101 protein-coding genes and 1 tRNA gene (1 of these 102 running past the window's edge) are annotated in these 115,343 nt (G+C 37.8%); 62 read left to right on the forward strand and 40 right to left on the reverse strand.

What is annotated here, in order from left to right; translation table 11 throughout:
* Positions 1-453: 453 nt before the first annotated feature.
* Together ACXITR_RS09100 and ACXITR_RS09105 are read left to right on the forward strand one after the other, a co-directional pair.
* Positions 454-804 (forward strand): phenylpyruvate tautomerase MIF-related protein, encoded by a 351-nt coding sequence (locus tag ACXITR_RS09100; RefSeq protein ID WP_457996912.1) that lies wholly within the window; start codon positions 454-456, stop codon positions 802-804.
* Positions 805-822: 18 nt separating this feature from the next.
* Positions 823-1,950 (forward strand): aldo/keto reductase, encoded by a 1,128-nt coding sequence (locus tag ACXITR_RS09105; RefSeq protein ID WP_457996913.1) that lies wholly within the window; start codon positions 823-825, stop codon positions 1,948-1,950.
* A gap of 2 nt (positions 1,951-1,952) precedes the next feature.
* Here the strand turns inward: ACXITR_RS09105 and ACXITR_RS09110 are convergent, their stop codons facing one another.
* Positions 1,953-3,203 (reverse strand): lipid-A-disaccharide synthase, encoded by a 1,251-nt coding sequence (locus ACXITR_RS09110; RefSeq protein ID WP_457996914.1) that lies wholly within the window; start codon positions 3,201-3,203, stop codon positions 1,953-1,955.
* A gap of 18 nt (positions 3,204-3,221) precedes the next feature.
* Complete coding sequence (lipA, locus tag ACXITR_RS09115) at positions 3,222-4,112, reverse strand: lipoyl synthase (RefSeq protein ID WP_457996915.1); 891 nt, start codon at positions 4,110-4,112, stop codon at positions 3,222-3,224.
* 172 nt (positions 4,113-4,284) lie between these two features.
* On the opposite strand from lipA, the gene ACXITR_RS09120 reads away from it, so the two are divergent.
* Positions 4,285-4,701 carry a secondary thiamine-phosphate synthase enzyme YjbQ gene (locus ACXITR_RS09120; RefSeq protein WP_457996916.1) on the forward strand — a complete coding sequence of 139 codons (417 nt, stop codon included), beginning with the start codon at positions 4,285-4,287 and terminating at the stop codon, positions 4,699-4,701.
* Here the strand turns inward: ACXITR_RS09120 and bfr (ACXITR_RS09125) are convergent.
* Together bfr (ACXITR_RS09125) and bfr (ACXITR_RS09130) are read right to left on the reverse strand one after the other, a co-directional pair.
* The gene (gene bfr / locus ACXITR_RS09125; RefSeq protein WP_457996917.1) at positions 4,698-5,168 is read right to left on the reverse strand and encodes a bacterioferritin; all 471 of its coding nucleotides are present in this window, start codon (positions 5,166-5,168) and stop codon (positions 4,698-4,700) included. The genes ACXITR_RS09120 and bfr (ACXITR_RS09125) overlap by 4 nt on opposite strands.
* Positions 5,169-5,232: 64 nt before the next feature.
* A complete protein-coding gene (gene bfr, locus ACXITR_RS09130) occupies positions 5,233-5,697 on the reverse strand; it encodes a bacterioferritin (protein ID WP_457996918.1) in 465 nt (154 codons plus the stop codon).
* A 476-nt stretch (positions 5,698-6,173) separates the two neighbouring features.
* Here bfr (ACXITR_RS09130) and ACXITR_RS09135 point away from each other — a divergent pair, with 476 nt between their 5' ends.
* The gene (locus ACXITR_RS09135; protein WP_457996919.1) at positions 6,174-7,763 is read left to right on the forward strand and encodes a glycoside hydrolase family 57 protein; all 1,590 of its coding nucleotides are present in this window, start codon (positions 6,174-6,176) and stop codon (positions 7,761-7,763) included.
* A 51-nt stretch (positions 7,764-7,814) separates the two neighbouring features.
* Here ACXITR_RS09135 and ACXITR_RS09140 read toward each other — a convergent pair whose 3' ends face one another.
* Both ACXITR_RS09140 and ACXITR_RS09145 read right to left on the reverse strand, forming a co-directional pair.
* Positions 7,815-9,341: a YifB family Mg chelatase-like AAA ATPase gene (locus tag ACXITR_RS09140; protein WP_457996920.1), complete on the reverse strand. Its 1,527-nt coding sequence runs from the start codon at positions 9,339-9,341 to the stop codon at positions 7,815-7,817.
* 72 nt (positions 9,342-9,413) lie between these two features.
* Positions 9,414-11,930: a sugar phosphate nucleotidyltransferase gene (locus tag ACXITR_RS09145; RefSeq protein WP_457996921.1), complete on the reverse strand. Its 2,517-nt coding sequence runs from the start codon at positions 11,928-11,930 to the stop codon at positions 9,414-9,416.
* A 152-nt stretch (positions 11,931-12,082) separates the two neighbouring features.
* Between ACXITR_RS09145 and ACXITR_RS09150 the strand changes: the two genes are divergently transcribed.
* Positions 12,083-13,162, forward strand: coding sequence for a WD40 repeat domain-containing protein (locus ACXITR_RS09150; protein WP_457996922.1), 1,080 nt, complete (start codon positions 12,083-12,085; stop codon positions 13,160-13,162).
* Here the strand turns inward: ACXITR_RS09150 and ACXITR_RS09155 are convergent.
* On the reverse strand, positions 13,159-13,470 hold the full coding sequence (locus tag ACXITR_RS09155) for a cupin domain-containing protein (protein WP_457996923.1): 312 nt from the start codon (positions 13,468-13,470) through the stop codon (positions 13,159-13,161). The genes ACXITR_RS09150 and ACXITR_RS09155 overlap by 4 nt on opposite strands.
* 65 nt (positions 13,471-13,535) lie before the next feature.
* Here ACXITR_RS09155 and ACXITR_RS09160 point away from each other — a divergent pair, with 65 nt between their 5' ends.
* On the forward strand, positions 13,536-14,285 hold the full coding sequence (locus tag ACXITR_RS09160) for a class I SAM-dependent methyltransferase (RefSeq protein ID WP_457996924.1): 750 nt from the start codon (positions 13,536-13,538) through the stop codon (positions 14,283-14,285).
* Here the strand turns inward: ACXITR_RS09160 and ACXITR_RS09165 are convergent.
* From ACXITR_RS09165 to ACXITR_RS09175, 3 genes are all read right to left on the reverse strand, one after another.
* Positions 14,278-14,997 (reverse strand): TspO/MBR family protein, encoded by a 720-nt coding sequence (locus ACXITR_RS09165; RefSeq protein WP_457996925.1) that lies wholly within the window; start codon positions 14,995-14,997, stop codon positions 14,278-14,280. The genes ACXITR_RS09160 and ACXITR_RS09165 overlap by 8 nt on opposite strands.
* 136 nt (positions 14,998-15,133) lie before the next feature.
* The gene (locus ACXITR_RS09170; protein WP_457996926.1) at positions 15,134-16,135 is read right to left on the reverse strand and encodes an L-lactate dehydrogenase; all 1,002 of its coding nucleotides are present in this window, start codon (positions 16,133-16,135) and stop codon (positions 15,134-15,136) included.
* Positions 16,136-16,293: 158 nt separating this feature from the next.
* The gene (locus tag ACXITR_RS09175; protein ID WP_457996927.1) at positions 16,294-18,318 is read right to left on the reverse strand and encodes a DICT sensory domain-containing protein; all 2,025 of its coding nucleotides are present in this window, start codon (positions 18,316-18,318) and stop codon (positions 16,294-16,296) included.
* Positions 18,319-18,965: 647 nt separating this feature from the next.
* Here ACXITR_RS09175 and ACXITR_RS09180 point away from each other — a divergent pair.
* The 4 genes from ACXITR_RS09180 (at position 18,966) to ACXITR_RS09195 (ending at position 24,030) form a co-directional block, all read left to right on the forward strand.
* Positions 18,966-19,739, forward strand: coding sequence for a pilus assembly FimT family protein (locus ACXITR_RS09180; RefSeq protein ID WP_457996928.1), 774 nt, complete (start codon positions 18,966-18,968; stop codon positions 19,737-19,739).
* 112 nt (positions 19,740-19,851) lie between these two features.
* A complete protein-coding gene (locus ACXITR_RS09185; protein WP_457996929.1) occupies positions 19,852-20,325 on the forward strand; it encodes a type IV pilus modification PilV family protein in 474 nt (157 codons plus the stop codon).
* Between the two features lie 31 nt (positions 20,326-20,356).
* On the forward strand, positions 20,357-21,493 hold the full coding sequence (locus ACXITR_RS09190) for a hypothetical protein (RefSeq protein ID WP_457996930.1): 1,137 nt from the start codon (positions 20,357-20,359) through the stop codon (positions 21,491-21,493).
* 35 nt (positions 21,494-21,528) lie between these two features.
* The gene (locus tag ACXITR_RS09195) at positions 21,529-24,030 is read left to right on the forward strand and encodes a hypothetical protein (protein ID WP_457996931.1); all 2,502 of its coding nucleotides are present in this window, start codon (positions 21,529-21,531) and stop codon (positions 24,028-24,030) included.
* A gap of 46 nt (positions 24,031-24,076) precedes the next feature.
* Here ACXITR_RS09195 and ACXITR_RS09200 read toward each other — a convergent pair whose 3' ends face one another.
* From ACXITR_RS09200 to ACXITR_RS09215, 4 genes are all read right to left on the reverse strand, one after another.
* Complete coding sequence (locus tag ACXITR_RS09200; RefSeq protein ID WP_457996932.1) at positions 24,077-24,508, reverse strand: hypothetical protein; 432 nt, start codon at positions 24,506-24,508, stop codon at positions 24,077-24,079.
* A gap of 92 nt (positions 24,509-24,600) precedes the next feature.
* Positions 24,601-25,338: a cytochrome c biogenesis protein CcdA gene (locus ACXITR_RS09205; RefSeq protein ID WP_457996933.1), complete on the reverse strand. Its 738-nt coding sequence runs from the start codon at positions 25,336-25,338 to the stop codon at positions 24,601-24,603.
* 48 nt (positions 25,339-25,386) lie between these two features.
* Positions 25,387-25,710 (reverse strand): 2Fe-2S iron-sulfur cluster-binding protein, encoded by a 324-nt coding sequence (locus ACXITR_RS09210; RefSeq protein WP_457996934.1) that lies wholly within the window; start codon positions 25,708-25,710, stop codon positions 25,387-25,389.
* 32 nt (positions 25,711-25,742) lie between these two features.
* Positions 25,743-26,402: a pentapeptide repeat-containing protein gene (locus ACXITR_RS09215; RefSeq protein WP_457996935.1), complete on the reverse strand. Its 660-nt coding sequence runs from the start codon at positions 26,400-26,402 to the stop codon at positions 25,743-25,745.
* Between the two features lie 156 nt (positions 26,403-26,558).
* Between ACXITR_RS09215 and ACXITR_RS09220 the strand changes: the two genes are divergently transcribed.
* On the forward strand, positions 26,559-26,903 hold the full coding sequence (locus ACXITR_RS09220) for a TMEM165/GDT1 family protein (protein WP_457996936.1): 345 nt from the start codon (positions 26,559-26,561) through the stop codon (positions 26,901-26,903).
* Here ACXITR_RS09220 and ACXITR_RS09225 read toward each other — a convergent pair.
* Positions 26,900-27,199 (reverse strand): DUF3593 domain-containing protein, encoded by a 300-nt coding sequence (locus ACXITR_RS09225; protein ID WP_457996937.1) that lies wholly within the window; start codon positions 27,197-27,199, stop codon positions 26,900-26,902. The two genes, ACXITR_RS09220 and ACXITR_RS09225, sit on opposite strands and share 4 nt — an antisense overlap.
* A gap of 149 nt (positions 27,200-27,348) precedes the next feature.
* Here ACXITR_RS09225 and ACXITR_RS09230 point away from each other — a divergent pair, with 149 nt between their 5' ends.
* Positions 27,349-29,673 carry an ATP-dependent helicase gene (locus ACXITR_RS09230; protein WP_457996938.1) on the forward strand — a complete coding sequence of 775 codons (2,325 nt, stop codon included), beginning with the start codon at positions 27,349-27,351 and terminating at the stop codon, positions 29,671-29,673.
* Between the two features lie 65 nt (positions 29,674-29,738).
* Positions 29,739-31,373: an alpha-D-glucose phosphate-specific phosphoglucomutase gene (locus ACXITR_RS09235; RefSeq protein ID WP_457996939.1), complete on the forward strand. Its 1,635-nt coding sequence runs from the start codon at positions 29,739-29,741 to the stop codon at positions 31,371-31,373.
* Positions 31,374-31,415: 42 nt separating this feature from the next.
* Here the strand turns inward: ACXITR_RS09235 and ACXITR_RS09240 are convergent, their stop codons facing one another.
* Both ACXITR_RS09240 and miaE read right to left on the reverse strand, forming a co-directional pair.
* Entirely contained in the window at positions 31,416-31,583 is a 168-nt protein-coding gene (locus tag ACXITR_RS09240; RefSeq protein WP_457996940.1) for a hypothetical protein, read from the reverse strand.
* Between the two features lie 104 nt (positions 31,584-31,687).
* Positions 31,688-32,281, reverse strand: a complete 594-nt coding sequence (gene miaE, locus ACXITR_RS09245; RefSeq protein WP_457996941.1) for a tRNA isopentenyl-2-thiomethyl-A-37 hydroxylase MiaE — start codon at positions 32,279-32,281, stop codon at positions 31,688-31,690.
* Positions 32,282-32,502: 221 nt separating this feature from the next.
* Between miaE and gcvH the strand changes: the two genes are divergently transcribed.
* On the forward strand, positions 32,503-32,904 hold the full coding sequence (gene gcvH, locus ACXITR_RS09250; RefSeq protein ID WP_457996942.1) for a glycine cleavage system protein GcvH: 402 nt from the start codon (positions 32,503-32,505) through the stop codon (positions 32,902-32,904).
* On the opposite strand, the gene ACXITR_RS09255 is transcribed toward gcvH, so the two are convergent.
* Positions 32,901-34,058 carry an NAD(P)/FAD-dependent oxidoreductase gene (locus ACXITR_RS09255; protein WP_457996943.1) on the reverse strand — a complete coding sequence of 386 codons (1,158 nt, stop codon included), beginning with the start codon at positions 34,056-34,058 and terminating at the stop codon, positions 32,901-32,903. The two genes, gcvH and ACXITR_RS09255, sit on opposite strands and share 4 nt — an antisense overlap.
* A 542-nt stretch (positions 34,059-34,600) precedes the next feature.
* Here ACXITR_RS09255 and ggpS point away from each other — a divergent pair.
* Positions 34,601-36,082: a glucosylglycerol-phosphate synthase gene (gene ggpS / locus ACXITR_RS09260; RefSeq protein WP_457996944.1), complete on the forward strand. Its 1,482-nt coding sequence runs from the start codon at positions 34,601-34,603 to the stop codon at positions 36,080-36,082.
* Positions 36,083-36,309: 227 nt separating this feature from the next.
* Here ggpS and ACXITR_RS09265 read toward each other — a convergent pair whose 3' ends face one another.
* On the reverse strand, positions 36,310-36,480 hold the full coding sequence (locus ACXITR_RS09265) for a hypothetical protein (RefSeq protein ID WP_457996945.1): 171 nt from the start codon (positions 36,478-36,480) through the stop codon (positions 36,310-36,312).
* 172 nt (positions 36,481-36,652) lie between these two features.
* Between ACXITR_RS09265 and nadA the strand changes: the two genes are divergently transcribed.
* Positions 36,653-37,618, forward strand: coding sequence for a quinolinate synthase NadA (gene nadA, locus ACXITR_RS09270; RefSeq protein ID WP_457996946.1), 966 nt, complete (start codon positions 36,653-36,655; stop codon positions 37,616-37,618).
* Here nadA and ACXITR_RS09275 read toward each other — a convergent pair whose 3' ends face one another.
* A complete protein-coding gene (locus tag ACXITR_RS09275) occupies positions 37,619-38,722 on the reverse strand; it encodes an NAD(P)/FAD-dependent oxidoreductase (protein ID WP_457997013.1) in 1,104 nt (367 codons plus the stop codon).
* A 325-nt stretch (positions 38,723-39,047) separates the two neighbouring features.
* On the opposite strand from ACXITR_RS09275, the gene ACXITR_RS09280 reads away from it, so the two are divergent.
* On the forward strand, positions 39,048-39,332 hold the full coding sequence (locus ACXITR_RS09280) for an HU family DNA-binding protein (protein WP_069791918.1): 285 nt from the start codon (positions 39,048-39,050) through the stop codon (positions 39,330-39,332).
* A 90-nt stretch (positions 39,333-39,422) separates the two neighbouring features.
* On the opposite strand, the gene carA is transcribed toward ACXITR_RS09280, so the two are convergent.
* Entirely contained in the window at positions 39,423-40,565 is a 1,143-nt protein-coding gene (gene carA / locus ACXITR_RS09285; RefSeq protein ID WP_457996947.1) for a glutamine-hydrolyzing carbamoyl-phosphate synthase small subunit, read from the reverse strand.
* A 248-nt stretch (positions 40,566-40,813) separates the two neighbouring features.
* Between carA and ACXITR_RS09290 the strand changes: the two genes are divergently transcribed.
* Positions 40,814-41,815, forward strand: a complete 1,002-nt coding sequence (locus ACXITR_RS09290; RefSeq protein WP_457996948.1) for a transposase — start codon at positions 40,814-40,816, stop codon at positions 41,813-41,815.
* 62 nt (positions 41,816-41,877) lie between these two features.
* Here ACXITR_RS09290 and ACXITR_RS09295 read toward each other — a convergent pair whose 3' ends face one another.
* From ACXITR_RS09295 to menA, 3 genes are all read right to left on the reverse strand, one after another.
* Positions 41,878-42,672, reverse strand: coding sequence for a response regulator transcription factor (locus ACXITR_RS09295; protein WP_457996949.1), 795 nt, complete (start codon positions 42,670-42,672; stop codon positions 41,878-41,880).
* Between the two features lie 121 nt (positions 42,673-42,793).
* Entirely contained in the window at positions 42,794-44,611 is a 1,818-nt protein-coding gene (locus ACXITR_RS09300; RefSeq protein ID WP_457996950.1) for an ABC transporter ATP-binding protein, read from the reverse strand.
* 256 nt (positions 44,612-44,867) lie between these two features.
* Positions 44,868-45,782 (reverse strand): 2-carboxy-1,4-naphthoquinone phytyltransferase, encoded by a 915-nt coding sequence (gene menA, locus ACXITR_RS09305; protein WP_457996951.1) that lies wholly within the window; start codon positions 45,780-45,782, stop codon positions 44,868-44,870.
* Between the two features lie 177 nt (positions 45,783-45,959).
* Between menA and ACXITR_RS09310 the strand changes: the two genes are divergently transcribed.
* Positions 45,960-47,393 carry an isochorismate synthase gene (locus ACXITR_RS09310; protein WP_457996952.1) on the forward strand — a complete coding sequence of 478 codons (1,434 nt, stop codon included), beginning with the start codon at positions 45,960-45,962 and terminating at the stop codon, positions 47,391-47,393.
* Positions 47,394-47,397: 4 nt separating this feature from the next.
* On the opposite strand, the gene ACXITR_RS09315 is transcribed toward ACXITR_RS09310, so the two are convergent.
* Positions 47,398-48,207, reverse strand: a complete 810-nt coding sequence (locus ACXITR_RS09315) for a prepilin peptidase (RefSeq protein ID WP_457996953.1) — start codon at positions 48,205-48,207, stop codon at positions 47,398-47,400.
* Between the two features lie 159 nt (positions 48,208-48,366).
* Between ACXITR_RS09315 and ACXITR_RS09320 the strand changes: the two genes are divergently transcribed.
* The 11 genes from ACXITR_RS09320 (at position 48,367) to ACXITR_RS09370 (ending at position 62,273) form a co-directional block, all read left to right on the forward strand.
* On the forward strand, positions 48,367-49,341 hold the full coding sequence (locus tag ACXITR_RS09320) for an LCP family protein (RefSeq protein WP_457996954.1): 975 nt from the start codon (positions 48,367-48,369) through the stop codon (positions 49,339-49,341).
* A gap of 71 nt (positions 49,342-49,412) precedes the next feature.
* On the forward strand, positions 49,413-50,324 hold the full coding sequence (locus ACXITR_RS09325; RefSeq protein WP_457996955.1) for a DUF4007 family protein: 912 nt from the start codon (positions 49,413-49,415) through the stop codon (positions 50,322-50,324).
* 418 nt (positions 50,325-50,742) lie between these two features.
* Complete coding sequence (locus tag ACXITR_RS09330; RefSeq protein ID WP_457996956.1) at positions 50,743-53,088, forward strand: hypothetical protein; 2,346 nt, start codon at positions 50,743-50,745, stop codon at positions 53,086-53,088.
* The gene (locus tag ACXITR_RS09335; protein WP_457996957.1) at positions 53,045-54,241 is read left to right on the forward strand and encodes a hypothetical protein; all 1,197 of its coding nucleotides are present in this window, start codon (positions 53,045-53,047) and stop codon (positions 54,239-54,241) included. The genes ACXITR_RS09330 and ACXITR_RS09335 overlap by 44 nt, the downstream gene beginning before the upstream one ends.
* A 4-nt stretch (positions 54,242-54,245) precedes the next feature.
* On the forward strand, positions 54,246-55,370 hold the full coding sequence (locus ACXITR_RS09340; RefSeq protein WP_457996958.1) for an HNH endonuclease domain-containing protein: 1,125 nt from the start codon (positions 54,246-54,248) through the stop codon (positions 55,368-55,370).
* A gap of 146 nt (positions 55,371-55,516) precedes the next feature.
* Positions 55,517-56,317: a phosphoadenosine phosphosulfate reductase family protein gene (locus tag ACXITR_RS09345; RefSeq protein ID WP_457996959.1), complete on the forward strand. Its 801-nt coding sequence runs from the start codon at positions 55,517-55,519 to the stop codon at positions 56,315-56,317.
* A gap of 15 nt (positions 56,318-56,332) precedes the next feature.
* Positions 56,333-56,671 (forward strand): nucleotidyltransferase family protein, encoded by a 339-nt coding sequence (locus ACXITR_RS09350; RefSeq protein ID WP_457996960.1) that lies wholly within the window; start codon positions 56,333-56,335, stop codon positions 56,669-56,671.
* Positions 56,658-57,005, forward strand: coding sequence for a HepT-like ribonuclease domain-containing protein (locus ACXITR_RS09355; protein WP_457996961.1), 348 nt, complete (start codon positions 56,658-56,660; stop codon positions 57,003-57,005). The genes ACXITR_RS09350 and ACXITR_RS09355 overlap by 14 nt, the downstream gene beginning before the upstream one ends.
* Before the next feature lie 161 nt (positions 57,006-57,166).
* Positions 57,167-59,527: a DNA sulfur modification protein DndB gene (locus ACXITR_RS09360; protein ID WP_457996962.1), complete on the forward strand. Its 2,361-nt coding sequence runs from the start codon at positions 57,167-57,169 to the stop codon at positions 59,525-59,527.
* Positions 59,528-59,595: 68 nt separating this feature from the next.
* Positions 59,596-61,050 (forward strand): BREX system Lon protease-like protein BrxL, encoded by a 1,455-nt coding sequence (gene brxL / locus ACXITR_RS09365; RefSeq protein WP_457996963.1) that lies wholly within the window; start codon positions 59,596-59,598, stop codon positions 61,048-61,050.
* 83 nt (positions 61,051-61,133) lie between these two features.
* The gene (locus tag ACXITR_RS09370) at positions 61,134-62,273 is read left to right on the forward strand and encodes a cysteine desulfurase family protein (RefSeq protein WP_457996964.1); all 1,140 of its coding nucleotides are present in this window, start codon (positions 61,134-61,136) and stop codon (positions 62,271-62,273) included.
* 36 nt (positions 62,274-62,309) lie between these two features.
* Here the strand turns inward: ACXITR_RS09370 and speA are convergent, their stop codons facing one another.
* Both speA and ACXITR_RS09380 read right to left on the reverse strand, forming a co-directional pair.
* Entirely contained in the window at positions 62,310-64,232 is a 1,923-nt protein-coding gene (speA, locus tag ACXITR_RS09375; protein ID WP_457996965.1) for a biosynthetic arginine decarboxylase, read from the reverse strand.
* A gap of 25 nt (positions 64,233-64,257) precedes the next feature.
* Positions 64,258-65,199, reverse strand: coding sequence for a spermine/spermidine synthase domain-containing protein (locus ACXITR_RS09380; protein ID WP_457996966.1), 942 nt, complete (start codon positions 65,197-65,199; stop codon positions 64,258-64,260).
* 231 nt (positions 65,200-65,430) lie between these two features.
* Between ACXITR_RS09380 and ACXITR_RS09385 the strand changes: the two genes are divergently transcribed.
* The 3 genes from ACXITR_RS09385 to ACXITR_RS09395 all read left to right on the forward strand — a co-directional run bounded on the left by ACXITR_RS09385 (position 65,431) and on the right by ACXITR_RS09395 (position 68,611).
* The gene (locus tag ACXITR_RS09385) at positions 65,431-65,943 is read left to right on the forward strand and encodes a hypothetical protein (RefSeq protein ID WP_457996967.1); all 513 of its coding nucleotides are present in this window, start codon (positions 65,431-65,433) and stop codon (positions 65,941-65,943) included.
* Between the two features lie 132 nt (positions 65,944-66,075).
* Entirely contained in the window at positions 66,076-66,861 is a 786-nt protein-coding gene (gene hpsJ-A / locus ACXITR_RS09390) for an HpsJ-like protein, cyanoexosortase A-associated (protein ID WP_457996968.1), read from the forward strand.
* 142 nt (positions 66,862-67,003) lie between these two features.
* Positions 67,004-68,611: an archaeosortase/exosortase family protein gene (locus ACXITR_RS09395; RefSeq protein ID WP_457996969.1), complete on the forward strand. Its 1,608-nt coding sequence runs from the start codon at positions 67,004-67,006 to the stop codon at positions 68,609-68,611.
* A 199-nt stretch (positions 68,612-68,810) separates the two neighbouring features.
* On the opposite strand, the gene ftsY is transcribed toward ACXITR_RS09395, so the two are convergent.
* Positions 68,811-70,226: a signal recognition particle-docking protein FtsY gene (ftsY, locus tag ACXITR_RS09400; RefSeq protein ID WP_457996970.1), complete on the reverse strand. Its 1,416-nt coding sequence runs from the start codon at positions 70,224-70,226 to the stop codon at positions 68,811-68,813.
* Between the two features lie 61 nt (positions 70,227-70,287).
* Here ftsY and mutT point away from each other — a divergent pair, with 61 nt between their 5' ends.
* From mutT to ACXITR_RS09440, 8 genes are all read left to right on the forward strand, one after another.
* Entirely contained in the window at positions 70,288-70,695 is a 408-nt protein-coding gene (mutT, locus tag ACXITR_RS09405) for an 8-oxo-dGTP diphosphatase MutT (RefSeq protein WP_457996971.1), read from the forward strand.
* 80 nt (positions 70,696-70,775) lie between these two features.
* Positions 70,776-70,973 (forward strand): hypothetical protein, encoded by a 198-nt coding sequence (locus ACXITR_RS09410; protein ID WP_457996972.1) that lies wholly within the window; start codon positions 70,776-70,778, stop codon positions 70,971-70,973.
* A gap of 139 nt (positions 70,974-71,112) precedes the next feature.
* On the forward strand, positions 71,113-72,387 hold the full coding sequence (locus tag ACXITR_RS09415) for a M16 family metallopeptidase (protein WP_457996973.1): 1,275 nt from the start codon (positions 71,113-71,115) through the stop codon (positions 72,385-72,387).
* 157 nt (positions 72,388-72,544) lie between these two features.
* On the forward strand, positions 72,545-73,267 hold the full coding sequence (pyrH, locus tag ACXITR_RS09420) for a UMP kinase (RefSeq protein WP_457996974.1): 723 nt from the start codon (positions 72,545-72,547) through the stop codon (positions 73,265-73,267).
* Positions 73,254-73,805 carry a ribosome recycling factor gene (gene frr / locus ACXITR_RS09425; protein WP_457996975.1) on the forward strand — a complete coding sequence of 184 codons (552 nt, stop codon included), beginning with the start codon at positions 73,254-73,256 and terminating at the stop codon, positions 73,803-73,805. The genes pyrH and frr overlap by 14 nt, the downstream gene beginning before the upstream one ends.
* A gap of 87 nt (positions 73,806-73,892) precedes the next feature.
* Positions 73,893-74,900: a Gfo/Idh/MocA family protein gene (locus ACXITR_RS09430; RefSeq protein ID WP_457996976.1), complete on the forward strand. Its 1,008-nt coding sequence runs from the start codon at positions 73,893-73,895 to the stop codon at positions 74,898-74,900.
* Positions 74,901-74,944: 44 nt separating this feature from the next.
* Complete coding sequence (locus tag ACXITR_RS09435; protein WP_457996977.1) at positions 74,945-75,619, forward strand: lecithin retinol acyltransferase family protein; 675 nt, start codon at positions 74,945-74,947, stop codon at positions 75,617-75,619.
* 252 nt (positions 75,620-75,871) lie between these two features.
* Positions 75,872-75,945 (forward strand) — tRNA-Pro (locus ACXITR_RS09440).
* A gap of 42 nt (positions 75,946-75,987) precedes the next feature.
* Here the strand turns inward: ACXITR_RS09440 and ACXITR_RS09445 are convergent.
* A complete protein-coding gene (locus ACXITR_RS09445; protein WP_457996978.1) occupies positions 75,988-76,929 on the reverse strand; it encodes an NAD(P)H-dependent glycerol-3-phosphate dehydrogenase in 942 nt (313 codons plus the stop codon).
* Positions 76,930-77,058: 129 nt separating this feature from the next.
* Here ACXITR_RS09445 and ACXITR_RS09450 point away from each other — a divergent pair, with 129 nt between their 5' ends.
* Together ACXITR_RS09450 and ACXITR_RS09455 are read left to right on the forward strand one after the other, a co-directional pair.
* Complete coding sequence (locus ACXITR_RS09450) at positions 77,059-77,904, forward strand: M90 family metallopeptidase (protein ID WP_457996979.1); 846 nt, start codon at positions 77,059-77,061, stop codon at positions 77,902-77,904.
* A gap of 156 nt (positions 77,905-78,060) precedes the next feature.
* Positions 78,061-78,840: a peptidylprolyl isomerase gene (locus ACXITR_RS09455; RefSeq protein WP_457996980.1), complete on the forward strand. Its 780-nt coding sequence runs from the start codon at positions 78,061-78,063 to the stop codon at positions 78,838-78,840.
* On the opposite strand, the gene ACXITR_RS09460 is transcribed toward ACXITR_RS09455, so the two are convergent.
* The gene (locus ACXITR_RS09460) at positions 78,837-80,828 is read right to left on the reverse strand and encodes a tetratricopeptide repeat protein (protein WP_457996981.1); all 1,992 of its coding nucleotides are present in this window, start codon (positions 80,826-80,828) and stop codon (positions 78,837-78,839) included. The two genes, ACXITR_RS09455 and ACXITR_RS09460, sit on opposite strands and share 4 nt — an antisense overlap.
* Before the next feature lie 8 nt (positions 80,829-80,836).
* On the reverse strand, positions 80,837-81,958 hold the full coding sequence (locus ACXITR_RS09465) for a histidinol-phosphate transaminase (RefSeq protein ID WP_457996982.1): 1,122 nt from the start codon (positions 81,956-81,958) through the stop codon (positions 80,837-80,839).
* Positions 81,959-82,194: 236 nt separating this feature from the next.
* Between ACXITR_RS09465 and ACXITR_RS09470 the strand changes: the two genes are divergently transcribed.
* From ACXITR_RS09470 to ACXITR_RS09540, 15 genes are all read left to right on the forward strand, one after another.
* The gene (locus tag ACXITR_RS09470; protein ID WP_457996983.1) at positions 82,195-83,811 is read left to right on the forward strand and encodes a CmpA/NrtA family ABC transporter substrate-binding protein; all 1,617 of its coding nucleotides are present in this window, start codon (positions 82,195-82,197) and stop codon (positions 83,809-83,811) included.
* A 209-nt stretch (positions 83,812-84,020) separates the two neighbouring features.
* Positions 84,021-84,836: a nitrate ABC transporter permease gene (ntrB, locus tag ACXITR_RS09475; protein WP_457996984.1), complete on the forward strand. Its 816-nt coding sequence runs from the start codon at positions 84,021-84,023 to the stop codon at positions 84,834-84,836.
* A gap of 6 nt (positions 84,837-84,842) precedes the next feature.
* Positions 84,843-85,712, forward strand: coding sequence for an ABC transporter ATP-binding protein (locus tag ACXITR_RS09480; protein WP_457996985.1), 870 nt, complete (start codon positions 84,843-84,845; stop codon positions 85,710-85,712).
* A 27-nt stretch (positions 85,713-85,739) separates the two neighbouring features.
* Positions 85,740-86,171 carry a nuclear transport factor 2 family protein gene (locus ACXITR_RS09485; RefSeq protein ID WP_457996986.1) on the forward strand — a complete coding sequence of 144 codons (432 nt, stop codon included), beginning with the start codon at positions 85,740-85,742 and terminating at the stop codon, positions 86,169-86,171.
* Between the two features lie 227 nt (positions 86,172-86,398).
* The gene (cynS, locus tag ACXITR_RS09490; RefSeq protein ID WP_457996987.1) at positions 86,399-86,839 is read left to right on the forward strand and encodes a cyanase; all 441 of its coding nucleotides are present in this window, start codon (positions 86,399-86,401) and stop codon (positions 86,837-86,839) included.
* Between the two features lie 77 nt (positions 86,840-86,916).
* Positions 86,917-87,162 carry a FeoA family protein gene (locus ACXITR_RS09495; RefSeq protein WP_457996988.1) on the forward strand — a complete coding sequence of 82 codons (246 nt, stop codon included), beginning with the start codon at positions 86,917-86,919 and terminating at the stop codon, positions 87,160-87,162.
* A 68-nt stretch (positions 87,163-87,230) separates the two neighbouring features.
* The gene (feoB, locus tag ACXITR_RS09500; protein ID WP_457996989.1) at positions 87,231-89,066 is read left to right on the forward strand and encodes a ferrous iron transport protein B; all 1,836 of its coding nucleotides are present in this window, start codon (positions 87,231-87,233) and stop codon (positions 89,064-89,066) included.
* 258 nt (positions 89,067-89,324) lie between these two features.
* The gene (locus ACXITR_RS09505; RefSeq protein WP_457996990.1) at positions 89,325-90,449 is read left to right on the forward strand and encodes a VWA domain-containing protein; all 1,125 of its coding nucleotides are present in this window, start codon (positions 89,325-89,327) and stop codon (positions 90,447-90,449) included.
* A gap of 122 nt (positions 90,450-90,571) precedes the next feature.
* Entirely contained in the window at positions 90,572-93,712 is a 3,141-nt protein-coding gene (locus tag ACXITR_RS09510) for a tubulin-like doman-containing protein (protein WP_457996991.1), read from the forward strand.
* A 70-nt stretch (positions 93,713-93,782) separates the two neighbouring features.
* Complete coding sequence (locus tag ACXITR_RS09515; RefSeq protein WP_457996992.1) at positions 93,783-95,426, forward strand: hypothetical protein; 1,644 nt, start codon at positions 93,783-93,785, stop codon at positions 95,424-95,426.
* An 8-nt stretch (positions 95,427-95,434) separates the two neighbouring features.
* Entirely contained in the window at positions 95,435-96,199 is a 765-nt protein-coding gene (locus tag ACXITR_RS09520) for a hypothetical protein (protein ID WP_457996993.1), read from the forward strand.
* Positions 96,200-96,301: 102 nt separating this feature from the next.
* The gene (locus ACXITR_RS09525) at positions 96,302-96,577 is read left to right on the forward strand and encodes a type II toxin-antitoxin system TacA family antitoxin (RefSeq protein WP_457996994.1); all 276 of its coding nucleotides are present in this window, start codon (positions 96,302-96,304) and stop codon (positions 96,575-96,577) included.
* Positions 96,567-97,088: a GNAT family N-acetyltransferase gene (locus ACXITR_RS09530; RefSeq protein ID WP_457996995.1), complete on the forward strand. Its 522-nt coding sequence runs from the start codon at positions 96,567-96,569 to the stop codon at positions 97,086-97,088. The genes ACXITR_RS09525 and ACXITR_RS09530 overlap by 11 nt, the downstream gene beginning before the upstream one ends.
* 163 nt (positions 97,089-97,251) lie before the next feature.
* Positions 97,252-99,210: a molecular chaperone HtpG gene (htpG, locus tag ACXITR_RS09535; RefSeq protein WP_457996996.1), complete on the forward strand. Its 1,959-nt coding sequence runs from the start codon at positions 97,252-97,254 to the stop codon at positions 99,208-99,210.
* A 115-nt stretch (positions 99,211-99,325) separates the two neighbouring features.
* Positions 99,326-100,090, forward strand: a complete 765-nt coding sequence (locus tag ACXITR_RS09540) for an MlaE family lipid ABC transporter permease subunit (RefSeq protein ID WP_457996997.1) — start codon at positions 99,326-99,328, stop codon at positions 100,088-100,090.
* Between the two features lie 132 nt (positions 100,091-100,222).
* On the opposite strand, the gene ACXITR_RS09545 is transcribed toward ACXITR_RS09540, so the two are convergent.
* The 6 genes from ACXITR_RS09545 to ACXITR_RS09570 form a co-directional block, all read right to left on the reverse strand.
* Entirely contained in the window at positions 100,223-100,759 is a 537-nt protein-coding gene (locus tag ACXITR_RS09545; RefSeq protein ID WP_457996998.1) for a DoxX family protein, read from the reverse strand.
* A gap of 344 nt (positions 100,760-101,103) precedes the next feature.
* On the reverse strand, positions 101,104-101,811 hold the full coding sequence (locus ACXITR_RS09550; RefSeq protein ID WP_457996999.1) for a Crp/Fnr family transcriptional regulator: 708 nt from the start codon (positions 101,809-101,811) through the stop codon (positions 101,104-101,106).
* Positions 101,812-101,968: 157 nt separating this feature from the next.
* Positions 101,969-103,456 (reverse strand): diguanylate cyclase domain-containing protein, encoded by a 1,488-nt coding sequence (locus ACXITR_RS09555; RefSeq protein WP_457997000.1) that lies wholly within the window; start codon positions 103,454-103,456, stop codon positions 101,969-101,971.
* A 310-nt stretch (positions 103,457-103,766) separates the two neighbouring features.
* Positions 103,767-104,483 carry a Crp/Fnr family transcriptional regulator gene (locus tag ACXITR_RS09560; RefSeq protein WP_457997001.1) on the reverse strand — a complete coding sequence of 239 codons (717 nt, stop codon included), beginning with the start codon at positions 104,481-104,483 and terminating at the stop codon, positions 103,767-103,769.
* 146 nt (positions 104,484-104,629) lie between these two features.
* Positions 104,630-105,511, reverse strand: coding sequence for a metal ABC transporter permease (locus ACXITR_RS09565; RefSeq protein WP_457997002.1), 882 nt, complete (start codon positions 105,509-105,511; stop codon positions 104,630-104,632).
* 96 nt (positions 105,512-105,607) lie between these two features.
* Complete coding sequence (locus ACXITR_RS09570; protein WP_457997003.1) at positions 105,608-106,330, reverse strand: metal ABC transporter ATP-binding protein; 723 nt, start codon at positions 106,328-106,330, stop codon at positions 105,608-105,610.
* Positions 106,331-106,403: 73 nt separating this feature from the next.
* Here ACXITR_RS09570 and ACXITR_RS09575 point away from each other — a divergent pair, with 73 nt between their 5' ends.
* From ACXITR_RS09575 to ACXITR_RS09585, 3 genes are all read left to right on the forward strand, one after another.
* Complete coding sequence (locus tag ACXITR_RS09575; RefSeq protein WP_457997004.1) at positions 106,404-107,459, forward strand: metal ABC transporter solute-binding protein, Zn/Mn family; 1,056 nt, start codon at positions 106,404-106,406, stop codon at positions 107,457-107,459.
* A 206-nt stretch (positions 107,460-107,665) separates the two neighbouring features.
* Positions 107,666-108,547, forward strand: a complete 882-nt coding sequence (gene cruF, locus ACXITR_RS09580; protein WP_457997014.1) for a gamma-carotene 1'-hydroxylase CruF — start codon at positions 107,666-107,668, stop codon at positions 108,545-108,547.
* 246 nt (positions 108,548-108,793) lie between these two features.
* The gene (locus ACXITR_RS09585) at positions 108,794-112,054 is read left to right on the forward strand and encodes an efflux RND transporter permease subunit (protein WP_457997005.1); all 3,261 of its coding nucleotides are present in this window, start codon (positions 108,794-108,796) and stop codon (positions 112,052-112,054) included.
* A gap of 60 nt (positions 112,055-112,114) precedes the next feature.
* Here the strand turns inward: ACXITR_RS09585 and ACXITR_RS09590 are convergent, their stop codons facing one another.
* From ACXITR_RS09590 to ACXITR_RS09600, 3 genes are read right to left on the reverse strand one after another with little or no spacing between them, the layout of a single operon-like run.
* Positions 112,115-112,726: an exopolysaccharide biosynthesis protein gene (locus tag ACXITR_RS09590; protein WP_457997006.1), complete on the reverse strand. Its 612-nt coding sequence runs from the start codon at positions 112,724-112,726 to the stop codon at positions 112,115-112,117.
* A gap of 24 nt (positions 112,727-112,750) precedes the next feature.
* A complete protein-coding gene (locus ACXITR_RS09595) occupies positions 112,751-113,962 on the reverse strand; it encodes an ATP phosphoribosyltransferase regulatory subunit (protein ID WP_457997007.1) in 1,212 nt (403 codons plus the stop codon).
* Positions 113,963-114,011: 49 nt separating this feature from the next.
* Positions 114,012-115,007, reverse strand: coding sequence for a DnaJ domain-containing protein (locus ACXITR_RS09600; RefSeq protein WP_457997008.1), 996 nt, complete (start codon positions 115,005-115,007; stop codon positions 114,012-114,014).
* Positions 115,008-115,198: 191 nt separating this feature from the next.
* On the opposite strand from ACXITR_RS09600, the gene ACXITR_RS09605 reads away from it, so the two are divergent.
* Positions 115,199-115,343: the 5' end (the start) of a bifunctional sterol desaturase/short chain dehydrogenase gene (locus ACXITR_RS09605; protein ID WP_457997009.1), read on the forward strand. Its footprint extends 1,106 nt past the window's final position; the window shows 145 of its 1,251 coding nt (coding positions 1-145); the start codon lies at positions 115,199-115,201; its stop codon lies off the right edge, out of view.

A 115,343-nucleotide genomic window follows, 5' to 3' on the forward strand; every position in this document is an offset into this window, starting at 1 on the left:
GGAAAAGTTTTAGTGATAAAATCATTCTAGCATAGATTTCTGCTCTTGTGTCGAATCCTACGGATACTTTTTGTTGGGCAAAATTCATCCTCTAATCTGCTACGCAGAGATTAGGGACTTCTTTTGCCATTTACGTTAAATTATTTTAAGTGTAATTTATTATAGCTAATATTTAATACTGAACCCTTAAAGAAAAATATAGCGTTTTTCATAATTATGAGATACATTTATTATTCTCAAGTCCCCAGAATTGGCGGGGGATTTAGGGGAATCATTTTGTACCCCGTAACCATGATAATTGCTATATACTAATAAAATGAATAATAGACTTAAGCCCATTGCTAAAAAACAATAAATAAAAGTATAGTTGAGACATCGAACTTGGTATATAACTACTTGTGTTGTATCAACTAGCAAAGGTAAAATAGAAAAAGAAAATAAACTTTAATTATTATGCCATTAATCAAAATTCAATCATCAATCAACAATATAGAACAAAGTAAGATTCAAAATTTATTAACCACTTTATCTTCTCAGTTAGCTAAACATTTAAGTAAACCAGAATCCTATGTAATGACAGCCTTTGAGCAAAATATTAATATGACCTTTGGCGGAACATTTGAGCCTGTTTGTTATGTTGAAATAAAAAGTGTTGGTACTATGTCACCTAGTCAAACTAAAGCTATGAGTAAAGATTTTTGTAATGAAATTAATCAGCAATTAGCCATTGATTTAAACCGTATTTATATTGAATTTGCTGATGCTAAAGGTTCTATGTGGGGTTGGAATGGTTCAACTTTTTAAAAGAAAAGTTCTTAATAAATGAAGTACCGAAGGTTTGGCAAAACTAACTTAAAAATATCTGTATTTTCTTTAGGATTAATGCGTTGTTGTTATGCCGAAAAGCAGTTATTTGATACCGTTAATAAGGCGATAGAATTAGGTATTAATCACTTTGAAATGGCAAGGGCTTATGGTAAAAGTGAAAAATATTTTGGTAATTTTTTACAAACTTATAATATAAATCGTCAAGATATAATTATTACTACTAAATTAACCCCCCCCGATGGTCAAAATATCAAGCAAGTAACCATTGAGGAATCCCTTAATAACTTACAAACAAACTATATTGATTGTTTAGCTATCCACGGTATCAACACAGAAAAACATTATCAACAGTTATTAGAATCTGATGGTTATATCAATAATCTATTAGATGCAAAAAAAGAAGGCAAAATAAAACATTTAGGTTTTTCAACCCATGGAAGTTTAGATTTAATAAAAAAAGCTATCGAAACGAATTTATTTGATTTTGTTAATCTTCATTATTATTATTTTTTTCAACGAAATCATCCCATTATTAACCTAGCTAAAGAAAAAGATTTAGGTATATTTATTATCTCCCCCGCAGATAAAGGAGGAATGCTATATCAACCACCCCAAAAACTAAAGGATTTATGTCAACCTTTTACTCCCTTGGAGTTAAATTATCGATTTTTGTTAGATAATAAAGTCATTTCAACCCTCAGTGTGGGGGCGGCGAATCCACAGGAGTTATTAACCCCCCTTGGGGTGGCAGATAATGATTATCCTTTGACGGATGATGAGAAAAGAAGTCTTGATGATGTAGAAAAAAGTTTACAGGATAGTTTAGGGACTCAAAAGTGTTCTCAATGTTATCAGTGTTTACCCTGCCCTGAGAATATCAACATCCCAGAAGTATTACGTCTTAGAAATTTGGGGGTAGGTTTGGAGATGACTGATTTTGCGAGTTATCGTTATCAAATGTTTGAAAATGCTGGGCATTGGTTTTGGGGTAATAAGGGGGATAAGTGTACGGATTGTGGAGATTGTTTGCCTAGATGTCCTGAAAATTTGTCTATTCCTGATTTGCTACGAGATACCCATGAGCGTTTTAAGGGTAGCCAAGGGCGAAGGTTGTGGGAATAGTCTTAGTTTTTGTGTTGGTTGAGATGTTCAATAACTAATTTGGCTATTTTATTTCGAGCGCCCTTAGCTTTGGTGACTAATGATAATTCTTTTTTAATTGTTTGTAATTTTTGAGGATTTTGAGAGTAATCTAAAATAAGATCGCCAATATCATCAACTTTTAATTGACCTATTAATTCGGGGACAATTTCTTTTTTTGCCCAAATATTTGGCCAAGCGTATAGTTTTTTATTGGTAATGGTATATTTAATTATTAACCAGTTAATTAATTTTGCTAAATTATTTCCCAAGATGGGTAAGTTCATGATGATACCAACAATTCCATCCCAAGATTTCATGGCATCTAGTTGATAGGTGGGAATTAATACTATCATGGGAACGCCTAAAGAGGTTAGTTGTGCGGTGTTTGCTCCAACGGTGGTAATGCAAAGATCAAATTTTATAATCTCTTCATGACAGGGAAATCGAGTAATTAATTCAATGGTTAAATCATCTGATATTTGTAGTGTGTTATCATCTACTAATTTTATGTTTAAATCAGTAAAGGTTGTTACAAATTTATTATTATTTTTATCTCCATAACTGGCTAATATTTGAGGTGAAATAGTAGGAGCAACAGGAATACTAAATTTTATCTCAGAGTTTTTATTATACACATAATGGGCGATCGCACTGACAAAAGGAACACCCTGAGTAAGTTTACTAGCTTTTGAACCGGGGAATAAACCAACATGGAAAGAAGAAGAAGAATGATGACTTGGGGTATGAGAAACATCCGCCATTAAATCACCCACCACGGTCACTTTATGGTGAAAACGAGGGGGAATTTTATTCTTGATAGATGAATTCATCACCGCAAAATGATCAACTTGACTATGCCAACGGGCATCCCACTCCGCATAAACGATACTTTTGTAGCCTAATCTCTTGGAGGCAACCACCGTAAAAAATTGATCCCCCCCCAGAAATAACACCAAACCATTTTTACCCCAATCCCAATTATCTGCCGTCTTGCCAAAAAGTAAAAAATTAAAAAAATGTTCCGCCGACTGCACCCGATGAATAGCATCACAACCACGGACTACATCCGCTTCATTACCTGTACCATTAGCACAAGGGGATAAAATCAAAGATACTCTCACATCCTTAAATTTTTCCCCCAAAAGTCTTTTAATCTCCTGTGCCACAGGTATAACCCAAGTAGCAATTTCTCCAGGCCCATTGGATAAAATCAGGATGTCAAAATTTGCCATAGGGTTTTTAAACGTTAATTATTGGTTAACTGTTGCCATGGTACGGGGGTATAATTTCATTAAATTACGCACTTCCTCCGCATGGTATGAGCTACGGGTTAGGGGAGTAGAAACCACCTGTAAAAAGCCAATTTTTTCCCCATAAATACGCCAACTATCAAACTTTTCGGGGGTAACAAATTCTTTTACTGGTAAATGATGGGAAGAAGGTTGTAAATACTGCCCGATGGTCAAAATATCACAATCAACTCCTCGTAAATCCTGCATTACTTGCTTGACTTCCTCATCGCTTTCCCCTAAACCCACCATAATTCCCGACTTAGTATAGACACTGGGATTTAGCTTTCTGGTTTCAGCAAGAAGTTCGAGCGATCGCCCATAATCCCCTTGGGGACGTACTTTACGGTACAATCTAGGTATAGTCTCCGTATTGTGATTCAAAACTTCAGGATTAGCACTCAAAATAGTATCCAAAGCGTTCCAATTACCGCACAAATCAGGAATTAAAACCTCAATGGTGGTATTGGGAGATAACTTGCGAGTTTCTTCGATACAAGCCACAAACTGACTAGCCCCCCCATCGGGCAAATCATCCCGATTCACAGAGGTAATGACCACATGGTTAAGATTAAGACGTTTCACCGCCTCAGCCAACCTCAAAGGCTCGGTAGAATCTAACTCCTTGGGTGCTTTTTCAAAATCAATATCACAATAAGGACAAGCACGGGTACAAGCAGGCCCCATAATTAAGAAAGTAGCCGTACCAGCATTGAAACACTCTCCGATGTTAGGGCAGGATGCTTCCTCGCACACGGTATTTAAACTTAAATCCCTGAGAATGTCCTTTACACTACCAACTCTTTGTATTTGAGGAGCTTTTACCCTCAGCCATTCTGGTTTTACAGTCACGGTATTTTACGCTATCTCTTAAACTATTGTTTGCTAACCCTGATCTTACTCTTCATTGCACAAAGCAAAATCAAAACTTACTCCTTCAATTATATCTTGCTATTTGAGCAATATTCTAGAGGTTACGTCATATAATTATTGAGAGAAAAGGTTAAATAGGTTTTTCACAACTATGGCTTGTCATCAAAACATTCTCAAAATAAAAACCAGCGGTAAATGCTTACATAACATTACGGGTGATGTGGCGAAGGTGGTGGCAGAATCTGGTATCTCCACGGGTTTATGTACTGTGTTTATTATGCACACTAGCGCTAGTTTAATTATCCAAGAAAATGCTGACCCTGATGTGTTGACGGATTTAAGTAACTTTTTTGATAAACTTGTGCCTGAGAGTGCTACGGAATATTACCATAGTGCAGAAGGGCTTGATGATATGCCCTCCCACATTCGTTCGGTATTGACTAACACCACTTTAACCATCCCCGTTAATAATGGTCGTCTTTTGTTGGGTACTTGGCAAGGTATTTACATTTGGGAACATAGAGTGCGATCGCACCTACGCCAAATAGTAGTTCACCTCAACCATTAACCCATTTGGGATTGTAGATAATTAGGTAAACCAATGTTATCAATTAACCACAATTGCTGTTCTAACCAGTGCGCATGATCTTGCTCCGTATCATCCAACATTTGACGGAGTAAATCTCTGGTAACGTAGTCTTGTTCCTTTTCACAAAGGGCGATGGAGTCCTTTAGACTATCAATCACTTCATATTCTAACTCAAGATCCTTTTTGAGCATCTCAGGGACAGTGCTACCGATTTTTAACTCCGCTTGATCCCCTAAATCCACCGACCCCCCTAAAAAGAGAATACGTTGAATAATCATATCAGCGTGTTGGGTTTCGTCCTGCATTTCATGGTTAATGCGTTCATACAGTTTATTCAAACCCCAATCTTGGTACATACGGGAATGGGTGAAATATTGATCCCTTGCAGATAACTCACTGCGAAGTAACTTTTGTAACTCTTTAATAACTTTTTTACTACCTTTCATTGTTTCCTCTTTATATTGTGCAAAATTGTCTATGAATAGAATTTATTTAAACGTTTTATCTTATCTACATCATAGACTGTAAAAAATTCTGTAAGCCTGACTCTTGGATTAACCATTGTTGAGCCTCAATCCAATCAATCTGCTCCTCAGTTTCCTCTAATAACTCTTTGAATAAATCTCTAGTTACATAGTCTTGTTGGTTTTCGCAAAGGGCGATCGCACCGCGCAAACTTTCCGCCATATCGCTAGTAAGGGTCAAATCATTGGCTAAAATTTCAGGTACATCCTCCCCAATCAAAAGACTACCCAAATCTTGTAAATTTGGTAAACCCTCCAAAAAGAAAACACGCTCAATAATTTTATCCGCCTGTTTCATCAACTTGATTGAGTAACTATACTCATACCCATTCAAACGATTTAAACCCCAATTTTTGCACATTCTAGCATGTAAAAAAAACTGGTTAATGGCAGTCAATTTAATCTTTAAGACCTCATTTAGGCTTGCCTTAACATCTTGATTACCCTGCATACTTTTCCCTCTTTGTTACCATTTCATCATACATTATTCTCAATAAAATTGCAAACAGAAAACCTAATCCACATATAGCCTCTCTCAACTATCGTTGCTTATTGAGAACGGTTATTGACAATGGAGATACACAAAAAATAGGCATTGCTTAATGGTAGTATGAAACATAGTTGAATTACACTAAAAACTAAACCCCCTAAACATTATAACCGTTCCCTATTCCCCGTTCCCTTCCTCACCGAGAAATCATACCTAAAATCAGCAACGCAAAAAAAATAAATGATCCCCAAGCACCACAAAAAGGGGATCAACAAAAAACTAGGGAAGATCAGAAAATAAAACCAATAAAGCTAAAAAATAAGACAAAAGAGTAAATAATTTTTAGTGATAAAAATGTTCAAAGTCGCTTAATATTGCTAGTAACAGTAAAAAATAAAACTGTTAAACTGTACAAAAAAAATAGTGATTGACAAATTATGGCTCTTGGCTATCTTGCCTTAGTGCTGCACGCACACCTACCCTTTGTCCGCCATCCCGAAAGTGACTACGTCCTAGAAGAAGAGTGGTTGTATGAAGCAATCACCGAAACCTACATACCATTACTACAAGTATTCAACGGACTAAAAAGAGATGGCGTTGACTTTAAAATGACCATGAGCATGACACCCCCCCTAGTGTCCATGCTAAAAGATAAACTCCTCCAAGAAAAATATGACGAACATCTAACAAAGCTAGAAGAGTTAATCCAAAAAGAAATAGACCATAACAAAAATAACGGTCATATCAAATATCTTGCGGAATACTACGCCCAAGAATTTAGTGAAGCCCGAAAAGTATGGGAACACTACAAAGGGGATTTAGTTAACGCTTTCAAAGAATTTCAAGATAGTAATAACCTCGAAATTATTACCTGTGGTGCTACCCATGGATATTTGCCCCTCATGAAAATGTATCCCGAAGCGGTGTGGGCGCAAATAGAAGTAGCCTGTCAAAGTTATGAAGAAAATTTTGGTATTCGTCCTCGAGGGATTTGGTTGCCAGAATGTGCCTACTATGAAGGCTTAGAAAGAATGTTAGCCGATGCAGGGTTACGTTATTTCCTCACCGATGGTCATGGTTTGCTCTATGCCCGTCCTCGTCCTCGTTTTGGCACCTATGCCCCCATTTTCACCGAAACAGGGGTAGCAGTATTTGGGCGGGATCATGAGTCATCCCAGCAGGTGTGGTCATCGGAGGTGGGTTATCCAGGAGATCCTGTTTATCGGGAATTTTACAAGGATATTGGTTGGGAAGCTGATTATGACTACATTAAACCCTATATTATGCCCAACGGACAACGAAAAAATGTAGGGGTAAAATACCATAAAATTACCAGTCGTCAGGCGGGTTTATCGGACAAAGCACTTTATGATCCCTATTGGGCAAAGGAAAAGGCAGCCGAACACGCTGGAAACTTCCTATACAATAGAATGCAACAGGTACAACACCTAGCAGGAATTATGCAAAGGGAACCCATTGTGGTATCTCCCTATGATGCAGAATTGTATGGACATTGGTGGTACGAAGGCCCCAAATTTATAGATTACCTTTTCCGCAAAGCGTGGTTTGACCAAGATACTTTGTATATGATTCATTTAGCGGATTATCTCAAAGGGCATCCCAGTCAACAGGTGGCGATTCCCTCCCAGTCTAGTTGGGGTTATAAGGGTTTCCATGAATATTGGTTAAATCATACCAATGCTTGGATTTATCCTCATCTGCACAAGGGAGCGGAAAAAATGATTAATTTGGCGACCAAAGAGCCGAAGGATGAGTTGGAATGGCGTGCTTTAAACCAAGCAGCGAGGGAGTTGTTGTTGGCTCAATCCTCTGACTGGGCATTTATTATGCGTACGGGTACTATGGTACCCTATGCGGAAAGACGCACGAAAAGTCATTTATTACGGTTGAAAAAGTTGGAGGAGGATATTTGGAGCGGTGAAATTGATTCTGGTTGGTTGGAAAAGGTAGAGGCGATTGATAATATTTTTCCGAATATTAATTATCGTGTATATCGTCCCATGTAGTTGTTGTTTTGTGGTGGGCATTGCCCACCTTGAATGATATGGAGAAAAAATTTATTGCATCCTATCGATGGTGCGATATTGAATCGCTTCGGCCAGATGATAACTTTGTAAATCTTTATCTCCTGCTAAGTCGGCGATGGTGCGGGATACCTTCAAAATTCGATCCATGGCCCTTGCGGAAAGTCCTAGTTTACGGATGGCATTTTCTAACAAGGTACGACAAGTTTCGTCTAAGACACAATGTTCCCGTAGATGTTTGGATTGCATTTGAGCATTACTACTAATTTTAGTTTCTTTAAAGCGCTCTTGGGCGATCGCCCTTGCTTTTTTTACCCTTTCTCTGACGGACTCGGAATTTTCCCCTTGGGGCTGACTGGTCATTTCTTCGGGCTTAAGACGACTAACCACCACCTGTAAATCAATCCTATCCAACAAAGGACCTGACAACTTCGCCCAATATTGCTCCCTTTGACGGGGAGAACAACTACAGGGTTGAATCGAATCCCCATAATAACCACAGGGACAAGGGTTGGTACTAGCAACGAGGGTAAACTGGGCAGGAAATTCCACCGACTGACGGGCGCGGGAAATAGTTACAAAACCGTCCTCTAGGGGTTGCCGTAAAAATTCTAATACATTCCTTTTAAACTCCGTCAACTCATCCAAAAATAACACCCCATGGTGAGATAAAGAAATTTCCCCCGGTTTAGGATAACTACCACCCCCCACCAAAGATGCTCCACTAGCCGAATGATGGGGACTACGGAAAGGGCGCGATCGCACAAAAGAACCACTATTTTTCAACAATCCAGCCACCGAATAAACCTGCGAAACCTCCAACGCCTCCTTAAAACTCAGGGGTGGTAAAATGCTCGGCAAACGCCTTGCCAACATCGTTTTTCCAGATCCAGGAGGACCCACAAAAATTAGATTATGCCCCCCCGCCGCCGCAATTTCCAACGCCCTACGACCATGACTTTGCCCCTTCACATCCTTTAGATTATCCATCAAAGCAAAAAGAGGCTCAAAATCTTCCCCCATATCTACCTTCGTAGGATGAAAACTTTGAGGACTTTGTAAAAACTGGGCAACCTCATCTAAATTACTTAACCCATATACCTGTAAACCTTCCACCACCGCTGCTTCCTGAGCATTTTCCTTCGGTAAAACAATTCCCTTAAACCCCAACTTCATGGCCACCGCCGCCATGGGTAAAACCCCCGCAATGGGGCGTAAACTGCCATCCAAAGACATCTCCCCCAAAAAAAGATAATCCCCCAACAAAAGAGGATCAATTTGTTCCGAAGCCGCTAAAATACCAACACTAATAGGTAAATCAAAACTAGGCCCCTCCTTTCTTAAATCCGCAGGGGTTAAATTTATGGTCACCTTGCGCACAGGAAAAGCAAACCCAGAATTTTTGATAGCAGATTTTACCCTCTCCCTCGACTCCTGCACCGCCGTATCAGGCAAACCCACCACCGTAATTTTAGGTAATCCCCCCGCCACATCCACTTCAACCCCCACCTTGATGGCATCAACCCCCACCACCGTAGCGCTCCATACCCTCGCTAACATATCAATTATTTCTCCGAATTATCTTGACCATATTTTAGTTACTTTTACGACGAAAAATAAACACTTTTTTATCTAATCATTTACCTGCTGAGTAATGATAAACTTTTGAATTTTAGAGCGATAAATTTGGGAGTATTTATCAGCCCATTCCTTACTATCACTATTAGTATAAATATGAACCAAAGACTCCCCCGCATCAGGAAGAATCAACACCCAATTATCAGAATGAGGCTCAATAATTTTAACTCCATCAATCAACTCCAACTTTTCAGGGGATTCCGTCTCCACCAGATAACGCATCAGCGCCCCCTTAGTTTTGAGAGGACAACGGAGAGATTGAGCCTTATGACATACCTTTGGTAATTCCGTTCTTACCTGAGTTAAAGAGCGCTCTTGCACCGTCAACATCTCAATAAGTTTGGCAATGGAAAACATCGCATCAAACCCCGGATGAAGATGGGGAAAAATAAAGCCCATATCTCCGCTACCCCCAAGCACCACATTAAAACCATTTTGAGTTGCTTCCATCAGGGCTGTGGGGTTTACCTTTGTGCGAATCACTTTACCATCATGGCGCCTTGCAATTTGTTCTACGGCACTAGATGTATTAACAGGTACTACCACCGTCCCCCTAGGATGGGCAGTAAGAATTGTATTCACCATCAGGGCAGTCAACTCCTCCCCTCGAATTTGTAACCCTGATTCATCTACTAAAATAAATAATTCTCCATTAGCCGAAACCTGTACCCCAAAATTAGCTTTGAGGGCTTCCACCACATGACCTAGTTGTACTAATAAAACTTCCCTTTCTTCGGTGGAAATGGCTCTTTGTCGTAAACTAGCATTTAATACTACCGCATCACAGCCGAGTTTACCTAATATTTGGGGTAATATGGCTCCAGAGACGGAATAGACATAGTCAATAACAATTTTGGCGTTACTATTGTGGATAGCCTCCATATCCAGTTGAGTCTCGAAGGTTTTACGGTAGGTTTCGATAATTTGGGAGGGGTAAGACATATCACCGATGTCAATACTATGAACCCTTCTTAAGTCTTCTTTAAAATAAGCCCCTTCAATTTTTTTCTCCTTGGGTTTGGGAATGTTAATACCTTTCTCATCAAAAAATTCAATTAACATATCCTCATGGCGCTCTGGGTGTAGGCGTACATGGACTCCCCCTTGCACTCCTAATTTGGGTGTCATGGTGCGGGAGATAGGAATGGCGGTGGATTCTAGGTTTTGAATATCTATACCCACGGACATTAACCCTGCAATCAGAGAACGACTGACCATTCGTGATACACTACGTTGATCCCTAGATACTACTACCGATGAACCGTGTTTGAGAATTGAGCCGTAGGCTGCCCCTAGTTTGACGGCAAATTCGGGGGTAATGTCGATGTTGGCGAGTCCAGTTACTCCCCTTTGGCTAAAGAGGTTACGGTGGGCTATATTTCCCCAAATTAGGTTGATATTGAGGGTGGCTCCCGATTCGATTCTTTTTTGGGGCCAGATTCTAACTCCGATGTTGATTTGGGATTCTTCGCCAATGTTGCACAATGCGCCTACTACTACTCCTTCGGCGATTTGCACCCGTCTATCCATTCTTGTACCCCTAGCCACGACACAGGCGGAAAGGGAACATTCATCACCGATGGTGACACCGTTACCGATGATGGGGCGGTTTAATTCTACGTCGTTGCCGATGGTGACGTTATCGCCGATGACGGTACCTCCTTCTATTTTGCTACGGGCGCCGATGCGGCAGTTATTTCCGATTAATACGGGGGCTTCGATGATGGCGGTGGGGTCGATATAGGTGTTTTCTCCCATCCAGATACCGTATTCTATTTCACGGTAGGCAAAATCTACTAATACTTTTTTGTCGATGGCATCGTATTGGGATTCTCGATAGGCTTCGAGGTGTCCTACATCACACCAATACCCTTCGGCGACATAGCCATACATGGGGGCGCCAATTTCGAGGAGGAGGGGGAATAAGTCTTGGGAAAAGTCTGATTCTTCGTTTTTGGGGAGATATTTTAATACTTCTGGTTCGAGGATGTAGGTACCTGTGTTGACGGTGTCGGAGAATATTTCACTACTGGAGGGTTTTTCGAGAAATCTCTGGATTCTATCTTCTTTGTCGGTGATGACTACTCCAAATTCGATGGGGTTGGGGACACGGGTTAGTACGAGGGTAGCTTTTGATTGTTTTTCTCGGTGAAAGGCGATCGCCTTTTGGAGGTCAAAATCACTGATGCTGTCTCCACTAATTACTAAAAAGGTGTCTTGTAATAATTCTTCTAAATTTTTGACACATCCAGCGGTGCCAAGGGGTTGCTCTTCTTCTACCGCATAGGTCATATCGACCCCAAATTCGCTACCATCTTGGAAATAGTCTCGCATCACGTCGGGAAGATAGTGTAGGGTGGCAATTACTTCGGTGATGCTGTTACGCTTGAGTAGGTTTAAAATATGCTCGGCAATGGGACGGTTTAACACTGGTACCATGGGTTTAGGTAAATCACAGGTTAAAGGACGTAATCGAGTGCCTGAGCCTCCCGCCATTAAAACCGCTCGCATAAATTCTCCCTTCTATTTTGTCAAAACAATATTGTTAGTTTTTAGCGTAACATTTATTAATCCACAATGGATAATTGTATTTATTCACCGCTTAATTTAAATTTATTTTTCGTCCAGAATTTACTCATTCATCATCATTAATCCGATTTTTTATGGCTATAACAAAAGGTATTAAAACAAAATATAAAAAACAGTGGCAGGGACGCTTAGAGGAGTATATTACGGCTTTGAGTTGGTCTATTAATGGCAACTTGGCGATCGCCTCGGCGGAGGGAGAAGTAATCTTAAAAAGGGATGATAATGATGAGTTAGAAACCCTCCTAAATGCCATGGATACGAATCATCAACCAGCTAATTGTATGGGTTTTTCTCCCCAAGGAGATTTACTAGCGGTGGGTACACTGGATGGAAAATTAAGAATTTGGCAAATAAATACCCAAGTAAGTTTACAAGAAACCTTTGAATTTCCGAAACAATGGATTGAGCATCTGCAATGGCACCCCCATCAACCCATCTTAGCTTTTAGTTTTGGTCATTATGTTCAGGTTTGGGATGCACAACACCGACAAATAATAACGACTTTGCCCTTTGCTGATTCTTCGGTGTTAGATTTACAATGGCATCCGAGGGGGGAATATTTGGCCATAGCGGGAAATGGGGGCATTAATATTTGGACGGCTTCTGATTGGGATGATGATCCTTTTTTTGCGGAGATGGAGGGGGCTTGTAATAAGGTTTCTTGGTCTGGGGATGGTAATTATTTGGCAGGAAATTGTTTTGATAATAGCGTATGGCTATGGTGTTGGGAAAATCTCGAAACTTGGCACTTGTCAGGATTTGGGGGAAAAATTCGTAATCTTAGTTGGTCAACTCCCAAGGCAGATTTTGCTCCTTTGTTAGCTATTTCTTGTTTTAATGGTGTGATTCTTTGGAAAAAGGCTGAGGATGATAATGATGGTTGGGTTTCTTTACCTTTACAAGCCCATCATGGCATTGTGGAAAATGTGGCTTTCCATCCCCAAGATTTCTCTTTTGTTTCCGCTGATGATGAGGGGGTATTATTTTTTTGGAACGAAAAAAGGAGAGTTGAGCAAAGATTTATAGAAGAAAATGATGGTTTTAGTGCGATCGCATGGCACCCTGACGGTACAAAATTAGTGGCGGGGAGTAAAAATGGTCAAATCTTTATTTGGCAACAGATGGAGGAAAAAAAGGGCAAAGGTTTCGCCTAGTGGATGTGTATGGCTAACCAAATACAATTAGGGGATGTTTTAATTACTTGGTGGGAAGTTTGGGCTGGGATAAAAAAGTAGTCCCCCGCTTTAAGATTAACCATATCATCTCCAATTCTCAGTTGAGTTTCCCCTTCCAACAAAATTATCCACTCATGGTGATCTTGATTATATATCTTGTACTCAGGGCGATCGCTACTTACAATCCTCTCTATCACCACATTTTCACACCGTAACAACTCAGAAAAATCTTCCCCATCCACCAAAAAAGGAAGATTATCAAATAAATTTTGAACCTTCGCCATCATAACTGATCAACCATTACTCCCAACCTTTGAGATAATAGCAAAAATCGAACCCCCTAACTCACCCAATGTCATCTTTTAAAAATATTATCCTCGCCATCATAATCCTGATTTTCACCTCCCTTATATTCGCCTCATCTCTCACCTATGAGCCAACCCAAGCAATAAATAACAAATTTTATCAATACCAAGCCCTCCACAACAAAGACGGAATCGGAAAATATTATCTAGGTAGAGAAATCGCCAAAGTAATGGGGCATCGAGAATTTTTATGGTTAGAGCGCCCCAACCGAGAAAATCAAGAAAAACCCAGTGCCGTTATTTCTGCCCTCCACCTCAAACCCACCGACACCATTGCTGACATTGGTGCAGGTTCCGGATATTTCAGCTTTCGCCTCGCTCAAAAAGTCCCCCAGGGAAAAGTTTTCGCCGTAGATGTACAACCCGAAATGTTAGACATCATCGAGTTTCTCAGCCAAGAAAATCCTCAATTACCCGTAATCCCCATATTAGGTACGGAAAAATCCCCAAACCTAGAAAAAAAATCCATCAACTTTGCCCTCATGGTAGATGCTTACCACGAATTTACCTACCCGAGGGAAATGATGGAGGGAATTGTCACTGCCCTCAAACCCAAAGGGAGAGTTGTATTAGTGGAGTATAGAAAGGAAAACCCCTTCATAGCAATTAAAGGAGTCCATAAAATGAGTGTGGCACAGGTAAAAAAAGAAATGGAAGCCGTGGGCTTGTCATGGGTAATCACAGAGGAATTTTTACCCCAACAACATTACATTGTCTTTGAAAAATCCGCTAGCTAAAAATCTTCTCCTTTCCATTTAATTGCCAAATACTAATCACCAAAACAGACGCAACAATCAACCAAACACAAGAAGGAAAAATAAGCCAACCAGCCACAGGCAAAATTTGCCCATAGGCATAAGCCAAAATAAAAGACGACAACAATGGTCCCATTATTACCACAGGCACAGCCAAGGCATATCTACCCTCTACCGTAAAAATAGTATTCCATGTATCCCCCAAGGCTAGATGAATGGTAAATACAATTAGAGGTAAAGCAAGGAAATTTTGGTTTAATTCCTGCCACACTAGATAAGAAGAAACAACCCTTAAAACTCCAATACTTATCCACACCACGGGAAAAACAAAGGCAGGAGGCGCCCACTTTGGACGTATCACTTGATCATATTGTTTTCTGGAACGGGTATTATCAAGGGGAGAAAAAAGACGAGATCTAATAGTAAAGAAAATCCAAAATAAACTGACAATAATAGTATTAATTCTACTATCAAGATTATACTCCAGTAGTTGCTGAAAACCTAAATTAATTAACCATAAAGTTATAGTCATAAAACTGATTTGAGCTACTGTACCGATTACATAACTAAACAGCTTTTGTCTATTTAAAGGCGGATAGTCTTGTTTTTCTGCTTCTTCTTTGACCCCCATTACGGTATCAATGGTGTTTAAGATTTGGTTTTTGTTTGACGATATATTAGAGTTATTATTCATTATTTTTTTTATAAAATAACTTTTGATAATTATGGTTATTTAATGTGTGCTGGATAATTTAGATAGAAAAAACAATGATTTTTATTAATAGTTTTAATTATCTTAAATCATTTTCAATTATTGCTCCCTCACTACCTTAAGTATTAATATTTAAATGTTTAAATACATCCTTTAAAACATTCGCTGAGTGTTGTAACATTTTTTCCTCATCAGGGCTAAGGGTTAAATTCACCGTTTGCAAAATACCTTTTTCATTAATAACCCGAGGAATACTCAAGCAAATATCGTCAATACCATACATTCCTTCCATTAAACCACTGACCGTTAAAATGCGTTCCTGAGAATTAACGATCGCCTTTACAATATCACTAGTACCTAAACCAATAGCATAGGAAGTGCTGCCCTTACGACGAATAATCTCATAGGCGGCATTTTTGACATTTTTGTAGATGGCCGACAACAATTCCTGCTCACTATTACTTAAATTTTCCCACCCATCAGGAACAATTTTTACACCCCCCACATTAGCCATACTCCACAAAGGCACTTCACTATCTCCATGCTCCCCGATAATATAGGCATGGACACTACGCGCATCAATACCCATCTCCTTTGCCAATAGAGAGCGAAAACGGGCAGTATCTAACACTGTACCAGAACCAATCACCCTTGAATGGGGAAAACCAGTAATTTTGAGGGTGGCATAGGTCATAATATCCACAGGATTACTGACTACCACAATAATTGAGTCAGGACAGTATTTGACCACATCCGCCAGAATATTTTTATAAATCGCAATATTACGCTCCACCAAACTCAGACGGCTTTCCCCCTCCCGTTGGGCAACCCCTGCGGTAATAATGACGATGTCTGCATCTCTACCCTCATCCGCAACGGTGCCAGATTTTAAATCCGTGGGAGAAATAAAGGGCATTCCATGGGATAAGTCCATTACTTCCCCCTCTAGCTTTTCCGTGGCAATATCCTGCAACACCAACTCATCAAAGCAATCTTGAATTAAAAGGGAATAGGCACAGGCTAACCCCACTTGCCCCATGCCGATAATAACTCCCTTACGAGGACGAATGAAGGAAGATTCTTGGGCGTTAGAATTGGGAATTAAAATTTTGTCAAACATATTAGAGATAATTGAGAATGGATAATTGAGAATGGATAATTAATAATAGATAATGAAAGTTAAATTAATATTATTTGACCTATTTTTATCACCTTAGCTTTTATCCGAGCAACTTTGTTTAATTTCTACTATACTTCTAAGCTCTTCTGTTTTATGCCCTAATAACGTTCCCTCAACTTTAATCTCTTTTTTTGTACCTTGGGAGGCGTAAAATCAATCTCATCAAAAATAGGAATGGTAAAATGAAACTTACTGCCCTGATTCTTGCCAGAGGATTCTGCCCAAATTTTTCCGCCCCAATTACTCACAATTTGACGACAAATAGCCAAACCTAGCCCCGTACCCCCCGCAGAGCGACGCAGCGCCCCTTCTTCTTGGTAAAAACGGTCAAATACTTGTTTGAGGCGATCGGGTTCAATGCCTCTACCATTATCGGATATAGTAACCTCTAGGTTAGCAGGATCTTTTTCTTTTACACTGATACAAATATGTCCATTGCCGTTGGTAAATTTACAGGCGTTATCCAATAACTTACTCAATACCTCCACTAACCATTCTCCATCCACCTGCACAAGGGGAATTTGTTGGGGTACTAAGTTTTCAATTTCGGGGATAACGGACTGATCTTGCCTAGAGCGAATATGGGAGATGGATAGTTCCACACATTCTTCGAGAGATAGGGGTTCGGGATTCCATTCTACCCTGCCACTTTCTAGCTGAGAAAGGGTTAAAAAGTCCTGTACCAGTTTACGCATTCTCTCGGCATCTTGGAGGGCTGTACTGAGCATGATTTGTTTTAATTCTTCTGGCATGTCTGGCTCATTGGCAAGGCTCTCGAGGCAAATTTGGATGGTAGATAGGGGAGTGCGTAATTCATGTCCTGTAATGGCTACAAGGTTGGAACGGGTGCGATCGAGCGCCTCTAGTTGCTCATTTAAATCTTCTAAATTAGTGTAGGATTCTGCCTGAATTAAGGCTACAGCTACCTGAGTTGCGATCGCATTTACCAAAGCAATATCCTCTGGTTTCCAATTAATAGGTTTATCGTGACAATGATGTAACTCCATTACCCCTAAAAGACGACCCTGATAAAGAATGGGTACAATCAACCAAGAAATAATAGAGCAACTATTGATTAAACTTCTTAAAATTTTAGTGTTACCCTGAGTGCGAGGATCAACTTCCACATCATCAATACTAATGGACTCCCGTAAATTTAAAACCTCCTTAAACAAAGGATTTTGCTTCAAAGGCCAACTTTGCCCCTTAATAGACTTAATGCCCTCACTCAAAAACTCATGGTTAATCTCCGCATTATAATCACTCTCCTGACAACGATAAATTAAACAACGACACACCCCTAAACCTTCCCCCAACTTATCCACCGCCATCTGCAAAATTTCTTCAGGATTAAGAGAGCGACGAATGGCATCGGTGACAGAATTTAAAAGTCTTTCCTTTTTCTCCTTGGTACTCAAAAAATTGTTTGCCTTGATTAATTTATACTGCCCTGACTGTAAATAAGTAATCAAACGCTGTACAAAAGGATCTGGATTTATAATCGGAGAACTAATCTGCCCCTCTATGGGAGAAAAATCTGCCCCTGAAAATATAGCCTTATTTTTATTACAATAACGCTCCTTCGCTTCATCCACCTTATCTTGTAACTCTGGACGATACCCCGCAATCCGATCTAGTAATATAGATGCTGCTGCTAGGGTTACATCACGATCAAAAGTCCAAACCCCTTCAAAACGACGACTATTATCCATAGACATTTCCGCCGCCTCGGTTTTGGGTAAATGGGTTTTTTCCCGACAAATTAAACAGCTAGTATAATTTTTGCCAATTACCACCAAATGCCATTCCTTGGTCAAGGCATCATCCCCATCAAAGGCAATTTTTTCATAAACATCCGTCGTGTTAGAAAAATCCGTCTCGGGGGCAGCCAAAACATAAACATGGGGAGAAATTTTGCCAATGCGACGATAACGGTGAGCCTCTTGGCGATAAAATCTTTCCTTCTGAAAACTAGCTATGATCAAGGCTTCTTCTGTGTTGGCCAAAACCTGATCTTCCATAGCGTGAGATAGTGCTGTTAAAGAAGATTTGAAATAGATTTGAGTTCGCCACTTGGGGAAAACTTTTAGTAAATCTGTGACAACAGAATTGGGGTTGCTCATTGAATCTGTTTAATTTTTGGTCAGCTTTGCTTTCTGGTTCGGAAATAATAAGTAAATCTCTTTATCCGCTTGAGGTGACAATTAATTGCACTAGATTCTATCCTACTATCACTTGGTTATGGGTTGTTATCGCTTTACCCGTAATTTATGTTAAGTTTTTTTACGAAAAACCTTCTTCATCTAAATTTCATCAAAACTTTATTTTTGTTCTGCCCATAAAAAGAAGAGGCTTAAATCTTGTAGTGATTTTTTGTTTACAAAATTATACTTTTCTTTTATTCTTAACTTATCCCCACTAATAAATCTTTGATTTTAGGTTGTTATCACTCTATGTTTAGTGTCAAAATGTTTATTTTAGGGCTTAATTTTTATCTATTTAAACAAGGGGAAAATATTTTCTATACTCCCCTACATTTATTTAAAATTGACATTTTGTCAATGTTTACGTGTTTTTACGTAACTATACTGAATCTTTATTGAAGGTATTTAAAGATACTGTGAAGCCTAAGTAAATGGGTTATTTACAGTAGATATAAAAATCAAAAAAAAGGGGTATAATATCTACTATCTTAATAATAAAAAAATATAACTAACAACCCTAGGCTTCTTAATCGATGTAATTACGGTTTCCCACTATATTAAAGACCATGAAAATCAACACTGGTATTGTTCAAAAACTATTCAGAAGCAAGTCTCAACAGGACGGTTATACTCTTCCAGAAATACTGGTTGCTATCGGTATGCTCTCCATTTTAGGGGCGATCGCCATCGGGAATAATCCTTTTGGACGACCAAATAAATTGAATGATGCGGTTTTTCAGTTGGAAGGGATATTGCGACAAACCCGATCAAGGGCGATCGCCACTACCTCTGCCATCAGAATAGAACCAGATCCCGACAATCCTAGTACTGCTTTAAAAATAGAATCCGCCACTACAAGGGGATGTGAAGCCATCAGCGCATTGTCCGAGGGGATAGATAGTGACAAAACTGAGATACCAGTACTGGCTACCCGAGGTTTTAATGTGGGCGATCGCCTCAAAATCGGTAATAACGCAACAAATAACCAAGTCATCGGTATTGATAACAACCTATCATTACTTATTCTAGGACAAGTGATCGGATCAGCTCAACCAAAGGGAGCCGTAGTTGAATTATTAGATAACTGGAATCCAGACGGAGCATTATTAGCAGAAGATTTAACCTTTGGCGAACCCATTGAAATTTCTTCCAATGTACCTAATGATGAATGGAGACTGTGCTTCGATAGTCGAGGTTTAGCTCGTTTATATGATGGTCAAGGAATCGTCAACGAATCTTTAGAAATTACCATCACCGACACTGAAAATGAAGGGACAGAAGAAACAATCCAAGTATTAAGAGGGGGGGCTGTTCAAATACTTAATCAGGAAGAACCATAAAAACTATATATTTTTAAAAACCGTTCACTCACAATAAATTTAATTTTTATATAAAAATCATTGCTATCCATTAACTCAAGCAAAACCAACCAACTCAAGTAAACCAAATCAGATGAAAAGATTCTACCATGACAAAAACTTAAAAAAAATAAAGTCTCAACAGGGTTTTACACTCCTAGAGGCAACTGTTTCTATGCTTTTACTCTCCTTTGCCATACTACTCAACTTTCCTCTTTTGGTAGTGCTACAAAATGAAAATACCACCTCAAAGGTGAGATTAGGTGCCACCTCCTTAGCGAGAGATTTGTTAGATGAAGTTAGATCCACAAGACTAATTGACCCGGTTAATGGGGAAGTAAATACAGGACTATCTAAGCTCGGCTACGAATATGATGCAACTACTTATATCTGCACGAAAGAACCTGATATTGATGACCAAACTTTTCAAGTAACAAATTGTAGCACAACAGACGACACCGAAAACAGACACATTGTAATACAAATAAAAAGAAATGGACAAACAGAACCAATACACACCGTTCAAACATTCTTTACTCGTGTTGTTCCGCCACCAGCGGCAAACTAAAAACACCCAAAAAGGTATTAGTATTATTGAAATGCTCGCTTCTATTCTCATCTCTGGATTAGTGGTGGGAGTCGCTTTTACAGGTTTTAATGAATATCGACAGAGTTTTGTGCGAGATCAATCCCGCAATAGAGTAAATCAATCCTTAACGGGGGTTTCTTCCCTCATAGGGCCAGACATTTTACAGATAGGACAAGGGCTAACCGATGATCCAAACTTTGAGACCATTAGGGTCGTTCAAAGAGATATACCCGGAACTACCGACAAATCTTCAGTTATTACCATTACCAAAGCCCTCGTTTCATCCTCATTACCTATCTGTGCGGATATTGATAAGGGGAGTTCTACTACCAAAATTATGATTATGGATAATACTAACCCTATTTCTAGCAGCGGATGTAGGCTTGTTGACAACTTACCCCCTAAAACTGAAAATGCAGATGGTTCAGAAGCTACCCCCAAAGGAGATGGTTGGCCTGATATTTTAAAGGTTTTTCGCAATAACAGATTAAATCAAGGAGGTTCAATTAAAGCATATATTTATGCTGGGGAACAGACCGATGCAAATAATAATAAAGTACACAACTATGAAGTGTTTAACTACACGGGGGAAATTACTGAGAATGAAGATGGAAATTCCATGACTCCCAGCCCTAATAACGCACCTGCGAGGGCTTTTATCGAGACAGATGGTCACACTTGGGCTCATGACTATAGTTCCGTTGGCACTGGTAGAATTCACATCATTGAAAGACGTACCTATTTTTTACATCGTAAGGAGGGAGAAGATAGTGGAACTCTGAAACTAATGATTAATCCACCTGATGATATAGTCAATGGAACTTGGAATGATGATGATATTGATGAAAATAATGTTAGTATTCTGACCTTAGCTAATGATATTGCTAATTTTGAGGTTAAGGTAAGCGTATTAGAAGATGTGGAAGGAAATACAACCCATGAATGTAGAGTAATTCCCCCCCCACCAGCCCCAAACCCCGCTCGTTGTTTGCCCACAGGGGTGCAATATTCTTGGGCAAACATTCAATATATTGAAACTGAAACCACCCTTGCTGTTGATGAACTTGATTTAAGTCGTAGTGGTTTAAAAGAGGAGGATTTAACCTTAACAGAAAAATTCTTCCCTCGTAATGTCTTTAGTTTTTAATCTTTTTGTCGTTATCTTAATCTTTATTTAAAACCATGAACAAGAATTATCGCTTTTCTCCCATCCTTTACTTTTTACTCAAATTAAAATCTCTTAAATCATCTTCTAAGAGTGGTTATGTACTCGTCATTGCCGTAGGAACCATTGTTGCTTTGACAGGATTATTAGCGGTTTATGGACGTTCTACCCGTGTTAATAATATCGCTACCAGTAGCACAGTGGATAGTAGCAGTGGCTTTTTTGCCGCAGAAGCAGCCCTTAACAAAAGAGCTCAAGAATTGAGGACACTATTTTTAGCTCGCCGTACTCCCGAAGGAAATTCTCCCCAGGATTTAGATGAATGTGTTGGTCTTGATCCAGGTTCTGAGGACGAAAATGATCATTTTGAGTGTAAAACGATTGAGCTATCTGCCAGTGCAGCAAATCGAACTCCCTATCGTGGTATAACCTATGTTGTTGAGGGGGCAAGGAACGTTGATGGTGTTGTCCCAAGAGGCGATCGCTTCCAAAACTTAAGCATGAGCGAAAGTTTATTTTCAATTTATGCTTTAGGGTTAAGGGAAAATGCTGACGCATCCCAAGCCTCCGCTATATTACAAATGGATGTAAGGGCAAGGGAAATTCCTATGTTTCAGTTTGCCGCTTTTTATAAAGACGATCTGGAAATCTTACCAGGTCCTACCATGAACCTAAACGGGCCAATTCATACCGATGGCAGTTTATATTTAGGTGCGAATAATACGTTAAATATCAATGGTCAAGTTACCGTCGCAGGACAACTATTTAGTAAGCGTAAAAATGATAACTCTACCTATGCTAATGGTCGAGTGAGAATTAGAAATGCAGCAGATAGTGACTGGATTAACTTAGTACAAGCAGGTACAGGAAGCACTAATGCCACGGCTAATGCCATGGACCCTGTGAGAATAGCCAGTGCCTTTGGTACTCAAGTTCAGGTAGGCACCGAGCCTGTTTCTATCCCCACTCCTGATATTTTGGATAGTAGAGGACAATATTTTGATAGAGCAGATATTCGCATCAAATTTAAGCCTGTAGGTACACAAACAGGGAATATGAACTATTTAAAACAAATTCCCTTTGAAATTACTGCCAGAAATGGTGGCAAAATCAACCAAGGAATCGTAAATCTTAACTCAGCAACATATCAAAGGCGTTTACAAAGTTTAAGACAACCCGTTATGGTGGGGGCAGATTTAGCTTCTATTCCTACTAATTCTGAATTTCACATTTGTAATCCTAATGCTCATAATTTATCAGGAACTTTAGCTAATTGGTGGAATGGTTTAACCGTAGCCCAAAAAAATAATTTTAGAGAGCAAGCCCAAAATTATGTACTAGAGCAAATCCACGGTACGAATCAAGATGCCCCTATTCCTCTTTCTTTTTTGTCTCTACCCCTTGGAGCCGTAAATAATCAACAGCAAAATCTGTATGGTAGTTTTGCTCAGAATACTTCTAGTTTAAATAGTGCTCTAGATGAATTTACTGATTCTAGTGAAGCCATTAAAAAACTCGAAGAAATGAGTGCTCAACAAGTTGCAGCACTTAACGGGCGTTGCTTTATTGCTGCCCCCATCACTGATATTGGTAGAGATAACAATAATCATCAATCACGGTATCAGTTTTTCAACAACAGAGAAGGTCGCCATAAAAGACTGCTACAGTTAAATATTGAAAGTATGGTGGTTTGGAATCGAGATGGATTGTATATGGCGACAGGAAATCAGCTAACTCCAACTGATGACTTTTTATTCGCAAAAGCCCCTGAAGATACTACCGCTCCTCAACACTCATTCCAACGACTAGGATTGGCCGCAGCAGATACTACCGATGGCGGTATGGTTATTCATGCCATGGTGGGTGATGGTGTTGATAACAATGGTAACCCTATTACCTATTCTAATGCTTATACAAACACAAGTCCTTATGGTTTTGCAATAGTCAGAGGAGAACAATTAATGGGTTTAGCGAGAACTGAGAATGTAGATGATCCTACGGGGTTAACCATTGCTACGGATCAAGCTATTTATCCTCAAGGAGACTACAATACAGCCAATTATCAACCCGCAGGAATTTTGGCTGACTCTTTTAATCCTCTCTCTAACGCTTGTTTCTTTGAGGATGAAGCTATCAATCGTCGTAATGGAGCCAATTGTAATGTTCTTGGGGAAAATGGAGGAGCAATAAATCCCACCCCAACGACTTTTAATGCAGCAGTGTTGGCTGGAACAGATATAACAAATGCTTTTGGGAGTGGGTATAACGGAGGCTTAGAAAACTATCCTCGCTTTTTAGAAAACTGGGGTAACAGACTATGGCGTTATCGGGGTTCTTTTGTAAGTATTGCCAGACCTTTACGAGTAAGTGGTCGGTGGGGTCTAGGCAATGTTTATTCTGCACCAGAAAGAGATTGGGATTATGATGAAAATTTTAATGATCCTCGAAATCTTCCTCCTCTTACTCCGCAGTTTGTGTATCTCAAACAGGATTCCTTCTTCCGTAGCTTCGATCAATAATCATTTATTATGGGCAAGGGGTTTTAACCCCTTGTTATGGTAAATCTTACTCTTTGTTTTGAGCTTCAGGGGGGCGAGTGGCTTTCCCCTCCATATTTACGTAGGGAAAAAATTGTATTTTTTCTGGCTCTTTTGCTTTTTTGAGCCTTTCCGTAGGTAAATTCACCTCTACTTCTTGGCTTTGGGGCAAAGAGTTATTATTCTTTGTGGTTCTTGTATTGGGTAGTTTTAGGTTATGGGAAGGAGAATTGACCACAAATATTTTATCTAATTCATCCCTAACCACTTCCACTAAATTGGGATGAAATTCTAATACTTGTCTGATTTCGTTGGCATCACTCAAAAAGCCATGGATTTTTTGTTTTGCTTCAGTGAGAAACTTTTTTTGTTCTAATAATTCCTGTTGTTTTTTTTGTAAGTCTTTGACACGCTGAGATAAATCACCGTCTATTTTTTCAAAAATATCTACATATTCCATGGGTTAATGTTCCTTTCCTATATATATTCTTATGGCTGACTATCCGATAATTTTAAACTAAATTTATAGAAATTTTATTGATGGTCAGGGGTTTATGTAAACGATAGTCGAGTGGCTAGAGAAATCACCCCAAAACCAAGCAAAATTGCACCGCTGAGGGGGTTTATCCATTGGGTAATTATTCGTAAGCTAAGTAATTTTTTTAGGGTGCCTGTAAATGTTCCTGCCAAGATGAGGGGAGATACATAACCGATGGCATAACTTAACAGAAAAACCGTACCGAGTAAAATGTTTTGAGTGTTGGCAATGTAGGCAAGGAGAGTGATTAAAACGGGAGTGCTACAGGGAGAGGCCACTAAGCCAAAGGTTACTCCGAGAAGGTATGAACGTAAGCTATCGGGAAAGTTGTCTTTTATCCAGTCGGTGTTGCCCCAGTTAGGAAGTTTTAGGGGGATAATCTCTAATAGGTTTAAGCCCATGATAATGGCGATCGCACTTACGAGAATAGGTAAACCAATCCCAATTTGCCCATAAATCTTTCCAAAAGCTGCCGCCCCCACTCCCAAAATAGCCAAAGTAGTAGCCAAACCAAAAGCAAAGTAGATAGACTGAAAAAAACTAGATAATTTTCCCTTAGACTCATAACCGCCAATATAGGCAATAGTTAAAGGCAACATAGACAACATACAAGGAGTCAAACTTGTTAACAAACCCGTTAGCAGAATAACCCCCACACTAAAAATAGTCAGATGACTAAGTTGAGAATCAACCAACCCATTAGCAAACTGTTGTAAATAGTATAGTTTTTCCGAAATTAACTCAAAATTCATACTTGTAGGGTGGGCAATGCCCACCACCCTTAAATTAACAAGCCCCAATTATTTTTGACTCATGCCAAACTGACGATCATAAACTTCATCCTCTTTACCCGCAATAACCTTTAAATCAGAGCGAGGATAAGCCACACAAAGCAAAGCATAGCCCTCTGCTTGTAACTCAGGAGAAACCCCCATACCATCCCCTTGCTCTACTTCTCCACTAACAATCTTCGCCGCACAAGTAGTACAAACCCCCGCATTACAAGAACTTGGTAAAGGTATATTTTCCCTTTCGGCTACCGCTAAAATAGTTTCATCTTCCCCTACTTGAAAAGTGTAGGTTTGCCCTTCATTAGTAACCTCTACACTATAAATATTACTCATAAAAATTTTATATTAAAATAATCAACAAACAACTATTGTAACCCGATTACCCCATCTAAATCAGCACCAGAAAAATTCGCCCCAGTGGTATTTGCCCTCGTTAAAATAGCATCCTCTAAGTCTGCTTGGGTAAAGTTAGCATTTTCCAAATTAGCATTAGTTAAAATGGCATCATCCAAGTCAGCCCCCGTCAAATTAGCATTACTCAAATTTGCCCCCATCAAATTAGCATCTTCTAAGTCTGCCCCTGTTAAATCTGCACCGATTAAATCTGCTTCGGTTAAAATTGCTTCCTCTAAATCGGCTCGAATCAAGATAGCATTGCGTAAATTCGCCCCACTCAAATCTGCTTCTTCTAATTTTGCCCCACTTAAATTAGCATTTTGTAAATTTACGTTGCGAAGATTCTGGTTTTCTAAATTTACCCCTTGAAGGTTACAGCCAACACACTCTCTATCATTTAATAATTGGGAAATAGCATCTTCACCACTAACCATTGCTAGTTGATTATTAGATTGCTCAGAAGGTAAACTATTTTCTGTGGATGTTTCTCCCATAGATTGAGGCTCGGAAGATTGTCCAATATTAATAGTAGGACTACAACCCAATAAAGTAGCTGACATAAGTAAAAGAATACTGTGACGAAAAATCTTTTGTTGTTGTTTTAGGTTTGATAATATTTGATATTGCATTGCTATAAAGATGGTGATTCTTTGCTTATAGCCTAACTTTTGTTCATTGGTTTCGGCAATTTTCTTTGATTATTTGGTTTTCAAATCACAAATTATGAAAAAAATATGATAACTTTAATGTTACGATATGTTACTTGACCACAATTATTTAAAATAATGTCAGTAGAACAAGAAGTTAAAGAGATAGAAGCCCTAGCAGAGCAGAAAAATATTCAGAAGTGGAGCTTTTGGAAAGTTTTTAGCTCTACCTTTTTAACCATCTTATTTGCTGAAATGGGGGATAAAACCCAGTTAGCAACCCTATTATTATCTGCTCAATCTACCTCCCCTTGGATTGTTTTTATTGGCGCAGCATTGGCACTTATCGCCACCAGTTTAGTGGGGGTTTTATTGGGTTACTGGTTATCAAAGAGATTAACACCGAAAATACTTGATGTTTCTTTGTCTATCTTACTTTTATTGGTGGCAGGGGGTTTGATTATGGACGTTCTCGATTTTTAGCCTTCTTTGATTTCTTTTTCTTTTTCCATAACCGCCTGACGAAATCCTAACACCACCAAAATATTAGACAACGTCAAGAAAAATTCAGCCCCCCCATGTAACCAATCTACATTAGCCAAAGAAGTGTCGTAGTGTACCTTGGCATATATTCCCGCAGGGATAGTAACCACAACGAAAACTAACAGAATATAAAATCCTTTTAGTGCCAGTTTGGGAGTTTTACCCGATTTAGTCAAAAACCAAAGAAAAGCAAGATAGGGAAATAAGGAAACGGCAAATAAACTTTCAATACTCATAGTTAATGTTGGTAAAAGTGAAAAATAGCAAGAACACTCGAAAAAATAAACTAGATGTATATATACTAAAACAAGTCTAGTGTCGGCAAAACCCATCAAAACCCAATTGTCCATTGTCCACAGTTCATTGTCAATTATTCGCAGGTGTTATGGAGCAAAAATTAGAGAATTTAATTAAACAACTACGGCCGGGGCAAGATGTTTTAGGACGTTGGCAAAAGGGAGAAATGGCGGTTTCAGCGGTGCCAGGGGCAGGAAAATCCCACAGTTTAGCGGTGGCAGCGGCGGCTACCATTGCCAGAGAAAAACTTAATTTACGTCGTCAATTAATGATTGTTACCTATACTCGTTCAGCCACAGCTAGTATTAAACAAAAGGTAGAACAAAATTTACATTATCTAGGGTTGCCCCCCATGGGCTTCTCGGTGCAAACTATCCATAGTTTAGCTTTAAATATTGCGAGTAGATACCCTGAGTTATCGGGGCTAAATTTAAACCAGAGTAATTTAGTTTCTCCTAACTCAAACCATCGACTGATTAAAAATACGGTGAATCAATGGATTAGAGAAAATCCTAGTCTTTATATAGCTTTGGTGGAGGGAAGACAGGGTTTTGATGGGGAAGAGTCGGAAAGAATGCGCCGAGAGGGGGTTATTCGCAGTGAATTATTACCTAAATTGGCTAATACCATTATCGGAGAGGCAAAATGTTCTGGTAAAACTCCCCATAGTTTAGCCCATTATATTGATTATACCCGTGATGAATACCAAATAATGGCGATCGCCTCTGGACTATATAAAATATATCAACAGTTGATGATTGAAAATAATCTCATGGACTATGACGATATGATACTAGGGGCGCTTAGGGTGCTAGAAAATGAAGAAGCCAGAAAGCTATGGCAACAACAAACCCATGCGGTATTTGAAGATGAAGCCCAAGACTCTAGCCCCCTACAAGTGGAATTACTAGAAATTTTAGCGAAAGATGACGAAAAGCCACACCTAGAGCCGAATTTAGTCCGAGTAGGAGATCCCAATCAAGCAATTAACTCTACTTTTACATCCGCTGACCCCGTATATTTTAACTGGTTTTGTGACCTGTGCGAGAAAAAGCATAGCCTTGCCACCATTGCCCAAGCAGGAAGAAGTACCCAAACCATCATTGATGGGGCAAATAAAACCCTTGACTTTATTAACAATAAAGCTATTAATAAAACCCTCAAATTTCAAGAAAATAATCCAAATTATACTCAACAAATAGAATTACCATTTAGACAACAATATATCCAGCCCGTAACTCAAAAAACAAATCAACCCCCCATTAATCCATTCCCCTACGGAAAAGGAATCGAATTACATAAATTTGACCATATTTATGATACCGTCAAAGCCCTAGGAAAAAAAATTGAAGCAATTTTTGCCGATGAAAAAACAAGAAAAAATAGTAATCTAGCTATTTTAGTCAGAGAAAAAAGTCAAGGGAAGTTTATTACATCTCATCTTGAATATTTACAAGAAAATCACCATATAAAAGTCATCTTCATTGACGGTAATAATAACATCTCCGAATTACCTCAAGAAATTTTACAATTATTAGAATTTATTGACCGACCCCATTCCCCTGATTTTTTTAATAGTATTCTCAAAATTTTAGAAAAAAGACAAATAATAAATATCCCCATATCTTCTATTAATATTAACTATCCAGAAAAATTTTTGTATCCCACAGAGTTGGATAAAGAAAATAATAAAAATTTCGATAAAATCAGAAAAATTATTCTAACTCTACTAGAAGCAAAAATAGAATTAACCCATTATCAACTAATTCCCTACCTTGCCATGACCCTTAACTATAATCAAGGAGAATTAGCTACAACCCATAAACTTAGTGAAAAAATTGATAAAGAAATTATCGGTCGTAGCTCCCTAAAAACTATTATTAGTACCCTAAAAGAACTAATTAATACTGAAAGTTTTAAAGAAGTAGAAACCTTTGCTGATGATGATAGTAACCCAGAAAATATCTATACAAAATGTGGACAAGTTACTATTATGACTATGCACAAGTCCAAAGGATTAGATTGGGACTATGTATTTTTACCATTTATAAATGAAAATATTATTCCGGGTAGAGTGCACCTGCCAAAAAATACTCAATTTTTAGGAAAATTTGATTTATCAGAAGTAGCAAGGGGGCAACTAAGAGCTTTAATTCATCAGGAAAAATTAAATAATAAAATAACTAAATCTTTGTCCATTGATGAAGCATGGATAGAAGCGCAAAAAATGAAAGAATACGAAGAATATCGTCTTTTATATGTTGCCATGACGAGGGCTAAAAGATTGTTATGGATGTCAGCGGAAAAACAATCCCCTTACTCATGGTCTTTTTTCCAAGACAATAATGATATAGCTAGTCTAAGTAAGACTAATCCTTGTCCTGTTTTTAATTTTTTATCTATGGAAAACTAAATTTTAGGGAGGGCTTTCTGTTAACATTTTTAGGGAAAACCATTGAGCAATCAAACTGACTATTTATGAGTATTATAAAAGTCTCTACAACGCCCTTCGATGATCAAAAACCGGGTACATCAGGTTTAAGAAAAGCTGTCACCGTTTTTAAAAAACCTCACTATTTAGAAAACTTTGTTCAAGCAATTTTTGATAGTCTGCCTGAATTAAAAGGTAAAACCCTTGTTTTAGGAGGGGATGGACGTTATTATAACCGTCAAGCAATCCAAACTATCCTCAAAATGGCTTCTGCCAATGGTGTAGGAAGAGTTTTAGTAGGTTGTGATGGCATTCTCTCGACTCCCGCCGCTTCCTGTCTGATTCGTGGTAACAATGCCTATGGGGGCATTATCCTTTCTGCATCCCACAACCCGGGGGGAGAAAATGGCGATTTTGGCATTAAGTATAACGTAACCAATGGTGGCCCTGCCCCAGAAAAAGTAACTGATGCCATTTACCAGCGCACCTTAACCATCAAAGAATACTCTATTCTCGAATCTGCTGATATTAACTTAAATAACCAAGGCTCATTTAAATTGGGTGATATGGATGTGGAAGTGGTGGATTCAGTTAAACCCTACATCGAATTAATGGAGTCTTTATTTGACTTTGATTTAATCAAAAAACTGCTTGCTGGTGGTCAGTTCAAAATGTGCATGGATTCCCTCCACGCTGTCACAGGACCCTATGCTAAGGCGATTTTTGAGGAAAAACTAGGTGCAACGGATGGAACCGTAATAAATGGCGTTCCCCTTGAAGATTTTGGGGGGGGTCATCCTGACCCTAATTTGGTTTATGCTAAAGGCTTAGTTGATATTCTATTTGGTGATAATGCTCCTGATTTTGGTGCTGCTTCCGATGGGGATGGCGATCGCAACATGATTTTAGGCAAACATTTCTTTGTCAACCCCAGCGATAGTTTAGCCGTCATTACCGCCAATGCCCACCTCGTAAAAGGCTATAAACAAGGATTAGCAGGGGTTGCCCGTTCCATGCCCACCAGTGCAGCGGTGGATAGGGTAGCCGAAAAGCTAGGTATTGATTGTTATGAAACCCCCACAGGGTGGAAATTTTTTGGAAATCTTTTAGATGCGGATAAAGCCACCATTTGCGGAGAAGAAAGTTTCGGTACAAGTTCTAATCATATTCGAGAAAAAGACGGACTATGGGCAGTGCTTTTCTGGTTAAATATCATTGCCGTCAGGGAAGAATCCGTGGAACAAATTGTCAAATCCCACTGGGAAACCTATGGACGCAACTTTTATTCCCGTCACGACTACGAAGAAGTAGCCACGGAAGGCGCTAACGAATTGGTTAATCAATTACGCAGTCAATTTGATACCCTCGTAGGTAAAACCTATGGTAAATATACCGTTAAATATGCCGATGACTTCAGTTATACTGACCCTGTAGATGGTAGTGTATCCCAAAAACAAGGGGTGCGTATTGGCTTCACCGATGGTTCGAGGATCATTTTCCGTCTTTCTGGCACCGGTACCAAAGGCGCCACCGTAAGGGTATATTTAGAAAGTTATGAACCTGATACCAGCAAACAAGGTTTAGATACCCAAGAGGCGCTCGGGGATTTAATTCAAGTAGCCGAAGAAATGGCTCACATCAAAAAATACACCAATCGAGACAAACCCACCGTTATCACCTAAAAAAAATCAGTAGGGTGGGCATTACCCACCTTACACATGAAACTATGGTTGGTCGGTGGTGGTGGTGCTACTATCACTGTAGATATTTTCGATGGGGGCAGGTTGGGCTAAGTCTGTTTTCATAAAGCCACGGGCGCTGGTGGCCACTAGGGCAAAAATAGCGATGAGAATGGTTACGATGGGGACAACTTGTTGACGGATAAATTGCATGGGTTTATTTTCAGGTTATTATGAACGGTTAAGGTAATTTTACACTATTCCCCATTGCCTATTCCCCATTCCCCGCCTCAACCAAAATGCTTATCCATCAAGTTCTAACTGTGTATTCTTGGTTCGGGGTGTAGATTACGCAGAATGTCGCTCTCTAGTTGGGCTAGTTCTTGTAATCTTGGCTCGATTTGCTCTTGATCACAGTATTTGTGGGCAAGTACCCAGTAAATTCCATAATGTCTTGCTTCTGATGCCATTAAACCTCGATAAAATTTGGCTAACTCTCCATCGGGGCAGTTTTGGGCTAGTAGTCCGAGGCGTTCGTGCGATCGCCCTTCAATCAACGCAGATACCAATAAAGAATCGAGGAGACGATGGGGCTCATGTCTGCGAATAGCACCTTTGAGGGTAGCACCGTAGGGGGAAGGTTGTAGGGGGGCAAGGGGTATTCCTCTTTTTTCGAGCCATTGATTTACCTGCTCAAAGTGTTCTAATTCCTCCTTGGCGATGGCTGTAAGCTCGTGGATAAGCTCGGTATGGGAAGGATAACGAAAAAGTAAATTTACTGCCACCCCCGCTGCCTTACGTTCACAGTGGGAATGATCGAGAAGGATAGTATCAAGGTTGTTTAATGCTTGTTGTAACCATGCCTCGGAGGTTGGCTCACACAAGAGTTTGATCTTTGTTAATGTTTTCACAAATATTTACCTAATTTTTATTAGTATTCGATTGTTTAAAGGAAATTAAGGACAGAACAGAGATCGAATATTTACAAATAATGAAATTTTAAACTCAAAATTTTTGATAAATTTAATTATCCATTATTAATTCTCAATTCTCAATTATTGATGAATGTGCTTGTTAATTTTTCACCTATAAATAATAATATTAGAGAACCTTTGATACAGAGTAATCGCCCATGACCTTAGAATATCCCGAAGATTTAAAATATCTTGATTCCCATGAGTATGTACGCATAGAAGATGACGGAGACATTGCCACTGTTGGACTGAGTGCTTTTGCCCTAGAGGAATTGGGCGATGTGGTCTTTTTGGAGTTACCGGAATTGGGAGATGCCATCGCCTCGGGGGACAATATTGGCACTGTGGAATCCGTGAAGGCTGTATCAGAAATTTATGCTCCTGTTTCAGGCACGGTAATTGATCGTAATGAAATGGTAATCGAACAACCAGAGGCGATCGCAGATGATCCTTACGGAGAGGGCTGGTTAGTGAAAGTACGTCTTGATGATCCTAATGAGGAATTAGAAGATGCCCTCAGTGCCGAAGAATATAGAGCTATGGTAGAACCCGATGCCTAGTTAGTGGAGAGGGTAAAATCCCCCTCATGGGTGGTCAAAAAATGGGCAAATTTTCGAGCGAGGGTAGGCACAAATACAAAGGGGCTAGTAAACCCAGAAAACACCGACAAACCTTCTATTTGCTCCACCTTGCCCACCTGAAAAGGTACATCTTTACTAAATGCTACTTGGCAAGTATGCCATTGTCCCTCCAAGTTTGCCACGGAAGGCAGGTAATGGGCGATCGCCCCTCGAATCTTCTCCTCACTAGCCCTAGGATCCACAGAAGCACTGGTATTTGTCCTAATTTGACTAATTTGCCCTAAACACAGACTACCATCTAAAAATTGAATAGCCCCCGGCTCTAGCACCTCACCCTGTAACTCATCACTAGGATTTATCCAGATAGAATCCTTTGCCAACGCCGTCACATCCTCCTCCATCAAAAATCTTGCCGTGGTACTAGGCATCACCAAACAACGTAACTTAATGTCCGTCGGTGCAGTTTTGATTAACTGAGCATGGGTAAAGTAAAGAGGTAAACTCACCCCCACCTTTGCCAACAAACCACGACAAAAAGCCCCAGCACAAAGGATTACCTGATCAGCAAAATAACTATTTTTACTGGTTTTTACCCCCACCGTGCGACTTTCTTTTTTTTCCAAATCCAGTACCAACTCCTCCCGAATTTCTCCCCCCAATCTCTGAAACGCAACTTGATAACCCATTATCAACTCATGGGGGTTAACATGACCATGGGGAAAACGTAAACAACCAGAAATAGCTTCCCCATTAAGTAAAGGCTCTAAAGCGCAACTATCCTCAACACTAAATAAATCGGGCTTAATCCAAAACTTTTGATAATTACTAGCCACCTGCTCCGGGTTTTTGTCCTTGGGAATGGTAAAAAGTAAATCTAAATCTCGATATTGGGTATCATAATCTAGCTCATCCCTCAACCCTCGCTGAATTTCGATGCCCTCCTTGCACAAAGATATGGTGCGATCGTCTGTACCACACCAATAAGCAATGCCCCCATAACTGTAAACAGTGCCATTGGAAAAATTAAGATTCTTCTCAATTAATAAAATCCTCTGACCTCGTTTCGCCAACTCATAAGCCAAAGCAGAGCCCGTTAAACCAGCACCCACCACGATCGCATCATAATTATTCATTAACAACCCCTATTCCTTACCTATACTATTATCATTTCTTTTGAAGATTATATTTTAGCAATCATTGTCTGTTTGACCTTGGTATTCATCAGGATTAATGTTATGAACCAAGATTTTTTTTAGTTTTTATGATGACTTATGCCATAAAATTTGACTCAATATTAATCATTATGCTATGATTAAATTCAACTTAATTGCCAAATTTAACATGTAATTAAAAACCTTCGATCTGAAGGTAACTTATAATACATTACTCTATTTCAGAGAAGAAAGCCTAATCGCTAAAGGTAATTTTTAAGGTTATTTTCAACATAAAATATCTATTACTATCGTAATTACTTTATTTTTTTAGTGCAAACTAACTATTGGTCTGAGGTACTAAAATAGAGATAAAACAAATGCAATTCTAATAGATAAACGATAGTTCTATATTTTTAAAAGAGTAAAAATAACTATCTCATTCAAAAATTCTGGTTCTATAAGTAGATTTAAATCTATAATCAACAACAAAATACTGTAATTATTCATAAAGCATAAAATATATGAAATCATCTCTAGTCATCCTCTATCACCGTCAACCCTACGACGAAGTAATTGAAAACGGAAAAACCTTTTATCGTGATAAGAAAAGCCCTAACGGCATCGTACCAACCCTAAGAAGTTTCTTTAATAGTGTTGATAAGGGAACTTGGATTGCTTGGCGACAAGTATCAAAAAAAGAACAATCTAGCTTCCAAGAAAGGGTGCAAGTAGAGGAAGAAAGCTCTAATTATAGTGTTTTACGTATTCCCCTTTCTCCAAATCAAGTTAAAGAATTTTATCACATCACTTCTAAAGAAGCCTTTTGGCCCATTCTTCACTCCTTCCCCTATCACTTCACTTCCGAGTCTTCTGAGTGGGAAAATTTTAAAGAAATTAACCGATTATTTGCCGAGGCTGCCTGTAAAGAAGCGGCGGATGATGCCCTTATCTGGGTACATGACTATAACCTATGGTTAGCTCCTAAATATATTAGGGAAATGAAGCCTAATGCTAGGATTGCTTTTTTCCATCATACTCCTTTCCCCTCGGTGGATGTGTTCAATATTCTTCCTTGGCGTGAGGAAATTATTAAAAGTCTGCTATGTTGTGATGTGGTTGGTTTCCATATTCCCCGTTATTCAGAAAACTTTGTCAATGTCACCCGTAGTTTATTCCCCGTGGAGGTGGTAGAAACTCAGCCTGTGCAAGGACATTTTACTAAATGTGGTACGGCTTTAGCAGAGCCTGAAATGGTCACTAAATTACGTTACGAAGGGCAAGATGTAACCGTGGATGCTTTTCCTGTAGGTACCAACCCAGACTATATTAATTCTGTGTTAGCCACTGCGGAGGCTCAGAAAAAATATGAGGAAATTAAAGAGGAGTTGAATGGACGTAAGTTGATTATCGCTGCGGGTAGAATTGACTATGTTAAGGGTAATCAGGAGATGTTAGAAGCTTTTGGTCGTTTATTGGAACGTCGTCCTGAGTTGCATGGTAAGGTTAATTTTATTGTCAGTTGTGTGTCGGCGGCGGCGGGTATGAGGGTTTATAAAACTACTCAAAATAAAATTGAGCAGTTGGTAGGACAAATTAATGGTAAGTTTGCCCGTTTAGATTGGACTCCCATTATGTTATTTACGAAGCCTATTCCCTTTAGTGATTTATTGGCTTATTATAAGGCGGCGGATATTTGTTGGACTACTCCTTTACGGGATGGTTTGAATTTGGTCGCAAAGGAATATATTTCTGCCCATAAGGATGAGAGTGGCGTTTTGATTCTCTCTGAGTTTGTAGGTGCGGCGGTGGAGTTACCCCAAGCATTGTTAACTAATCCTTATTCTGTAACCCGTATGGATACTGCTATTGATCAGGCTTTGGTTATGGCTGAGGATGAACAAAAAGAGCGCATGGAGGCGATGTATAAAACTGTTTCTACTTATGATGTTAAGTATTGGGGCGATCGCCTTTTAGATGTATTTGGTAAAATTCCTAAAAAATAAGTTTTTATTGCGTAGTTGAAAAAGAAATAATGGGGGATAATACTTCCCCTATTTTTTTTGTAAAACTAATTTAAATAATTGGTGTTGCTTATTTTCGGTATGTAATATTATTGAATAATAGTAGATATATAATACTAGAGCTATTATTACTATTGCCAAACTAAACGAAAGATCATATCTTAATTCACCAACGCCAAATAATTAAATCACAATAATCTAGTTAAGCATTAGTAACGGGTAAAACTAGAAAACATATAACCCAACACCGCACCAATTACCATGGCCCAAACCTGTCCTGATTCAACAAAATTATTCCAAGCATCGGTAATCTGACCAATAATATCAGGGTCTTCAATCATTTGAGCAAATATATAAACAGTAAAATCGGTAAGTTCCATAAAAATTATTGATTCATCCTCAGGTAATTTCCTTCAAATTATATATCAAAGCTCAAAATTCCATCATTAAAACTATTTGCTTCGGTTAATCTCGAAACAGGTGTTACGGAATGGGGATAATTCACGATATGATGGGTATTAACTTTTACTAAATCCCCGACGGTTGTTGAATATGTTCACTGCTACTTCTCCCCGTAAGATTGAAAATAATATTCCCGATGATTTGTTCAGTGCGATCGCACTTTTAAAGAAAGAATTAAACGCTGTAATCCTAGCCCATTACTACCAAGAAGGAGACATCCAAGACATTGCGGATTATATCGGCGACTCCCTCGGTTTATCTCAACAGGCAGCCAACACTTCTGCGGATGTAATTCTTTTTGCAGGGGTACACTTCATGGCAGAAACCGCCAAAATCTTAAATCCCCATAAATTAGTATTATTACCCGACTTAGAAGCAGGATGCTCCCTTGCCGACAGTTGCCCCCCCGATAGCTTTGCCAAATTTAAAGCCCAACACCCTGATCACATCGTCATATCCTACATCAATTGTACCGCAGAAATAAAAGCCCTCAGTGATATTATCTGCACCAGTTCTAATGCCGTTTCCATTGTCAATCAAATTCCCCCAGAGCAAAAAATTATCTTTGCCCCCGACAAAAATTTAGGTCGTTATGTCAGCCAACAAACAGGACGAGATTTGGTATTGTGGGATGGTAGTTGCATCGTCCATGAAACTTTCTCCGAAAAAAGAATTGTTGAACTGAAGGTACAAAATCCTGATGCTGAAATTTTAGCCCACCCAGAATGTGAAACCCCTGTTTTAAATCATGCTGACTACATCGGCTCAACTACCGCCCTTCTAAAATATTCTCAGGGTAGTGAATGCGATAAATTCATCATCGCCACCGAACCCGGTATCATTCACCAGATGCAAAAGCAAACTCCCCACAAGGTGTTTATTCCAGCCCCTTCTACCACTAATTGTAACTGTAATGAATGCCCTTACATGAGGCTCAATACCCTCGAAAAGGTATATTTAGCCCTCAAGAATAAAACCCCTGAAATCATTATCCCCGAACCCACCAGAGGTAAGGCTTTAAAACCTATCCAAAGAATGCTGGAAATGTCCAAATAATTATCCATTCTCGATTAATTCCCTTACTTCCATGGCGGTGGCAGGGGCGAGTAAAATTCCGTTGCGGTAATGGGCGGTAGCTAAAATAACATTATTATAACCCTCTAACCATTCAATGATGGGGGCTGGACGCCCTTCGGGGCGAGGACGTTTTCCAGACCATTGGGAAACCATAGAAGCTGATTTGAGGGAAGGACAAAATGCGATCGCCCTTTGATGTAAATTAGTAAGTAACTGCTCATCCTCCATCACCTGCCCATGGTCATCGGCAAATTCGAGGGTAGCCCCCACCCAAAAGCGATTATCCTTTAAAGGCACAATGTGTACATCATCCCCCGTAATCACTGGGTTAAAATCTGGAACACTTTGCCATTTATCATATTCCATTACCATGGCTTGACCTAACACAGGCTTAATCTTAATCTGATGTCCCAATTCTTGGGTTAGAGCCATAGAACCTAAACCGCTACACACCAGTATAAAATCAGAAAAAAGGGATACACCCCCCACCTCCACAGATTCACAGATCCTTTTATCGCTTCCATTAGGGTTGTTAATATGAAATTTATCAACTTTTTGCCCAAAAATACATTTTACGCCCTTTTTGGTGGCTCCGATTATTAAGGACTCCACTAGAGGAATCGGATTAATTTGTAAATCGTCGGGGGAAGAAACCGCCCCAATCACTTCTTTTTCTGATACTTCGGGGCAAAAGGACTTTAATTGCGAAGGATTCCACACTTTGAGAGTGTAACCTTGTTCGGCTCTTTTTTCCGCTAGTTTATGCCATTTTTCAAGGTCATCCCCTGCCAATAATAGTTTGACGATGCCATGGTGGTTATGGGGAATTTCTAACCCCGTTAACTGCTCTAGTTCGGGTAAGAGGGTTTTATATCTGATTAAGCTGTTTTCCCTCAGTCGCCATGCCCTTCCTTTTACCTTCTGACTCATTACCCCCATCAATAGCCCTAATGCCGAGCCTGATGAGCCACTGGCGGGGGTTTTTTCATCTACTAAGGTAATGTCAAATCGAGGATTTTGGCTAAGTTCAAAGGCGATCGCACTGCCGATTACCCCTGCACCAATAATTACAATCTTATCCAGTGGTTTACTCCTAACGCTACCCTTTTGAGTATAGCGTGAACTATCCCCCCTCATAACCAGTGTTGTATTCTGAGATTTTCAGCTGTTTATGGGCTAAAACCGCTCAATATCTTTACTTTTCTTTACAAAAAACCGTAAAAATGTAAAAAAAACGAGAAAAACAATATTTTTTAAACATTTCAGCAATTAATCAGGTAATATCAGATCTAGTGTTAAAAACAGTCAAACACTTATTCGATGGTTATTTCAGCTAATTAAGTATTAGAATCTGATGATCATGGTTAGGTGTTAAAAGTACAAATAAAATAAAATAGGAGTATATTCTATGAACAAAGGCGAATTAGTTGATGCAGTAGCAGAAAAGGCCTCCGTTACCAAAAAACAAGCTGATTCCGTAATCAGTGCCACGGTAGAAGCAATTATGGAAGCGGTTTCGAGCGGAGAAAAAGTAACCCTTGTCGGTTTCGGTTCCTTTGAAAGCCGTGACAGAAAAGCGCGTGAAGGTCGTAACCCTAAAACTGGCGAAAAAATGAATATTCCAGCTACCAAAGTACCTGCTTTTTCTGCTGGTAAATTATTCAAGGAAAGAGTAGCCCCCCCTAAATCCTAGTCAATCCCTAGTTTGATTTTTTCAGGGGTAAAAAGAATAAATCCTCTTTCTGCCCCCTTTTGATTTTCAAAGGGGGGAACGGTTCCAAGATTATTTCTTATGGTCTCGCATTAACTTCACAAATTGCTCAAAGAGATAATCAGCGTCATGGGGGCCAGGACTTGCTTCAGGGTGGTATTGTACCGAGAAGAAAGGTAAGGTTTTATGTTTTAAACCCGCTACGGTGCGATCGTTTAAATTTAGATGGGTAATTTCTATATCAGCCCCCAAAGATTCTTCCGTGACGGCAAAGCCGTGATTTTGACTGGTGATTTCTACCTTTTGACTTAACCCTGCGGGTTGATTTAAGCCACGATGACCAAATTTTAATTTAAAAGTCTGCGCTCCCAAGGAAAGCCCCAAAATTTGATGACCCATACAGATCCCAAAAGTGGGTTTTTCAGCTTCTAACAGAGCCTTGGCGGTGGCAATACCTTCGGCAACGGCAGCAGGATCTCCCGGACCATTGGACAAGAAGATTCCATCGGGATTATACTTTAAAATATCCTCCGGACTGGTACTAGCAGGAACTACGATTACCTTACAACCATAACTAGCTAGACGGCGTAAGATGTTGCGTTTTACCCCAAAATCTACTGCCACAACGGTGAAGGTTTCCCCGTCAGTTAAATTAGTACGGTGGCTAAATTCCCACTCTTTATCGGTGCCTTCGCTCCATTCATAGGCTTCTTTGGTAGTGATTTCTTTTACTAGGTTTAGCCCTGCCATGGAAGGTACGCTTTGCAGTTCGATGAGTAGTTCTTCGGGATCTAGTATTTCCGTAGAGATAGCCCCATTCATCGCCCCAGAGGAACGCAAACGGCGAGTTAAATCACGGGTGTCAATGCCGTAGATACCAATTACCTTATGACGGGTTAAATAGTCCTGTAGAGACTCCGTTGAGCGCCAGTTGCTAGGGCGTTTACTGACGTTACGGGCGATCGCCCCTTTAACGTGGGGTTTGTAGGATTCTTCATCTTCGGGGTTAACTCCCGTGTTACCCAACTCAGGATAGGTAAAACTAACGATTTGCCCAGAATAACTAGGATCTGTCAATACCTCTTGATAGCCCGTCATCCCCGTATTAAACACAACTTCACCAAAAGTTGTTCCCTTCGCACCGAAAGAATAGCCCGTGTAGGATGTGCCGTCCGCTAACACTAAAATCGCTTTTGTGGTTTGTAAGATAGACATAAGGAAATACTTATTTTTGAATATACTTTCTCTCCCCAAAGGGAGACAACTAATTATGACCTAAGAAATGTAATTATATTCATAGTTAAAATAATTAAATTATCTAAGTCATTGATGAAAAAGTTATCTCAATTTAACCACTATTAACAGTAAAAATCAGCTATTCTTGACAAACTAGCCATTGATAGGTCAAATTATTAAAGGCAGTGAATTAGAGTAAGTTTTAAAAAATACCTAGGGTTGGCATTATGAGTCCCAGAAAATTATCTGAAGGCGATCGCACAGAGATATTAGATTTATATCGTAGCACAGATGCAACATCATCCACCCTCGCAGACCGCTATGGGGTGAGTAATTCCACTGTCAGCCGTTTCCTAAAAATGAGTCTTTCCACCGAAGAATATGACTCCCTAATTCAACAAAAACGCCTTGCCCGTAGCAACTCCAAAAAGAAAAAGACTGAATCTAAATCTGAGCCATCGGCAAAGCCCACCCAGAAAAAAGCCCCATCCCCTGTTACTGAAGAAAAATCGGCGGATATTGCTCAAAATCAGGAAGTATCAGAAGATATTACAGAAAATCAAGAAGTATCTCCCCCCCCAGTAGAAAGTATTGCGGAAGAAGAATCAGATGATATTGAAGAAAATCAAGAAACTTCCCCACCCTTGGATGAAGACACTGCCAAAGAGAAGGTAGCAAAACCCATCTTAAAAACTAAAAAAGTTATTGAAACTACCCCCCCAGAAACAACAAACATTGAGGATGAAGAAGAGGAAGATGATAATCAAAAAAGCATAGAATCTTTTAACACCGTCAAAGAGATGTTTGGGGAGGAAATCGTTGATGATGACGATGATGAGGATGAGTTTGACGACGATGACGACGAATTTGAGGATGACGAAGAGCAAGAAGTATCCCTAGACGTTAAAGAATTAATCGTACTACCCCTTTCGGAAGCTAAATTTAATCGTAACTGTTATTTAGCCATCGATCGCACCGCTGAATTAATGACACGCCCCCTCAAGGATTTTGCGGAATTAGGAAATATTCCCCAAGAGGAAACCAACCAAAAAACCCTGCCTATTTTTGAAAATCATCGGGTAGCTAAGAGATTTTGCGATCGCCGTGGTAAAGTAATCAAAGTACCTGACACCAAAATAATAGAAAAAACAGCATCCTGTTTAAAATCAAAGGGTATCACCAGAGTATTGATGAACGGAAAAGTATTTAACCTTAACCTAGAAAGTTAATACTCAGTATTATCAATTGCCCTTTATGACATCATTTTGTGATAAAACCTTAATTATTCCTTCTATCTTGCCATGATTTTTTCTTGATTCATAGCTGATGGGGAAAGATGATTATTGTTACTATGATAGTGTTTTGGGTGCTGATAAACTTGGCTAGGTGGAGAAGTGCTTTGTTGCTGTAACAACTCAAGGTTAAATCTATAACCCACATTCCGCACCGTTTGAATTAAATTCGGTTGCCGAGGGTCAATTTCTATTTTTTTGCGCAAAGATAATACATGGGTGTCGATGGTGCGCTGATTTTCGATGGCCTCTGGCCAAGCACGACGTAGTAATTCTGTTCTACTAAGGGCAGTTCCTTGGGCTTGGGTTAGTACATATAATAAACTAAATTCTTGGGGGGTTAGATCGATAAATTCTCCCCTAAACTCTACCCTTCTTTGTACTAAATCTATTTTTAAATCGCCAAAATCCAGAATTAAAGGGGCATTATTCACCCGAAAACGACGCAATAAAGATTCTACCCTTGCTAAAAACTCTTGCATTCCAAAAGGTTTTTTGATGTAATCGTCAGCCCCTGCTTTTAACCCACTGACCACATCTTTTTCCCCTATTTTAGCGGATAAAATTAAAATTAAAGTTTGTTTTGATTGGGATAACCAACGGCAAAATTCTACCCCATCACCATCGGGTAAGTCTGAATCGATAATCATCAGGGTAGGTGGATTGTGGGCTAGGTTGTTTCTTGCCTGTTGAATAGTGCTATATTGATGGGTGATATAACCTGCTTGTTGTAAGTGCCATCCTAGGAGCGATCGCAAATGGGGATTTCCTTCAACTATCGATATGTAAATCACTTTCCCTTTTCCCAATGTCTTGAAATTTTAATATGTTAAGGATAACCTAACCAATTATCAAGATACTGTAACACAGGCTACTTAGAACCTTATTTAAGGGTTATGGGAAAAGCCATGGCAACTAATACAAATCTCCGCTTTCTTGGAGAGAATGTAAACGATGATAGATACCCCCTTGACTAAGTAATTCTTCATGATTACCCACCTCTGCAATTTTGCCGTTATCAAGGACAATAATTTTATCGGCTTCCCTCACGGTACTAAGACGGTGGGCTATTATAATGGTGGTGCGAGTACCAAAAATAGATTTCATCGCCAGTTGAATTTCCCTTTCCGATTCATAGTCAAGGCTGGATGTAGCTTCATCAAACACCAATATATCAGGGTTTACAATTAACGCCCTTGCAATCCCTAACCTTTGTCTTTGTCCTCCCGATAGTCTTACTCCCCTTTCCCCCACAATAGTATTATATTTATCAGGTAATTTTTCAATAAAATCATCCACACGGGCGATCGCACAGGCTTGTCTAAGCTCTGCTAAACTAACATTGGGATTACCATAGGTCAAATTATCCACAATACTACCATTAAACATATCCACCTCCTGATGGACAATGGCTAAACGGCGACGATAACGGCTAATATCAAGGGTTTTAATATTTTGACCATCTAAAACGATTTTCCCTTCCAAAGGGTCAAAATAGCGAAATAAGAGCTTAACCAGCGTAGATTTACCAGACCCTGAACGTCCTACCAATGCCACCGTTTGATAAGGTTCAACCTTAAAATTAATATCATTTAATACCAAGCCATCAGCATGATAGCCAAAAGAAATATTTTTAAACTCCAATTTGCCCGTAAACTGATAGGGATTTTCTGGTAAATATTCGGGGATTAAACTAGAAGCATCCTGCCCCGCAGGTAAATTCATAAACTCATGGAAACGAATCATAGAGGCATAACGACGGGCAAAAACCTCCGCCAAATTACTCAAAGGCTCTAACTCGGCATATGCCATACTGGCGAGGGTGTAGGTAGTGATAAAATGCCCCAAGGACATTTGCCCCCGAAAGGTAGGAATTAACACCCCCAAAAACACAAGAAATAAAGATAGTTGCACCACGGTGCGATTCCATGTGGCTAATTTTACGTAACCTAGATGGATTCGATTGATAACTACTTTATATTCACGGTTAAAGCGTTTATTTTGCCTTGCCAATTCCCTTGATTCGGTAGCAAAAGCCTTAACAGTTTTAATGTTAGTAATGATTTCTGATGTTCTACTTTCAGTATTTTCCTGATGAGCGTCTAATTTTTGCTCTTGAATAATCAGTTTTTTGAGATGGAAAAAAGTGAGGATTAAAATCAAAGAAAAAGAGATAATAAAACCCACTGCCAACCATTTTTCAATGAGGGCAATAACTACAAATATTCCCAATACCCGAATTAATTTAGGAATAAACTGCCCCGCAATTTCTGGATATGTCCAAGTGTGGTTAGAAATTCCCCTCGCTATTCTCCCGGCTACCCTACCGGGGTTATTTTCATCATAAAACCCGATGGGTAAGGTAAGGATTTTTTCGATGACTTTTTGGGAATAGTCTCTCCTCGATTTTAAAGTGATTTCCCAATGATACCAAGAGCCAATCCAAGGCTGAATGGGCGCCCTAACTACGGCGATAATAAAAATAAAACCACACAAGACGATTAAATTAATGGTTTGGGGTTCGTTGGTTAAACTAAAAAATGTGGCAATGGGGGTAATAATATTTTCTAAAAAAATATCTACTTCATTTCCTGATAAAACATTTAATATTTGACCAATTAAATAGGGGATTGCTAAATCAATTATCTCGAATAACCCTGATAATCCAATACTCAAAAATACCGTTGTTTTATATTTATCGTAGTAGCCAATTAAGTCTTTAAATGATGCCATTTTCAGGGAAATATTGTTTTTATGAGTTATTTTTTATACTAAGTTTGATTTATAAACTATAGTTTTGGCAATGGGCTTAGGCCCATGGTTATTTTTCGTAGTATATTTTTTACGGATCCATTATTTGATAGCAGTTATTATCTTTATAAAATACAAAATAGTTCTTTTAAATCTCACCTAAATTCGATAAATATGGAAAAATAAATGTACTTAATAATTCTAAAAATGCTATAAATGATTTGATTCTTTCTTTATCTTACGAAAAAAATAATCCTAAACACAATAGTAAACCACTGAGAAAATGGAAGTTGACGGCAATAAATTTGCTATTTTTTATTTTTTCTGGTTGGGCGTGATATTGATTGACATGGTTAATTAGTTGATAGGCAACGGGAAAACTAAGCCATAGGAATAAGCATTGTTGGGGTAGTTGCCCTGTAAGGACAAAAATTGTACTCAGAAGATAAACGAGGGCGACGGAAATCATCAGCACATTTGCCCCTGTTTTTGTACCGAGACGCACGATGGGGGATTTTTTACCTGCTTTTAAGTCATCTTCTACTTGATGAAAATGGGAGCAAAAAAGAATAACTGAGGTTGAGATGCCGATAATACTAGAAACAATCAAGGAATTAGCCGAAAATGATTGATTTTGACTATAATAGGCAGATGCGATCGCCATGGGACCAAAAGTAAAGAAACAGATGATTTCCCCTAACCCTTGATAACCAAGACGAAAGGGAGGCCCTTGGTAAGTATAGCCCAAGAAACAACTTACTAAAATTAGCCATAATACTGTCCAATCTTGCTGCCACCAGTTAATTAAAAAAATGCCCCCCAAACCGAGGATTAAAATAATATTGGCAATCCAAAAGACTAGGGTTTTATTACCTGTGAGATTAACAACGGAATGATGTTTATTAATGTCGATGCCCGTATCCGCATCAAATACATCGTTAGTAAGATTTAACCACCCAATAATGGCGATCGCACTTAACAAAAAAGTGATATAAATGGAGAGATTAAAAGTCCCCGTGGCATAGTAAGCCAAAGCAGTGCCAAAACTGATGGGAATTACCGCTACAGTGTACATAGGAGGCTTAATAGCGGCTAACCATAGCTTCTGTTTTGTGTCGGGCTTAGGTCTGGTGATAGGATTAGTAATCGTCATGGTCAGTGATATTCGGTAAAATAGACAATAATTAAAGATTGGTTTTGTGATAGTTATTAATCTCTGCCAAAGTAGAGCATACGATTAAAACCAGATTTTAGTTAACATTTCTATAGATACCATCAGTTATCCTCCGAGGTTAACAATTTAATATAAATATTTATAATTTTAAGTGTTATGCCGGTCATTCCCGATAACCATTTTTTAACCGATTACTCTCAAAAACTAAAGGAATTAATTTTTTTATCCCCTCCTGTGAAGGATAATGATCAGCAAATTGTCTCTATATCTCAGGAAATAAGCCCCATTGATTTACTGGTTTTTTTTGCTATGTTAAAGCCTGAAAATCAGGTTTCTTTTTACTGTGAAAATCAAAGAAAACAAGAAGCGGTAGTTGCTATTGGGGCTATTAAAAGTTTGGAGGTAAAAAATGGGCAAGAAGTGGTAAATGGAGGTTATAATCGCTTTGAACAATGTCAGAATTTTATTGAAGAAAATAAGCATAATATTCTTTTTGAGGATAACTTAGATAGTCAGAAGATTCCCTATTTTTTCTCATCCTTTAACTTTCTTGAAAATCCCTCAGATACCTATCAAGCCTTTCCCCAAGCTAAAATATTTATTCCCTATGTACAGTTAGTAAAAAAAGCTAATAGTTACTTGGTAATTGTTAATACTTCATATCAAAAAAATGCCCCTGAACTAAATTTAATTAAACAATATTTAAAGCAAGATTTTAGTCAGAATATATTACACTATTATCATCGTTTTTATCATTCTCAATCAACCCCCTCTAGCTATACCTTAGAAAAATCAGACTATCATTATTTTACTGATAAAGTTAATCATAGTCTAAAGGCGATCGCCTCTAACAAACTAACAAAAATTGTGGTCGCCCATGCCCTAGAAATAAAACTAGAAGACAACTTTAACATCACCAAATCCCTAACCAATCTTCGAGAGAATCATCCCGATTGTTATATCTTCTGTGTTGGTAACGAAAAAGAAGAATACTTCCTTGGGGCAAGTCCAGAAAGATTACTATCCATACAGGATAAACAATTAGTCACCGATGCCCTTGCCGGTTCAGCACCCAGGGGTAAAAGCGATTATGATGATAGTATCTTGGGGGAAAATTTACTCAATAGTGAAAAAGAAAAAAGAGAACATCAATTTGTGAGTGACTACATTTTTGAGAAACTCTCTATCATGGGCTTAAGCCCCAAAAGAGCATCATTGCAACTATTAAAACTATCCAATATTCAACACCTTTGGACACCCATTTATGCGGAAATCATAGAAGAGAGAAACCCCCTAGAAATTGTCGCTAACTTACATCCTACCCCCGCCGTAGCCGGTATTCCCATGGATGTAGCCTGTGCAGAAATTGCTAATTATGAAAATTTTGATCGCTCTTTATATGCCGCCCCCATTGGTTGGTTAGACACTAACGGCAATTGTGAATTTATTGTGGGTATTCGCTCGGCTTTAATTCAGGGAAATTATGCTAGGTTGTATGCAGGGGCTGGAATCGTGGCAGGTTCAAAACCAGAGCAAGAATTGACGGAAATTGAACTTAAATTTCAAGCTCTTTTACAAGCCTTGGTGTAGTAAATTAATTAAACATATAGTCAAGGTAGGCAGAAAGTAATGTGTCGCCGTAGAATAAAGCGATGATGGCACCCATTACTAAAAACGGCCCAAAAGGCATGGGTTGACCCTTTTTTAACCCTCCAAGGGCGATCGCCCCTACCCCCACAAAAGTACCCACTAAACAAGCCAGAAAGCCTGTGATAAGAACATTTTGCCACCCCAACCATACCCCAATCATAGCCACTAATTTAGGATCTCCCCCCCCCATGGCAGGTTTTCCAAAAACAAAAGTACCGATAATTAAAATGGCATCAAATAACCAGATACCCACCACCGCACTTAATATGGCGGTAAATAAAAACTGACTCGCCCCCGCAACACCATCATTTAAAAATCCCAACCCTGTCTGGAAAAATAAACCCACCACTAACCCTGTTTGAGTCAAAACATTGGGTAAAATCAGAGTATCAAAATCGATGAGCGCAAGGCTAATTAACCAACTCACAAAGATAAAATAACCCAACGTTAGCCAAGAAATATCAAATTGTAGGAAAATAAAAACAAATAATAATCCTGTTATGGCTTCAATCAAAGGATAGCGAAAAGAAATGGGAGTTTTGCACCAACGACATTTTCCCCGTAACCATAACCAACCGAAAACAGGGACATTTTCCGTCACTCCGAGGGGGTGTAAACAATGGGGACAACGGGAGGGGGGATGAATTAGGGAGATTTTGGCAGGGAGGCGATAGATGACGACATTTAAAAAACTACCAATACAAGCACCTAATACGAATACTATTAAATTTATCAAATAAGGGGCGATCGGCATAGGATTCTTATCAATAGGAGGATTTATTAACCATTTGAGAAAATGTTAACATTATCCTGATTATGAAAAGAAAAAAATCTGTTTATTGTTAAGCAAATATCATAGTCAGTCAAACATTAATTTCAATATAGAAAATTAGAGGGTAAAAGGTGTCAATCGGTGACTAGAAGAAGAAAAAAAAAATCTCCCATAATAAAAGGCATTGTCTGGGGAAGCACTTTAGTTTTAACCGCAGGATTATCCGCCATGGTGGGAATGTCTGTGGCTTTAAATGGACAACTTCCTTTTGATATGGAAACAGTATGGCAAAAACTAGAAGGATTTGGACAAGGGGGTTTGAGTGTTTTATGGCAAAGAAAACTAGAACGTCCTGTTAATATATTGGTGATGGGGGTTGATATTCAGCCCGGTGTTGATTCAAATTCTGAGGAAAGATTTTCGGGCAGAAGCGATACCATGTTATTAGTCCATCTTGATCCCCATGGTAGTAGTTTGAAAATGTTATCTATCCCTAGGGATAGCCGAGTTAGATTTCCCAACGGAAATTGGGATAAAGTAAATTCTGCCAATGCCATTGGGGGTGTAGATTTGACCGTGAGGGTACTACAAAATAATCTTAACAATGTTCCCATTGATAAATATGTACGCATCACCACAGAATCGTTTCGGGAATTGGTTGATGCGGTGGGAGGGGTAGATGTTTATGTACCCATGGACATGGAATATACTGATCGCACTCAGGGATTATATATTAACCTAAAAGAAGGACAACAGGTATTAAGTGGAGATCAAGCGGAACAATTTGTAAGATATAGGGGAGATAATCTAGGAGATATTGGTAGGGTAAAAAGACAACAAATCATACTACAAGCAATCAAAAACAAATTACAATCTCCCATGGTGATTTTTAGGCTACCCCAAATTTTAAAAGTAGTAGAAAACAACGTTGACACCGACTTAAGCAATAGAGAAATTATTACCCTGATGTCTTTTGCCAAAGGATTAGAGCAAAATGGTTTTAATACTACCCTTTTACCCGGGCGCCCTAGTCACCCTTGGGAATTTCGTCTTAGTTATTGGTTAATCTCTGAAAATGACAAAAATCAAGTAATTCAACCCTATTTAAATCGTTAAATTGAATGTTGCCATAAAAAAGCATAAAATTGTATTGAACAAAAAAATTAACCATAAGCAAGTAATACTTAATGATTCAAACTAACTTGGAGTTGAATCTATTAGACAACCCCGTAACTCCAATCTTTGCCCGTCATGAGACATTCCACCCTCGATGGGGATGGTTAAATAAAGGTTTTAGCGCCGTTGATAACGATAATAATATTTTTCAGGCCGATGATGCCCCCATTCGTTTGGGGGTGGGTAAAAACATGGTGAGGAGTATCCGTTATTGGTGCAATGCTTTTAAAATCACGGATAATGATGACAAACCTTCTGATTTTGGACGAAGATTGTTGGGAGAGAATGGCTGGGATAAATATTTAGAAAATCCTGCTTCTTTGTGGTTATTACACTGGAATTTCCTTAAGCCTATTTGCACTGGAACTTCATGGTATTATGCTTTTAATCTTTTCAATGACACTGAATTTAGTCGGGATGATTTAGTAAATGGCTTGAAGGTTTTTCGGGATGAAATTAAGCCTAATATTGCCGATTCTTCCCTTACGAAAGATGTTACTTGTATTTTGAGAATGTATGTGGATAGTAGTAATGATGGATTTGTAGAGGATTCTATCGATTCTCCTTTTGCCCCATTGGGGTTAATTTATCAGCCCCTCAATGGTAAGAATTATCGTTTTCGTTTTGGAAATAAACCCAGTTTATCCCCTGAAATTGTTGTGGCTACTTGTTTGGAATATGCTAGTTGGGTGAGTGACAATCAGACAACCATTAGTATCAGCCGATTACTTTATGATTATGGTAGTCCGGGGTTAGTTTTCAAGTTGACGGAGGAGGCTTTACTGAGTGCTATTGATACCATGATTCGGAAGTGTGATAATCTTTTTTTGGCGGATACGGCTGGTTTAATTCAGTTATCTTTTAATGGTAATCCTCTTGATTTGGCGGATAATATTCTTGATGATTTTTTTCTAAATAATTGACGGTTAATAATTGATAATTGATAATATTTTTTAAATAAAAGGTATGGTTTTACTTCTTAAATCTTCCAAAATTCGTGAACTTTCAGTTATTTATGTTTAGTATAATTACGAATGGCACGGTTTAATTTAATTGAAAATCAGTTATTGCCTTAAAATCAATATTTAATAATAATTTATCTTTCATAATAATGCTATATCTACCTATTTAAAGTCAGTTTATAACTCTTTTTTATTAGTAAAACTAGGCTTTAAGTGATAGTCTAAAACTAGATAATAATTAAATCAACTACTAAATATACTTCCATGATCAAAATAATTAATTATTAAAAATATAATCACTATTGCCCATTGCCTGTTCCCTATTTCCCATCTTAACCAAAAATATTATCCCGAACTCAAGTTTTTTATCCTGATGATTATGAATTTATCTTCTTATTTTACTTTACAACGTCGTTATGGTCGCTCTATTAATTTAGAAAGGGATTTTAATGATGTTTCGGCTTTAGATGGTTATGTTTTAACGGATAAATCTGTTGACACTTTAAGGCGTGTTTTATTGGGAATAAGGGGAGAAAATAAATATAATTGTTGGACTTTAACGGGGGTTTATGGTACTGGTAAATCTGCTTTTGTTCATTTTTTAATTTCTTTATTAGCTAATACAAAAAATTCTTTAAAAGTTAAGGCTTTAGATATAGTTAATCGTACTATAAACGATCAAGTTATTCTTACTAATGTTCCTGATGATGGCATGGTAAGGGCGATCGCCGTTAGTCAAAGAGAAGCAATTAGTTTAACTATTATTCGGGCTTTAATTAATGGATTAAAAGATATTGGGGGTAAATTATCAAAGGAATTTATTTCTCAATTAGAGGATTTAGAAGGGCGAATTAAGGATAATAAAACAGTACAAAATACAGCTATTATTAGCATTATAAAAGATATTCTTTTACAAACCAAAAAAGATATTATTTTAGTAATCGATGAACTAGGAAAAAACCTAGAATATGCCGTTTATAATCAAGGGGCAGAAGATCTATATTTATTACAACAATTAGCCGAATTAGAAGCGATTGAAGGTAAGAGAATTTACATTTTAGGTATCCTACACCAAGCCTTTACAGAATATGGACAAAGGTTGGCTACTATTCAACGGAATGAATGGTCAAAAATTACGGGAAGATTTGAAGATATTGCCTTTACTGAATCCACGGGGCAGATGATAAAGTTAATCTCTGAAGCTATTAGCCCAAATATTGATAATGATTTAGAGAAAAAAATTGACCAATATAGCTGTTATTGGTATCAAAAATTAGAATATATTTTCAAGTTAGAAAAAATTGAACAAAGTTTAATTAAAAATATTTATCCCCTTCATCCCCTTAGTGCTTTAATTTTACCAGTCTTATGCGTAAAGTATGCCCAGAATGATCGCACCTTATTTACTTTTATCACATCCGATGAGCCTTTTTCTTTCAAAAAGTTTTTAGAGGAGACGGTTATTAACGATGATAGTTTACCTACCCTAAAACTCGATCAAATCTATGATTATTTTATCTCCTCCGTGGGTATGGGTTTGACAAGGGTGGTAAATTTTCAACGATGGGTAGAAATTTATGACTTAATCAACGATGCTAAACACCTAGATGAGGATAGTTTGCGGTTACTAAAGGCGATCGGTTTACTAAACTTAGTTAGTATTACAGGTATTACTAGGGCAACCCGTGATTTAGTCGCCCATAGTCTTTGTGATGGCGAGGATGACGATAAATTTAACTATTGGCAAGAAAAAATTGAGCAACTTCTACGACAAGGGTTAATTACCCATCGTAAACAAATTGATGAGTTGAGAATCTGGGAAGGTTCAGACTATAACATTGATTATGAACTAGAATCCTATTTAAAGCAAGACCAGTCTAGTTTAGCCAAACTTTTATCCCAGTTACGCCCTCTCAAACCCATTATTGCCCAACGACATAGTTATCAAACAGGCACATTACGTTATTTTGAAAGACATTATCTCGATGCTTCCGTTGGCTTGGATAAGGTAGAGTGTGAAGACAATTCGGCGGATGGTTGGTTAGGTTATTGGTTGGAGGAGGAAATTCCCCCTACTTTTCCTCAAAAAACCGTTAATGGTTTACCCGTTATCATGATTACTACTAATAATTTACAGGTTTTGCGGTTACAAGCCCAAGAATTTAGCGCTTTGAATCGCATGAATAATGAGGCGAAGGAGTTGCAGTCGGATGGGGTGGCAAGAAAAGAAGTGCGTTATCGTCTTATGGAGGCGCAAAAGGCTTTAGATGAAACTTTGAATAGTATTTTCGATTTTAGTCGGGGGGAGTGTCGTTGTTGGATTGGGGGAGAGTTAACCCCCGTCAAAAGTGTAGGGCAGTTGAATGGTTATCTTTCTCGGTTGTGTGATGAGACTTTTATTAAAACTCCCATTCTCTGGAATGAGTTGATAAACCGTCGCAATCTTACTTCTCAGGGTAGCAAGGCAAGGAGGGAGTTAATTACAGCGATGATTAACCACTTTAGTTTATCTAATCTTGGTTTTTCTGGTTATGGGCCTGAAGTAACGATGTATTATTCTTTGTTGCGAGAAACGGGTATCCATCGCCCTATATCTTCGACTGAAAATATTCTCAAATCTACTGATAGTAAAGATTCTGAGCCACATACTACCCCCCCCCTACGTAGGTACTACAGACTTAGTGGAAGAAGAGTGGGGTATTTATGCGCCGATGGGTGGGGATAATCCTAATATAGATGAGGTTTGGAGTGCGATCGCCCTTTTTTGTACATCAGCCACCGAAAATCCCCAAAATATCGCCCAACTATATCAGAAGTTATCTTTTCCCCCCTACGGAGTAAAAGAAGGCATCATCCCCATCATTCTTACCGCCGTATTACTGTATTACAAAGAAGAAGTAGGGGTATATCAAGATGGTACATTTATACCAGTATTAGGAGAAGAACATTTAGAATTATTAGTCAAAAATCCCGAACGTTATGCCGTAAAATATTTTGCCATAGAAGGATTAAGGGGAGAAGTATTCCAAGAATTAGAAGCTATCCTGCGTAATCCCCAAACCAAAGCAAAAAGTAACATTCGTAACGCCACCCTCCTAACCGTTGTCACACCCCTATATCAATTTGTTAAACAACTTCCCCGTTATACTCTACAAACCAAAAAATTAAGCCCAACAGCCCTCAAGATTTTAACCATTTTACAAAAAACCGCCGAACCTGACGAACTATTATTTAAACAACTACCCCAAGCCTGTAATTTACCCCCCATCACCGCCGACAAAGAAAAAGACGGCATCACCGCTAAAGAGTTAAAAACTCAATTAATCAAAGCATTAAGAGAAATTAACCTCGCCTACGAGAATCTCTTGAGTGAATGTCAATCCTTATTATATTCTGCCTTTGGGGTAAGAAACGAAGCCACAAAACTCAGGGAAGACTTACGGGTAAGGGCATCTTACCTTAAAAATAAATGTGTTGAACCAATTTTGAAACGTTTTACCCAAGCGGTATGTGATGAAACCAAAAATGATAAACAATGGTTAGAGGCTTTGATGATGATTGTCGCCGACAAACCAGCGGAATCGTGGAAAGACGAAGATGTTAGTTTATTTCAAAGTAAACTTGCCGAATTATCCCGTAAGTTTAGTAATTTAGAAGCTATCCAAGAAGAAGTAAAAGTAAAAGGTGAAGGATTATCCGCCAGAAGAATTACCGTTACCCGCAGTGACGGGGAAGAAACCAATCACATGATATGGATAGATAATCAAAGGGAGTCGGAAGTTAATCAAAAAGTTGAGGAAATTTTAGCTATGTTACCCAAGGATAAACAGTTAAGGGAGACTATTCTTGCTAAACTTACGGAAAAGATTTTAAAGTAATTTTATGTTTGCGGATAATAAATCTTTACCTCCTTCTTATTCTCTGAATATTTCAGTTTTCAGTCAATTATTTAACTCCACGACTAACTCCTATAAGTATCTTTTTTTTAGTGCTTTACTAGATATTTTGGAAAGAAATTTATTTGATTATCAACCAATCCACTTTCGGGAATTAGTCATTGAAATGTTGGCAAATGCTTGGTATCCCCATGTATTTTTTAAGTTATCTTTTGGTAAACAGGATCAAATTTCTCTTAAGTTAGATAGGCTTAATATACAATCCGAGAAAGAAGCCATTACAAGAAAAGATGTATTAATTTCTATCATCAATGGGTATGATGTGGATGATGTTATTAATAGTTTAATGCGTTATGTTCCTTTTCGTTTAATTAGACCTTTTTTCGCTGAAGAATTACGAGGAATAAAAGATGGTGAGGTGAATGGTAGTATTATTATGTTATCGAAAAATTGTTTTAAGAAAAAAAAGCCCTTATATTGCTTTAATTTTGATAATTATAAATTAGTCGATAGTATTATTGTTCATCCTGAATGGATTAATTATATCAAGGAAAACTTTATAATTCTTAAGGGTTGGGTTGCTTGGGAGTGGTTAAATTATATGCAAAAAAATAATCCTAACAGTCCTAATTTAGCAAGAAAGTTATTTCCTTTAGTACAAAGAAAATCTCTTATTCAACAGGCAAAATATTGGAAATTAATTATGGAAAAACAGCCTTTAAAATGTATTTATTCCGATAATATTTTGGATAAGCATAGTATTTCTGTAGATCATTATTTACCATGGTCATTTGTTGCCCATGATCAATTATGGAATTTAATTCCTAGTATTCATCATGTTAATTCAGCTAAATCTAATAATATCCCTGCTTCTGATTATTTGGATAAGTTTATTAGTTTGCAACATCAAGGTTTAATTATTTCTCATCAAATTTTACCTCAAAAAAAGTGGTTGAATTATATTGACTGTTATCTAAGTGATTTAAGAATAAATGAGCCGAATGATTTATTAAAATTAGAGATTTTGATGAAGGCTTATCAAAAAACTTTTAAGCCTTTGATTTCTTTGGCAGAAATACAGGGTTTTTCTACTAATTGGCATTATGGTTAAAAAAAATTTACAAACTACTGGGGATTACCGAGGGGATTAGTTTTGAGTTCAATTATCTTTGATTTGATAAAAATTCCCCCAACCGCCCTGAGTTGAATCTTGCTATTCTATGGTTAGAGATACAATTTACTGTTGAAATATAGTTGATGACAGGGAAGAAAACTAGGCACGTTTTAGGGCTTTCGGGGGGTAAGGATAGCACGGCGTTAGCTATTCTTTTGCATAAGGAAATCCCTAATATGGAGTATTTTTTTTGTGATACTCATAAGGAGTTACAGGAAACTTACGATTACCTCGATCGCATTCAGGCTCGTTTAGGTATTAAAATAAATTATCTTAGCGAAAAAAGAGGTTTTGATCATTGGTTGGCGATTCATGATGGTTTATTACCTTCTCCTCAGATGCGCTGGTGTACGGTGAAAATGAAGATTAAGCCTTTTGAGGAGTTTGTGGGGGATGATGAGGCTATCAGCTACATCGGCATTCGTGCGGATGAAAATAGGGAAGGTTATATCTCTACAAAACCGAATATTAAGCCCGTTTTTCCTTTCAAAGAAAGGGGTTTGGTAAAGGCTGATATTATCCGTTTACTCGAAGAAAGCGGTATCGGTTTACCTGAATATTATAAATGGCGTAGTCGCTCTGGTTGTTTCTTTTGTTTCTTTCAACGCAAGTATGAATGGGTGATGTTGGCGGAAAATCATCCTGATTTGTTTGCGAAGGCGGTGGAATATGAATCAAATCATCGGGATGGTAGGACATATACTTGGACTCAAGGAGAGACGTTATTAGAGCTTTTAGAGCGTAAAGATGACATCATAGCACAACATCAAAGGGCGATCGTCCGTAAACAAGAAAAAGCTCCGAATCGCTCTCTAGCCGAGGCTTTGGAATCGGTATTAGATGAGGAGGATTCAACCTTGCCCTGCTTAGTGTGTAATTTGTAATTTTAACTAATCATTATGTTATTACTATCTGATGCTCAAATTGAACAACGTTTAAACATTTCCCCTAATCAACTTTTCGATATTTGTCAACAATATAATATCAAAGAAATGGCTTTATTTGGTTCTGTTTTAAGGGATGATTTTCATAAAAAAAGTGACCTTGATTTTTTAATTTCTTTTATCCCTAATGCACCTCAAGGTTTACTAACTATTTCTAAACTGAAATCTCAATTAGAATTCTTACTTAATTATCCTGTTGATATTACCATTAAAGACTCTATTAAAAATAGTGATAATTGGATTCGACGTAATGAAATTTTAAACACGGCACGGACTATTTATGAACAGAGATAACGCTTCTTTACTTGACATCTATAATGCTATTCATCGTATTGTATTATTTTCAAAAGATTTGACAAAATCAGATTTAAAAACTAATGAAGAAAAACAATCAGCGATTCTTTATCAAGTAATTATTATTGGTGAAGCCGTTAAACGTTTATCAACAGATTTTCGTAGCAATAATTCTACGGTTCCATGGAAAGAAATTGCAGGAATGAGAGATATTTTAGCTCATCAATACGACAGAATTAATATTGATACTTTATGGGATGTGGTTAATCGTGATATTCCAGAATTAAAAACAATGATTAGTCCTTTATTATCTGACTTAATGGATACAACTTAAACAAATTTTATAATTTACTGAACTATCTATTTTGAAAGAATGTTAATAGATAAATTGAAAAATTAATTAACTTTTAGTTATTTTATCAAATCTCAATCACAAAGTAACATTGTAGAATTTCATCTTTACTAACTAAATAAAATAGAAGAAAATAATCAATCATGAATTTAAACTTTGGTGTCCAAAAACAACCTATTTATGGTACTTACGGAGAGTTCACCATAGAATCAGAAAATAAACATATTACCGCCCAATATTTACTCACAAAAATGAAGCCAGGAGTAGAAAATAGTTGGGAAAACAGTTTAGCAGATCAAATGGTGCCTTGGCGAGAAATTTTCAAAATTGAAGAATTAACGTTTGACGAATTATTACAAAGAGACTTAGATGATTCAAGGGTAGCCAATGACTTAATTCCCTACCTACTCGGTGAAAGTGGCTCCAATGCTCGTTTTTTCCCGCCTATCTTAGCTGTTTTAGCACCCAAAAGAATCGATAAATCAGGTATATTACCCTACTATCCTCCTCTCACCCATCAAACCGATACATCCATGAATTTTGGTAATTTATTTGAATTTGAAAAGCATACTTTAGATGGACAATTAACCCCTTTAGGAGTATTAAAATATAACCAAAAACAAAGTGCTTTAATAATTGTTGATGGGCAACATCGAGCTATGGCAATTTTAGCCCTTCATCGCACCATAAATCAAAAATGGGGAGATAATAAATACGCCTCTTACTACAATCATTTGCAAGTCAATCAACAGCAAATAAAAAACTTAGAATTGCCTGTTTGTATTGTTTTTTTTCCTGATTTGTATGAAGGTAATAGGGCTTTACAAACCCAAGGGATTGACTTAAAAAGTGTCTGTCGAGAAATCTTTGTGGTAGTGAATAAAAATGCTAAACGCATTAGTCCATCAAGGGAGTTATTATTAGACGATGAAGATTTAGCCGCCCGTATGATGCGTAACACCCTATCCCAGTTAAAAGATAGGGGAGAAGAAAATTCTTCCTTGGCTCGTATTTATTCCTTTGCTTTTGGTGATAGTCTTTCCGATGCCGATACTCGTAAAAGTGAAGTGGTGACGGGGCAATTGGAATATTGTACTGCAGTGGCATTACATAAAATTCATTGTGCCATTAGTTTTGGCATGAAAGATGCTTTTAATCTTGATGAGTCAACGAAAGATATTACCCATAGTCGTCGCACAAAAAACAAGGAGCGTTGCGAGGATTTATTAAAGGGTACGGAATTAGAGCAAAAATGGAATTATTATGATCGTTTTTCGGGAAAATATCATCCATTACAACAGGTACAATTAGCGGTTAATTTATTGGGGAATTTAACAGATGTAGTTTTGTTATCTTTGTTTGATAAATTTATTCCTTTTGCGGTTTATAACCAAGCCATGAGGGAAGTTTATCAACAACTACAAACTCCTTTATTACGCACCGAAGAAATTCACATTAAATCTTTTAATTTATTGTTTGAAGGGAGTGCAGTTCAAGCAATTTTTGAAGATCATATTCATCGCCTCAAGGATAAACTTAATAAGTATCAGGAAGAGGGGAAAAATATTAGTGATTATCTTCATAATCAGTTAAAGGATGCAAAAAATACCTTAAAAGCCGTTGAAAGTTGGGAAAATAAAATAAAGTTAAATACTGCTTGTAAATTGTTTAGTATAGAGTGCGATCGCTTTTTAGAGAATAATAGCGAAAATGAAAAAAAGGAATTATTAGCCAAAGCAAAATCCATTTTAGATGCCGTTTCTACTCAGGCTTTTCAATTAGGTTATCCCATGACTATTCATTCTATTGTGGAGTTAATGATTGAAAATAATCAATATACATCCTATGAAGAAAGACTGAGAATTACTAAGTTTATTTCTCAATTATATTTAAAGGCTTTAAACAAATATTTTTCATCATCATCCGATAGTTTACACCATACCCTAACTGGTTTAATCACAGAGTCAAGAATAAATGTATTTAACCCCAGTGAATTAGGTTTAAGAGGTTTGTTGCATCTTCATCTTAAAGAATTAAATGAGAGTCAATGGATATTTTTTCGTTATGCCATCTTAGAAATAGTTCATTGTAAATATAGCCATCAATCTCTACTAGAAGAATTAAATAGTTCAGAAAATCCAGATTTAACCAAAAAATATTTAAAAATATTACCGAGTATTATCGAATCTATTTTCAATCTAAGACAAGACTATATTAGAAAAGGAATTGATACTAATCTCAAATCAAAAGAATTTAATAACCAATTAGAATTACAAAAAGCACAACTAAAAGGGCAAGGTTTATTAGAGGAAGACATAGAAAAACAAATGGTCACAATTATTAAAACAAAAGAAATCGAAGTGGAAAAGTTAGCAAAAGAAAATATTAAAGCTAGTTTAGGAGAATTAACTGATAAAAGTAAAATGCTATCTAGGTTTAATTTAATTAAAGAAAATACTGGATATATTAGTGGATTTTCCACGGGAGTTGATAATTTTTTATAAACCCCATATCATAAATATCTACTCTTTACATTACATTCCTTTTATCTCACCTACCTATAAATAAAACAATGAATCAAATTAGTTCCTATGATAATGATTTAGTAAATCAAGTATTCGGCGAATACTCCATTGATAAAACAAGACTACCATCTAGCGGATTGAATAAGGTAGGAGTGCCTAGTTTTGTGGCTGAATGGATATTAGATAAAATTGTACCGGGTAGAGGGGATTTAAGTAATGCAGAACATGATAAGGTGAATAGTTTGGTTATGAAAGCCTTTCCTAGAAAAGATGATAAGGAAAGAATCAAGTATAGAGTTTATCAAGGGGAAGAATATCAGCTAATTGCCGAGTTAAAAGTAAGAATCCCCCTCGAAAAAGCTACGGATGAAATACAAAAACCCCTCGCAAGTATCCCTATTTTAAATCTTACAGAATGTGACATCGAGCCTGACATTCTTGAAAAAAATCCTTTATTACTAGGTAGAGGATTATGGGGAAAAATAACCCTTAGTTATATTGTTAATGAGCAGGGAAAACATAATATTAATATTTGTAGTTTTGATCCTTTTCAATCTTCTGAAGTAGATTTAAGATATTATGCCCAATGTCGTGATGAATTTAGCTTTGAAGAATGGCGGGATTTAATGTTTTGTTCTATGGGTTTAAATCCTGAAGATTCTGCCTATAATAATGAGGCAAAAATATGGGTTTTGAGTAGATTATTACCCTTAGTAGAATCTAATTATCATGTCATGGAATTGGCACCCAAAGGCACGGGAAAAAGTTTCTTTTATGAGAATGTTAATAGTAAGGTAATGGTGGTAAGTGGAGGGAAAATAACGGCACCACGTTTATTTTTTAATGGTAGAACTGGGGAAATAGGTTTATTGGGTACTTATGATGTTACTGTGCTAGATGAAGTTCAAAGTTTGACTTTTGATAATCCTGATGAAATGATTGGTCCTTTAAAAACTTATTTGGCTAATGGGCGTTATAATCGCGCGGGGTTTGCGGATATAAGTAGTGATTGCAGTTTGGTGTTGTTAGCTAACATTGAATTAGATGCTTATCAACGTCCGAAAAATGAAGATAATTTAATTAAAAATCTACCGAAGTTCTTTTCAGAAACGGCTTTGTTAGATCGTTTTGCTGGTATTATCCCTGGATGGAAAATTCCTAAATTTCAATCGAAAATGACGGCTCATCAGATAGGTTTAAAAACAGATTTTTTTGGAGATGTTTTATTGAGTTTGAGAAAGGATAATCGTTTTTATCATTATGCAAAGTCTCATACTAATTTTCTTTCTAAGGTGTCTATAAGAGATGAAAATGCAATTTTAAAAAGTGCTTCTGGTTTTTTGAAAATACTTTATCCTAGCCTTAATTTAACAACGGAGGAGTATTTATTTAATTGTTTAAAACCTGCCCGAGAGTTACGGCAAAATATTCATGGTTTACTGTACAATCTGGATGATGAATTTAAACAGTATGAGAGAGAGATTGTCGTCGATGTAATATAAACCTAGGCTTTATATGAAGGTTTTGAGCATTAACTACATATGATGATTTTTTTTTCAAAACTGTTAAATATGATAAATGGAAAATGTCTAATTCTATCTACCTAGATTATCATTCTACTACTCCAGTCGATCGCCGTTTACTCGATGTAATATATGACTCGATGATCGATAATTTTGGTAATCCTAGTAGTATAGATCATCTATGGGGCGATCGCCCTTTAACCGCCATAAAAAAAGCAAAACAACAAATAGCCGACTTAATCCAGTGCAAACCCCAAGAAATCATCTTCACCTCTGGGGCAACGGAAAGCATTAACACCGTCATCCAAGGATTAACACCCCCTCACCATTTCATTATCTCACCCCTGGAACATAAAGCCGTCATAGATACCTGCGAAGCCATGGGAAAACGAGGATTAGGAAAAATAACTTGGTTGAAAGTAGATGGTAAAGGCAGAATCGACTTAGAATATCTTGAAAAAATCTGTAGCCAAGGGGCATCCTTACTATGTATCATGGCAGCTAACAACGAAATCGGCAACATTTACCCCATCAAAAAAATTGCTAAAATTGCCCAAAAATATCATATTCCTTTTCTATGTGATGCGTCTCAGGCAGTGGGTAAAATTCCCCTCCACTTTGAGGATTGGGGTATCACTTTTTTAACCATCTCTGGACATAAATTATATGCCCCCAAGGGCATCGGCGCCCTAATTATCAAAAAAGGACATCATCTACAACCCCTAATTTATGGGGGAGGACATCAAAACGGGCTACGCTCAGGTACATTAAATGTATCAGGGATAGTAGCTTTAGGAGAGGCTTGTTATCTAAGACAATTAGAGATGGCCGAAGATGAAAGGGCGATCGCCCTTAAACGAAATCATCTACAATCATTATTACAAGCCAAAATCCCCTCACTAATCGTCAACGGTGATATAGATAACCGCCTCGCAGGAAACCTCCATATATCCATTCCTGATATTCCCAACAGTGCTATAATTGCCAGAATCAGAGATAAACTAGCCATCTCTACAGGTTCAGCTTGTACCTCAGAAACCCTTGCCCCTTCCCATGTGCTTAGGGCGATAAATCTCAAAGATGAATTAATAGAAGGTGCATTAAGAATCGGCGTCGGCAAATTTACCACCGATGAAGACATAGAAAACAGTGCAACTATCCTCATCAATACAGTTAAGGAAATTACTTCATTTTTAGTATAAAAAAGGGAATTAAAATTAGTAAATATTCTGAGAAAACTATTGCAAATAAGTATAACCTCTCATATTATGATCATAATTTTTTAGTAATAATTGTGACTGTTCAAGGGTTAATTTATTTTCTGTTAAAGCCCACTCTGTCAGACGACGTAACCTTTCTTGGAGTTCATCAGACTTATATTCTACATACTCCAAAACATTAGCCACCGTATCTCCCTTAACAATATATTGCAGCTGATAATTATCATTTTCATTGGCGAGATGAACCACATTTATATCTCCAAAAAGGTTGTGTAAATTTCCCATAATTTCTTGATAAGAACCCACCAAAAACATCCCTAAATAATATGGTTTATATTGAGGATTTTCTGTATTATTATTACTATTTTCTAGTTTATGTAACTCTAAACTTTTTTTAACATCTAATAAATCAATAAACTTATCTATTTTGCCATCACTATCACAGGTTAAATCAGCTAAAATCGCTCTTTCCGTAGGTTTTTCATTAAGTCGGTGAATAGGCATCACAGGAAAAAGTTGATCAATGGCCCAAGCATCGGGGGCTGATTGAAACACAGAAAGATTGATATAGTAGGTGGAAATCATCAAATCAGTTAATTCTTCTAAGTCGTCACTAACATAGGTTTGACTTTTTATGATGTCGTAAATTTTATGATTACAAGCCCAGTATATTTGTTCTGCTCTAGCTCTTTGGGTAAGGGAGAGATAACCAAAATTGAATAGGCTGATGGCTTCTTCCTTGAATTGCACCGCATCATGGTACATTTCCTGATAGTTTTCTTCGTCTATGGATTCGTAAGTTTCCCACAGATTACGGATAAGTAGATGTTCTTTTTCTTGGACAACTTCAGGTAATTGGGAAGGAGGAGTATTACCGCTGACTACATTAAAGATTAACACGGAATGGTGAGAGGCGATCGCCCTGCCACTTTCACTCACAAGAATAGGAGGATGAATATTCGCTTCATCGCAACAGTCTTTTATCCCCGCTACGATGTCATTAGCATAGTTTTGCATATTGTAGTTTTTGGAGGCATAAAAATTGGTTTTTGAGCCATCATAATCCACCGCCAAACCACCTCCTACGTCTAAATACTTCATCCCTGCACCCATCTGGGTAAGCTGTACATAAATTTGTCCTGCTTCTCTGATAGCGTCTTTGATGACGGCAATGGAGGAAATTTGTGAGCCAATGTGGAAATGGAGTAATTTAAGACAGTCTAATAAGTTCTTTTGTTCGAGGGTTTTATAAACTGTTAAAATTTCAGGGATAGTGAGCCCAAATTTGGCTTTTTCCCCTGTGGAATTTCCCCAGTGTCCACTACCTTTAGTTTTTAGTTTTGCCCTAACTCCAATTTGAGGTTTTAGGTTTAATTTTTCGGCTAATTCAAGGGTAATAAAAAGCTCTTTTATTTGTTCAACCACAATAATTAAATTATGTCCTAATTGTTGAGCTAAAAGGGCAGTTTCTAAGTACTCTTTATCTTTATAACCATTACAAATTAACAAAGTTTCCCCTGTTTTATCAATATCAAGGGTAGCTAGGGCAATCATCAATTCAGGTTTTGAACCTACTTCTAAACCAAAATGATAGGGTTTACCATAATCTACTAGGGCTTCTACCAATTGCTTATGTTGATTACATTTTACAGGATATACTCCCCTATATATATTAGGATAATTGTAACGGGCGATCGCCTCATCCATACATTGATGTAAACGTTCTAATCTGTCGGCTAAAATATCAGAAAAACGGATTAATAAAGGTAGATTAACATCTCTTTTTTTTAGATTCTCTACTAACTCAAATAAATCTAGTTTTTTCTCATCTCCCCTAGGGGATACGGTGACATTACCAGCCCCATTGATACCAAAATAAGGATGTCCCCATCCTTCAATATGATATAACTCCGAACTATGGGCGATCGACCAATTTTCCATTATTATTAATAATCCATTATCAATTCTAACCGTTAATACCTTGACCAAAGAATTTAGGAGGTTGTTTCATGGTGTAAACCTCAGTTTCATTCTTGATAGCTTGACGGATATAACCGGGGGTTTGTAACATTCCTAAAAGGCTAATACCATCGAAAGAGCGAAAATCATTGGTGGTTTTTTGTTCGAGAAGACGATCAATTTTTTCTGGATTGGGCATAGTATCAAAACTTTGCTCAGAAGCAATGGCAAAACCCCACGCAGAGCCATAGGTACAAGTAGGGGTAAAATAGGAGTGTACATTGGTAAACACAGCCTTGAGGGTATTTACTAATCTTCCGTGAATATGTAAATTAGCAGGGGCAACGGGGCCAGCTTGAATTACCACAATACCATTATCCCGTAAACATCCTTTTAATTGAGCAAAATATTCTTGGGTAAATAGTTGAAAAGAAGGACCTTCCTCGATAGGATCAGAGAGATCAGAAATAATTACATCCCATTGAGCCTCACTATTATCCAATACATTAAAAGCATCCCCAATAACTAATTCTAAACGAGGATCATCAAAAGAACCCTGGTGCATCTCTGGTAAATGCTCCTTACAGGCTTCCACCACATCCCCATCAATGTCCACCATCATGGCTTTTTTAACAGCTGTCCAACGAAATACCTCCCGAGTGGTAGCACCTTCTCCACCCCCAAGGATAAGTACGTTTTCAGGGTTGGGGTGGGCTATCATGGCAGGGTGTACTAACGCTTCATGGTATAAAAATTCATCCCCAGTGCAAGATTGCCATTTACCATCCAATACCAATGCTTTACCATAAACACCGCTTTCCACAATGGACATATCCTGATAGGGGGTTTTTTTGTGGGCTAAGATGTTGGTGATGCCATGAACATATATGTCGTAAGGGGTGATATATTCACTAATCCAAATGTCTGCGTTTACCTGAGAGCCTGCCATAATTTGATTATTATTCTGTTACTGTTGTTACCGTTTGCATCGAAATCGACTAATCTTCTATAGTAACCTAAAAAAAAAATTAAGGCTATTTTATAGAGATCTGAAGCTAAATCAAAAATTGACACAACGCTTATATATTATATTTTTCGCTCCTAAAATTTAAGTGTAGGATTTCAGTTCAACTATGCTATTGTTAACGTAAAAGATAATCACAATCCCAATGAAAAATATATGCTGAAAATTAAAAATAGAATCATTCCCCTGGGGCTAATTGCCACCACTGGGGTTTTAGCTAGTGGTTTTATGAATGCCGCTCAGGCTTTCGTCCAATACAATCTATCAGGTACTTTCACTGATGGTAATACATTATCAGGGTTTTTTAACTTTAATGGAAATAACGTTGGTACATACAATATATCTAGGCTAGACGGGGGCAACTCAGTGACAACATATAATAATATCACTGACACCTTCACATCTGGAAACGGAACAAATTTTACCTTCCAGCAAGGAACTTCGCCAACAACAACCTTGTCTTTTAGCTTTTCGCCTACTCTAATTACTGGACAATCTGCTGATATTGGGAATACTTTTGCCCTCTCAGGGTTCGAAGGACTTGGACTAGGAACAAACTTCACTGGAACTGCCACGGCAGTTCCTTTTGAGGCGGAATCTTTACCCGTTTTGGGAGCAAGCGTTCTTTTCGGTTTAGGTCTGTGGGGAAAAAACAAACTTAAAAAATAGTAAGACAGTTTGCTTGATATTATTTATTTGCCCGTGCAAAAAGTAACGGGCAAGAATTCTAGTATTTTGTTACTATAAAGCATTGAATTAGTTATTTCTAACGGTTTTTTTACTCAGATTATTTAACTCAATATGAATCGAAAAAAAATATTTCGGACATTTAGTAAAATTCCTCGCAACTTTGTAAGACTGTTCCAAAAATATCCTGCCACAGAAAGAGTAATAGATAAAACTTTAACCAAGAATATGACGGGTTTATTACCTATTCTGGGTTATATTATGTTTGTAGGAGGGATTGTTAATTATGCCCATATACTATACCCTATCAAACTACAAAATCCTGTCTGGGAACTACAAACCTTGAGCGCATTAGTGGAAAATAGTTGGGGTTTTTTAATCAGTTTAGGTTTTATCATCACTCGCTATTTTAAAGATAATCAGACGGGTTCTCGTTATCTTGATTTTTTTCTGATCAAATTGATTCGTTGGTTAATTTTTACAATGGTTGTTTTATTTTTATTATCAACCCCACTAATTTTTAATAACACAAATCGCATAACGACCATAACACAAAATCAAATTAATAGGGAAGCAGAAACAAGGTTAGGTGAAATTTCACAATTAGAATCCAATTTACAACAAACATCGGACGAAAATCAACTAAGATTAATTGCTCAATCCATAGGTTTACCCATGAACACCGTAGCAACCATTCCTACATCTGAACTAACAACGCAAATTCAAGAACAGTTAACCATTGTTAAATCAGATATTGAAAATAACGCCCAAACAACAAAAAGTGAAGAAACCCTGAGAATCAGAAAAAATAGCGTAAAGACCTTTATTACAGGACTATTGATTAGTTTAGCTTTTATAATTATCTGGTGGAATATAGGTAAAGTAACTTTTTATTTATAAAACAACTATGTTGTGCTATCAAATTTTCATTGTCAAGTAGGGTTTCATGAAATTAAGTTTTAGCCATTGATGTTATATAAAACAGTAGATACCTACCTGAACCAAAGAACTTTTTTAAGTAAACCCTGCCCATAGTATAACGATGTCAAAATTTTTATCTGTACTTCCATTTTTATCAATAAAATATTCTCACAAAATAAATCAAGACTTTTTGTCTCTATCTTTTCTTTCTTTTTTAATTACAATACAGTTACTTCTTTACTGGCGTTATATCAGTAATTTTAACTCTTTTCTCATAGATTTTCTTTTTTTTGTTGCTCTTTATTATCAAATTTATAGTAAACAGATTGAAATAAATGCTAAATCTAATTTAGCGGAGAAAATAATTGGTTTAAGCATAATTTTATTGTTGTATTTTCGAGCAAAACACATTTTTCTGATGGAGGCATCAGTTTTTTGGTATTTTATTTCTATCCTAGTTTTTCTTGGCTATATTTTGACTGTTGCTGGTGTACGAGGATTAAATCAGTTCCGTTTTCAATTTTTTAGTATTGTTATTGTTGTTTTCTTTGAAAAGTTTTTCTCTCTTCTTGAAAGTAGATCAGATATTTTATCCATAACTGTTATTTCTGCGAAGTTTACTTCTTTTGTTCTATGGTATTTGGGCTTTGATTCTCAAACCGAAGGAAGTTTAGTTTATGTTAATGATGGCTTAATTGATATTTATCTTGGATGTACTGCCATCCCACTATTTACTGTATTATTAAGACTCATACTGATAATTAGTTTATTATTTCCTTTATCTGTAAGAAAAATATTATTATCAGTTGGTGTAGCAGGAATAATTAGTTTTATATTATCAATTATTCGACTAATAATAATGGCTTTAGTCGTAAATGATCCCATCCCCTTTGAATATTGGCATGGTTATGAAGGGGGAAATATTTTCACTAGCATTGGGGTTGGTATTTTTTTTGCGATCATTTTAATACAGCTTCCCAATGACTCCCTCAGTCAGATTCAATTTCCCTTTAGAAAAAATGCTTCACACCATAGCAGGGTTTTTTTTATTTCTGCCAATGTAGTTTTAATTTTTATCTTGTTTAGTTTTGTCTTTAATCCCCTTGCTGGGGCAAATCCCATTGCTCAATATAGTTTTCCTGAAAAAATAGAATTTCCTGACTGGAATTTACAAAAAAGTATTGTCACATCTACAAATCCTGTATTTAGAGATAATGATCCTATTGTATCCATAGAACAACTTCGTTCTGAGCAAAGAGGATGGAATATAATCTTATCAGAAAGGAGTTATGTTTATGGAAAAAGAGAAAGTATCTTAACTGTAAATTTACGTTATGTAGTGAATACTTTTGCTTCTCTTGAAGGTTATTACAACAAGAATTTTCATGATTTACCTATTATGCAAGATTCGGATCCTGTTTTAATTAATAACAATGACTATTTACAGTTTACCTATGACAATAATAAGTTTTTAACTACTTGTGTTAATGTTGAGGGAAAGTCTAGTATTACGAGTAATCAATTTGTTTCATATTATCAAGACCTTTATTTAAATTTCCCTAAATTGTGGCAATGGTTGAAGGGTGAAAGATTAATCCAAGATCGTCGTTGTTTATGGATTGAAGTATCGATGGCTAAAGATAGCAATTTGCCCCGAGAAGATTTAAACAATTTATTATTTTCTCTAATGACATATTGGCAACATAATTTTCCTCCCTTCAGAACTTAAAGTCAGATGGATTTAAGGTTTCTACCGACGGTTAAAATTGTTTCGCCTTTTTCGCTTTTAGCATCTCCCTATATAAACAATCAGGACAATCACTTATAATTTTACCTTGATGATGGTTATTACATGATGATTGTCCAACTGAATCTGATACTGCAAATTATTAAAAGTTTATTTGTTAATACTTTTCAGCACCCCTTAACTATTGTGATAACAAGGCTTCCACAAATTCAAAACTAGAGAAGGGGCGTAAATCTTCCATGCCTTCCCCGGCACCAATAAAGCGAATGGGTAGGTTTAATTGTTGGGAAACGGCGATCGCCACGCCCCCTTTAGCAGTACCATCCAACTTAGTTAATACCACCCCCGTTAAATCGGCCGCCTCAGAGAAAACCTGAGCTTGTCGTAGTCCATTCTGCCCTAGGGTAGCATCCAAAACCACCAAAGATTCCACATGGGCATTGACGGCTTTTTTATCGATGATACGGCGAATTTTTGCTAATTCCTCCATTAAGTTCTTTTTATTTTGCAGTCTTCCAGCGGTATCTACTAATAATAAATCAGCATTACGGGCGATCGCCGCATTAATGCCATCAAACACCACCGCCGCAGGATCAGTATTTTTACCAGGATTAGCAATCACAGGGGTATCGGTGCGCTCTCCCCATACCTTCACCTGTTCCACCGCCGCCGCCCTAAAAGTATCCGCCGCCGCAATCACACAACTATAACCCGAAGTTTTGGCAAGGTGAGCTAGTTTGCCGATGGTGGTAGTTTTACCAGCCCCATTTACCCCCGTCAAAAGCCAAATATTTAACTTACCCTCTCGAGGTTCAAAGGTTTTATCTTCCCTATGCTCAAGGGGTTTATCCAACAGGGTTTGTACGATTTGCTTTAAATAGGCGATCGCCTCTTCGGGGGGTAAAGCCTCCTCCCGTAACTTTGCCTGTAGGGTAGTAATAATATAATCCGTTGCCTCCACACCCACATCCGCACTCAACAACAACGCCTCAATTTCCATCACCGCATCATCATTAAGCGGGCCCTGCCCTACCACGGACTTTAATTGATTAATGAGGTTTCGTCGGGTTTTTCCTAACCCCTGCCTTAATTTTTTGAGCCACTCAAACTCCTCCGCACTTACATCCTCCGCGCTTCTACCCTGAGAAGCCAACACCTGCGCCGACCACATAAAATCCTCATCCAACTCCTCCTCCGTGGTGTCCATAGCCGTTTCCTTGAGGGTTTCGAGGCGATCAGACTTTTGCATCCAAGCAGGAACATTTTCCCCCATCTCAGGGGCTTTTTCTTCTTCTTTTTCCTCCTCCTCAGCCTCCGCCACTACCTCTTCTTGCTCAACGGTTTGCGCCTCCTCAGACTCCGCCACCACTTCCTCATCAGCTTCCGTTTCCACCGACTCAGTGTCAACCCCTGCCTTTTGTTTTTGGATATTCGCAAAAGCCGTTTTCGCCCACTCCAAATATTGCTCATCGGGGGCAGACGTTTTTTCCTCCTCCTCCCTCTCAACTACTTCCTCTTGAATTTCAGGGGTAGGGGTAACATCTTGCTTTACCTGCTCTTGACTATTATCTTTATTGCGACGAAACCAATTAAACATATAGAATATAAGTGCTATTTTAAACTTATCTTTTACTTTATCTTAATATTTGTAACTCCCCATGTCTAATTTACCCTACCTCAGAATCGGTACAGCCGTAATTGTTAATGACGAAGGGTTGATTCTCATTGACAAAAGAAGAAACAAAGGCACCATGGCAAATAAATGGGAATTTCCGGGGGGGAAACTTGAAGAGGGAGAAAATGCCCAAGAATGTATCGTCAGAGAAATAAAAGAGGAGTTAGGGGTTGATATTGAAGTAGGAAAACATTTAATCAACATTAAACATGATTATCCTCACCTTTCCCTTACTTTAATGGTATATTATGCCCGTATCATCGCAGGAGAACCTCAAACCCTTGAATGTGCCGAGATTAGGTGGATAAAACCAGAGGAATTGACTAACTTTGATTTTCCCGATGCTAATTATCAAATTATTGAAAAAATTTTAAAATCTCAACCAAGTTAAGTATCTTAAACGAACCTTGACTGACCCAGTAAAAAATGATAGGGTTGACTAATCATAGCCATATTATTCAGCAGGAAACAATGAACTTAAACGCCAATATTCCCCATCCTTCTCCCAAAGAAGATGTAAGTGATTATGTTGCCCATTTACAGCTACACATGAGCCTCCAATCTCGAAATCTTCTTCCCAGCATGAACAAGACTAAGGATAGTAATCATAATTTTGTCTATGAAAGTCAAGCAACCATTGAGAAGTTTACTTCCCGTGAGTTGGGTTAATTTGGCTTTAAATTGATTTTTGATCAAAAAAGTAGAAACCGTCTCCATCAGGGGCGGTTTTTTTGTGGTTATTTAGCCTTTTGCCTTTTAGTACAATGGACTAGAATGGGAAAGTAAGTATAAATGTAAAATACCACTAATGAGCCTAACCGCAGTTAAACCAACTCTCCATAAAACACCCACCATCACTACACTATCCAATGGGTTAACTATTATCGCCGAACAAATGCCCGTAGAGGCGGTTAATTTTAATGTCTGGTTTAATGTTGGTTCAGCGGTGGAAAGTAATAATATCAACGGTATGGCTCACTTTTTAGAACACATGATCTTTAAAGGAAGTCAGAAACTCCTTTGCGGAGAATTTGAAAGGGTTGTAGAAGCAAGGGGGGCGGTGACAAATGCGGCTACGAGTCATGAATATACCCATTTTTATGTCACTTCTTCTCCCCAAGATTTTGCCCATTTAGCCCCTTTACAATTAGATTTGGTCTTAAATTGTAGTTTGCCTGAGTCTGAGTTTACCAGAGAAAAGTTGGTGGTTTTAGAGGAAATTCGTCGGGCAAATGATAATCCTCGCCGTTTAGTTTTTGAGAAGGCTATGAAGATTTGTTTTCCTAATTTACCCTACTCTCGACCTATTTTGGGTACGGAAGAAATTATTGAGCCTTTGACAAGACAGGAAATGTATGATTTTCATCGCTGTTGGTATCAACCGACTTCCATGACGGTGAATGCGGTGGGTAATTTACCTGTTGAAGATTTAACGGCCATTGTCGCCGATGCCATGGCAGATTTTTCACTGGCAGGAGAAAAAGGTTTTAAGCCTGAGATGATGGCAGAGTTACCTTTTACGGAGGTTGTGAGGGAAGATTATCGGGATTCTGCGTTGCAACAGTCGAGGATGATTATGATGTGGCGTGTGCCGGGGTTAATGAGTTTCCATGATACCCTCGCTTTGGATGTTTTGGCGATGATTTTGGGGCAGGGTAAGTTATCCCGTTTATTCCGCAATCTACGGGAGGATAAAAGGTTGGTGAAGGGCATTGGGGCTAGTAATATGAATCATCAGGTGCAGGGGGTTTTTTATATTGCTAGTCAGTTGGATAAGGATAATTTGGATAGGGTGGAGACGGAGATTCTTGGTCATGTTAAGGATATTCAGGATAATGGGGTGTCTGAGGTTGAACTAAAAAGGGTTTGTAATCTTGTGGCGAATCAGTTTATTTTTCAGAGTGAGAAACCGGGCGATCGCGCCAATCTTTATGGTTATTATTATTCTCAGTTAGGTAGTTTAGATTTAGCTTTTAGTTATACGGATAATTTACGCTCTCTGACGGTGGATGATATTCAACAAGCAGCCCTGAAATATCTCAGTGTGGATGCCTATGGCATTGTTAGAGCGATGAATGAGTAATAGGAGACAAGGTGATAGGGTGATTACTCTTTATTATCAATTATCCATTATCAATTATCAATTATCCATTATCCATTGCTTGATTGCTCTAAAGGCACAAAAACTGCTATCTTAACGAAAGAAAATAATCAAACAGAAAAAAAGGCACGACTAGAAAATGATTTACCAACGAGTTTTACTGAAGTTAAGCGGTGAAGCATTAATGGGTAATTTGGGTTATGGTATAGATCCCAAGGTAGTTGCCGATATTGCTGAAGACATTGCACAGGTTGTCCGAGAAAAAGTGGAAGTGGCCATTGTCGTTGGTGGAGGTAATATTTTTAGGGGTGTAAAGGCATCGGCGGCGGGGATGGATAGGGCAACCGCTGATTATGTTGGTATGATTGCCACCGTGATGAATGCCATGACATTACAAGATGCTTTAGAAAGAATGGATATTCCTACTAGAGTTCAAACTGCGATCGCCATGCAGGAAGTAGCCGAACCCTATATTCGCAGACGTGCCATCCGTCACCTAGAAGTAGGCAGAGTCGTTATATTTGGGGCAGGTTCAGGAAATCCCTTTTTTACCACCGATACCACAGCGGCGCTACGGGCGGCAGAAATTGACGCTCAAGTAATTTTTAAAGCCACTAAAGTAGATGGTGTCTATGATAGCGACCCTGTTACTAATCCTAATGCTCGTCTTTATAAAAGTTTAAACTATACCCATGTTTTGACCGAAGATTTGAGAGTTATGGACGGAACGGCGATCGCCCTTTGCAAAGAAAACAATATCCCCATTGTGGTATTCAACCTTGCCGAACGTGGTAATATCATTCGAGCAATAAAAGGTGAACCCATAGGTACAATTATAGGAGGTTCTTATGACGTTAATTGATGATCTAAAAGCTAACATGCAAAAAAGTGTCGAGAGGACACAACAAGACTTTAATACCATCCGCACAGGTAGGGCAAACGCCAGTTTACTCGATAAAATCATGATCGATTACTATGGCGCCGATACTTCCCTAAAAACTTTGGCAGGTATTAGCACCCCCGATGCCACCACCATTTTAATTCAACCCTTTGACCGTGGTAGTATGAGTCAAATCGAAAAAGCCATTTCCCTTTCCGACATTGGATTAACCCCCAACAACGATGGGCAAGTAATTCGTCTCAACATCCCCCCCCTGACTGCCGAACGTCGCCAAGAATTTGTTAAACTTGCTGGGAAGTATGCTGAAGATGGTAAAGTTTCTGTGCGTAACCACCGCCGAGATGCCATCGATAAGGTAAGAAAACAAGAAAAAAATAGTGATATTTCTGAAGATGAATCCCGTGATTTACAGGATGAAATTCAAAAAGTGACTGATATGTTTACTACTAAAATTGATGAGCTTTTAGCTGTTAAGGAAAAAGAATTAACCAGCATCTAAATTTATAATGATCCTTTCGGGCAAGGGGTTTAAACCCCTTGTTAATCAAAGTTTTTCCCCAAAAATAACAAAAGTTAAGAAAGTTTTATGATCAACATTGCCATTTTAGGTGCAGGACGTTGGGGTAGTCATTTTGTCAAAATTTTTCTTAATCATCCTGATGTTAGTTTAAGAGTAATTTGTGATAATAGTCCTACAAGATTAGATTTTATCCAAGAAAAATATAATATTCCTCATACAGTTCAACTGTTAACTAATGAGCAAAAAATTACTAATATAAAACAACTAGATGCAGTTATAATAACCACTCCAGCTACTTCTCATTATAAATTAATAGACTATTTTTTAAAGAATGATTATCATATATTAGCGGAAAAACCCCTAACAATTAACTCTATTGAAGCTAGTAAAATTACTGAATTAGCTAATAACAAGAACTTAGTTTTATTTGTTGATCATACATATTTATTTAATCCTTTAATTGAAGAGTTAAATAATCGGATTAATCAGGGAGATATAGGAAAATTAAAATATGGTTATGCTTCCCGCACCCATGCCGATGCCATTCGAGGGGATGTTAATGTTATCTGGGATTTAGCCATCCATGATATTTCCATTTTTAATTATGTTTTGGGGGAAAAACCTTTCCAAGTGTCAGCCCAAGGGCAAAATTTTCTCAGCCATAATTTAATGGATGTGGCGTGGTTAAAGTTGTTTTATCCTTCTGGTTTTGTGGCAACCATTCATGTTAGTTGGTTAAATGCCGATAAGCAAAGAAAATTAACCATGGTGGGGGAAAAGGGTAGTTTAGTTTTCGATGAAATGATGTCCCAATCACCTTTAACCCTTCATCGGGCAAATATTCATCAGGATACCTTGCCCATGGTGGTAGATGGTTATTCCACTAAAAAAATTGATTTTACACCCTTCAATACCTTAGCACTAATGGGCGATCGCTTCCTATCCGCCATCAAAACCAATCAGCAACCAAAAATATCTACGGGGGAATTTGCCACAGAATTAATCCAAATCCTCGAAGCGCTAGATACATCATTAAAAAATAATAGTGCCATGGTTTCCGTCAACTACCGATAAAATGAAAGACGATTCCCAGTTTCACAGAGTATTTTAAAGAGAAAATGGCAAAAGGTGATCAATTATATGTGTGGCGTAAATTTGCCAACCTCGACGGCGTATATCAACACCACGGCATCGACACGGGAGACGGCAACATCATCCACTATCGTAAACCTAGCGAAATCATAGAAAAAACTTCCTTTGATACCTTTAGTAAAGGTAATCGGGTTTATATCCGTCAATACCCTCGGGGTTTTTCCTTCATCCCCGACATCGTATTAGAAAGGGCATTTAGTCGTCTTGGGGAAAATAAATATAACTTATTATTTAATAACTGCGAACATTTTGCCACTTGGTGCAAAACAGGAATCAACGAAAGTAAGCAAGTACAAGACTTTATTCCCACTATCAATAAACTAAATACTTTTAATCTTTTTGATCCCCTGAAAACAGCCTTTAAAGATGTTAGTAATAATAATACCGAAAATATTATCAATAGTGCCTTAAATGATATTCGAGTGGCATGGGATAGAATACAACCTGAATATAAAGAAGCCCTCAAGGAAGTTGATATATGGCAAAAAGTAGCTTATAAAGCCTTACAAAATAACCGTGAAGATTTGGCAAGGGAGGCTTTAATTAGAAAGAAAAAATATCAAACTAAAGTAAATGAATTACAAAGTGAATTAGAAAAATTAGCCACCATGACAGAGGGATTAATTCAAAGTAAAAAATAACTTGGGCTTTGATGAGAGTATTTGTACCTTAAAAGTTTGGGTTTGGTGAATTAAGGTCTAATTTTGGTTTAGTTAGGCAATGGGCAATGGTAATAATAGTTCTATTATTATATATTTGCTGTAGTTTAATGATTTTTCAGACCCAAAATAAGCAACATTAAAAGTTTTATTCTCAATTCTCAATTATTTCCCTTCCTTGTCAAAACATCTTAATTAAGTTAAACTTGTGTATGGTGGCAAAAACTTGCCTAACGAGATGTAGCGCAGCTTGGTAGCGCGCCTGCTTTGGGAGCAGGATGCCGCAGGTTCAAATCCTGTCATCTCGATTTATTTTCAGGGAAAAGGGGTTGTTACCCCCTTAAGTTAGATTAAAATTCTAAATACCAGAATTCTTCTTTTAATTCCCTTGCCATAAGATTTTCTACAGCTTCCACGGCGGAAACTTTACCTTTTAAGAGTAAATAAACCTGATAGGAAATGGGTACAGGGATTTTTTCTTTGTGGGCTAGTTTTATTAATACGTTGGCGGTGTTTACTCCTTCGGCGGTGCCTTCTAAATGCTCTAAAATATCATCTAAGTCCTTGCCTTGGGATAATCCCATACCCACTTGATAGTTACGGGATAAGGGGCTGTCACAGGTGGCTAGTAAGTCTCCTAAACCTGATAAACCGAAAAATGTTTCCACCGATGCCCCTAGATGAGTCCCTACCCTAATCATTTCTGGTAATGCTCTCGTTAAAAGGGCAGCTTTTGCGTTTGTACCTAAGTTTAACCCATCACACACCCCAGAGGCGATCGCCATTACATTTTTTAACGTACCGCCCAATTCAGTCCCAATGGGGTCATTATTAACATATACCCTAAAAATATCTGAACCGAACATACTTTGTACCAACTCCGCCGCCTCGGTATCATTACTAGCCAAAACCGTAGCCGCAGGTAAACCTTTTTTTATCTCCTTAGAAAGATTTGGTCCTGACAACACGATTACCGCATGGTTAGGAAATGTAGTTTGCCAAATTTGGGAAGGAGTGAGGGTAGTTTCAAAATCTAAACCCTTAGTAGCGGTAACAATAATAGCGTTGTCTTTTAAACCGATTTCCTTAAGTTGCTGACTAACCGCCACAACCCCCTTCATGGAGATTGCCGAGATAATTACATCCGCATCTTTTACCACTTCCTCCAAGGATTTTTCTGAGCGACGACTCCACACTTCGCACTCAAAACCCGCATGGTTAAGTAAAAAACATAAACTTGTACCCCATGCCCCTGCACCGATAATAATTGTTTTAAGATTTTCCGTAGTCATAATAATTTAATGTTGAGAAAATGAATAACTTTACCACAAACCAATTTTAAAGGCAGATGGATAAGATAAATGTTATGGAGGATAATTTTTTATTAGTCGCCCTACCGTCAAATAAAATATTTAAAAAGAATGACCGATATTTATTTAATTATAGTTATTTTATTAATAATGGCTTTTTCCTATGTTATCTTAGCCTTAAACACTAATAAAAAAAGAAAATTAATTTACTCTTCCCCTATCAATAAAAATTGGCTTACTTTTCTCGATCAAAATGTTTACTTATACCAAAAATTGCCCAATAAATATAAACAACAATTACAAAATTATATAAAAATATTCATCGCTGAAAAAGATTTTATAGGTAAAGATGGGGTAGAAGTAACAGATGAAATGAAATTAACCATTGCCTCCCAAGCCTGTTTATTATTAATAGAAAATAATCCTAATTTTTTACATCCTAATAGAAGTAACTATTTTCCTTACCTTAAATATATTTACATATATCCCGGTATTATCCAAAAGAAACATCGTAAAAATTCCTCAGAAAATCATTTACTCTTAGGTCAATCATCCGTTGGTCATAAATCGGGTAAAGATGGGGATATTTTACTTTCATGGGCAGATGTTCAATTAGAGTCACAATCCCCTAATGCACGGGGAAACGTGGTATTACATGAATTTAGTCATCAATTAGACCAAGAATTTGGTAACGCTACAGGTACTCCTCGACTTAAGAATTTGGAAGCTACTTTAATTTGGCAAAATATTTTTAAAATGGAGTATCAAAAATTATGTTTATCAACCCAAGTGCAAGAGCCTACAATTATTGATAAATATGGAGCGACTAATCCTGTAGAATTTTTTGCGGTGGCTACGGAAACTTTTTTTATCAAAGGAAAATTAATGGCGGTAAATCATCCTTTATTATATGAACAATTAAGGCAATATTATCAATTAAATCCTGCTGTGTGGTAAAGAATAAATTTAAAGTCAGGAAGGTAAAATTATGGAGATGGTTAGTTATTATACTATTCAAAGCCTTGTGATCATCGTATAAATAAGCAATCAAAGGGTGAAAAAAGGTCAAGTTATTGTAATATTAATAGGGGTAAATTAGTTGAAAAAATTGTGATGGGTTCTTACATTGAAATTAGTGATTATAAAATAACGGAAGAAAATGTTTTTTCTCTTTTAGCCGAAAAACAAATTGTTATTCCTTTAGCCACTGAAATTATTTTAGATGGTGCGATCGCCCATATTGAGTGTACCCTAGAGGAAAAGAATATGGCCTATCAACAGTTTTTCAACCAAATGAAAATTGCCCCCAATGATAAACAGCAATTAAAAGTATGGTTAGAGAGAAATTATTTAACCTTTGAGCAGTTAGAAAAAAGAGTTTTGCGGGGAATTAAACTAGATAAATTTAAAGAAGAAACGTTTAAACCTCAATTGGAATCATATTATTTAAAAAGAAAAAGAGAGCTAGATAAAATTATTTATTCTTTGATTAGAACTAAAAATGTAGGACAAGCCCAAGAATTATTTTTTAGAATCCAAGATGATGGACAAGATTTTGCTACCCTTGCCAGAGAGTTTACCCAAGGGCCAGAAGCCGAGACTGGGGGAGTTGTGGGCCCTGTGGAGTTGACGGTGCCTCATCCCCAAATTGCTCGACTTTTGATAAGCGCCCAACCGGGAAAAGTTTTAGCCCCCGTGAGAATTGGTGAATGGGTGGTAATTTTGAGGTTAGAGAAATATATTCCTGCTCAATTGGATGTTAATATGGCGAGAAGGTTAATGGATGAGTTGTTTAATAGTTGGTTGAATAAGGAAATTCAAAGTCAGGTTAAATTTCACCTAGAGGGTTTTTCTGTGTCTTTACCGAATGATGAGATTCAAAATGATGATTAGGGGTTTTGTAGGCGATGGAGATTGTCTATGGCTAGTTGATATTTAGGATTAAGTACGATCGCCCTTTGATACCCTTCTATGGCTTTATCAATATTACCTATTTTTTCGTAGGACAGGGCCATATTATTATGGGAGTCTAAATGATTGGGGTTTAAGTCAATGGATTTTTGATAATCTGCGATCGCCCTTTGATAGTTTTTTTGAACTCGATGGACATTACCCCGATTGTAATAAGCGATTTGATAATCTGGTTTTAGGACGATAACTTGTTGATAGTCTGCCATGGCTTGGGGATAATCTTTGAGAATAAAGTAAGAGTTACCCCGATTGATGAGGGCGGAAACGTCATTATTTTCTATGGCTAAAACCTTAGTATTATCTTCGATAGCTTCTGGATGATTACCTAAATTATAATTTGCAATACCTCGATTGTAGTGGGCATTTTTGTAACTTGGATCGATTTCAATGGCCATATCATATTGAATAATGGCTTTCCTTTCCTCCCCCATGGCTCGATATACATTTCCGAGGTTATAATAACCGTTAACATATTGAGGATTAAGGGTTATGGCTTGAAGATAATGGGCGATCGCCTCTTGGTATTTACCTAAACTATAATAAGAATTACCGAGATTATTATAAGCATCAACATAAGTACCATCACCCCTAATGGCTAAATCATAATAGGTAATAGCAAGCGCATAATTCTTTTCCCCATAGGCTTTATTTCCCCGCTCATAATATTGGGAAGGGGATGTTTCCGATGTTCTCGAAAATATGGCAACTAATCCCCTACTACTAGAAAAATTAGGGTTTATAACCGTAACAAAACTGAAAATAAAACCACTAAGGGCGATCGCACTAAAAACCCAAAAATTAACCCTATTAACCCTCCAAGATGTATTCTTCTCAAGATTTACCTTCGCCCACTGCACCGACGCAAACTCCCTTTTCTGACAAACAAAACCATAACTAGGATCAATTTCCATCACCCTATCAAAACAACTTAACGCCCTTTTATAATCCCCGCTATTTAAAAAATGATTACCTCGTCTGTAATGCAAATCAAGGGAAGATTGAACTTCTGACGAAAAAGAATTATTCCCCTCAAACTCTTGTTGTAAAGCCTCCAGCACCTCATCAGCCCATTGATAACGTTTATTACTAGCCCCCTCCACCAACCTATCCAACACCACCGCCAAATCATTTTTAATAGGATTGCACAGTAAATAATCTCGCCATACCCATTGCCCCTCCCTCGTATCAAACAAATCAAAAGGCTTAACCCCCGTCAGTAAATAAAGACAAGTCACCCCCAAACTATACAAATCACTACAATAACTTGCCTTGCCAAAAGTCTGCTCAGGGGCGCAATATTGAGCCGAGCCAATAACCGTACCTGTCAACCCCAAATCCGCATTTTGAGCCACCTTAGACGCACCAAAATCCACCAAAAACAGTTGACTATCCCTGCGACGACGGATAATATTTTCTGGCTTTATATCTCGATGAATCACCTGATTTTCATGGATAAACTTTAAAACAGGTAAAATTTTTAACAATAAATCTGTAATTTTTTTTTCATTAAAAACCCCCTCAGAAGCTAACTCCTGAGCCAAATTATCCCCATCAATAAATTCCTGTAATAAATACTGATGATTATTCTGGCTAAAATAATCAATAAACTTCGGTATTTGGGCATGGGTACCTAACTTTTCCAATTGCCTTGCTTCTTGGGCAAAAAGAGCCTTCGCTTTTTTCTTATTACTCGTACCTTGGGCTTGGGGTAAAAACTGCTTTATCACACAACGAGAATTTGCCCTCTCATTCTCATCTATGCCATAAAAAGTCCTTCCAAATCCACCCTCTCCAATGACTCTAATGGCACGATAACGATTTTTGAGCAGTAATTTTGACCCACATTTTTTACAAGTATCATCTCTGGGATAGTTTTCCGTTAGACAATCAGGATTTAAGCATTTACTCATCGCTCAATTTACATAATTATTCTTGTGATTGCAGATAATAATTGATCATTTTCTTCCTTGGTGCCAATAGAAATTCTTAACCCTCCCCCTGTGTGTCTAATTAAAATATTTTTGGCTTTTAATTGATTCATAATCTCATTGTGATTTTCTGGAGATGGATTAGCTTTTGCTCTTAAATAGATAAAATTAGAGTCACTTTGCCATACTTTTAATTTTTCATTGGTTTTTAATTGGTTATAAACCCTTTCTTTTTCTTCCATTATTTGTTTAACAGAAGGTAAAATTAAATCTCTATTTTCGAGGGCAATTTCAGCGGCTAGTTGAGCAAAGGTAGGCAAATTGTAGGGGAGTCTAATTTTTTCTAATATATCAATAATAGGGCTAGGGGCGATCGCATATCCCACCCGATGAGCCGCTAACCTAAAAGCCTTAGAAAAAGTCCGAGTAACCATCCAATTAGGATGAGCGAGAATTTCTGACACTAAAGTTTGTCCACTAAACTCATAATAAGCCTCATCTACCACCACCAAAATATCATCAGGTAACTGTTTTAACCAATCAATCTCACCTTGAGTCAGACCATTAGCGGTAGGGGAATTAGGATGTACCACAAAAACCACCTTAACAGGGGCAGAAGTTGGATTATTAATCGCTTCACTCGCTTCCGTTAAATTAATACTAAAATCTGATTCATGACGGTTAACCCTTATCACAGGAATCCCCAAAGTTTCCGCCAAAATACCATACATGGAAAAAGTAGGATTCGCCACCAAAATAGAACCCTGTCCATTAAGGCTGGTAGCAATTAAAATAGAACGAATAATTTCATCCGAACCATTTCCCACCGATACATGACTGGTTTTAATCTCCCCTGCCAAATTTGCCGTCTCATTGACATATTCAGCAATTAAATTTTTAAGTTTAAAATGACCCCCATCAGGGTAACGATTGGTAGTAACCTTTTGATCATAAATAGAAGCTAATTTTGCCTTAATTTCTGGAGGTAAATTTAAAGGACTTTCATTAGCATCTAAACGAACCAAATTTTGGCTCTCATCAATGGGTGTAGGGTGATAAGCATTAAGACTTAATAAATCTGGGCGGATGAATGATAGATTTTTGGTGGTCATTTAACTATAAAAAACAGACACATATTTATGAATTATAGCAAGTTGAAGTAAAGCTATTGCCTAACATTAAATGAAACATAAATAAATTAAGTAATTCTTATGTTGCGTTTAAAATATTCGCAAAATGCAACAAGTGAGCTAAAAAACACGATAAAAGTATCAAATAATACAGTGACATCAAATAAAAAACCGTTTAATGCACATATTCAGTTCATATATTCATACATATTAAAGACATGGGATTAACAAAAACGGTTTTATCTCAGAGAGATGAATGGAAAGGAGTTGAAAACCTCTGTATCAAATGTGGTAAATTCCATGCCAGTCAAGATCATTGGGAATTTATGCAAAGTATGCCCAGTGATCCTTTGGACATGATTAGTGACTTGACGAAAATGGGGGTATATAAACCCCAAACCTTTGAAATTGCCGATGCCCTTAGTTCTGCGGAATTAAGAAAAGAGTTATTTTTGAAAATGGCGGGGAAAGGTAGCCCCAAACGTGAAAAGTTAATCTTGGAATTGGCAAAACAAGCGGGAGGACTAGATAACGCCTTTTCAGCAGCCTTTGGACCAAAAGCAGGACAGTTTTTTGGAGATGCCATCCGTAATGGTGAAATAAGTCGCCGTAAGTTTTTGCAAAACGTTGCCATTGGTGCTGCCCTTGTCACCCTTGTAAATGCTTGTGGGAATGGTGGTGGTGATACAGTGGTTGATCCCGATGCCCCCCCTGCAGACGTGTCCGACTTAGAAAAAACTGATTTACGGGTGGGCTTTATTCCCATTACCTGTGCGACCCCCATTATTATGTCTGAGCCTTTAGGCTTCTATGAAAAATACGGTCTAAATACTCAGGTTGTAAAAATGCCTAGTTGGGGTGCTGTACGGGATTCTGCGATCGCAGGGGAACTAGACGCATATCATATGTTAGCCCCCATGCCCATCGCCATGACTTTAGGATTAGGTTCAGCTACCTTTGGGGTAAAACTAGCTAGTATTGAAAATATCAATGGTCAGGCTATTACCATTGCCGAAAAACATCGGGGTAATGTAAATGGGCCCGCAGACTTTAGGGGCTTTGTATTAGGTGTACCTTTCCCCTACTCCATGCACAATCTATTACTTAGATACTACCTAGCCACAGGGGGCATTAACCCTGATACAGATGTTACCATCCGCCCTGTACCCCCCCCAGATAGTATTGCCCAGTTAGTAGCAGGGGATATTGATGGTTTCTTGATGCCTGATCCCTTCAACCAAAGGGCAGTATTTGAAGGAGCAGGGTTTATTTATAAACTTACTAAAGATATTTGGGATGGTCATCCCTGTTGTGCCTTTGCCGCTAGTGATACTTGGATTAGTGATAATCCTAATACCTTCCGAGCTTTGAATAAAGCCATTATTGAGGCAACAGATTACGCTAGGGTACAGGAAAATAGGGTACAAATTGCCGAGGCAATCTCTGGTAGAGCTTTTCTCAATCAACCCGTAGAAGTGGTGGAAGCGGTGTTAACAGGTAATTTTGAAGATGGTTTAGGCAATACCTTTAATATACCCGATCGCATCGATTTCGATCCCTATCCTTGGCAGAGTTTCGCTAACTGGATTACCTCTCAATTAGTCCGTTGGAATATTTCTGGGGATGGTAAGGCAGCAGAATTAGTAGCGGATGGTGGTTATGACCAAATTGGGCAGGAGGTCTTTCTAACGGATTTAGCGAGGGAATTGGCTCAAGAATTAGGACAAACTCCCCCCGACGATATTTATCGCACGGAAACCCTTGCCTTTGATGAATTTGATCCCCAAAACCCAGAAGAGTATATACAGGCTCAAATTGATGAGTTTGGATTTTAATTCAATGGACAAATTAATTAATGCCAATTTTAAGAACTGATCCCTCCTAGCCCCTTAATAAGGGGGGAACAGAATTAGTGATTGTAATAGCTTTTTCAATCGTTAGTATTACAGCCATAAAATGTCTAACTACCCCAAAATTGGGGCGTTTAGGGGGAGATCAAAGACTTTTCTGGTTTGGCGAGAAATAGAACAAAATTTGTAAAATAATGACTATTACCCAAGAAAATAAATTTAAACAATTACTAGAAAGCGAGAACATAAGGGCGCTGGGAATATTTTTAATTTCCTTAACCATCTTCCTATCCCTGTGGGAAATTGGGGCAAATATGGAGCTTTTTTCCCAAGGAATGCCCACTGCTTCTCTGACTCTAAAAGAATTGTGGTGGTGGATTACTAACCCTTTCTTTGATAATGGTCCGAATGATTTAGGTATCGGTTGGAACTTATTAATTAGTTTACGGCGCGTGGCGATCGGTTATACTATGGCTTCTATCATTGCTGTACCCTTGGGAGTTTTAATTGGTATTTCCAAAATTGCCGCTAAGGCATTCAATCCTTATGTACAGTTACTTAAACCTGTATCTCCCTTGGCATGGTTGCCTTTAGGTCTATATTTATTCAGAGATTCCGAAAAAACAGGTATTTTTATCATCTTAATCAGTAGTATTTGGCCCACCCTTGTCAATACAGCCTTTGGGGTTAGTAATGTTAACTCCGATTATCTGGATGTGGCGAGAACTTTAGGGGCTTCCCGTTGGCGGACTATCTTTAAGGTGATTATTCCTGCGGCACTGCCCAATATTATTTCGGGATTAAGGATCAGTATGGGTATTTCTTGGCTAGTAATCGTAGCAGCGGAAATGCTTTTAGGTACTGGCTTAGGTTACTTTATCTGGAGTGAATGGAATAACCTTTATTTACCGAATATCATCGTCGCTATCATCATCATCGGTTTGGTGGGTTTAATCCTTGACCAAATTTTTATCTTCCTTGAAAAACTCGTTTCCTTTGGTAAACAATAATTAATAATGACTGTATCAACTCAACCAGAATATTTAACTTGTCTCGAAAGTCCTGATAGTGTCCAAGTGTGTTTAAGGGGAGTATCTAAGGTATTCTCTACAAAAACAGGACTATTTGGCACCAAGAAAAAAACCTTTGTTGCCCTCGAAAATATCAATCTCAATATTGAATACAATACTTTTGTCAGTATCATTGGCCCCTCGGGCTGTGGTAAGTCCACTCTACTGGCAATTATTGCGGGGTTATCCTCTGCCACCACTGGATCGGTAATGATGAACAAAGAACCTATCACAGGACCTGGGCCTGATCGTGGTATGGTATTTCAAAATTATGCCCTCATGCCTTGGATGACGGTGGAAGAAAATATCCGCTTTGCCCTCGAAACGGTTTACCCAAAAATGTCTGCTACTAATTTAAACAGGATTGTTAAGGAGCATTTACAGTTGGTGAGCCTGGAAGGGGCAGCTAAAAAACATCCCCATGAGCTATCGGGGGGAATGAGGCAAAGGGTAGGAATTGCCAGAGCTTTGGCGATTAATCCTGAAATTTTGCTGATGGATGAACCTTTTGGGGCGTTAGATGCCCTCACCCGTGGTTTTTTGCAGGAAGAAATTGAGCGGATTTGGGAGGAACATCGTAAGACGGTAATAATGATTACCCATAGCATTGATGAGGCTTTGTTACTATCGGACAAAATTATCATGATGACCAAAGGCCCTGCGGCGGAAATTGCTCAGGTGTTGGATGTGCCTTTTCCCCGTCCTCGTAATCGTTTTGAGGTGGAAGATCACCCTGCTTACCATGATTTGAAGGTGGCGATGGAGGAGCATTTATACCGAGAAACCCGTGCGGTGGAAGAGGCTAGAGTTGCTTAATCAAGTTGTTAAATATCATAAATAATCATGGTGACTGAATCTAAACCCCCTTTTCCTCCTTTTACCCTAGAAACGGCAACTCAAAAGGTCAAGATGGCGGAGGATGCTTGGAATACAAGAGATCCTGAAAAGGTGGTCATGGCTTATACTATTGATTCTCAATGGCGTAATCGTGATGAGTTTTTATCTGGGAGGGAGGAAATTAAGGCTTTTTTGTACCGTAAGTGGGCAAAGGAGTTGGATTACCGATTGCACAAGGAGTTGTGGGCTTTTACGGATAATCGCATTGCGGTGCGGTTTGAGTATGAGTGGCATGATCAATCTAACCAGTGGTATCGTGCCTATGGTAATGAGATGTGGGAATTTGCGGACAATGGCTTAATGCAATATCGTTTTGCTAGTATCAATGACTTTGTTATTAATGAATCGGATCGCAAGTTTCTATGGGAAAGGGATTAAATCCCCTCACCCCCAGCCCCTCTCCCAAAGGGCGAGGGGAGTATCAATGGAACAATTTATGTATCTATGGTGATTCTCTCTCTTTTGTGAAATCAGATCCCCCCTAGCCCCCCTTCATAAGGGGGGAACTAAAGGTCGGTTATTCATAAATCGTTTGGGATTACCATATTTACAAATCAACAAATACAAATCAACAAATACAAATCAAAAAATAAGGAGAAAATTAAATGATTGCACCTATTACTGAAAAATTATTGGCGGCTAAAAAGGCAAAGGGCGTTAGTTTTACTGAGTTGGAAAAACTTTTAGGACGGGATGAGGTTTGGATTGCGTCGGTGATTTATCGTCAGGCGAGCGCGGATGAGACTGAGGCTAAAAAGTTGGTGGAGGCTTTGGGTTTACCTGCGGAGTTGGCCCAGGAGTTGACTGTTCCCCCTCTCAAGGGTTCTTTAGATCCTGTTATTCCTTCTGATCCTCTTATTTATCGTTTTTATGAAATTATGCAGGTGTATGGGATGCCTATGAAGGAGGTCATCCATGAAAAATTTGGGGATGGTATCATGAGTGCGATCGATTTTACCCTCGATGTGGAAAAAGTTGAAGATCCTAAGGGCGATCGTGTTCAGGTGGTTATGTGTGGTAAGTTTTTACCCTATAAAAAATGGTAAGGGAAGTTTAGTTAATTTGTAGAATAATATAGAGGGGTGGTTTTCCATCTCTCTTTTTTTATCCCTATTCCTTCTCTATGAATCTTGTTCCTTTATCCTCTCTCAATTACCAGCAAAGGGCGATCGTTGATCATATCATTACAGGAAACCACGGAAAATTGCTCGTCAATAGACTTCAAGCTATGGGGTTGGTGGCGGGTACGTCCGTTAAAATACTGCGTAAATTCTGGTTTAAAGGACCCTTACAAGTACAAGTGGGAATCACCACCGTTATTGCCATTCGTAGAATAGAAGCAGATTTGATTATGGTTAAAATAGCATAATTCATCCCAAATCCTTTTTAATAAAGGAAGAAATTCAATTTTCATACTCAACACCTCGAGAAAAAACCATGGAAACCTGTCACTCGGCGATTAAAACTGTTTCTGGGAATGCCCAAAAAAGAATTATCCTCATAGGGCAACCCAACACTGGGAAATCTACTTTTTTTAATCGTCTTACGGGGATGAATGCCTATGTGGGCAATTGGCCTGGTATTACCGTTGATTTGTTACAGGCAGAGATAGACATTAAAGAACAAACAGTGGAAATTGTTGATTTACCTGGTATCTATGATTTAGAGGGTTTTTCTGAGGATGAATCCATTGTGCAGAAGTTTTTAACGGATTTTCCCATTGATTTAGTGTTGTTGATTGTCAATGCGTCCCAGATAGATCGACAGTTAAACCTTATTTTACAATTAAAAGCCCTTGGGTTGCCTTGTATGGTGGTGTTAAATATGGCAGATGAGGCAAAGCGTTATGGTATCGAAATAAATCAAGAAAAGTTAGAACAGAAATTAGGGCTTCCTATATTCTTAATTAGTGCGAAATATAACAAAGGAATTACTCCTGTTTTAAACAAGATAAATAGTGTAATTTTAAAAAAAAAAGAGTCTTTTCAATTAGAGAATATTAATAACTTTTTCCAAGATAATCCTATTAATAATCAAGAAAGAATGGATATTTTTTTAGAGGCTGTCAAGATGCCCTCGGAGGAAGTTAGAACTTTTACTGAAAAGCTAGATAATATTTTACTCCATCCTGTTTTTGGTATTCCTATCTTTTTTGCTTCTATGTTGGGGGTATTCTTTCTTATCTGGTATTTAGGTTTACCATCCCAAGATGTCATCGACATGGCTACGACTTGGATAAGTGAACAAATCATCGAGCCTGTTATTAACCCATTCCCCGACATCATTCAAAGTTTTTTACTCAATGGAGTATGGCTTGGGGTGGCAACGGTGGCATCTTTTGTGCCTTTAATTGTAATTTTCTTCTTTGTGATGGCAGCGGTGGAGGATAGCGGTTATTTATCTCGCTCGGCTTATCTGATGGATGCTTTCATGGCAAAAATGGGGCTTGACGGTAGGGCATTTGTAATGCAAATGATGGGGTTTGGCTGTAATGTTCCTGCTTTGATGGGTACGAGAATTATTCGTTCTCGCCCTATGCGCATGTTGTCAATGTTGATTATTCCTTTTGCGTTATGTTCAGCTAGATTAGCGGTTTTTGTGTTTATTATTGGGGCAATTTTTCCAATGAATTTAGGCCCTTTTGTTTTGTTTTTTCTCTATGTTCTTAGTTTTGTGGCAAGTTTTTTGGTAGCTTTTGTATTTAGTAAAACGGAACAATTTAAGAGTAAAGAGCCTTTTGTTATTGAGTTGCCCCCCTACAGATTACCGACTTTTAAGCAGGTTTTGTTGAGGGGATGGGGCGAGGTAAAGGAGTTTTTGCGTCGTGCTACCAATTTTATTGTTATTGGTTGTGTTGCAGTGTGGTTTTTAACTTATTTCCCTCAAAATGCCACGGGTTTGGACACTTGGGGCGGACAATTGGGGTTATTTTTATCTCCTGTGATGGAACCCATTGGCATCAATCCTTTTTTGACTCTATCTTTAATTTTTGGTTTTATTGCAAAGGAGATTGTGGTGGGTTCTTTTGCTACTATTTACGGTATGGGTACATCTGCGTTAACGGCTCAATTTGCTTTAACCATCGCCCCTAGTAGTGCCATTAGTTTCTGTGTTTTTTGTTTACTTTATACTCCTTGTTTAACGACGGTTGCTACAGTAAAGGCGGAGTCGAAGTCATGGGGGTTTACGGTATTTTCCCTTGTTTTTTCTTTGGTTTATGCTTGGGGGATGGCGTTTATTTTTTATCGTGGGGCTTTGTTTTTGGGGTTTTAGTAGAGTAATGGTCTATGGTTGCAATTATTATGTATGCTCATAACAGACAAAATAACGCCCCTTATAATGTTATCAAAAGAAAGTGAAATAAAATATTCTTCTGATAAGCAATGGATCAAACACTGTGCGATCGCACTTTAATCAAGAATGGTAGGTAAAATAGTAGGTGTCCAACTTCCTGACTATCAAGAATTAGACGAATTTATTAGTTTAAATTGAGTTATCGTAAAAAGAGATTAATTCTCCACCAAAAGATTAATGATAGATAGTTGCTCTCAAATTACCGTCGGTGAAAGCCTGACACAATGGCAAATAAAAGGTTTAGAAATCGTATCATGGTTTCGAGGGAGAGATGTAGTTTTCGCTATTGACTTAACCGAAAGCGTCAGTTTAGATGACGAAGGGAGATTGCGTCTTAGACAAATTATTGACGATAGCCTTAAATCAGGAGATACCGTTTATATAGTACCTTTTTCCTCCGAAGTTAACCCTGGAAATGATAATAACTCCCTAACTCCTCCTGAAGCCATCAAAGTTCGTAATCGTCAAGAAAGCATCGAAGCAATTTTAAACAGAATCCCCCTTCAAGCCGACTTAAACGAAAGTAATACCGACATACAAAAAGCAGAACACTTCATTTATCAAAATCTAGCTCAAATCAACCAAAATCGACTTTGTGAAACAGAAGCCATCAAACATCAATCAGTGGTATGGCTAACCGATGCACCATTAAAAACTGACCCCGGTATTACCTCTGATGTGTGGATAGAAACCCCTGCTAATAGTCCTTATCGTGATGCTACCACCACCGAAAGCATTAACCGTCAAAACTGGTTAGATAACCTTCCCCTCACTAGTAACAGTCGCACCATCGGCAACTATCAATTAACCGTAGTGGATATTGCACCCACCGTGCAGGAATTTTGTACCCCCGCACCAGGTGGTCAACAAACTTGTTTAGTCAATCCCTATCTTTTTAATCAGTTATGGCTACCTTTTACCGTTGTTTTCCTTTCCTTCTTGGGGGTTATGGGCGCCAGCTTTTACAGTATTAAGTATTATTTAGCATTAAAAAATGTCTGGAAATTAGAGATATTATTAGATAATGATGAATATAATAGTCAAATTATTTACCTCAAAAACAATCAAAGCCTATCCATTGGGGAAGAAATACAATGCGCAGGGGGAGAAACTAGGGGATATTTGAAAAGAAAAGGCACACAATTAATCATTCAACCTCAACCCCATGGCTTACCCCTTGAATATCGCCATAGACAAATAACAGAAAAAATAGTCTTACCCATCAAACAAAATCGCTCAATATTCTTGAATCTTCCTGACGAAAAGCAGGATTTAAGTATTAATATCAAAATAAGTAATTAGAATTAGAATTAAATTAGTTCAATTATCCTCAGATCGCCCAGTTAGGAAATTAGATTTTGATCTACATAGCTAGTTGCATCGTCACTAATCATTAATTATCCGCTTTATCTCTTTTTGTTATTATGCCAGAAATCCAAGAAATGAAACGTACTATTTGTATTGGCTTAGGTGGTACGGGAAAAGAAATTTTAATGCAAATTAGACGTTTAATCGTCGATCGCCACGAGACACTAGAAAATTTACCCATTGTTACCTTTCTTCACATTGACACCAATCAATCCGAACATAAAACCACAGGATTAAAAACTGGTGACAGCCACAGAGGGGAAAACCTTTTATTTAAACCATCCGAAGTCGTTACTGCGACAATGAATCAGCAAGACATCAATCAATTAAGCGAACACCTTAGCAACAGTAATCAAGAATCATCGCCCTATGATCATATTGCCCAATGGTTTCACCCAAAACTCTTGAAAAATTTACAATCTATTGAAAATGGAGCCGGTGCTGTTCGTTCCATCGGGCGATTAGGATTTTTCCATAACCATAATGAAATTCGACAAAAGATTGAAAATGCTGATAACCGCACCAACGGACATTCAGAAACCTTGATGAGAAAAAATATTGCCGTAGAGCAGGGTTTAAATGTTATTGTCGTTGGTTCCCTGTGCGGTGGAACGGGGAGCGGTACATTTATCGATGTGGCTTATACCCTAAGAAGAATGTATCAAAATCAAGCAGGAACAGATTTTATCGGTTATTTTGTCATCGCTCCTGAATTATATGGTAATAATAATATCTGTCAAGCCAATACCTATGCTGCACTCAAGGAATTAGATTATTATAGTTCTGAAAAAAATAGATTTAAGTGTGATTATGACGCTCAAGGGCTTTTTTCTGTCAATGAACCCCGTTCCCCGTTTGATTTTTGTTATCTTGTTGGCGATCGCACTTTTAACGGTCATAAAATACCCAACAGAGAAAATTTATCCTATCTCATTGCCCATCGTATTTTTGCTGAATTTGCCGAAGAAAACTCCATCAGTAACAGATTTAAAGGTATTAGAGACAATAATCGTCAAGCCATGGAACTGTGCGATCGCCATTCTCGCCCCAACGTTCAAAGATATATCACTTTTGGTCTAGCCAAAATTTATTTTCCCCGTGATTTAATTATCGCTAATTGTTTAAACAAACTAAGACAAAATGTAATTTCCTTTTGGCTACGAGGCGAAGAAAAAGTCGTTTACGCCGAAGACTTACTCAAAACATTTCTACTCCAATGGAGAAGCAGAAACGAAAAAGACTATCAAATTTTCTCCACCAAACTAGAAGAAATTAGCCTCGAAAATAACCAAACCTTTAAACAAAAAGTAAAAAGATGGCAAAATCGCCTCATGAATGAAGTCGAATCATATCGCACTCAAGAACAAAGGCAACAATTCACCAGTAAACTATGGCAAGAAGTAAAAGGAGAATTCAAAGACATTCAAATAGGTGAAACAGAAAATATTAGAGGAAAATGGTTAACCACCATCAAAGAAAATAGTGTAGGTATCACAAGACAACTAAAATCAGACATTAATTCCCATTTAGAAGAATTATTAGATCCATTTAACACCAACTTTTCCATCGAAAATGCTCGTTCATGGTTAGAAGCCATGATAACAAAATTAAACGAGTGCCTCAGGGAATTACAAGAAGAAAAACAAAACTCTCAGTTCATAGTTACCTTAGAAATCATCGAAAAAGAAACCAGAAGTATCATTGAAGATTTACAATCCATCGAGACAGAAAAGATAGGATGTTTAGGATTAGGATTTCTTTCTAATAAAGCAAAAATGGAGAAATTTAAAGATGAATCTCGGCAAGAAATTCTTCGTCTTTATAATCTCATTATCCGTAACTTTGATCTAGCATTACTAGACGAAAGTATTAATATTGTTACTAATCTTCTCCGACAAGTGCAAGACCTGAGAGGGAAAATCAATAGCTTTTATAACCTCTTAGATGACTTAAATAGTTTCTATCGACAAAGAGAAGAACAACTAACCCAAATTAACTCCCAAGAAATTAACGGAGAAGCCATTTTCAGCATCGAAGATAACAATTACTACTATCAGTTTTTATTACCCAAATCAGAAAAATATAACTTACTCATACAAACCACCAAATCCATAACTCAAAAAACCATTATTTCTCAATCCATATCCCACCTTTTCACCAGCGAAAAAATTATCGATAAAGAAGAATTAAATCAAGTTATCACCTCCACCGTAGAAGTGACATTTAGCTCGAAAACCATTGATTTAACAAAATCCGTAGTCAGTCGATTTATGGATAAATATCCCTTCACCAACGCACAAACAAGATTGAAACAAATACGCAAAGAAGCAGAATGGTTACTTCCTCTCAATATAAAAGATCCTTACCTCGTTAATTTTCCCACCGCACCCCTAACCCAAGAAACCATCGCCTTCCGACAAACCGACGAACAACAAAATCAAAATTTCAAGAATATATTACTAGATAAACTAGGTGTTAGTGCAGATAAACTATTATCCATTCAATCAAAAAATGAAATTATTTTCCTTCAAGAAATAGGTGGGTTTCCCCTCAGAATTATTAACGGCATTGAAGAGTTAAGAAATCAATATGAAGCCCAAAAAAAATCCTTTTATTTACACAATGACTACACCAAAAACTTTTTAGATATAATTCCTCCCCCAGAAAAAGAAATGAGAGAGTTACAAAATGTGTTTTATACCTGTTTAGCATTTGGAGTCATAACTAAAACCGTTTCAATTCAAAAATATAACGGTCTTTTTACAGAAAACCACAACGAAACAGCCATTGTCATTCAAAAATACGATGATATTTTTAATCATCATCAAGACATATCATTAAGCCCTATTTGGGCAGAAGCCTTAGAAGAAATCTGGCAAAATACTTCCCTATATCAAAGTTTAAAATATAAAAAACAACAGTTAATAGAAGACATAAGTAATGATCATTCCCTCTGGCCAATTTATGAAAACAATTTTAAATCCTTTGTCGCTAAAGTCAATCAATTAAACGATTATGATGACAACTTTAATCAAAAAGATCTACTCATGGGAGATAATTCTTCTCCTACATCTGACGGAATCTTAGCTAAAATTTATAAAGAATTTAAAACTTTTTTTGAAAATATAAATTCTTCACCAAGTAATATTACAAATAATGATAAAGATGAAGAGATTATTGACGCAGAAATCACCTAATTATACTAAATTATTTGTTAATCAAAATTATTACTATAATCTTCATATCTCCATCTAAAACAAAGAACCAATGTTACAAACATTACCACTATATTTATGGGTAAGTATAGTTATCTTCATTATTATTCCAGCCATACTAACCCTAGGTTTACGCATCAAACTATACAATCATTTAGTTAATCTCAAAAAAAATACTAATGATTTATATGCCACTATCAGAATGGAAAAAGAAACTCCCTTTAATAAACACTTAAGAGAAAAGTTTGAACGACTCAATAATAAACTAGAAAATGTTAATACCATTGCTTTGATTGATGGTTTATTTTATGAGCAAACTTTTACTTTTTTTAGTAAACAAGTGCGTTGTGACCAAGCAGAATATATAACAAAAGTTCTGCCAAACTTACTCCTTGGTTTTGGTTTATTAGGTACTTTTATCGGTATTACTCTTAATTTAGGTAGCATTTACGACGTTATTGGTGGTAATTCTGGTCAAGATATAAACAATCTTCTTGATCAACTACAAATACCCTTAGAGAGCATGAGTATTGCTTTTATTAGTAGTTTATCTGCTTTATTTTTTAGCTCATTATTGATAGTAGTAAATATTCTTTGGAATGTAAGCCTCGAAAAAAGGGCTTTGATAAATAACTTAGAAAATTATTTTGATAATGACCATCAACTAAGTCAACAAGGAGAAACAAGACTAGATAAAGCTGTCAATAGAATGGTTAAACAGCAAGAAGAATTTTTGTTCAGATTTCATGAAAATGTGGGACAAGTCTTAGAAAGAACATTTAAACAAGCAACAGATCAACTCATCGAGCAAAATAAGCGAAGCCATGAATTAAGTGTGGATGTTTACCAAAATTTATTAGGTTCATCCAGCGCCCTTAATAGTGGAGCAAATATATTTAAACAGTCCACAGATGAAATGAACAATTTATTACAAAAATTTGCTAATAGTATTAACACATTAGAATTAAGTGCTACAAAAATTCAAGATAGTGCTATTAAAATTGAGAATAGTAAATTTGCTGATAACTTGGGAGATTTAACTAATAATTTACTCAATGTACAAGAGAAATTTAGTCAATCGACCATAACTATTGCTGATAGTGTTCAAGACTTTGTATCTCAAAATAAACTAACACAAAATTTGAATGAAAATATCTATTTAGAATTAGGGATATTGGTTGAGCAACTAGATAAAACACTGACAGGATTTACGCATCTAACTGATGGTATAAAAGATCAGAATTTGAATATAACATTAAGGGAAATAACGGCAACTTTAGTGGATAGTAAGAAACAATTCAGAGAATTAAATCAATTATTAGAAAATAAAATAACTTTGATGGGTGCTAATATTGACGAATTACCTAGATCTTTATCAGGGATTAATAGTTTAAATGATAATTTAACTAAGTTTTTACAACTTGACCAAAAAGTTAGTCAAGAAATTTTGAAACTAGAATCTTATCTGAACTCGTGGCAACTACAAAATAAAGAAATTTTAAATAGTTATCAAACTGCAGGAAATAATGAAATATCAATAAATAATCTAGAAACTATGCAGGAAATTAATTATAAATTAGCTTTATTTACTGACATTTTAGGGGAAATAAGAAAAGAACTAAAAATTTTAAACACCCTAGAAGAAAAAAGCATTTCTTTTCGATTATTAGCACCAAAAGTTAAATTCAAATCTTAGGAATGACTATGTACAGGAAAAGAAGAAGAAGTCAAGATGAAACAGAAGATTTAAATATCACTAACGCATTTACCGATTTAATGTCTAATGCTTTTATGATACTTAGTTTTTTCCTCATTCTGGCAACCATGCAAATATGGCAAGGTAATAAGGAAAATTTGGAACTTATTCGCAGAACAGAAAATATGTCGGAATTACTAGAGGAGTTGAATAATATAAGGGAAGAAAATAAACAATTAGCAAGTATTAATGAAGAGTTAAGAACTCAAAATGAAAGTCTTTACAATGCTTCCCCCATAATAATTGATGAAAAATCTGGTAATTTTCAGTTTCCTTCGGGTAGTGCCGAATTAACCTCAGAGTTAAGAAACCACATTACTAATACTGTTACTCCACAAATTAATCAAATTATTAACTCACAGGATATTGATTTTATCCAAGTTATCGGACATACTGATGGACAAGTCTTGGGTAATGTGACAGGTAATTTAGACCAAAATCTTGAAAGAGTAGCTCAAAATCAAATTAGTGTTACACAGTTAACGGCTGGTTCTAATGCTGATTTAGCCTTGATGAGGGCGTTGGCTGTAGTGCAAGAGTTACAGCGACAAGGAGAATTTAGAGATATTCAATTTAGGGCATATTCAGGTGCTCAGTTATACTTACCATCTGGGGGTTTTGCACCTGTTAATCGTAGCCAGGATGACACTAGAAGGCGCATGGAGATTCGTTTTATTCCTCCAGGCAGAAGTAATACTCAATCTGATGGGTAAAGTATTATCTTTTATTTATGTTTTTCTGTAAAAGTCTTTCGGGAGTTAAAAATATTTGGGGTTACTGTCCTCGAAAAGATGTACAAAAACAAAACAAAAGCAATGACATCCATAAAAAATAAAAGATTACAACTACGTTTAACGGATCGTCAAAAAGACTTGATTACAAGGGCAGCGGAAGTTAAACAAACCACAATGACTAACTTTATCTTGGAAAAATCCTATGAAGCGGCGCTCGAAGTGTTGAGGGAACAGGCAATGTTTTCCTTAGATGATCAAGAATGGGAGGCGTTTTGTGAAGCATTATCTGCTCCTCCTAAATCAATTCCTGTGTTGAAAAAACTGCTCACAGAAAAAAGTATTTTTGATGAAGCGTAAACTATCAGCTCCAATTTTACTAACTAAAGCCCATGATACCGAGAGTTTTGATTGTGGGGTAAATGCCCTTAATAGCTTTTTACAAAATTATGCCCTGCAAAATGTCAAAAATAAAAGTGTTACAACTTTTGTGGCGGTAATGGAAACAGGTAATGAGGAGAAAGTCGTGGGTTATTATAGCCTAGTGGCAGGTAGTGTGGAACATTCTGCTGTCTCTCCACGCATTAAAAAAGGTTTGGGTAAATATCCTATACCCGTAATTATTCTGCCGAGGTTAGCGGTGGATATATCAATGCAGGGTAAAAGGTTAGGTAAAGGATTACTAAAAGATGCTTTATTACGGATTTTAAGCATAACTAATAATTTAGGTGTAAGGGCAGTTTTAGTCCATGCTAAAAATGAGAGGGCTAAAAACTTTTACCGTCAATATGGGTTTGAATCATCCCCCATTGATGAATACCACCTCTATCTTCTTATTAAAGATATTGAAGTGACTATTACCCAACCTTAATACACACATTCTGTATAGTTCAATAAAAAGCAAAAATACGACAACAACTCTAATGATTCGGTAAACCACATCTTGAAAGGAATAGACAGGGTGTGACATGATAAAAACTAGCCACAATCAACAGGCTGTTATAGTTATTCGCTAAAAATAAAAAATACTACCTATGAGCAACGTATTAGAAAAAGGAAATATTTCCATCCATACCGAGAATATATTTCCCATTATCAAAAAATCCCTCTACACTGACCATGAAATTTTCTTAAGGGAGTTAATCTCTAACTCCGTTGATGCTATCTCTAAAGCCAAAATGGCATCCCTTGCAGGGGAATTTAGTACGGATTTACCAGAGCCTGAAATTACCCTTGCCATTGATAAAGAGAAAAAAACTCTCTCCATTAGTGATAATGGCATTGGGATGACCGTGGAAGAAGTTAAAAAGTACATTAACCAGGTAGCTTTTTCTAGTGCTGAGGATTTTATTACTAAGTACGGTAAAAGTGCCAATGATTTAATCGGACATTTTGGTTTGGGTTTTTACTCTGCTTTCATGATAGCCAAACAAGTGGAAATCGATACTTTATCATATCGTGAGGGTGCAACCCCTGTTCATTGGAGTTGTGATGGTTCACCAGAATTTGAGTTAAGCGAATCTTCTCGCACTACCCCTGGCACTACTATTACTTTAACAGTGTTAGATGAGGAGACGGAATATTTAGAGGAAGCGAGAATCAAAAATCTGGTTAAAAAATATTCGGATTTTGTTCCCGTGGCTATTAAGATGGATGGGGAAACGGTTAACCGTCAAAGGGCGCTTTGGAAGGAATCTCCTCAAAATCTTACGGATGAGGATTATTTAGAATTTTATCGTTATCTATATCCTTTCCAAGAAGATCCTTTATTATGGGTACATCTTAATACTGATTATCCTTTCTTGCTCAATGGTATTTTATATTTTCCTAAGTTAAGACCTGATGTGGATGTGACTAAGGGGCAAATTAAGTTATTCTGTAATCAGGTATTTGTCAGTGATCATTGTGAAGAGGTTATTCCTGAGTTTTTGATGCCTTTACGGGGGGTAATTGATAGTCCTGATATTCCCCTTAATGTTTCCCGTAGTGCTTTGACTAACCATCGCACGGTGAGAAGAATTGCTGATTTTATTACTAAGAAGGTGGGCGATCGCCTCAAGTCGTTATATAGTGATAATAAGTCAGAATATATCCGTTGTTGGGAAGATGTTGGCACATTTGTAAAATATGGCGCCCTAAGAGACGAAAAATTCAAAAAACAGGTCGAAGACTTAATCATCTATCGTACCACCCACCAAACCGATAAAAATGCCGAAAAACCCAAGGTAGAAATTGACTCAGGGGATGACGCATGGGCAGAAGTGAAAGAAGAAGACAATCAACCCTTTACCACCCTTCAAGAATATCTTGAGAGAAACAAAGAAAAACACGAAAACAGCGTCTTTTACTGTACCAACCCCCAAACCCAAAGCACCTACGTTGATTTATACAAAAACCAAGGCATCGAAGTGCTATTCATGGACTCCTTCATCGATACCAACTACTTTATCCCCTTCCTTGAAAGAGAGTATAACGAAGTAAAATTCTCTCGGGTGGACTCCGAATTAGATTCTAGCCTAGTAGAAGAAGATAAAGCCAGTGATATTGTCAACCCTAGCACCAACAAAACTCGCTCTGAGGAAATCAAAGAGATATTTGAAACCGCCATCAATAAACCTAAAGTAAATATCAAAACCCAATCCCTCAAAGCCGAAGCCCAAGAAGAAACTCCCCCCGCTATGGTACTATTGCCTGAAGCCATGCGTCGTCTCCAAGAGATGACAGCTATGATGCAACAAAGGGAAATGCAATTCCCCGAAGAGCATATGTTGGTAATTAATACCTCCCATCCCCTCATCGAAAATATCTATCAACTCAATAAAGGGGCAATTATTCAAGGTAGCGGAGAATCCACCACCAAAGAGATGGTTAATATGATGTGTCAACACGTCTATGACTTAGCTTTGATGGCACAAAGGGCATTTGATGCGGAAGGAATGACAGCCTTCGTCGAGCGCTCGAATAACGTCCTCACAAAATTAACGAAGCGTTAATACTAAAGGTGGGCTATGCCCACCATCATCTCGATTTTTTGCGAAATTTCCGATGGAATATAGGGGCTAACAGGTGTTATGTGTTTATAATGAATGACTACATCATATATAGATAATGAATAAACTTTTTCGGCGGATTTCTTCGGGACTTTTTTTAACGGGACAAATCTTAATTCACCTCATCCAATTAAAAGTATATCGTCTCAATACCATCGAGCAAATGTCTTTCGTGGGGCCCGCTTCTTTGCCCATTGCCCTGATAACGGCTGCTTTTGTGGGTATGGTATTCACTATCCAAGTGGCAAGGGAGTTTATTTATTTTGGGGCCACAAGCGCTGTGGGGGGGGTATTGGCGATCGCCCTTACCCGTGAACTAGCCCCCGTACTAACAGCAGTGGTATTGGCAGGAAGAGTGGGCAGTGCCTTTGCCGCCGAAATTGGTACCATGAAAGTAACGGAACAAATTGACGCATTACAAATATTAAAAACTGACCCCGTAGATTATTTAGTAACCCCTAGGGTGCTATCTTGCTTCTTTATGCTTCCCATTCTCACCATTTGTTCCCTCGTTGTGGGCATAATGTCGGGATTAGTAATTGCTGAATCGATTTATAACATTCCTAGCCGAGTATTTTTAGACTCTATTCGCAACTTTTTAAGCACTTGGGATGTCATCGCCTGTATTATAAAATCAGCAATTTTTGGGGCTGTGGTTGCTGTCATCGGCTGTAACTGGGGCTTAACCACCAGTGGAGGTGCAAAAGGGGTAGGAGAATCCACCACCGCCGCCGTAGTGATTTCTTTGATTACTATTTTTATGTTTAACTTTATTCTTTCTTGGGTAATGTTTCAAGGTACAGGGAGTGCGGTTATTAGTTAATGAAACGGAAAAATGTAGGTCTGTTCAATTTTTTTCAACAAAAGGAAAAACTCTAATTTTTTACACCATGTACTTTTCCCATAGAAAACCCCCTCCTAGAAGGGGATTTTTTGTGTTTTTATTTGTCAATTATTAAGACAGTGATTTTTCTTGCTTAGAATTAGAGTCTTGATAGACTTTTTCTAATAACTTAGCCTGTTCAGCTTTTTGATCTGACATACTCTTATTCATCCAGTTGAATAATAAAGCATCAACAGAAAATAAACCCGCACCATTAACCAAGAAAAACAAGAAACAACCTGCATAGATAGCAGATAATTCTAGGTAAGGAAGACTTAAACCAGCTACTAAGATATGATGATACATCGCTACACACATAGTACCAAACAAACCAAAAGCTGCAGGTCTAGTAAATAAGCCGATGGCAACTAAAGGCGCACCGATTAACTCAGTATAGGCCGCTACATAGGTAAAGAAGATGGGAAATGGTAAACCAATATAAGAAACATAGGCCTGCGCAAAACTTTCAACGTTACCTAGTTTGTCTAAGCCATTATGGATCATCATGATACCAATCACGACTCTTAATAATGTCCAAACAGTTTGCTCTGCCCAACGGATTTCGCAGTTGGGTTGCAATACTCCACTAATAATTGAATTTAATTTCATGGTTATTACTTAATGATTGCACTTTATTAAGTTTTGTTGATTTGAAAACTTAATACTTGCTTTACATTTATTAATATAACGTGTAATCCTTCCAAGTTGCTGATAAGTTAGGGGTTTTTGAGAATATGAGATACTTCCTTGTAGTATAGATTTGTCCAAAAAAGGCGAAAACTACATCCATTTTGTGAGAAATCTTAGAAGATGTTATATTTTGTAATATTTTTTAAAATGAAGTTTTTTATTATTGAGCTTAAGGGCGATCGCACTTAACACTCCCATTACTTATCGCACTTAACACTCCCCTTACTTATCGCACCTAACACTCCCATTACTTATCGCAGCGATTATATAAAACCAAGTAATCGATTAAACTCCTTCTTGACAAGGTCATAACATTCACAAGAAACAGACTCAAGGAGACTCCGATCCAAAATAGTTATATTACCCCGTGTATATTGAATAATGCCATCCTTTTGGAACTTTTGAGCAACCTCCGTCACACTAGACCGTCTTACCCCCAACATTTGGGAAATAAACTTTTGAGTTAAACGTAAATCATCCTGCCCCACAGAATCATGGGCATATAGTAGCCAACAAGCCAATTGTTGATGAATAGAATGATGACACTTACAAACAGCATTTTGAGATATTTGTGCCAATCGAGCTTGAGTATATAACAATAATATTCTTTGAAGTTCTCCCGCTTTTTTCGACTCAGCCAAAAAAATATTCGCATCCAATCTCATGGCACTATCAGGAATCTGGACAATAGCATCATTAGTAGCATAATTTCCTCCCAAAAAAACAGGAAGCCCAACTAAGCCCTCATTACCAATTAAACCAATTTCAATAGTTGCTTTATTCGACAAAGTTGATACCAAAGAAATCATAGAGTGAAGAGGAAAATATACATAATCAATTTTTTGATCCCGTTTATAAATAACTTGTCCAGATACTAGAGAAACACACTCTAAATTAGAAAAAAGTATTATATATTCGTCTTGAGAGATAGAAGCTAAGATTTGATTATCTAAAATTTTACTATTTATCACTATAAATTAAAGCCATTATATTAATATAATAACCCATTAAACTTATATCTATTTATATCTACTAAATCTCTTAATATTAATAATTAATTACAGTATAATAATATTGTCAAAATCATTTTTTTTAAACAAATATTCTGAAGAAAAAGCAAATTATTAATTAGCAACCATAGATAGAAAATAACTGTTTTTCTTGTTTTGCCCGATACATTGCCATATCAGCATGGGATAAAACATTTGGTAAACTAGAACTATTCATATCACCAATAACAATACCAATACTGACATTAACCATAATTTCTTGTTGATTGGTATGGAAACAACTAGATAATGATTGCTGGATACGATAAGCACACTCTTGTGCCTCCTGAGGAGAACTAATATGAGTTAGGACAATCATAAACTCATCCCCCCCCAATCGGGCAACATGGTCAAAACTTCTCACGCAAGTAATTAATCTTTTAGCTAAAATTATTAACACCTCATCCCCCGTAGAATGACCAAAAAGATCATTAATGTCCTTAAATTTATTTATATCTAAAAATAAAACAGCAAACTGATTACGATTTTCTTCTTCCCCTTTTGCTAAAATATTTTCCAAAAACTCTAATAAAGAACGACGATTAGGTAAATTAGTAAGAGAATCGTACCGAGATTGATAAAAAAGTTCATCGTGGTTTTTCTGTAACTGCGTTATGTCATGAAGTGACAAGTGCCACCCGATAATAATATCGTCACAATCCCGAATACTATCTGCGTTCACACTAACACTAATTACCTGTGCATCAGGTAACGATAACTTAATGGTAAAAAAAGGTGGTATTTGCTCTGAATTTTCCCCACCACTAGCCTCATACATTAAATGCAATGATTTTTGAAAATCACCATTATCAGTAAATAAATTTAAAGCATTACCAATCAGCTTATCTTGTGAGGTATTGAGCATTTTTTGAGCATTACTATTAGCTAGTCTCACCAATCCATTATTATCAATAATTAAACAATTATCAGGGGAAAATAAAAATAAACTTTCATAATAATTTTTTTCAAATTTCACATATTGCAAATCTTCCCATAACTGCTCATTTTCTACTTGTAACTCTTTAATGTCTCTATTTACAGTTAATGAATCGGGTTCGAAATATTGATAGTCAAAAGTAATGCCTTCTGCTTTTTCTTCTATTAAATCTTCTATATAACCATTGCAGTTTTCCTCCGCCTCTACCAAACTATCAAAGGGACCAAAGTAATAAGTCATAGCAGGTTTAATGGTATCTACCCTAATCCACCACTTGACTTCAGCAAATGGAATTAAATTATGTTTAGGAATAAATTTTTTATCTACAATACTAAGAACTTGGTATTCTGTGACAACTTCTAAGATGTACTCATTAATTTTTTCCCTTATCAAAGATATTTCATCAACCGAACCAATACAAAAAGTATTGTCATCTACAAAATTATTTTTATTATGTATAAGGACATGGTGGTTAGGAATATTATTAAGGATTTTCGTGACTAATTTATAACGAAAATAGGGCAGTGATAATACTTGTTGATAGGAATGATCAATGGTATGCTGCTCAGAAAAATAATCAATTTCTGCTTGTACAATTGACAAAGTGGAATTAAATACTCTGTAAGACATAATTTTCTCTTCTCTTATAAAAAAATAATGAAAAATTTAATTAGTTAATGTCATTCTGAGCTTAAAGATTAAAGATGGTAAAATATTTAAAGGTTTTCAGTGCTAAATCTTGTTTTTAACATTTATTTGATACTGAAACCATGATCCTTTTTTCAAACCCACAGCAAAATCACACAGGTAAATTTTTTGTGTTTTCGGGAATAACCCCACACTATACTTAAGTTGTTTTACTTACGTAGGGTTTGTTTCCGATATAATTAAATCATAATCTTTATTCGATCACTTCACCGTACGCTATCGTACAGAAAACTTACCCCCGACAAGAGCCGAGTAAGCGGATAAACTCTTTTTGTACTAACCTATAACACTCACAGGATGTTTCTTCTAGTTTGTCACGATCAAGAATTAATATTTTTCCTCGGTTATAACGAATAATTCCTTTATCTTGTAGTGCCTTTGCCGCAATGGTGACTCCTGCCCTACGTACTCCTAACATATTAGAGATAAATTCTTGGGTAAGATCTAATTCATCTTGCAATACGCAGTCATATACTGATAATAACCACCGAGCCAATCTGGCTTCTATTTTATGTTGTCTATTACAGGCTGCACTTTGAGCTATTTGGGTAAGCCTAGCTTGGGTATGAAGAAGTAATATTTTTTGTAGCGCCCCTGCTTCTTTAAATTCTCTGATTAATGTTTCTGATCTCATTTTGAGACTTTTTCCTTGCATTTGCACAATGGCACGGCTGATGGAGTATTTTCCCCCTAAAAATACGGGCAATCCTATCATCCCTTCATTACCAACTAAACCGATTTCAGTGGTGCCACCATCTTCCATAATGGAGACGAGGGAAATCATGGCGGTGAGAGGGAAATAAACTACTTCAATTGGTTCATAGGCTTCATGAAGAATCGTTCCTGATGCGAGGGTTACTTCATGTAAGTGGGGGGCTATTTTCTCAAATTCAGACTCTGTTAATGTACTGAGTAGCTTATTAAGAGAAATGGAGTTTTTGCTAATCAAGATATTTTTTACAAATACATTCTTAAGAATTATTATATAAAATAACTTTTTTGTCTGTACGGTACCGTACTTAAGGAAAATAGTATTGGCTTAAAACATCCTATTGATTAGAACTTCGAGGGCTTGAATCTCTTTTACCTGTTGGTCTATTTCTTAATTCTGACTAGATGGCGAATTAATTTATTGGGTGTGGTGAAATATTGAGGACGGGTTAAGATACCTTCTTTAGGACTAAAGAGAAAGGCTAATAAAAACATAACTGTTACCACTAAGACGATGGCAGCGCCCGAGGGTGCATTGAAATAGTAACTGATATAAATGCCTACCACTCCACTAATGGCTCCAAAAATCCCCCCTAGTATCATCATATGGTGTAATTCTCTTACTAATAAATAGGCGGTAATACTGGGCCCGACTAAGAGGGAAACTACTAATACGACTCCGACGGCTTGCATACTGGCAATGATGGTTAGGGTAATGGCGGAGACTAAGCCTAGATTAATTAGTTGTACTGGTAAACCGATGGCTTGGGCGCCTAGGGGATTGAAGGTATAAAACAATAAGTGGGGATAAAATAATTTAACAAAAATGAGTACGGCAATAGTTATAAAAAATGTTCGCCAGAGGTCGTTTCCTGTTACTCCTAAAATATCTCCAAATAAAAAACTATGGAGGTCAATTCTACTTTTTAAAAGGGTAATTAATAGTATTCCTAGGGCAAAAAAGCCTGAAAAAACTAAGGACATGGCTACATCAACTTTAACCCTTGATTGGGATTGAATCCACGCAATGATTAGACTGCTTAACATTCCTGATATAAATGCCCCTAAAAAGATGTCGATACCAATGTAAAAGGCGATCGCCAGTCCGGGTAAAACAGCATGGGCAATGACTTCACCCAAAAAACCCATCCTTTGCACTATCAAAAAACTACCTGTAACGGAACATAAAACTCCTAACAAAATAATCATCACCATGGAATTACGAATAAATCCAAAGGATAAAGGTTCTAGCAAAAAATCTAACATATACTCCTCAAAAAACAACTAAACTAATCTTATTTATTCAGATCTAAATCATGGTAAAAACTTAAAATTAATTTCCCCATTCCCTGTTCCCTAACTTTAATTATTCGTCAATAAAATTACATTATCTCCATAGGCTTTTTGCAGATTTTCAGGGGTAATTACTTCAGTCCTAGAGCCGTTAGCGATTAACTTTTTATTTATTAATAAAAAACGGTCATATTCCCTAGAAGTTTCTTTCAACTCATGACCTACCACTAACAAAATTTTTCCTTGTTTTTTCAGCTCATCCAAAACATTAAAAATCATCCTTTCTGTTTTCTTATCCACCCCCGAAAAAGGCTCATCAAATAAAAATAACTCCGCTTCTTGGGCAAGGGCTTGGGCTAAAAATACTCTCTGTTGTTGCCCCCCCGATAGTTGTCCTATGGGGCGATCGCACAGTTCCCACATTCCCACCCTTTCTAAGGCATCCCTAACGATTTCCTTAGACTGTCGAGAAGGAGGACGAAACAAAGGAAGATGACGAATCCGAGCCATCATTACCACCTTTTTAACCGTAATGGGATAATCCCAATCAATTTGCGCCCTCTGAGGTATATATGCCACCTGATCCAACTGTTTTGACAATGCTTGAGAGCGAAAAGTTATTTTTCCCTGTGCCAGAGGAATTAAGCCCAAAATTGACTTGATCAAAGAACTCTTTCCCGCCCCATTGGGCCCAATAATACCTACGATTTGCCCCGAGGTTAAAGAGAAACTAATATTTTCCACGGCGACAATGCCTCGATAGTTGACAGCAACTTGATCAACCTCTAACATAGATTCTATAAATAAATGATTATCATTCTCATGATAGTTTGCACTACATCTATAATAAAAGATTAACGTAACAATGTTAAATATTAAGCACTACAGCAAGTTTGTTTTACCCTCCTTCATTCTTTTCGGCATACTAGGGTGTGATTCTCCTACCGCAACGGATCCACAGGCAACCGAAGACTTACAAACAGAGACAGAAGTAGTTGATTTACCCCTCGTGGTAGCAACCACCGATGTCATCTGCGATTTAACCCGTCAAATTGCCCAAGACACCATTGATCTAAATTGTTTGGTAGATGCAGGAATTGATCCCCATGTTTATCAAGCTACCCCCGATGACCGTCGAGCCATTGATCAAGCCGATTTAATTTTGTATGGTGGATATGGTTTTGAACCTAGTTTAATTAATTTAGTCAACGCTACCGATAACCCCGCACCCAAAATTGCAGTATATGAGGAGGCCGTCACCAACCCCATTATGACCGCCGATGGACATAGCCACGCCCATGATGATCACGGACACGATCATGGACACGACCACGGACACAGTCATGGACACGGAGATGAGGAAGAATTCCCAGATCCCCATGTATGGCATGATGTCAGTAATGGTATGGCAATCGTTAATGTTATTTCCGAACAATTAGCACAACTACAACCAGATCAGGCTCAACTATATCAAGATCAAGCCAGTATGATCAACAATGACCTAGAAGCCATGGATGGGTGGATTAAAGCCCAGATAGAAACCATTCCCGTAGATCAAAGAATTTTAGTTAGTAACCACGATGCCCTCGGTTATTTCGTAAATGCTTATGGTTTACAGTCAAATACCGCCTTACAAGGGGTCAGCACAGAGGAAGCCCCCACCGCTGGAAGGGTTGGGGATTTGGTCAGAAAGCTCCAAGAGTCTAACGTACCCACTATTTTTGTGGAAAGCTCCGTCAACCCTACCCTTATCAATACCGTTGCCAATGAAGCAAATGTACAAGTAGCGGATAATCCTTTATTTGCCGATGGTTTAGGGGAAGCAGGCTCAGGAGCAGAAACTTATCAACAAAAATTAATGCTCAACACTCAGACCATTGTGGAAGGTTTAGGAGGTTCTTTTACTCCCTTTCAAGGATAGTAGTTTGAGCATATCAGACACCCACAAATCCGCTGAATTTAACTATTATTATCCATTCTCAATTTTCAATTCTCCATTATTCTCTTAACTTTTCTTAATATTTTTGAAAAAATTTAATAAAATAGGGACATAGATATAAATTTGCCCTGTAAGGGAAAGTAAGAATGTCATCAAATTACAGAAAATTAAGAGGGTAAAATAAATTGATTAAACAAATAGTGAAAGAAAAAGAAGGCTATTTTTTCATCGGACACATATTGTCAATGTTCTTTGGTTTAGCAGGATTATTATTAGTCTTGCCCCATCCCGAATTCGTCGCCAATTTACCCCCTATCGGACAATCAGCCTTTAGTTGGTCAATGATTGGTGGGGGTGTTGTGTATATGATTTTAGGGTGGGCAACCATTGCTATTTTTGCTTACCGTAAACTAGGTTTATGGCACTGGTTGGGGTTTATGATTCCTGCTTTGGGAATTTCTCTTACCAGCGAATTATTGGGGACTAGCACGGGTTTTCCCTTCGGTGATTATCACTACCTTTCTGGTTTAGGATACAAAATTTCGGGTTTAGTACCTTTTACCATTCCCCTTTCTTGGTTTTATCTCGGATTTTGTGGTTATCTAATCACTAGGGTTGGCTTGGAAAAACTCTCTTTACCCAATTATGTTAAAGATTTAGGTGCGATCGTTTTTGGTTCACTATTACTAACCTCATGGGATTTTGTACTAGATCCTGCCATGAGTCAAACTTCCGTGCCATTTTGGTTATGGGACCAACCCGGTGCCTTTTTCGGAATGCCCTACCAAAACTTTGTTGGTTGGTTTGGTACAGGGGTCGTATTTATGAGTGTAGCCACCCTTATTTGGCGCCTCAAACCCATGGACTTTAACAAAATTCCCCTAACCATTCCCATCGGAGTTTATATTGGTAACTTTACCTTTGCCATGGTAATGAGCATCGGTGCAAACTTCTATATTCCCGTACTATTGGGACTTTTCACAGGAATATTACCTTTAGTGGTATTTGTTAATCTTGCTAATAAATCTGACTCTGGTAACTCTATTCCTTTACCATTCGTATCTCAATAGAATTTGTTAACACAATAAACATAAATTATTTACCCCCAAAACCCCTCTGCTTTTAGCTTATACTCCCTTAAATTCTGTGGGAGATAGGGGAAAAAGGGGTATTTTTATGGATTTAGTGTGATTACCAATGTTTTTAAACCTTTTCGCACTTGTCCTAGTCTAAAGCCTATAGGAGTTGTCACAACCTCTTAAAATAATGTGTTACAACATTAACGTTAAGTTTTTTAAACTTTATCCCTTCAAACAATGAAATCAAACATAAATAATTCTACCCAAGGCTTTAGCATAAGCGGTGTAGCCATTCGCCGTCATATCGGTACTATCATGCTGACTCTGGCGGTGATGGTGATTGGTATATTTTTTGTTAATAATATTGCTGTGGACTTGTTACCTTCTATAACTTATCCTCGTATTGGGGTAAGGGTAAGCACCAATGGTATTGCGCCAGAGGTTGCCATTGAGGAAATTACTCGCCCCTTAGAGGAAGCGCTATCGGCCACGGAAGGATTAGAACAAATTTACTCTCGTACGAGGGAAGATAGTGTTAACCTAGATCTATTTTTTAGGGTTGGGGGTAACATTGACCAAGCCCTGAATGATGCTACGGCTTCTTTTAACCGTGCGAGGGGACAGTTACCTGACAATTTGGATAATATTCGGTTGTTCAAATTTGATCCGTCTCAGTTGCCCGTATATGAATTTGCCATGACATCGGATAGTCTTGATGTTTTGGATTTAAGAATTTTGGCACAGGATGAAATTGCGAGGGAGTTAACCATTGTGCCGGGGGTTGCTTCGGTGGATGTTTCGGGGGGTGTGAATGAGGAGGTGAGGATTGAGATTGATTTAAACCGTCTTCAGGCTTTGGGAGTAAACTTGAACACAGTTTTAAATGAACTTGATTCGGCTAACCAAGATATTACGGGGGGAAGGCTTTTAGGGGAAAATAATGAGCCTTTAACCAGAGTGGCGGGGAGGTTTTCTTCGGCGGAAATTTTGGATAATCTTTCTTTTAGTAGTGGGGAAAATGGTCGTAGGGTTTATTTGCGCGAATTTGCCCAGGTGGCTGATGGTAGCGAGGAGCAACGGGTATTTGTCACCCTTAATGGTGTACCTGCGGTAAAGGTGAGCGTACAAAAACAACCTGATGTCAATACTATTGAGGTGATTGAAAACGTCAAACAAAGGCTTGAGGAGTTACAACGGGGTACGGTTTTACCTGATGGTATTGAGTTTTTACCTACCCTTGATGAGTCAATTTTTATTGAAAATGCCATTGATAATGTGATTATGGCTGGGTTAACGGGGGCTGGATTAGCGGCGATCGCCGTTTTACTCTTTTTAGGCTCTCTGCGTCAAACCTTCATTATCGTAATATCCATTCCCCTAGCTACCTTGGCGGCCATTATTATGATGCGTCTATCAGGCTTTTCCCTCAATGTTTTCAGTCTCGGGGGGTTAGCCCTAGGGGTAGGAATTGTGGTGGACAACTCCATTGTCATGCTCGAAACCTTGGTGGGAGGTACGGAAGAAGTTACCGATATTCCTGCTAATCAGAGGATTAAAAAACAAGGTTTTTGGCGCAATCAAATTATTGAAAAGTCCATCGAGAGTGCTTCCACTGTTGAATCAGCCCTCATTGCATCCACCAGTACCAACTTAGTGGCGGTGTTACCTTTCTTGCTCATTGGTGGCTTACTTTCTTTATTATTTAGTGAATTAGTTTTAACCATCAGCTTTGCGATCGCAGCTTCCATCGTAGTAGCATTAACCATCGTACCCATGCTCACCTCCCGACTCCTCGCCGTGCCATGGAGTAGCAACATTCGTAAATTCTTCGTTATTCGTTGGTTCAACAAAACCTTCGATAAGATTAACCAACAATATAAATCAACCCTTGGCTTTTTAGTTAATATTCGTTGGATATTTGTAATTGTCATCTTCTTAGGCTTGGGGGGAGTAAGTTTCAACCTTGCCCAACAACTACCCCAAGAAATATTACCATCTATCAATACAGGACAAGTTAACGTTAGGGTTGGTTTCCCCACCGAAACTACCCTTGCCACCAACCGCAGAGTAATGGGTTTAGTCGATGAAATTATCCAAGCCCAACCAGAAACCGAGTACGCTTTCACCACCGCAGGGGGAGGCTTATTTGGTGCTAATACCACCGAAAATGTGTTGAGTGGCTCTAGTGATATTACCCTCAAACCGGGTACCAATGTGGCGGAATTTGCGGGGAGAATCAATGGAGAATTTGCCCAGATGAACCTAGTGGACATTCGTATCCGTGCTTTTCCCGGTAGGGTAAGGGGTTTAAACCTGAACAACTCCCCCGTTAGAGCCGATGTAGATGTTGTCTTACAAGGAAGTGATCAAGATACCCTAGAACAAACAGGATCGAGAATTATTAATGTCTTAGACCAAGAAGCAACCCTATCTGACTTTACCCCCGACAGTGATCCTCGTCAACCAGAGGTGGTTATTCGTCCTAATCCTGCAAGGTTAGCAGATTTTAACCTAACCATCCAAGACTTTACCAACTCCTTGCGTACCTCCGTGAGTGGGGTTACTCCTACCCAGTTACAAAGGGGTACTCGCTTGGTAGATATAAATGTACAATTAGATTCAGATCAAGTGAGAAATGCCGATGACCTAAGAAACATTCCTATTTTTACCAATGATAATCGTCTTATTCGTTTAGGGGAAGTGGCAACCATTGAAACAGGAGAAGCCCCCTCCGAAATCAGAAGGATTAACCAAAGACAGGTATATATCATTACTGGTAACTTGGCAGAAGGAGCTAATTTAGGTCCTGCCCTCGATGAAATTGACCGCATTATTGATGACATTGATTTACCCCAAGGAATCAGAATCTTACCCAGTTATGCCAGAGAAAGTAACGACGAATTACAATCTTCTTTACCCATTTTGGGGGGGTTAGCTGGTTTCCTCGTTTTTGTAGTGATGGCGGTACAGTATAACTCCTTAATTGATCCCTTAGTAATCATGTTTACCCTACCCCTCGCTCTGTCTGGGGGTATTTACGGACTATATTTCACCGAAACCCCCGTGGGTGCCACCGTAATTGTGGGGGCTATCCTATTGGTAGGGATTGTGGTTAATAACGCCATTGTCATGGTGGAGTTGGCTAATCAACTATATGAGGCACAAAAAGCAAACCCTGCCATTGCCCAACCTAGTCGCCGTGATTGTGTAATTCAAGCCGCTTCCCAACGGTTACGCCCCATTATGATGACTACCATTACCACGGTATTGGGGATGTATCCTCTGGCTTTGGGGGCTGGGGATGGAGGAGAATTTTTACAACCTCTAGGAATAGTGGTGTTTTGGGGTTTATCTTTGGCAACCCTACTAACTTTATTTTTGATACCTTGTCTATATATGCTTTTACATGAGCCTCTTAATTTCTCTTTTGTGGGTTCTAATGTTTCTTCTCAGGAGGATGAGGAATCTGTGGCTTCTGAGGAGACTGTTTTAACCTAGGTAGTAAGTAACGTAATAAATTACTCATTCTTTATGGGCCACAACCCCTGTACTACTCATTTATTTTTGAAAATATTGCCAAAGGGATGAACTTCCGATGATTGCCCCAAAGAGGATGGAAGCCGATAGACACCCAGCGATGATGCACACAATCAAACCGAAAAGACAAATAAAACCATCATCCTCCTGTAACCCAAAAGCGGTGATGAAAATACCCACCGCAGGGGCGGTATTGGTGCCGGGGATGGGAATCATCATGGAAATGGCCATAAGGGCGATCGCACCTCCTAGTACAATTTTACCCATGGAGGTATTACAAATAGGAGTAAAACGGGGTTTAGTGAAGGTTTCCAGACGTTTAAGCCAAGGTAACCCCTTTTTGATGAATTGTTTCGCCGTAGAGGTTTTCATCTTGCCATTTTTAACTCGGTTAGGTAACCAAGGAATTTGATAACCCACCATAAACTGAATTGCTAACAAAAAAATGACCACAGCAAAGGGGATAGAATAACCCGGGGCAGGAATCGGCAAAGCCGAAGGTAACGACAAAATCACTAATAAAAAGCCAAAAATGCGATCGCCCGCTAAAAGAAGAATATCATCAAAAGAAATAATATCCTCCCTTTCCTCAAGCAAAAAATAACGCTCTAACTCTACCGATAACTTTGCCATACATTTTTATCACCTAGAAAAAAATTAAATAACTTCTATTTTTGGAGTGCCATCCACCCCAATCCATGCCAAATGCTTAATGCCCTCATCCTGTGCATAAGCCCGAATTTGTGCTTCTGAACGATATTGTAACTCTAATTCAACCCTCACGATATTCTCACTATGGCGTAATCTTTGGGCATAATCAAAAGCCATCTTAGCACCATCAGGACTTTCAGGAATCACTAACCAATCACTGGGGGGAGTCGTCTTTGGTAAATCTGCCCCCGACAACAAACAACTATGTAAATCCTCAATATTAAAAGAAAAACCGATACCCGGATAATCTTGCTTCTGAGGGTGATATAACCCTAATAATTGATCATACCTTCCCCCTTGCCCCAATACACGGGGTTGACTATCACTAAAGCCCACCACCTCAAACACGATACCCGTATAATAATCAAAAGTTTGTACCAAACTTAAATCCAACACAATGGGTAAAGGCTTACCATAACTGTGATTTACCAACTCCAACAAACCCTTAAGATGGTTAAGCGCCCTTGTAGTTTCTTCATCTAGTTCAAAGGTACTAATCTGAGCCAAAACCTCTTCAGGATTTCCCCTCAACTCAAATAGTTGTAAAGCCTTAACCTTCAAATCCTCATCTAATTTTAAACCCTCAAGGGCAATACGATCCAAATTAGCTAAACAATTAAGAATATCTCCTCGCACCTCTGGGGGAAATTGTCCTAAAAGTCCTTTCGTTAAACCAGCATCCCCCAATAATAACTGCCAATCTTCCATGGCTAAACTTTCCAAACAATGGGCTACTAATAACAGGGTTTCCCCATCCGCCAAAAGCCCGTCAGCGAAAAGTAATTCCACCCCCGCTTGATAAAATTCTAATTGCTTACCATGATGCCCCTCGGCACTATTGCGAAAGACATTGGCACGGTAACAAAGTCTTTGCACCGCATCACCCTGCATTCTCGTCACTGCAGCCCTAGCAATGGAGGCGGTTAACTCTGGGCGTAGGGCAAGATTACCTTTTCCAATATTTTGTAAGGGAATAACCGTAGAAGGTTTTATCGCCCCCCCTGCCATTAGGGTATCTAACCATTGAATACTGGAGGTAACAATTCTTTTGTAACCCCAATTTTGGAATACTTGCTGGAGTCTATCGTTTATCCAGCTTTTTTGAGCTACTTCTAAGGGTAATAAATCTCTGGCGCCTGCGGGGGCTTGGTGAAGCATAGTCCGATTTTCGTTTAATTACTTGACAAAGGCAAATTCACCGTTGATTCTACCATAAACGAATACCAAAAACCGTGGGCCCTTCTTTTTTCCCATCTTTCGTATCTTTACCCTTACCAGTCTTACCCTTGGTGGTTTTATTTTTCGGAGATTCTTCTAAAAAGTCTTTTTTGATCTGTTTGAGGACAGGTTCGTTAGGATTGAGGGAGAAGGCTTTATTATAGTGAATTTTACCATAGGTTCGATTTCCTTGTTGATAGTAATAGTAGGAAATTAGACCATGGACTTTAGGGTTAGCATTATCAATTTTGAGGGCTTCCCGTAAATCTAGGATTGCTTGTTCGAGATTACCAATTTTAGCTCCTTCCTCGGCATTATATATTAATTTATCTAATCTATTGATGGTGGGTTCAGGTTGTGGGGTAACTTCGGTTTCGTTTTGGGCTTGGGTAGTGCTGGTGACGATGGTTTCTTGTGGGGGTTGCTGGGTTATGATGCCCTCACTGGCTTGAATTTGCCCTGTGTTGGCGGCACTACGGGAGACATTAGCACGACGTTGGGTTTCATTTTGAGACATTAAGTAAACCATATTTAGTTCACTAATCAGAGCTATTTTGGTAATAACGGTGTTAATATCTTGGTATTGGTCAACGGCTATTTTTTGGACTAATTCATGGTATAGTTTGTCTCTATTTTTTTCTTCTTGATAGAGGGTTTTGGCTATTTCTGTATTGATGGTAACATCATTAATTTGAGCAGCTAGTCTTCTGCTTATTTCGGCAAAAATCAACTGACATTCTTTTCTTAATTTATCTTTATAAAGATTTTCGTAGGCTGGGTTAACTAATTTGGAGAGAATTTGACTGGCTTTTTCTTTTCCTTCGGGGGTGTCGGCGCTACAGGTATCGGGATGTAATTGATAGGCAATTTTGAGGTACCGTAAACGAATCTCTTTGGCGCTCGCATCAATGGGCACTCCTAAAATGGAGTAGTAGTCTTTTACTTCGTATTTAAATAATCCATACTTAACATTGATGTTCATCATATAATTGTGTTGTTTTATGGGTTGCCTATGTTTGAATTATATATAAGTATCTACTCTTTATTATGTGCTTAATTATATTCTCTTGTGATTATCATCATCTAAAAAGTTTTGCTCTGAGTTTTTACTTCACTGGTTTGGGCAGAATATAATAAGATGTAAGGTTGAAATTATATGTAATATGCCCAATGTAAATGTTGAATAACTCTTTAATTATAGCAGGTGCGATCGCACTTGCGCACCACCTCGTGATCGCTCTTATTTCGATTTTAATAGTAGAAATAGTACGAGATTTATATCATGTTTTAGGTCATGTATGGCAACCTGTATCTCGTCTTC

The sequence above is a fragment of the Cyanobacterium sp. genome (genome assembly GCF_054166785.1).

Excerpts from the sequence above, each read along its gene's own strand:
- ACXITR_RS09100 (WP_457996912.1), top strand. The coding sequence starts at position 454 with ATGCCATTAATCAAAATTCAATCATCAATCAACAATATAGAACAAAGT.
- ACXITR_RS09105 (WP_457996913.1), top strand. The coding sequence starts at position 823 with ATGAAGTACCGAAGGTTTGGCAAAACTAACTTAAAAATATCTGTATTT.
- ACXITR_RS09110 (WP_457996914.1), bottom strand. The coding sequence starts at position 3,203 with ATGGCAAATTTTGACATCCTGATTTTATCCAATGGGCCTGGAGAAATT.
- ACXITR_RS09120 (WP_457996916.1), top strand. The coding sequence starts at position 4,285 with ATGGCTTGTCATCAAAACATTCTCAAAATAAAAACCAGCGGTAAATGC.
- bfr (WP_457996917.1), bottom strand. The coding sequence starts at position 5,168 with ATGAAAGGTAGTAAAAAAGTTATTAAAGAGTTACAAAAGTTACTTCGC.
- bfr (WP_457996918.1), bottom strand. The coding sequence starts at position 5,697 with ATGCAGGGTAATCAAGATGTTAAGGCAAGCCTAAATGAGGTCTTAAAG.
- ACXITR_RS09135 (WP_457996919.1), top strand. The coding sequence starts at position 6,174 with ATGGCTCTTGGCTATCTTGCCTTAGTGCTGCACGCACACCTACCCTTT.
- ACXITR_RS09140 (WP_457996920.1), bottom strand. The coding sequence starts at position 9,341 with ATGTTAGCGAGGGTATGGAGCGCTACGGTGGTGGGGGTTGATGCCATC.
- ACXITR_RS09145 (WP_457996921.1), bottom strand. The coding sequence starts at position 11,930 with ATGCGAGCGGTTTTAATGGCGGGAGGCTCAGGCACTCGATTACGTCCT.
- ACXITR_RS09150 (WP_457996922.1), top strand. The coding sequence starts at position 12,083 with ATGGCTATAACAAAAGGTATTAAAACAAAATATAAAAAACAGTGGCAG.
- ACXITR_RS09155 (WP_457996923.1), bottom strand. The coding sequence starts at position 13,470 with ATGATGGCGAAGGTTCAAAATTTATTTGATAATCTTCCTTTTTTGGTG.
- ACXITR_RS09160 (WP_457996924.1), top strand. The coding sequence starts at position 13,536 with ATGTCATCTTTTAAAAATATTATCCTCGCCATCATAATCCTGATTTTC.
- ACXITR_RS09165 (WP_457996925.1), bottom strand. The coding sequence starts at position 14,997 with ATGAATAATAACTCTAATATATCGTCAAACAAAAACCAAATCTTAAAC.
- ACXITR_RS09170 (WP_457996926.1), bottom strand. The coding sequence starts at position 16,135 with ATGTTTGACAAAATTTTAATTCCCAATTCTAACGCCCAAGAATCTTCC.
- ACXITR_RS09175 (WP_457996927.1), bottom strand. The coding sequence starts at position 18,318 with ATGAGCAACCCCAATTCTGTTGTCACAGATTTACTAAAAGTTTTCCCC.
- ACXITR_RS09180 (WP_457996928.1), top strand. The coding sequence starts at position 18,966 with ATGAAAATCAACACTGGTATTGTTCAAAAACTATTCAGAAGCAAGTCT.
- ACXITR_RS09185 (WP_457996929.1), top strand. The coding sequence starts at position 19,852 with ATGAAAAGATTCTACCATGACAAAAACTTAAAAAAAATAAAGTCTCAA.
- ACXITR_RS09190 (WP_457996930.1), top strand. The coding sequence starts at position 20,357 with ATGCTCGCTTCTATTCTCATCTCTGGATTAGTGGTGGGAGTCGCTTTT.
- ACXITR_RS09195 (WP_457996931.1), top strand. The coding sequence starts at position 21,529 with ATGAACAAGAATTATCGCTTTTCTCCCATCCTTTACTTTTTACTCAAA.
- ACXITR_RS09200 (WP_457996932.1), bottom strand. The coding sequence starts at position 24,508 with ATGGAATATGTAGATATTTTTGAAAAAATAGACGGTGATTTATCTCAG.
- ACXITR_RS09205 (WP_457996933.1), bottom strand. The coding sequence starts at position 25,338 with ATGAATTTTGAGTTAATTTCGGAAAAACTATACTATTTACAACAGTTT.
- ACXITR_RS09210 (WP_457996934.1), bottom strand. The coding sequence starts at position 25,710 with ATGAGTAATATTTATAGTGTAGAGGTTACTAATGAAGGGCAAACCTAC.
- ACXITR_RS09215 (WP_457996935.1), bottom strand. The coding sequence starts at position 26,402 with ATGCAATATCAAATATTATCAAACCTAAAACAACAACAAAAGATTTTT.
- ACXITR_RS09220 (WP_457996936.1), top strand. The coding sequence starts at position 26,559 with ATGTCAGTAGAACAAGAAGTTAAAGAGATAGAAGCCCTAGCAGAGCAG.
- ACXITR_RS09225 (WP_457996937.1), bottom strand. The coding sequence starts at position 27,199 with ATGAGTATTGAAAGTTTATTTGCCGTTTCCTTATTTCCCTATCTTGCT.
- ACXITR_RS09230 (WP_457996938.1), top strand. The coding sequence starts at position 27,349 with ATGGAGCAAAAATTAGAGAATTTAATTAAACAACTACGGCCGGGGCAA.
- ACXITR_RS09235 (WP_457996939.1), top strand. The coding sequence starts at position 29,739 with ATGAGTATTATAAAAGTCTCTACAACGCCCTTCGATGATCAAAAACCG.
- ACXITR_RS09240 (WP_457996940.1), bottom strand. The coding sequence starts at position 31,583 with ATGCAATTTATCCGTCAACAAGTTGTCCCCATCGTAACCATTCTCATC.
- gcvH (WP_457996942.1), top strand. The coding sequence starts at position 32,503 with ATGACCTTAGAATATCCCGAAGATTTAAAATATCTTGATTCCCATGAG.
- ACXITR_RS09255 (WP_457996943.1), bottom strand. The coding sequence starts at position 34,058 with ATGAATAATTATGATGCGATCGTGGTGGGTGCTGGTTTAACGGGCTCT.
- ggpS (WP_457996944.1), top strand. The coding sequence starts at position 34,601 with ATGAAATCATCTCTAGTCATCCTCTATCACCGTCAACCCTACGACGAA.
- ACXITR_RS09265 (WP_457996945.1), bottom strand. The coding sequence starts at position 36,480 with ATGGAACTTACCGATTTTACTGTTTATATATTTGCTCAAATGATTGAA.
- nadA (WP_457996946.1), top strand. The coding sequence starts at position 36,653 with ATGTTCACTGCTACTTCTCCCCGTAAGATTGAAAATAATATTCCCGAT.
- ACXITR_RS09280 (WP_069791918.1), top strand. The coding sequence starts at position 39,048 with ATGAACAAAGGCGAATTAGTTGATGCAGTAGCAGAAAAGGCCTCCGTT.
- carA (WP_457996947.1), bottom strand. The coding sequence starts at position 40,565 with ATGTCTATCTTACAAACCACAAAAGCGATTTTAGTGTTAGCGGACGGC.
- ACXITR_RS09290 (WP_457996948.1), top strand. The coding sequence starts at position 40,814 with ATGAGTCCCAGAAAATTATCTGAAGGCGATCGCACAGAGATATTAGAT.
- ACXITR_RS09300 (WP_457996950.1), bottom strand. The coding sequence starts at position 44,611 with ATGGCATCATTTAAAGACTTAATTGGCTACTACGATAAATATAAAACA.
- menA (WP_457996951.1), bottom strand. The coding sequence starts at position 45,782 with ATGACGATTACTAATCCTATCACCAGACCTAAGCCCGACACAAAACAG.
- ACXITR_RS09310 (WP_457996952.1), top strand. The coding sequence starts at position 45,960 with ATGCCGGTCATTCCCGATAACCATTTTTTAACCGATTACTCTCAAAAA.
- ACXITR_RS09315 (WP_457996953.1), bottom strand. The coding sequence starts at position 48,207 with ATGCCGATCGCCCCTTATTTGATAAATTTAATAGTATTCGTATTAGGT.
- ACXITR_RS09325 (WP_457996955.1), top strand. The coding sequence starts at position 49,413 with ATGATTCAAACTAACTTGGAGTTGAATCTATTAGACAACCCCGTAACT.
- ACXITR_RS09330 (WP_457996956.1), top strand. The coding sequence starts at position 50,743 with ATGAATTTATCTTCTTATTTTACTTTACAACGTCGTTATGGTCGCTCT.
- ACXITR_RS09340 (WP_457996958.1), top strand. The coding sequence starts at position 54,246 with ATGTTTGCGGATAATAAATCTTTACCTCCTTCTTATTCTCTGAATATT.
- ACXITR_RS09345 (WP_457996959.1), top strand. The coding sequence starts at position 55,517 with ATGACAGGGAAGAAAACTAGGCACGTTTTAGGGCTTTCGGGGGGTAAG.
- ACXITR_RS09350 (WP_457996960.1), top strand. The coding sequence starts at position 56,333 with ATGTTATTACTATCTGATGCTCAAATTGAACAACGTTTAAACATTTCC.
- ACXITR_RS09355 (WP_457996961.1), top strand. The coding sequence starts at position 56,658 with ATGAACAGAGATAACGCTTCTTTACTTGACATCTATAATGCTATTCAT.
- ACXITR_RS09360 (WP_457996962.1), top strand. The coding sequence starts at position 57,167 with ATGAATTTAAACTTTGGTGTCCAAAAACAACCTATTTATGGTACTTAC.
- brxL (WP_457996963.1), top strand. The coding sequence starts at position 59,596 with ATGAATCAAATTAGTTCCTATGATAATGATTTAGTAAATCAAGTATTC.
- ACXITR_RS09370 (WP_457996964.1), top strand. The coding sequence starts at position 61,134 with ATGTCTAATTCTATCTACCTAGATTATCATTCTACTACTCCAGTCGAT.
- speA (WP_457996965.1), bottom strand. The coding sequence starts at position 64,232 with ATGGAAAATTGGTCGATCGCCCATAGTTCGGAGTTATATCATATTGAA.
- ACXITR_RS09380 (WP_457996966.1), bottom strand. The coding sequence starts at position 65,199 with ATGGCAGGCTCTCAGGTAAACGCAGACATTTGGATTAGTGAATATATC.
- ACXITR_RS09385 (WP_457996967.1), top strand. The coding sequence starts at position 65,431 with ATGCTGAAAATTAAAAATAGAATCATTCCCCTGGGGCTAATTGCCACC.
- hpsJ-A (WP_457996968.1), top strand. The coding sequence starts at position 66,076 with ATGAATCGAAAAAAAATATTTCGGACATTTAGTAAAATTCCTCGCAAC.
- ACXITR_RS09395 (WP_457996969.1), top strand. The coding sequence starts at position 67,004 with ATGTCAAAATTTTTATCTGTACTTCCATTTTTATCAATAAAATATTCT.
- ftsY (WP_457996970.1), bottom strand. The coding sequence starts at position 70,226 with ATGTTTAATTGGTTTCGTCGCAATAAAGATAATAGTCAAGAGCAGGTA.
- mutT (WP_457996971.1), top strand. The coding sequence starts at position 70,288 with ATGTCTAATTTACCCTACCTCAGAATCGGTACAGCCGTAATTGTTAAT.
- ACXITR_RS09410 (WP_457996972.1), top strand. The coding sequence starts at position 70,776 with ATGAACTTAAACGCCAATATTCCCCATCCTTCTCCCAAAGAAGATGTA.
- ACXITR_RS09415 (WP_457996973.1), top strand. The coding sequence starts at position 71,113 with ATGAGCCTAACCGCAGTTAAACCAACTCTCCATAAAACACCCACCATC.
- pyrH (WP_457996974.1), top strand. The coding sequence starts at position 72,545 with ATGATTTACCAACGAGTTTTACTGAAGTTAAGCGGTGAAGCATTAATG.
- frr (WP_457996975.1), top strand. The coding sequence starts at position 73,254 with ATGACGTTAATTGATGATCTAAAAGCTAACATGCAAAAAAGTGTCGAG.
- ACXITR_RS09430 (WP_457996976.1), top strand. The coding sequence starts at position 73,893 with ATGATCAACATTGCCATTTTAGGTGCAGGACGTTGGGGTAGTCATTTT.
- ACXITR_RS09435 (WP_457996977.1), top strand. The coding sequence starts at position 74,945 with ATGGCAAAAGGTGATCAATTATATGTGTGGCGTAAATTTGCCAACCTC.
- ACXITR_RS09445 (WP_457996978.1), bottom strand. The coding sequence starts at position 76,929 with ATGACTACGGAAAATCTTAAAACAATTATTATCGGTGCAGGGGCATGG.
- ACXITR_RS09450 (WP_457996979.1), top strand. The coding sequence starts at position 77,059 with ATGACCGATATTTATTTAATTATAGTTATTTTATTAATAATGGCTTTT.
- ACXITR_RS09455 (WP_457996980.1), top strand. The coding sequence starts at position 78,061 with ATGGGTTCTTACATTGAAATTAGTGATTATAAAATAACGGAAGAAAAT.
- ACXITR_RS09460 (WP_457996981.1), bottom strand. The coding sequence starts at position 80,828 with ATGAGTAAATGCTTAAATCCTGATTGTCTAACGGAAAACTATCCCAGA.
- ACXITR_RS09465 (WP_457996982.1), bottom strand. The coding sequence starts at position 81,958 with ATGACCACCAAAAATCTATCATTCATCCGCCCAGATTTATTAAGTCTT.
- ACXITR_RS09470 (WP_457996983.1), top strand. The coding sequence starts at position 82,195 with ATGGGATTAACAAAAACGGTTTTATCTCAGAGAGATGAATGGAAAGGA.
- ntrB (WP_457996984.1), top strand. The coding sequence starts at position 84,021 with ATGACTATTACCCAAGAAAATAAATTTAAACAATTACTAGAAAGCGAG.
- ACXITR_RS09480 (WP_457996985.1), top strand. The coding sequence starts at position 84,843 with ATGACTGTATCAACTCAACCAGAATATTTAACTTGTCTCGAAAGTCCT.
- ACXITR_RS09485 (WP_457996986.1), top strand. The coding sequence starts at position 85,740 with ATGGTGACTGAATCTAAACCCCCTTTTCCTCCTTTTACCCTAGAAACG.
- cynS (WP_457996987.1), top strand. The coding sequence starts at position 86,399 with ATGATTGCACCTATTACTGAAAAATTATTGGCGGCTAAAAAGGCAAAG.
- ACXITR_RS09495 (WP_457996988.1), top strand. The coding sequence starts at position 86,917 with ATGAATCTTGTTCCTTTATCCTCTCTCAATTACCAGCAAAGGGCGATC.
- feoB (WP_457996989.1), top strand. The coding sequence starts at position 87,231 with ATGGAAACCTGTCACTCGGCGATTAAAACTGTTTCTGGGAATGCCCAA.
- ACXITR_RS09505 (WP_457996990.1), top strand. The coding sequence starts at position 89,325 with ATGATAGATAGTTGCTCTCAAATTACCGTCGGTGAAAGCCTGACACAA.
- ACXITR_RS09510 (WP_457996991.1), top strand. The coding sequence starts at position 90,572 with ATGCCAGAAATCCAAGAAATGAAACGTACTATTTGTATTGGCTTAGGT.
- ACXITR_RS09515 (WP_457996992.1), top strand. The coding sequence starts at position 93,783 with ATGTTACAAACATTACCACTATATTTATGGGTAAGTATAGTTATCTTC.
- ACXITR_RS09520 (WP_457996993.1), top strand. The coding sequence starts at position 95,435 with ATGTACAGGAAAAGAAGAAGAAGTCAAGATGAAACAGAAGATTTAAAT.
- ACXITR_RS09525 (WP_457996994.1), top strand. The coding sequence starts at position 96,302 with ATGACATCCATAAAAAATAAAAGATTACAACTACGTTTAACGGATCGT.
- ACXITR_RS09530 (WP_457996995.1), top strand. The coding sequence starts at position 96,567 with ATGAAGCGTAAACTATCAGCTCCAATTTTACTAACTAAAGCCCATGAT.
- htpG (WP_457996996.1), top strand. The coding sequence starts at position 97,252 with ATGAGCAACGTATTAGAAAAAGGAAATATTTCCATCCATACCGAGAAT.
- ACXITR_RS09540 (WP_457996997.1), top strand. The coding sequence starts at position 99,326 with ATGAATAAACTTTTTCGGCGGATTTCTTCGGGACTTTTTTTAACGGGA.
- ACXITR_RS09545 (WP_457996998.1), bottom strand. The coding sequence starts at position 100,759 with ATGAAATTAAATTCAATTATTAGTGGAGTATTGCAACCCAACTGCGAA.
- ACXITR_RS09555 (WP_457997000.1), bottom strand. The coding sequence starts at position 103,456 with ATGTCTTACAGAGTATTTAATTCCACTTTGTCAATTGTACAAGCAGAA.
- ACXITR_RS09565 (WP_457997002.1), bottom strand. The coding sequence starts at position 105,511 with ATGTTAGATTTTTTGCTAGAACCTTTATCCTTTGGATTTATTCGTAAT.
- ACXITR_RS09570 (WP_457997003.1), bottom strand. The coding sequence starts at position 106,330 with ATGTTAGAGGTTGATCAAGTTGCTGTCAACTATCGAGGCATTGTCGCC.
- ACXITR_RS09575 (WP_457997004.1), top strand. The coding sequence starts at position 106,404 with ATGTTAAATATTAAGCACTACAGCAAGTTTGTTTTACCCTCCTTCATT.
- ACXITR_RS09585 (WP_457997005.1), top strand. The coding sequence starts at position 108,794 with ATGAAATCAAACATAAATAATTCTACCCAAGGCTTTAGCATAAGCGGT.
- ACXITR_RS09590 (WP_457997006.1), bottom strand. The coding sequence starts at position 112,726 with ATGGCAAAGTTATCGGTAGAGTTAGAGCGTTATTTTTTGCTTGAGGAA.
- ACXITR_RS09595 (WP_457997007.1), bottom strand. The coding sequence starts at position 113,962 with ATGCTTCACCAAGCCCCCGCAGGCGCCAGAGATTTATTACCCTTAGAA.
- ACXITR_RS09600 (WP_457997008.1), bottom strand. The coding sequence starts at position 115,007 with ATGATGAACATCAATGTTAAGTATGGATTATTTAAATACGAAGTAAAA.